This window comes from Dietzia sp. WMMA184, assembly GCF_002441635.1.
GTDB classification, from domain to species: domain Bacteria; phylum Actinomycetota; class Actinomycetes; order Mycobacteriales; family Mycobacteriaceae; genus Dietzia; species Dietzia kunjamensis.
The window spans coordinates 2,124,780-2,238,924 of sequence record NZ_NXEI01000001.1; the positions used below are offsets into that span (position 1 = coordinate 2,124,780).

107 protein-coding genes, 1 tRNA gene and 2 pseudogenes (2 of these 110 only partly in view) are annotated in these 114,145 nt (G+C 70.9%); 44 read left to right on the plus strand and 66 right to left on the minus strand.

All coding sequences use genetic code 11. The features are described from left to right. Positions 1-328: the end of a mycofactocin oligosaccharide methyltransferase MftM gene (mftM, locus tag CK206_RS09745; protein WP_082923826.1), read on the plus strand. The gene continues 506 nt to the left of window position 1, outside the view; the window shows 328 of its 834 coding nt (coding positions 507-834); its start codon lies beyond the left edge, outside the window; it ends in the stop codon at positions 326-328. A 60-nt stretch (positions 329-388) separates the two neighbouring features. Here mftM and CK206_RS09750 read toward each other — a convergent pair whose 3' ends face one another. The 7 genes from CK206_RS09750 to CK206_RS09780 all read right to left on the minus strand — a co-directional run bounded on the left by CK206_RS09750 (position 389) and on the right by CK206_RS09780 (position 9,044). Next, positions 389-1,060 carry a LuxR C-terminal-related transcriptional regulator gene (locus tag CK206_RS09750; RefSeq protein ID WP_269502984.1) on the minus strand — a complete coding sequence of 224 codons (672 nt, stop codon included), beginning with the start codon at positions 1,058-1,060 and terminating at the stop codon, positions 389-391. Then, positions 1,057-2,424: an ATP-binding protein gene (locus CK206_RS09755; protein ID WP_067714959.1), complete on the minus strand. Its 1,368-nt coding sequence runs from the start codon at positions 2,422-2,424 to the stop codon at positions 1,057-1,059. Before CK206_RS09755 ends, CK206_RS09750 begins: the two co-directional genes overlap by 4 nt. Then, positions 2,421-3,584: an iron-containing alcohol dehydrogenase gene (locus CK206_RS09760; RefSeq protein WP_069389263.1), complete on the minus strand. Its 1,164-nt coding sequence runs from the start codon at positions 3,582-3,584 to the stop codon at positions 2,421-2,423. The genes CK206_RS09755 and CK206_RS09760 overlap by 4 nt, the downstream gene beginning before the upstream one ends. 25 nt (positions 3,585-3,609) lie before the next feature. Next, a complete protein-coding gene (locus CK206_RS09765; protein ID WP_067714962.1) occupies positions 3,610-5,142 on the minus strand; it encodes a VWA domain-containing protein in 1,533 nt (510 codons plus the stop codon). Beyond that, positions 5,139-6,212, minus strand: coding sequence for a MoxR family ATPase (locus CK206_RS09770; protein WP_067714965.1), 1,074 nt, complete (start codon positions 6,210-6,212; stop codon positions 5,139-5,141). The genes CK206_RS09765 and CK206_RS09770 overlap by 4 nt, the downstream gene beginning before the upstream one ends. A 121-nt stretch (positions 6,213-6,333) precedes the next feature. Next, positions 6,334-7,605: an NDMA-dependent methanol dehydrogenase gene (gene mdo / locus CK206_RS09775; RefSeq protein ID WP_067714967.1), complete on the minus strand. Its 1,272-nt coding sequence runs from the start codon at positions 7,603-7,605 to the stop codon at positions 6,334-6,336. A 227-nt stretch (positions 7,606-7,832) separates the two neighbouring features. Continuing rightward, a complete protein-coding gene (locus CK206_RS09780) occupies positions 7,833-9,044 on the minus strand; it encodes a GAF domain-containing protein (protein WP_082923828.1) in 1,212 nt (403 codons plus the stop codon). 150 nt (positions 9,045-9,194) lie between these two features. Here CK206_RS09780 and CK206_RS09785 point away from each other — a divergent pair, with 150 nt between their 5' ends. Then, positions 9,195-10,985: a long-chain fatty acid--CoA ligase gene (locus CK206_RS09785; protein ID WP_067714973.1), complete on the plus strand. Its 1,791-nt coding sequence runs from the start codon at positions 9,195-9,197 to the stop codon at positions 10,983-10,985. Between the two features lie 61 nt (positions 10,986-11,046). Here the strand turns inward: CK206_RS09785 and CK206_RS09790 are convergent, their stop codons facing one another. After that, positions 11,047-12,855 carry a long-chain fatty acid--CoA ligase gene (locus tag CK206_RS09790; RefSeq protein WP_096906266.1) on the minus strand — a complete coding sequence of 603 codons (1,809 nt, stop codon included), beginning with the start codon at positions 12,853-12,855 and terminating at the stop codon, positions 11,047-11,049. A 173-nt stretch (positions 12,856-13,028) separates the two neighbouring features. Between CK206_RS09790 and cysK the strand changes: the two genes are divergently transcribed. The 5 genes from cysK (at position 13,029) to CK206_RS09815 (ending at position 17,127) form a co-directional block, all read left to right on the plus strand. Next, positions 13,029-13,964 carry a cysteine synthase A gene (cysK, locus tag CK206_RS09795; protein ID WP_069390382.1) on the plus strand — a complete coding sequence of 312 codons (936 nt, stop codon included), beginning with the start codon at positions 13,029-13,031 and terminating at the stop codon, positions 13,962-13,964. Then, the gene (gene epsC / locus CK206_RS09800; protein ID WP_067714980.1) at positions 13,964-14,572 is read left to right on the plus strand and encodes a serine O-acetyltransferase EpsC; all 609 of its coding nucleotides are present in this window, start codon (positions 13,964-13,966) and stop codon (positions 14,570-14,572) included. Before cysK ends, epsC begins: the two co-directional genes overlap by 1 nt. 92 nt (positions 14,573-14,664) lie before the next feature. Further along, a complete protein-coding gene (locus CK206_RS09805; protein ID WP_096906267.1) occupies positions 14,665-15,987 on the plus strand; it encodes a glycosyltransferase 87 family protein in 1,323 nt (440 codons plus the stop codon). After that, entirely contained in the window at positions 15,935-16,756 is an 822-nt protein-coding gene (gene fdhD / locus CK206_RS09810) for a formate dehydrogenase accessory sulfurtransferase FdhD (RefSeq protein ID WP_096906268.1), read from the plus strand. The genes CK206_RS09805 and fdhD overlap by 53 nt, the downstream gene beginning before the upstream one ends. 110 nt (positions 16,757-16,866) lie before the next feature. Then, positions 16,867-17,127, plus strand: a complete 261-nt coding sequence (locus CK206_RS09815) for a rhodanese-like domain-containing protein (protein WP_096906269.1) — start codon at positions 16,867-16,869, stop codon at positions 17,125-17,127. Here the strand turns inward: CK206_RS09815 and CK206_RS09820 are convergent. Then, positions 17,105-18,748, minus strand: coding sequence for an MFS transporter (locus CK206_RS09820; protein WP_096906270.1), 1,644 nt, complete (start codon positions 18,746-18,748; stop codon positions 17,105-17,107). The two genes, CK206_RS09815 and CK206_RS09820, sit on opposite strands and share 23 nt — an antisense overlap. An 85-nt stretch (positions 18,749-18,833) precedes the next feature. Between CK206_RS09820 and CK206_RS09825 the strand changes: the two genes are divergently transcribed. The 4 genes from CK206_RS09825 (at position 18,834) to CK206_RS09840 (ending at position 23,193) form a co-directional block, all read left to right on the plus strand. Then, positions 18,834-19,421, plus strand: coding sequence for a TetR/AcrR family transcriptional regulator (locus CK206_RS09825; protein ID WP_172812124.1), 588 nt, complete (start codon positions 18,834-18,836; stop codon positions 19,419-19,421). Beyond that, positions 19,418-21,229: an NTP transferase domain-containing protein gene (locus CK206_RS09830; RefSeq protein ID WP_096906271.1), complete on the plus strand. Its 1,812-nt coding sequence runs from the start codon at positions 19,418-19,420 to the stop codon at positions 21,227-21,229. Before CK206_RS09825 ends, CK206_RS09830 begins: the two co-directional genes overlap by 4 nt. Before the next feature lie 123 nt (positions 21,230-21,352). Next, complete coding sequence (locus tag CK206_RS09835) at positions 21,353-21,817, plus strand: Rrf2 family transcriptional regulator (RefSeq protein ID WP_067715137.1); 465 nt, start codon at positions 21,353-21,355, stop codon at positions 21,815-21,817. A 98-nt stretch (positions 21,818-21,915) separates the two neighbouring features. Beyond that, a complete protein-coding gene (locus CK206_RS09840; protein WP_096906272.1) occupies positions 21,916-23,193 on the plus strand; it encodes a globin domain-containing protein in 1,278 nt (425 codons plus the stop codon). A 46-nt stretch (positions 23,194-23,239) separates the two neighbouring features. Here the strand turns inward: CK206_RS09840 and CK206_RS20005 are convergent, their stop codons facing one another. Next, on the minus strand, positions 23,240-23,377 hold the full coding sequence (locus CK206_RS20005) for a hypothetical protein (RefSeq protein WP_167457859.1): 138 nt from the start codon (positions 23,375-23,377) through the stop codon (positions 23,240-23,242). Between the two features lie 88 nt (positions 23,378-23,465). On the opposite strand from CK206_RS20005, the gene bluB reads away from it, so the two are divergent. Then, positions 23,466-24,122, plus strand: coding sequence for a 5,6-dimethylbenzimidazole synthase (bluB, locus tag CK206_RS09845; RefSeq protein WP_096906273.1), 657 nt, complete (start codon positions 23,466-23,468; stop codon positions 24,120-24,122). Here the strand turns inward: bluB and CK206_RS09850 are convergent. The 5 genes from CK206_RS09850 to CK206_RS09870 form a co-directional block, all read right to left on the minus strand. Next, positions 24,094-25,008: a VOC family protein gene (locus CK206_RS09850; RefSeq protein ID WP_096906274.1), complete on the minus strand. Its 915-nt coding sequence runs from the start codon at positions 25,006-25,008 to the stop codon at positions 24,094-24,096. The two genes, bluB and CK206_RS09850, sit on opposite strands and share 29 nt — an antisense overlap. 133 nt (positions 25,009-25,141) lie before the next feature. Next, positions 25,142-25,951: a substrate-binding domain-containing protein gene (locus tag CK206_RS09855; protein ID WP_096906275.1), complete on the minus strand. Its 810-nt coding sequence runs from the start codon at positions 25,949-25,951 to the stop codon at positions 25,142-25,144. Positions 25,952-25,954: 3 nt separating this feature from the next. Further along, entirely contained in the window at positions 25,955-26,218 is a 264-nt protein-coding gene (locus CK206_RS09860) for a MoaD/ThiS family protein (RefSeq protein WP_227022118.1), read from the minus strand. Positions 26,219-26,249: 31 nt separating this feature from the next. Then, on the minus strand, positions 26,250-27,305 hold the full coding sequence (moaA, locus tag CK206_RS09865; protein WP_069389177.1) for a GTP 3',8-cyclase MoaA: 1,056 nt from the start codon (positions 27,303-27,305) through the stop codon (positions 26,250-26,252). A 71-nt stretch (positions 27,306-27,376) separates the two neighbouring features. Beyond that, positions 27,377-28,789, minus strand: coding sequence for a uracil-xanthine permease family protein (locus CK206_RS09870; protein ID WP_235027783.1), 1,413 nt, complete (start codon positions 28,787-28,789; stop codon positions 27,377-27,379). Positions 28,790-28,865: 76 nt separating this feature from the next. Between CK206_RS09870 and glp the strand changes: the two genes are divergently transcribed. Both glp and CK206_RS09880 read left to right on the plus strand, forming a co-directional pair. Continuing rightward, positions 28,866-30,116: a gephyrin-like molybdotransferase Glp gene (gene glp, locus CK206_RS09875; RefSeq protein WP_096906276.1), complete on the plus strand. Its 1,251-nt coding sequence runs from the start codon at positions 28,866-28,868 to the stop codon at positions 30,114-30,116. 83 nt (positions 30,117-30,199) lie between these two features. Next, a complete protein-coding gene (locus CK206_RS09880; RefSeq protein ID WP_096906277.1) occupies positions 30,200-30,688 on the plus strand; it encodes a BLUF domain-containing protein in 489 nt (162 codons plus the stop codon). A 105-nt stretch (positions 30,689-30,793) separates the two neighbouring features. On the opposite strand, the gene CK206_RS20010 is transcribed toward CK206_RS09880, so the two are convergent. The 4 genes from CK206_RS20010 to CK206_RS09900 form a co-directional block, all read right to left on the minus strand. Beyond that, a complete protein-coding gene (locus CK206_RS20010; RefSeq protein ID WP_096906278.1) occupies positions 30,794-30,949 on the minus strand; it encodes a DUF6131 family protein in 156 nt (51 codons plus the stop codon). 94 nt (positions 30,950-31,043) lie between these two features. Continuing rightward, positions 31,044-31,706 carry a TenA family protein gene (locus CK206_RS09890; RefSeq protein WP_069388764.1) on the minus strand — a complete coding sequence of 221 codons (663 nt, stop codon included), beginning with the start codon at positions 31,704-31,706 and terminating at the stop codon, positions 31,044-31,046. Continuing rightward, positions 31,703-32,323, minus strand: a complete 621-nt coding sequence (locus CK206_RS09895) for a trans-aconitate 2-methyltransferase (protein ID WP_096906279.1) — start codon at positions 32,321-32,323, stop codon at positions 31,703-31,705. Before CK206_RS09895 ends, CK206_RS09890 begins: the two co-directional genes overlap by 4 nt. Next, a complete protein-coding gene (locus CK206_RS09900; protein WP_096906280.1) occupies positions 32,320-33,348 on the minus strand; it encodes an AraC family transcriptional regulator in 1,029 nt (342 codons plus the stop codon). Before CK206_RS09900 ends, CK206_RS09895 begins: the two co-directional genes overlap by 4 nt. Positions 33,349-33,450: 102 nt before the next feature. Between CK206_RS09900 and CK206_RS09905 the strand changes: the two genes are divergently transcribed. Then, positions 33,451-35,730 carry a fatty acid desaturase gene (locus CK206_RS09905; RefSeq protein WP_096906281.1) on the plus strand — a complete coding sequence of 760 codons (2,280 nt, stop codon included), beginning with the start codon at positions 33,451-33,453 and terminating at the stop codon, positions 35,728-35,730. A 25-nt stretch (positions 35,731-35,755) separates the two neighbouring features. Here the strand turns inward: CK206_RS09905 and CK206_RS09910 are convergent, their stop codons facing one another. Further along, on the minus strand, positions 35,756-36,841 hold the full coding sequence (locus tag CK206_RS09910; protein WP_096906282.1) for an NADH:flavin oxidoreductase/NADH oxidase: 1,086 nt from the start codon (positions 36,839-36,841) through the stop codon (positions 35,756-35,758). An 85-nt stretch (positions 36,842-36,926) separates the two neighbouring features. Here CK206_RS09910 and moaCB point away from each other — a divergent pair, with 85 nt between their 5' ends. After that, positions 36,927-37,982: a bifunctional molybdenum cofactor biosynthesis protein MoaC/MoaB gene (moaCB, locus tag CK206_RS09915; protein ID WP_096906283.1), complete on the plus strand. Its 1,056-nt coding sequence runs from the start codon at positions 36,927-36,929 to the stop codon at positions 37,980-37,982. After that, positions 37,979-38,431: a molybdenum cofactor biosynthesis protein MoaE gene (locus CK206_RS09920; protein WP_096906284.1), complete on the plus strand. Its 453-nt coding sequence runs from the start codon at positions 37,979-37,981 to the stop codon at positions 38,429-38,431. Before moaCB ends, CK206_RS09920 begins: the two co-directional genes overlap by 4 nt. Before the next feature lie 5 nt (positions 38,432-38,436). On the opposite strand, the gene CK206_RS09925 is transcribed toward CK206_RS09920, so the two are convergent. The 8 genes from CK206_RS09925 to CK206_RS09960 form a co-directional block, all read right to left on the minus strand. Next, entirely contained in the window at positions 38,437-39,966 is a 1,530-nt protein-coding gene (locus CK206_RS09925; RefSeq protein WP_096907391.1) for an HNH endonuclease signature motif containing protein, read from the minus strand. Positions 39,967-40,097: 131 nt separating this feature from the next. Further along, the gene (locus CK206_RS09930) at positions 40,098-40,724 is read right to left on the minus strand and encodes a nucleosidase (RefSeq protein ID WP_096906285.1); all 627 of its coding nucleotides are present in this window, start codon (positions 40,722-40,724) and stop codon (positions 40,098-40,100) included. Positions 40,725-40,785: 61 nt separating this feature from the next. After that, positions 40,786-41,349 (minus strand): RNA 2',3'-cyclic phosphodiesterase, encoded by a 564-nt coding sequence (thpR, locus tag CK206_RS09935; RefSeq protein WP_096907392.1) that lies wholly within the window; start codon positions 41,347-41,349, stop codon positions 40,786-40,788. Positions 41,350-41,401: 52 nt separating this feature from the next. Next, positions 41,402-41,788: a fluoride efflux transporter CrcB gene (gene crcB / locus CK206_RS09940; protein WP_096906286.1), complete on the minus strand. Its 387-nt coding sequence runs from the start codon at positions 41,786-41,788 to the stop codon at positions 41,402-41,404. After that, entirely contained in the window at positions 41,775-42,182 is a 408-nt protein-coding gene (locus tag CK206_RS09945) for a CrcB family protein (protein ID WP_096907393.1), read from the minus strand. The genes crcB and CK206_RS09945 overlap by 14 nt, the downstream gene beginning before the upstream one ends. Before the next feature lie 14 nt (positions 42,183-42,196). Next, the gene (locus tag CK206_RS09950) at positions 42,197-43,048 is read right to left on the minus strand and encodes a maleylpyruvate isomerase family mycothiol-dependent enzyme (protein WP_096906287.1); all 852 of its coding nucleotides are present in this window, start codon (positions 43,046-43,048) and stop codon (positions 42,197-42,199) included. Further along, positions 43,045-43,902, minus strand: coding sequence for an acyl-CoA thioesterase domain-containing protein (locus CK206_RS09955; RefSeq protein ID WP_096906288.1), 858 nt, complete (start codon positions 43,900-43,902; stop codon positions 43,045-43,047). Before CK206_RS09955 ends, CK206_RS09950 begins: the two co-directional genes overlap by 4 nt. Continuing rightward, complete coding sequence (locus CK206_RS09960) at positions 43,899-44,636, minus strand: TetR/AcrR family transcriptional regulator (RefSeq protein WP_244200930.1); 738 nt, start codon at positions 44,634-44,636, stop codon at positions 43,899-43,901. The genes CK206_RS09955 and CK206_RS09960 overlap by 4 nt, the downstream gene beginning before the upstream one ends. Here CK206_RS09960 and CK206_RS20015 point away from each other — a divergent pair. Beyond that, a complete protein-coding gene (locus CK206_RS20015) occupies positions 44,608-44,799 on the plus strand; it encodes a hypothetical protein (RefSeq protein WP_167492353.1) in 192 nt (63 codons plus the stop codon). The two genes, CK206_RS09960 and CK206_RS20015, sit on opposite strands and share 29 nt — an antisense overlap. A 245-nt stretch (positions 44,800-45,044) precedes the next feature. Here the strand turns inward: CK206_RS20015 and CK206_RS09965 are convergent, their stop codons facing one another. Both CK206_RS09965 and CK206_RS09970 read right to left on the minus strand, forming a co-directional pair. Further along, entirely contained in the window at positions 45,045-45,392 is a 348-nt protein-coding gene (locus CK206_RS09965; RefSeq protein WP_069389515.1) for an Lsr2 family protein, read from the minus strand. Positions 45,393-45,534: 142 nt separating this feature from the next. Beyond that, positions 45,535-46,227 (minus strand): sirohydrochlorin chelatase, encoded by a 693-nt coding sequence (locus CK206_RS09970; RefSeq protein WP_096906290.1) that lies wholly within the window; start codon positions 46,225-46,227, stop codon positions 45,535-45,537. Between the two features lie 81 nt (positions 46,228-46,308). Here CK206_RS09970 and CK206_RS09975 point away from each other — a divergent pair, with 81 nt between their 5' ends. Beyond that, the gene (locus CK206_RS09975) at positions 46,309-47,094 is read left to right on the plus strand and encodes a 1-acyl-sn-glycerol-3-phosphate acyltransferase (RefSeq protein ID WP_096906291.1); all 786 of its coding nucleotides are present in this window, start codon (positions 46,309-46,311) and stop codon (positions 47,092-47,094) included. 27 nt (positions 47,095-47,121) lie between these two features. Here the strand turns inward: CK206_RS09975 and CK206_RS09980 are convergent, their stop codons facing one another. The 4 genes from CK206_RS09980 to CK206_RS09995 all read right to left on the minus strand — a co-directional run bounded on the left by CK206_RS09980 (position 47,122) and on the right by CK206_RS09995 (position 50,730). Next, on the minus strand, positions 47,122-47,988 hold the full coding sequence (locus CK206_RS09980; protein WP_096906292.1) for an NAD(P)-dependent oxidoreductase: 867 nt from the start codon (positions 47,986-47,988) through the stop codon (positions 47,122-47,124). Beyond that, complete coding sequence (locus CK206_RS09985) at positions 47,985-48,767, minus strand: phosphoadenylyl-sulfate reductase (RefSeq protein WP_096906293.1); 783 nt, start codon at positions 48,765-48,767, stop codon at positions 47,985-47,987. Before CK206_RS09985 ends, CK206_RS09980 begins: the two co-directional genes overlap by 4 nt. Beyond that, positions 48,764-50,458 carry a nitrite/sulfite reductase gene (locus tag CK206_RS09990; RefSeq protein WP_069389101.1) on the minus strand — a complete coding sequence of 565 codons (1,695 nt, stop codon included), beginning with the start codon at positions 50,456-50,458 and terminating at the stop codon, positions 48,764-48,766. The genes CK206_RS09985 and CK206_RS09990 overlap by 4 nt, the downstream gene beginning before the upstream one ends. Positions 50,459-50,550: 92 nt before the next feature. Continuing rightward, on the minus strand, positions 50,551-50,730 hold the full coding sequence (locus tag CK206_RS09995; protein WP_143337720.1) for a hypothetical protein: 180 nt from the start codon (positions 50,728-50,730) through the stop codon (positions 50,551-50,553). Between the two features lie 237 nt (positions 50,731-50,967). On the opposite strand from CK206_RS09995, the gene CK206_RS20020 reads away from it, so the two are divergent. Further along, on the plus strand, positions 50,968-51,117 hold the full coding sequence (locus CK206_RS20020; RefSeq protein WP_172812132.1) for a hypothetical protein: 150 nt from the start codon (positions 50,968-50,970) through the stop codon (positions 51,115-51,117). 57 nt (positions 51,118-51,174) lie between these two features. Here the strand turns inward: CK206_RS20020 and CK206_RS10000 are convergent, their stop codons facing one another. Continuing rightward, positions 51,175-52,065, minus strand: coding sequence for a patatin family protein (locus CK206_RS10000; RefSeq protein ID WP_227022125.1), 891 nt, complete (start codon positions 52,063-52,065; stop codon positions 51,175-51,177). Between the two features lie 55 nt (positions 52,066-52,120). On the opposite strand from CK206_RS10000, the gene CK206_RS10005 reads away from it, so the two are divergent. Next, positions 52,121-53,590, plus strand: a complete 1,470-nt coding sequence (locus CK206_RS10005) for a sodium:alanine symporter family protein (protein WP_096906294.1) — start codon at positions 52,121-52,123, stop codon at positions 53,588-53,590. After that, positions 53,587-54,579: an adenosine deaminase gene (gene add, locus CK206_RS10010; RefSeq protein ID WP_096906295.1), complete on the plus strand. Its 993-nt coding sequence runs from the start codon at positions 53,587-53,589 to the stop codon at positions 54,577-54,579. Before CK206_RS10005 ends, add begins: the two co-directional genes overlap by 4 nt. Positions 54,580-54,622: 43 nt before the next feature. Here add and CK206_RS10015 read toward each other — a convergent pair whose 3' ends face one another. The 8 genes and pseudogenes from CK206_RS10015 to CK206_RS10050 form a co-directional block, all read right to left on the minus strand. Continuing rightward, positions 54,623-55,006 (minus strand): hypothetical protein, encoded by a 384-nt coding sequence (locus CK206_RS10015; protein ID WP_205475688.1) that lies wholly within the window; start codon positions 55,004-55,006, stop codon positions 54,623-54,625. 30 nt (positions 55,007-55,036) lie between these two features. Beyond that, entirely contained in the window at positions 55,037-56,047 is a 1,011-nt protein-coding gene (locus CK206_RS10020; RefSeq protein WP_096906296.1) for an LLM class flavin-dependent oxidoreductase, read from the minus strand. Then, a pseudogene (locus tag CK206_RS10025) lies at positions 56,047-57,688 on the minus strand (AMP-binding protein). Before CK206_RS10025 ends, CK206_RS10020 begins: the two are co-directional and overlap by 1 nt. Before the next feature lie 60 nt (positions 57,689-57,748). After that, on the minus strand, positions 57,749-60,964 hold the full coding sequence (locus CK206_RS10030) for a type I restriction endonuclease subunit R (RefSeq protein ID WP_096906297.1): 3,216 nt from the start codon (positions 60,962-60,964) through the stop codon (positions 57,749-57,751). Between the two features lie 425 nt (positions 60,965-61,389). After that, a complete protein-coding gene (locus CK206_RS10035) occupies positions 61,390-63,039 on the minus strand; it encodes an RNA-binding domain-containing protein (RefSeq protein WP_096906298.1) in 1,650 nt (549 codons plus the stop codon). Positions 63,040-63,128: 89 nt separating this feature from the next. Next, on the minus strand, positions 63,129-64,358 hold the full coding sequence (locus tag CK206_RS10040) for a restriction endonuclease subunit S (RefSeq protein ID WP_096906299.1): 1,230 nt from the start codon (positions 64,356-64,358) through the stop codon (positions 63,129-63,131). Then, the gene (locus CK206_RS10045; RefSeq protein WP_096906300.1) at positions 64,355-65,962 is read right to left on the minus strand and encodes a class I SAM-dependent DNA methyltransferase; all 1,608 of its coding nucleotides are present in this window, start codon (positions 65,960-65,962) and stop codon (positions 64,355-64,357) included. Before CK206_RS10045 ends, CK206_RS10040 begins: the two co-directional genes overlap by 4 nt. Next, the gene (locus CK206_RS10050) at positions 65,962-67,935 is read right to left on the minus strand and encodes a DNA-binding protein (protein WP_096906301.1); all 1,974 of its coding nucleotides are present in this window, start codon (positions 67,933-67,935) and stop codon (positions 65,962-65,964) included. Before CK206_RS10050 ends, CK206_RS10045 begins: the two co-directional genes overlap by 1 nt. A 180-nt stretch (positions 67,936-68,115) precedes the next feature. Here CK206_RS10050 and CK206_RS19570 point away from each other — a divergent pair, with 180 nt between their 5' ends. The 4 genes from CK206_RS19570 to CK206_RS10065 all read left to right on the plus strand — a co-directional run bounded on the left by CK206_RS19570 (position 68,116) and on the right by CK206_RS10065 (position 72,338). After that, positions 68,116-68,805, plus strand: coding sequence for a hypothetical protein (locus CK206_RS19570; protein ID WP_143337721.1), 690 nt, complete (start codon positions 68,116-68,118; stop codon positions 68,803-68,805). Further along, complete coding sequence (locus CK206_RS10055; protein WP_096906302.1) at positions 68,763-69,380, plus strand: hypothetical protein; 618 nt, start codon at positions 68,763-68,765, stop codon at positions 69,378-69,380. The genes CK206_RS19570 and CK206_RS10055 overlap by 43 nt, the downstream gene beginning before the upstream one ends. Before the next feature lie 244 nt (positions 69,381-69,624). Then, a complete protein-coding gene (locus tag CK206_RS10060; RefSeq protein ID WP_096906303.1) occupies positions 69,625-70,683 on the plus strand; it encodes an NAD(P)-dependent alcohol dehydrogenase in 1,059 nt (352 codons plus the stop codon). 65 nt (positions 70,684-70,748) lie between these two features. After that, a complete protein-coding gene (locus CK206_RS10065) occupies positions 70,749-72,338 on the plus strand; it encodes an IS1182 family transposase (protein ID WP_096905213.1) in 1,590 nt (529 codons plus the stop codon). Between the two features lie 194 nt (positions 72,339-72,532). Here the strand turns inward: CK206_RS10065 and CK206_RS10070 are convergent, their stop codons facing one another. From CK206_RS10070 to CK206_RS10080, 3 genes are read right to left on the minus strand one after another with little or no spacing between them, the layout of a single operon-like run. After that, the gene (locus CK206_RS10070) at positions 72,533-72,760 is read right to left on the minus strand and encodes a hypothetical protein (protein ID WP_096906304.1); all 228 of its coding nucleotides are present in this window, start codon (positions 72,758-72,760) and stop codon (positions 72,533-72,535) included. 7 nt (positions 72,761-72,767) lie between these two features. Continuing rightward, a complete protein-coding gene (locus tag CK206_RS10075) occupies positions 72,768-73,745 on the minus strand; it encodes a WXG100 family type VII secretion target (protein WP_254050539.1) in 978 nt (325 codons plus the stop codon). After that, positions 73,742-74,050 (minus strand): hypothetical protein, encoded by a 309-nt coding sequence (locus CK206_RS10080; protein WP_096906306.1) that lies wholly within the window; start codon positions 74,048-74,050, stop codon positions 73,742-73,744. The genes CK206_RS10075 and CK206_RS10080 overlap by 4 nt, the downstream gene beginning before the upstream one ends. 210 nt (positions 74,051-74,260) lie before the next feature. Between CK206_RS10080 and CK206_RS10085 the strand changes: the two genes are divergently transcribed. Together CK206_RS10085 and CK206_RS10090 are read left to right on the plus strand one after the other, a co-directional pair. Continuing rightward, positions 74,261-74,851, plus strand: a complete 591-nt coding sequence (locus CK206_RS10085; RefSeq protein WP_096906307.1) for an HD domain-containing protein — start codon at positions 74,261-74,263, stop codon at positions 74,849-74,851. 4 nt (positions 74,852-74,855) lie between these two features. Beyond that, positions 74,856-75,713: a hypothetical protein gene (locus tag CK206_RS10090; protein WP_096906308.1), complete on the plus strand. Its 858-nt coding sequence runs from the start codon at positions 74,856-74,858 to the stop codon at positions 75,711-75,713. Between the two features lie 57 nt (positions 75,714-75,770). On the opposite strand, the gene CK206_RS10095 is transcribed toward CK206_RS10090, so the two are convergent. Together CK206_RS10095 and CK206_RS10100 are read right to left on the minus strand one after the other, a co-directional pair. Continuing rightward, positions 75,771-75,844: transfer RNA gene (locus CK206_RS10095), tRNA-Asp, on the minus strand. 60 nt (positions 75,845-75,904) lie between these two features. Continuing rightward, on the minus strand, positions 75,905-76,477 hold the full coding sequence (locus tag CK206_RS10100) for a hypothetical protein (protein ID WP_240341205.1): 573 nt from the start codon (positions 76,475-76,477) through the stop codon (positions 75,905-75,907). A 235-nt stretch (positions 76,478-76,712) separates the two neighbouring features. Between CK206_RS10100 and CK206_RS10105 the strand changes: the two genes are divergently transcribed. Then, on the plus strand, positions 76,713-79,637 hold the full coding sequence (locus tag CK206_RS10105) for a PD-(D/E)XK nuclease family protein (RefSeq protein ID WP_254050540.1): 2,925 nt from the start codon (positions 76,713-76,715) through the stop codon (positions 79,635-79,637). After that, positions 79,634-83,074 (plus strand): exodeoxyribonuclease V subunit beta, encoded by a 3,441-nt coding sequence (locus CK206_RS10110; RefSeq protein ID WP_096906310.1) that lies wholly within the window; start codon positions 79,634-79,636, stop codon positions 83,072-83,074. The genes CK206_RS10105 and CK206_RS10110 overlap by 4 nt, the downstream gene beginning before the upstream one ends. A gap of 50 nt (positions 83,075-83,124) precedes the next feature. Here the strand turns inward: CK206_RS10110 and CK206_RS10115 are convergent, their stop codons facing one another. Further along, complete coding sequence (locus CK206_RS10115; protein WP_096906311.1) at positions 83,125-84,267, minus strand: DNA gyrase subunit A; 1,143 nt, start codon at positions 84,265-84,267, stop codon at positions 83,125-83,127. A 286-nt stretch (positions 84,268-84,553) separates the two neighbouring features. On the opposite strand from CK206_RS10115, the gene CK206_RS10120 reads away from it, so the two are divergent. Continuing rightward, positions 84,554-84,937, plus strand: a complete 384-nt coding sequence (locus CK206_RS10120) for a hypothetical protein (protein WP_096906312.1) — start codon at positions 84,554-84,556, stop codon at positions 84,935-84,937. Positions 84,938-84,968: 31 nt separating this feature from the next. Here CK206_RS10120 and CK206_RS10125 read toward each other — a convergent pair whose 3' ends face one another. Then, positions 84,969-85,823 (minus strand): tyrosine-protein phosphatase, encoded by an 855-nt coding sequence (locus CK206_RS10125; protein ID WP_096906313.1) that lies wholly within the window; start codon positions 85,821-85,823, stop codon positions 84,969-84,971. 175 nt (positions 85,824-85,998) lie between these two features. Here CK206_RS10125 and CK206_RS10130 point away from each other — a divergent pair, with 175 nt between their 5' ends. Beyond that, entirely contained in the window at positions 85,999-87,726 is a 1,728-nt protein-coding gene (locus CK206_RS10130; RefSeq protein WP_254050541.1) for an AMP-binding protein, read from the plus strand. 42 nt (positions 87,727-87,768) lie between these two features. Here CK206_RS10130 and CK206_RS10135 read toward each other — a convergent pair whose 3' ends face one another. Further along, positions 87,769-88,218 (minus strand): DUF4870 domain-containing protein, encoded by a 450-nt coding sequence (locus CK206_RS10135; RefSeq protein WP_096906314.1) that lies wholly within the window; start codon positions 88,216-88,218, stop codon positions 87,769-87,771. Positions 88,219-88,344: 126 nt separating this feature from the next. Between CK206_RS10135 and ppc the strand changes: the two genes are divergently transcribed. Beyond that, positions 88,345-91,206, plus strand: coding sequence for a phosphoenolpyruvate carboxylase (ppc, locus tag CK206_RS10140; protein WP_254050542.1), 2,862 nt, complete (start codon positions 88,345-88,347; stop codon positions 91,204-91,206). Positions 91,207-91,221: 15 nt separating this feature from the next. Here the strand turns inward: ppc and CK206_RS10145 are convergent, their stop codons facing one another. The 4 genes from CK206_RS10145 to CK206_RS10160 are packed head-to-tail and all read right to left on the minus strand — an operon-like array spanning position 91,222 to position 94,461. After that, complete coding sequence (locus CK206_RS10145; RefSeq protein WP_096906315.1) at positions 91,222-92,403, minus strand: MFS transporter; 1,182 nt, start codon at positions 92,401-92,403, stop codon at positions 91,222-91,224. A gap of 26 nt (positions 92,404-92,429) precedes the next feature. After that, a complete protein-coding gene (locus CK206_RS10150; protein ID WP_096906316.1) occupies positions 92,430-93,161 on the minus strand; it encodes a LysE family translocator in 732 nt (243 codons plus the stop codon). Next, complete coding sequence (locus CK206_RS10155; protein WP_082923858.1) at positions 93,158-93,853, minus strand: methylated-DNA--[protein]-cysteine S-methyltransferase; 696 nt, start codon at positions 93,851-93,853, stop codon at positions 93,158-93,160. Before CK206_RS10155 ends, CK206_RS10150 begins: the two co-directional genes overlap by 4 nt. Next, positions 93,850-94,461, minus strand: coding sequence for an RNA polymerase sigma factor (locus tag CK206_RS10160; protein ID WP_082923859.1), 612 nt, complete (start codon positions 94,459-94,461; stop codon positions 93,850-93,852). The genes CK206_RS10155 and CK206_RS10160 overlap by 4 nt, the downstream gene beginning before the upstream one ends. A 207-nt stretch (positions 94,462-94,668) precedes the next feature. Here CK206_RS10160 and CK206_RS10165 point away from each other — a divergent pair, with 207 nt between their 5' ends. Beyond that, positions 94,669-95,715 (plus strand): triacylglycerol lipase, encoded by a 1,047-nt coding sequence (locus CK206_RS10165; RefSeq protein WP_096906317.1) that lies wholly within the window; start codon positions 94,669-94,671, stop codon positions 95,713-95,715. A 43-nt stretch (positions 95,716-95,758) separates the two neighbouring features. Here the strand turns inward: CK206_RS10165 and CK206_RS10170 are convergent, their stop codons facing one another. The 5 genes from CK206_RS10170 to CK206_RS10190 form a co-directional block, all read right to left on the minus strand. Next, complete coding sequence (locus tag CK206_RS10170) at positions 95,759-96,187, minus strand: hypothetical protein (RefSeq protein WP_096906318.1); 429 nt, start codon at positions 96,185-96,187, stop codon at positions 95,759-95,761. Further along, positions 96,184-96,519 (minus strand): MTH1187 family thiamine-binding protein, encoded by a 336-nt coding sequence (locus CK206_RS10175; protein ID WP_069389774.1) that lies wholly within the window; start codon positions 96,517-96,519, stop codon positions 96,184-96,186. The genes CK206_RS10170 and CK206_RS10175 overlap by 4 nt, the downstream gene beginning before the upstream one ends. A gap of 88 nt (positions 96,520-96,607) precedes the next feature. After that, positions 96,608-97,813, minus strand: coding sequence for an LLM class flavin-dependent oxidoreductase (locus CK206_RS10180; RefSeq protein ID WP_096906319.1), 1,206 nt, complete (start codon positions 97,811-97,813; stop codon positions 96,608-96,610). A 25-nt stretch (positions 97,814-97,838) separates the two neighbouring features. After that, positions 97,839-98,654, minus strand: a complete 816-nt coding sequence (locus tag CK206_RS10185; protein WP_254050543.1) for an SDR family oxidoreductase — start codon at positions 98,652-98,654, stop codon at positions 97,839-97,841. After that, on the minus strand, positions 98,651-99,406 hold the full coding sequence (locus tag CK206_RS10190) for an SDR family NAD(P)-dependent oxidoreductase (protein WP_254050685.1): 756 nt from the start codon (positions 99,404-99,406) through the stop codon (positions 98,651-98,653). The genes CK206_RS10185 and CK206_RS10190 overlap by 4 nt, the downstream gene beginning before the upstream one ends. 220 nt (positions 99,407-99,626) lie before the next feature. On the opposite strand from CK206_RS10190, the gene CK206_RS10195 reads away from it, so the two are divergent. From CK206_RS10195 to CK206_RS10210, 4 genes are all read left to right on the plus strand, one after another. Beyond that, the gene (locus CK206_RS10195) at positions 99,627-101,033 is read left to right on the plus strand and encodes an NAD(P)/FAD-dependent oxidoreductase (protein ID WP_096906321.1); all 1,407 of its coding nucleotides are present in this window, start codon (positions 99,627-99,629) and stop codon (positions 101,031-101,033) included. Beyond that, positions 101,030-101,683 carry a TetR/AcrR family transcriptional regulator gene (locus tag CK206_RS10200; RefSeq protein WP_096906322.1) on the plus strand — a complete coding sequence of 218 codons (654 nt, stop codon included), beginning with the start codon at positions 101,030-101,032 and terminating at the stop codon, positions 101,681-101,683. The genes CK206_RS10195 and CK206_RS10200 overlap by 4 nt, the downstream gene beginning before the upstream one ends. Beyond that, on the plus strand, positions 101,680-102,699 hold the full coding sequence (locus CK206_RS10205) for an alpha/beta fold hydrolase (RefSeq protein WP_096906323.1): 1,020 nt from the start codon (positions 101,680-101,682) through the stop codon (positions 102,697-102,699). Before CK206_RS10200 ends, CK206_RS10205 begins: the two co-directional genes overlap by 4 nt. Before the next feature lie 78 nt (positions 102,700-102,777). After that, the gene (locus tag CK206_RS10210; RefSeq protein ID WP_067715464.1) at positions 102,778-103,329 is read left to right on the plus strand and encodes a YceI family protein; all 552 of its coding nucleotides are present in this window, start codon (positions 102,778-102,780) and stop codon (positions 103,327-103,329) included. 146 nt (positions 103,330-103,475) lie between these two features. Here CK206_RS10210 and CK206_RS10215 read toward each other — a convergent pair whose 3' ends face one another. After that, positions 103,476-104,072, minus strand: coding sequence for a hypothetical protein (locus CK206_RS10215; protein ID WP_096906324.1), 597 nt, complete (start codon positions 104,070-104,072; stop codon positions 103,476-103,478). 230 nt (positions 104,073-104,302) lie between these two features. Here CK206_RS10215 and CK206_RS10220 point away from each other — a divergent pair, with 230 nt between their 5' ends. Beyond that, entirely contained in the window at positions 104,303-104,788 is a 486-nt protein-coding gene (locus tag CK206_RS10220; protein WP_007633848.1) for a hypothetical protein, read from the plus strand. A 110-nt stretch (positions 104,789-104,898) separates the two neighbouring features. On the opposite strand, the gene CK206_RS10225 is transcribed toward CK206_RS10220, so the two are convergent. The 5 genes from CK206_RS10225 to CK206_RS10245 form a co-directional block, all read right to left on the minus strand. Next, positions 104,899-105,825 (minus strand): alpha/beta fold hydrolase, encoded by a 927-nt coding sequence (locus tag CK206_RS10225; RefSeq protein ID WP_096906325.1) that lies wholly within the window; start codon positions 105,823-105,825, stop codon positions 104,899-104,901. Between the two features lie 101 nt (positions 105,826-105,926). Then, entirely contained in the window at positions 105,927-106,430 is a 504-nt protein-coding gene (locus CK206_RS10230; RefSeq protein WP_007633852.1) for a hypothetical protein, read from the minus strand. Beyond that, positions 106,417-107,712: an AI-2E family transporter gene (locus CK206_RS10235; RefSeq protein ID WP_096906326.1), complete on the minus strand. Its 1,296-nt coding sequence runs from the start codon at positions 107,710-107,712 to the stop codon at positions 106,417-106,419. The genes CK206_RS10230 and CK206_RS10235 overlap by 14 nt, the downstream gene beginning before the upstream one ends. A gap of 41 nt (positions 107,713-107,753) precedes the next feature. Continuing rightward, positions 107,754-108,860, minus strand: a complete 1,107-nt coding sequence (locus CK206_RS10240; RefSeq protein WP_067715474.1) for a hypothetical protein — start codon at positions 108,858-108,860, stop codon at positions 107,754-107,756. Positions 108,861-108,912: 52 nt separating this feature from the next. Further along, positions 108,913-109,878 carry a phosphotransferase family protein gene (locus tag CK206_RS10245; protein ID WP_253701989.1) on the minus strand — a complete coding sequence of 322 codons (966 nt, stop codon included), beginning with the start codon at positions 109,876-109,878 and terminating at the stop codon, positions 108,913-108,915. Between the two features lie 191 nt (positions 109,879-110,069). On the opposite strand from CK206_RS10245, the pseudogene CK206_RS20600 reads away from it, so the two are divergent. The 5 genes and pseudogenes from CK206_RS20600 to CK206_RS10265 form a co-directional block, all read left to right on the plus strand. Next, a pseudogene (locus tag CK206_RS20600) lies at positions 110,070-110,195 on the plus strand (helix-turn-helix domain-containing protein); the annotation flags it as partial. A 24-nt stretch (positions 110,196-110,219) separates the two neighbouring features. Then, on the plus strand, positions 110,220-110,621 hold the full coding sequence (locus tag CK206_RS10250; RefSeq protein WP_007626539.1) for a hypothetical protein: 402 nt from the start codon (positions 110,220-110,222) through the stop codon (positions 110,619-110,621). Positions 110,622-110,789: 168 nt separating this feature from the next. Beyond that, complete coding sequence (locus tag CK206_RS10255) at positions 110,790-113,054, plus strand: catalase (RefSeq protein WP_096906327.1); 2,265 nt, start codon at positions 110,790-110,792, stop codon at positions 113,052-113,054. Positions 113,055-113,142: 88 nt separating this feature from the next. After that, positions 113,143-113,703 carry a hypothetical protein gene (locus CK206_RS10260; RefSeq protein ID WP_063973117.1) on the plus strand — a complete coding sequence of 187 codons (561 nt, stop codon included), beginning with the start codon at positions 113,143-113,145 and terminating at the stop codon, positions 113,701-113,703. Next, positions 113,690-114,145 carry the 5' portion of an alpha/beta fold hydrolase gene (locus CK206_RS10265; protein ID WP_007626536.1) on the plus strand. Its footprint extends 432 nt past the window's final position, so the window shows 456 of its 888 coding nt (coding positions 1-456); the start codon lies at positions 113,690-113,692; its stop codon lies beyond the right edge, outside the window. The genes CK206_RS10260 and CK206_RS10265 overlap by 14 nt, the downstream gene beginning before the upstream one ends.

A 114,145-nucleotide genomic window follows, 5' to 3' on the forward strand; every position in this document is an offset into this window, starting at 1 on the left:
GACCCCCGTCTGTCTCGACGCGCGGACGACTCCCTTGGCGACGGACACCGCGGACACCGTCTACCTCGTCCACGTCCTCGAGCACCTCGACGAGGACGCCGGCTGGGACATGGTCCGCGAAGCCCTCCGTCTGGCGCGACGCCGTCTGGTGATCGCCGTCCCCTTCGAGGCGGTGGCGGTGGCACAGTACGGGCATGTCCGGACCTTCGACATCCCCACACTGACGAGCCTGGCCGCCCGGATCGCGACGGTCGGACACGGCCGGTCGGCCGGTATCCGGACGAGGGTCGACGAACACCACGGGGGATGGCTCGTGGTGGACACGTGAGTCCTCTCGCCACCCGCCCTACTCCAGCCCCGCTCGCCTCCCACCCCCGCCCGTCGCCGGTCAGAGCAACCCCTGCCGACTGGCCACGTACACCGCCTCGGCACGCCGGGAGACCTTGAGTTTGCGCAGGATGTTGCTGATGTGGAACTTGGCGGTGGTGGCCGAGATGAACAGGGCCTGACCGATCTCCTTGTTCGACATCCCCTCCGCCAGCAGCGTCAGGACCTCGATCTCCCGGGCCGACAGGGCCTCGGACGCCGAGCCCCCGCCCTTGAGAGCGTCGAGCACCATCGACGCGGTCCGGGTGTCGAAGGCGCTCTGCCCCGCCGACACCGACCGGACGGCGGTCACCAGCTCGGTGACATCCACGTTCTTGACCACGTACCCACGTGCTCCGGCCCGGACCGCACGCACGACTATCGCCTTGTCGAGGAAGGTGGTGAGCACCAGCGGGGCGACGTCGGGGAACAGGTCCCGGACCGCTGCACAGACCCGCAGTCCGTCGAGTTCGGAGCCGCTCCCTAGTTTGAGGTCGATCACCGCGACGTCCGGGCGGGTCGAGGTGATGACCTCCAGCGCCGAGTCCGCGGTCGACGCCTCCCCGACCACCTCGATATCGGGTTCCCGCTGCAGCATCAGCCGCAGCCCTTCTCGGAGGACCGCGTGATCGTCCACCAGGACGGTGCGGATCGTCGCCGGTGGGGTCATGGGGCCGGCCGCCGACGGGGTCATCGGACCGGCCGCCGGTCCGCACCGTCGACGCGGGGCGCCACCACCGTGATCGCCACCCCGCCCAGCTCGGACTCCGCGATGCTCATCACGCCCCCCACCAGTTCCGCCCTCTCCCTCATGTTGACCAGCCCGTGGCGCTCGTCGGGGGACCCGGTCCGGGCCGCTTCGAGCAGGTGGCGCAGGTCCTCCGGCCGGCCCTCGCCGTCGTCCTCCACGGTCAGACCCACGGCCTCGTCACTGAAGTCCACAGTCACCACCACTCCGTTCCCCCGCGAGTGTCTCGCGGCGTTCGCGAGCGCCTCACCGGCGATCCGGAGCAACTCGTGCTCGATCTCGTGGGTCGTGGGGAACTCGCTGCCGAGGAGCCTGACCTCGGTGGACATGCTCGACGGGACGTGGAGACGGCAGAGATCCTCGATCAGCCGACTCAGGCTCCCGTCACCGTCGTCGATCGTGCGGAGGGCGTAGATCACGGACCGCAACTGTTCGACGGCCTGGTCGGTCAGATGCACCGCCTTCTCGAGCAGCGGCCGCTGCTGCTCGGCCCGTCCCACCGCGTCGAGGCCGAGTTGGAGATGCATCCCCGCGCCGAGGACGAGCTGGGACACGCTGTCGTGGAGTTCCCGGGCCATCCGCGACCGTTCCACGTCGAGGATCCGCTGGCGATGCGCGGCGTCGAGCTCCCGGTGGGCGATCTCGAGTTCGGAGTTCCGCCGGGACAGCTCCACCACGTGCCCCCGGGCCTCCTCGTACGCCTCCTCCGCCCGCGCGAGCAGCGTCTCCTTGTCCCGGAACAGGACGGAGTTGTGCAGGGCCACGGCCGCCTGCGCGGCGAGGATCCGCAGGACCACGGTGTCGATGTCATCGGCCGGTCTCCCGGGGTGGCGCCACGACGCCAGCCCGCCGATCACCCCGCCGTGCAGGATCAGCGGCACGGTCACCGCGTCGGGGCCGCCGGCCTCGGCCACCTCGGCGGAGCGGCCGCCCCGGAGCACCGCGAGCAGGACGTTGACCACACCCTTGGGCAGACCGTCCGGCACCGGCGCGAGATCCCGCCCCTCGAACGCCACGAAGCGCCCCTCGGGGTCCACGAGGACGTGCCGTGGTTCGACGGACGGGAGCTGACCGTCCCGGAGGGCCACCAGCGCCCACTGGGCGTCGAGCTGGTCGTACGCGACCCTGAGGACGGACAGCATCAACTCCTCGGGCCCCTCGGCGGTCCGCACCAGCGCCCCGGAGACGCGATCGAGTGCGTGCATGGACCGTCGCAGCCGCGATTCGGCCGCACGGTACTGGTCGAAGAAACTTCTCTTGACCGACCGCAGGCCGAGGAGTGAGTCCAGGTCCGTGGGCCCCTCGGTCATGACGCCTCCCGATAGAGCCGTTCGACGTCCTCGAGGGTGACGGGACGCGGATTCGTGGCCATGCAGAGATCGTCGAGCGCGTGCGCGGCCAACGTGGGGATGTCCTCGCCCCGGACTCCCAGGAGCGAGAGTCCCGACGGGATCCCGACCGACGCGGAGAGGTCCCGGAAGCGGTCCGCGACCCGGTCCGTCACCTGGCCGCCCCGGGAACCGACGGTGACGCCGGCCGCGCGCGCCAGGCCGGCCATGCGGTCCGGAGGCATCACCACCCCGTTGTGTCGGACGACATGGGACAGCAGGACCCCGTTGATCTGGCCGTGGGACGAGTCGTACCGCCCGCCCACCGGGTGGCTCATCGCGTGGACCGCCCCCAGCACGGCGTTGCTGAACGCCATCCCCGCCTCGAGCGACGCCAGCGCCATGTCCTCCAGCTGCACGTGACTGAGCCTCTCGCCGGCCGCGAGCCTGTCGAGCGACCGCGCGCACAGCTCCACGGACCGCAGGGCGTGGGAGTCCGTCAGCGGGCCCGCCGCGCGCGAGAAGTACGCCTCCACCCCGTGCGAGAGCACGTCGATCGCGGTCGCCGCCCCCACGTCCTCGGGGACGGTCGCATGGGTACTCGGGTCGATGACCGTCACGTCCGGCACCAGCGACCGACTCACGATGGTCACCTTGGTCCGGCGGTCCGAGTCGTTGACCACGCAGAACTGCGAGACGTCGGCCCCACTGCCCGCCGTCGTCGGCACGGCCACCACCGGGGGCAGCGGCAGCCGGACACGGTCGACCCCCTCGTACTCGAGGACGTGCCCGCCGTTGGAGACGACGAGCGCGACCCCCTTGGCGGCGTCGATCACCGAGCCGCCGCCCACCGCCACGATCACGTCGCACCCCGAGGAGTGATAGGTCTGCGCGCCCTCGAGGATCTGGGACGCGCGCGGGTTGGGGCGGACGTCGGACCACACGACCGGCTCGGCACCCTGTGCCCTCAGCCCCTCGACGACCGTGCCCGGCCACGGGGTGAGTTCGAGCCACGGATCGGTGACGACGAGGGGGCGACGTGCGCCCAGTCCCATGGCGGCGGTCGCGGCCTCGGGCAGGGCTCCGAAGCCGAAGAGGATCTCCGGCGCGTGGAACTTCGCCACCCGGCCTTCCGACGACATGACCTCACGATAGGCCCGGGGCATCTCAGGCGAGCGAGCTTCCCAGCAGACCTGCCCGTTCGGACAGTTCCGCGGGGTCACGCGCGGTCACCACCCCGTCCAGGTATCGCGCATACGCGCTCAGTCCGCACGTGGGCCGGTTCCAGTACCTCCGGGCCTCCGGGGTGATCCACGCCATCCGGTGGGCCCGCCTGCTGATGCGGCCCACCAGGTCCTCCCGCGGATCGAGCCCGTTGCTCCGCCCGTCACCCACGATGAGGACCGAGGTCCGGGCGTCGATCAGGTCGCCGTTGCGGTCGAGCAGCTCGGCGAACATCCGGCCGTAGTCGCTGCTCGCCTCGAGATCCAGTCCGGGTGCGGACAGGACGGTCGCCAGCGCGTTCTCGCCGGACGACGACAGGAGGTGGTCCGTCACGTCGACGGGTCGGTCGACAAAGGCGACGACCGAACACCGGTTGACCTTCTGGTGCAGGCTCTGGGCCAGCCGCAGGACGAAGCCGGTGACGGGCCGGACCGAGAGCGACACGTCGACCAGGATCAGCAGCTTGAGCGGACCGGGGACGCGGGTCCGGTTCATGATGGTGAACGCCTCGCCGTCCGTCGCCCACGCCCGACCCAACGTGGAGCGAGAATCGAGCAGTCCGCGGGCGAACGGTCGCGATCGTCGGCGGGGGGCGCCACGGATGCGGCGCATCACCTCGTGGGACGCGCGTTCGAGGTCGGCGCTGTCGGTCACCTCCCGGCCACCCCGGACCTCGTCGTCGTCGACACGTCCGTCGGTGGCGTCCTCCGGGAGGCTCTTCAGGAACGCGAGCACCGCGTCGACGAACATCCCCGCCTGCTCGCCTCTCAGATCCCCGCCGTCGTCACCGTGCGCCGCATACACCTGACGGGCGTCGTAGCCGTCGAGGGTCCGCAGGACGTCGAGCGCGTCCGCCCATTCCAACGACTCCTCACCGGACACCGAGATCGCGGAGGACCCCATCTCGCCGACATGGTCCGATGACGCGCGGTCCACCTCGATCTCGTAGGTGACCGAGGACTGCCACCGCTCCGCCCCCTCCTGGACCGCGAACTCCTCCTCCCCGGTCGCGGTCGAGAAGTCTGAGTCGTCGTAGTGCATGTCCTCGTTCCGCCGGCTCGTCTCGTCTCCCTCGACCAGATCCCCGATCTCGGCCGGGTCCAGGTCCGACGGGGTGGAGGGCGAGGACTCGTCCGTGTCCAGCTCCAGTTCGTCGGGCAGTCCGCCCACCTGCGGGGCGCCGCCGTGGGCCCCTCCGGCGTCCTCGGTACGGGTGGTCAGCACGCCCAGGAAGAAGCGGTCGAACACCGCGTCGAATCCCCGGTTCTCCCGCTGGTACTTGACCGTCACCGCACGGAGCGCCGCCCGCAGGGCCTCGGGCCGGGACGTCCCGACCATCGCGAGGACTGTCCGCAGCTCCACCACCTCGGCCGGGGAGACCGCCACCTCGCGCTCCCTGAGGAGTCGGCCGAACGCCACGGAGGCGATGTCAAGGACATCCGAGGGCGAGAGGCGGGACGCCGTCCCGGTCGTCATCGCCGTCCGGTCCCGCGCCCGGCCCCGCTGCGGGCCCGACCGGCCCCGAACGCGGCGGAGGTCGACGCCCCGGTCGCATCGGCGGCCGCCCTCATGTCCCGCCCGTTCCCTGCCGGCTCCTCTCCGGGGGCGCCCCCACCGCCGAGCACGCCGCGGGCGACATCGTCGTCGGACCGGTACTTCAGAAGGGCGGCGGACAGGACCCAGCCGAGCTCCGGACCGTCTCCTCCCCACACCGACGCGGCGCGGGCCGCGTCCACCACCTCGGAGATCGACGGAGGCTTGCGCAGCGGCATCTCGCGCAGTCGCCGCGCCTTCTCCACCACATCGGCCGCCACGGTCTCCGGAACCTCCGGTGCGCGGGATCGGACGATCTCCGTCTCCCGTGCGGCGTCTGGGAAGTCCACGTGGAAGTGCAGGCACCGGCGCTTGAGGGCACTCGACAGCTCCCGGGTGTCGTTCGAGGTGAGGATCACCCAGGGGGTGGTGCGTGCGCGGTAGGTGCCGAGCTCCGGGATCGTCACCTGTTTCTCCGCGAGCACCTCGAGCAGCATCGCCTCGAGCGACTCCTCCGTCCGGTCGATCTCGTCGATGAGCAGGACCACCGGGTCCTCGGACATGATCGCCTCGAGCAGCGGCCGAGTGACCAAGAAGTCCTCACCGTGGATCCCCACCTCCATCTCCGCCAGCGCGGCAGAGGCGGCGGCGAGATCCTCGTGCACCTGCAGTTCCACCGTGATCCGATCCCGGAGCATCTGGACGTGGAGCAACTGCTTGGCGTAGTCCCACTCGTACAGTGCCCGGGCGTCGTCGAGTCCCTCGTAGCACTGCAGCCGGACTAGCCGCCGACCGAACGCGGAGGCGAGCGACTTGGCCAGCTCGGTCTTGCCCACACCGGCCGGCCCCTCCAGCAGCAGCGGCCTGTCGAGGACCGTCGCCAGGTGCACGACCGTCGCGAGTTCCCGGTCGATGATGTAGCCCGTCCCGCGGAGCGCCTCCTGCAGGACCTCCACGTCGATCACCGCGTCCGCGGGACCCACCTCGTCGGGGCGATCGTCGATGACGTCCATGGTCGGGCCCTTCCCGTGTTCTGGATGGTGGTGTCCCCCCGGGGGGCGCGCGGGACGGATCCGCTCGCCCGCCCCCGGGGAGGACCTGGTGGGGTTAGTGCGACCTGCCGGCGCGAGACGGTCAGTACGAACCGGTCATCGCGTGTTCGACCATCGGGATCAGTGACTCGACCGTGGACTCACGCGGGTTACCCGGGGTGCACGCGTCCCCCATCATGTGTTCGGCGATCCTGCGGATGTTCTCCGCCGAGGTATCGATCCTGTCGCCCTTGCCCTTGTACTTGCCCGTGTCCATCTGGTTCTTCTCGTACAGCCCGGGCGTGATCTGACTGAAGTTGTCGGGGATACCGACGTCCTTGGACAACCGGATGGCGGCCTCCACCGCGGCGTCGGCGGCCTGGACGGTCGTCATGTTGCGGGTGTCCACGCCCATCTGCGGCGCGAGTTCCGCGTAGCGCTGGTAGCGGGACGGCAGGTTGTACTCCCACACCCGGGGCAGGGCGATCGCGTTGTTCAGACCGTGGTGCGTGTCGTAGTAGGCGCTGATCGCGTGGGACATCGAGTGGATCATGCCCAGGCCGCCCGAGTTGAACGCCTGCGTCGCGATGTACTGCGCGTTCATCATCCCGGTCCGCGCCTCGAGGTTGCGGGGGTCGTACACGGCCGTCGTGAGGTTGTCCGCCACGAGTTTGGTCGCGTACAACGCATTGCCCAGCGACGGGGCGAAGTCGAGCCGCGAGACGTACGGCTCCGAACAGTGCGCGAGGACGTCGAAGCCGCAGTAGGCGGTGAAGTGCTGGGGGCAGGAGTAGTAGAGGAGCGGGTCGTCCATCGCCAGCGAGACCAGGCTGGCGTCGTCGAACGCGACCCACTTGTGCGGGTGGTCCATGTCCGAGGTGTCGGTGATCACGTAGGCCCACGAGGTCTCCGCACCGGTCCCCGCAGTGGTGGACACCGCGATGTGCGGCGGGTTCTCGAAGTTGGTGGACTTGGAGAAGCCCTGGAACTCGTTGATGTCGCGGCCGTCGTGGGCGATCACCACGCGCGCGCCCTTGGCGGCGTCGTGGCTGGAGCCACCGCCCACCGAGATGATGCCGTCGCACTTCTCCGAGTTGTAGAGGGCCGCGGCGTCCATGACGTTGTAGTCCTTCGGGTTGGACTCGACCTTGTCGAAGACCACGACGTCGAGCCCCTGATACTCGATCTTGCCCTTGAGCTCCTCGATGATCCCCGACCCGCGTAGTCCGGTGGTCATGATGAGAACCCGGGTCATCCCCAGCTTCTTGGCCTCCACGCCGAGGATGTCGTGTGCTCCGACACCCAGCAGAGCCTTGGGGAGAGGGTGGAACTCCTTGATCGGCATGTCCCAGATCTGATTCAGTTCGATCGCCATCGTGCGCCTCCTGCTCGAGCGACCCCCACCTTCGGCGGGGCGGTGAATGTGACACCGATCACTCTTGCCCGGCGGCCGCCCTGTCCGGAACAGCTACTGCGGTGTTCTGTCCACCCGGCACACACGGACAACCCGGATGGCACCGCCGCACCTACCCGAACGGACGGGCCCGGGCCGATTCGTCCCCGACATTCAGGCCACCGTCGCCGTCGCGATCCCCGCGCCCCTCACGCCCCGAAGCGCTGATCGAGGACGCGACACCGCGCCTCGGCCGCCGCGACGGTGGAGGCGTCCGCGTACCGGGACCGGGCCAGGCTCCGCCACGCGGCGAGGTCCTCCCGCCCGGCGCCGGCGACCCAGGCCCTGAGGACGGGGAGCCGATCAGCGGACAGGACCGCGGCCCGCACCATCGAGTGGAGCTCGAGCCGCAGGTCGGCCACCCCGGGAGCGTCCGAGGCCGGCAGGATAGGTCCCGGATAGGAGGCCACCGCCTTCATCACGTCCCCGGAATCGAGTGCGTCCGTGACCTCTCGGACGTCGGTGACCAGAGCGCCCGGGGCCAGGCGGTAGGGCCTCGAGGCCACCACATCCGGCCCGAACACCCGCCGGAGGCGGGAGACCTCGGCGCGGACGCTGACCTCGTCGAGCCTGTCGTCGGCGAGCAGTTCCGCGAGCGCCCCTCCCGTCAACCCCTCCGGATTCGCGTCGAGCAGGACACAGATCTCGGCATGCCTGCCGGTCAGGGCACGCCCCGCGCCTCCCGGGCCGTCCCCGTCGAGGACGCCGGCCCCCGCACCGAGCACCCGCAGCCTCACACGCCCTCCGAGGGGGTGGTCGACCCCGCCTCGCCGGGGGACGACGAGGCCGGCGGCCGTGCGCAGCTCGCCCTCGGCGAGCATCACCGTCGCCCGTATCAGCGCGAGCATCTGGTCCGAGGTGGCGCTGCTCGGGCCGGTGACGTCGATGAGCCCGATCAGTTCACCCGTGGCGGGGTCGTGGACCGGTGCCGCCGCACAACTCCATTCGTGGGCCATCTCAAGATAGTGCTCGGATCCGCGGACCCGCACCTCGGTGTCGTGCCTCAGCGCGAGCCCCGGCGCGTTGGCCCCGACCGCCTCGTCCGTCCAGACCGCGCCGGGGATGAACGCCATGGACTCCGCGCGGGACCTGACCCCGCGGTCACCGATCACCCGCAGCAGTCGTCCCCGCTCGTCCGCGACAGCGACGATGTGCCCGCTGGAGACCACCCCCGGGACGAGGACGGACTCGACCACCGGGAGGACCGACGCCATCCGGTGCTGCGCCACGTGGCGGGAGAGGTCCGGACCCTCCAGTTCGACCGACGGCGCGACCACCGTGGGGTCGATCCCCCGGTGCCTGCTGCGCTCCCACGACTCGGCCACCAGCAGGCTCGCCGCGGGTCCCGTACCCCCGAACATGACGCTAGTGTAACCCATATCACAGTAACGAGGATCACGAACCTGACGCGCCCCTCATAAACGGATCTAAATAGACCGTGCTGAACACGGTTGGCGAGCAACCCTCTACACTTGACAGTGGTACAGGCCACACATGACCTAAGGATCGCGATGACGACCGAGTTCGCCACCCCTCCCGCCTCGAAGCCCTTCCCCGTTCCGAACCTGGCCAGACTGGTGTTCAAGAACGCGGAGGAGGCCCCGAACGACGTCGCAGTGCTGCGCCGCGTCGGTAGCGACTGGAAAGAGGTCACCTGCGCCCAGTACCTGGAGGAGGTCAAGGGCGTGGCCAAGGGCCTCATCGCCCGCGGCGTCAAGCCGGGGGACCGCCTCGCGATCATGAGCCACACCCGCTACGAGTGGTCGCTGATCGCCTGGGCGGCCTGGTCCGTCGGCGCGGTGACGGTGCCGATCTACGAGACCTCGTCGTCGGCCCAGTGCAACTGGATCCTCACGGACTCCGGGGCGACCGTCGCGGTGGTCGAGGACCTCGACCTGCGTGGGGTGCTCGCCGCGGAGACCGAGTGGCAGGGCGACATCCTCGTCATCGAGAACGATCTCGTCGCCCAGCTCACCGAGGCCGGCGCGGCCGTCTCCGACGAGGAGCTCGAGCAGGCCTCGCTGGCGATGGGCCACGAGGACCCCTGCGCGATCGTCTACACCTCCGGCACGACCGGCAAACCCAAGGGCTGCGAAATCCTGCACGGCGGGTTCGGCGGCGTCGTGGTGGCCGTGGAGGAGCAGCTCCAGGACGCGTTCGTACCCAACAGCCGCACCCTGATCTTCCTGCCGCTGGCCCACGTCCTCGCCCGCATCCTGGAGGTGGCCTGCTTCTACAAGCGCGTGGCCGTGGCGCACGAGCCGGACACCACCAAGGTCATCGAGCGCCTCGGCGAGATCCACCCCACCTTCCTGGTGTCGGTGCCGCGCGTGCTGGAGAAGGTCTACAACTCCGCCGCGGCAAAGGCAGAGAACGCCGGTGGCGCGAAGGCCAAGATCTTCAAGGCCGCCGTCCAGACGGCCATCGACTACTCCAAGGCCCTCGAGAACGGCGGCCGGCCGTCGGCCGCGCTGAAGGTCAAGCAGAAGCTCTACTCGAAGCTCGTCTACTCGAAGCTGCACGACGCACTGGGCGGCGAATGCGACCGCATCATCTCGGGCGGTGGGCCGCTGGGCGCCCGCCTGGGCCATTTCTTCCGCGGCGCCGGGTTCGACCTGCTCGAGGGCTACGGCCTGACCGAGTCCTCGGGCGTCCTCACCGTCAACCCGACCAACCGGGCCAAGATCGGCACCGTCGGCACGCCGATCCCGGGCGTCACAATCCGCATCGCCGAGGACGGCGAGGTCCTGGCCAAGGCCAAGACACTGTTCAAGGGCTACTGGCGAAACCCGGAGGCGAGCGAGGCCGCGTGGACCGGCGAGTGGTACCACACCGGTGACATCGGCGAGCTCGACTCCGACGGCTACCTGTCCATCACGGGTCGCAAGAAGGACCTCATCGTCACCGCCGGCGGGAAGAACGTCTCGCCGTCACAGCTCGAGGACCTGCTCACCTCCGACCCGCTGATCAGCCAGGCCGTCGTGGTGGGCGACAACCGCAGCTACATCGCGGCGCTCGTCACGATCGACCCGGAGACGTTCCCGGCGTGGCGGGACAGACACGGCAAGACCGGCGAGGTCTCGGACCTGCTGCAGGACGGCGACCTGGTCGGCGCGGTCCAGGACGCGGTGGACCGGGCCAACAAGTCGGTCTCCCGCGCGGAATCCATCCGCAAGTTCAAGATCCTCGCGGCCGAGTTCTCCGTCGAGTCCGGCGAACTCACTCCCACCCTCAAGCTCAAGCGCAAGGTCGTGCACGACCGGTTCGACAGCGAGATCGAGTCGCTGTACACCGGCGCCTAATCCGCCGATCGTGGGAGCGCCCGGGCCCGGACGGGTTCCGGGCGCTCCCACATCCGCCCGATCAGACGTACATGCCCTCGATCTGCTCGGCGTAGTGCTGCTCGACCACGTGCCGCTTGACCTTGAGGGTCGCCGTCAACTCGCCCGAGTCCTCAGTGAAGTCGCGGGGCAGTACGACGAACTTCTTGACGCCCTCGGCGTGTGAGACCTGCCGATTGGCATCGTCCACGGCGGCCTGGATCTCGGCGCGCAGCGCGGGGTCGGTGACCAGGTCCTCGACCGGCCGGCCGCTGCGATCGTTCTCCGCCGCCCAGTTCTCGAGCTCGACCTCATCCACCGTGATCAGCGTGGAGACGAACTTACGGGCCTCACCGATGAGGACCGCGTGGCCGACGAGTCGATGCGCCCGGATCGCGTCCTCGATCTGCCCCGGCGAGACGTTCTTGCCGCCGGCGGTGACGATGATCTCCTTGGCGCGACCGGTGATCGTCAGGTATCCGTCCGCGTCGAGCGAACCGAGGTCACCGGTGGCGAACCAGCCGTCGCGGACGGCCTCGGCGGTGGCCTCCTCGTTGTTCCAGTAGCGGTCGAAGATCAGCTCGCCGGCCAGTTCCACCTCACCGCTGTCGGCGATCCGGACGCTCGTCCCGGCCACGGGTCGCCCGACGGTGCCGATGCGCTGGCAGCCGGGACCGTTCACGGTGGCGGCGGCGGTGCTCTCGGTGAGCCCGTAGCCCTCGTAGACGGGCACGCCGACTCCGCGGAAGAAGTGCGAGATGCGGTCGGGCAGGGCGCCGCCGCCGGAGATGGCGTACTCGCACCGGCCGCCGAGCGCCTCGCGGATGGCCTTGTAGACGAGCAGGTCGAGCGCCTTGTACCGGGCGGCGTGCAGGAGCGAGGGCCGGCGCGCGTCGTCCAGTCCGTCGTTGCCGCGCAGACGGCTGTCCTCGATGGCGACCGCTTCGGCGCGCTCGAAGATCCCCCTCTGAACCGCGCCCTTGGCGGCGGCCTTCGTGGCGATCCCGTCGCGCACCTTCTCGAAGACGCGGGGGACCCCGAGAATCATGTGCGGCCGGAAATCGGCGAAGCGCGGGAGGATGGTGGAGGTGTCGTCCCAGAAGCCGACGGTCGCGTCACCGAGGTAGACCGTGTAGGTCACGGCGCGGGCGAGCACGTGGGCCAGTGGCAGGAACATCAGGACCTTCTTGCCCTGCTGCGCCATCGACCCGATGGGGTGGTCGAGCAGCGCGTGACACTCCGACAGGAGGTTGCGGTGGGTGATCACGCAACCTTTGGGCCGTCCGGTGGTGCCGGAGGTGTAGATGATCGAGGCGGGGGTGTCGAGCTCGAGAGTGGCCACCGCGGCGTCCAGGGTCTCGGCCTCGACGGACTCGCCGTCGGCCTCGAGGGCCTCGAGCCCGCCGTCGTCGAGGTAGAGGATCCGGGTGCAGGTGTCGGGGACGGTCGTGTCTCCGACGACGACGACGTGTTCATTGTTCTCGGCCACGAGAACCTTCGCCGCGGAGTCGGCGAGAATCCATTCGAGTTGCCCCGCCGAGGATGACGGGTAGATCGGCACGGTGATGGCTCCGGCGGTCCAGACGGCGAGATCGACCAGCACCCATTCGAGGCGGGTTCCGGCCATGAGCGCCACCCTGTCCCCGGGCTCGACGCCGGCCGCGATGAGTCCGGCCGCGATCCTGTCCACGCGCTCGACGAGTTCGGCGTTGGAGACGGATCGCCACCGGCCGTCGACGTGATGGTCGAACGGGACCGCCCGCGGCGCCGTGGCGGCGCGCCCTCGCGCCACCACCGGGATCAGGTCGGAACGTATGAAGTTTCGCTGGGCGGGGACGGTGATCTCGCGCATGCCGGAGGCGGCCTTTCGGGCGACGATGAAAATGGAGCGCAGTCGATTATCGGCCCGACGGGCGCTCGTGGCAATCAGGGGACCATTCCCTGGCCACACCCTCGTGCCATCTCGACCCATCGCGTACACTCGCGAATAGACAGACCTGTTCATTCTTCAGAACGGAACACACCATGGCGCAGATCTACTCCGACATCTCTGAGACCATCGGCAAGACCCCGCTGGTCCGTCTCAACTCCCTGACCGAGGGACTGCAGGCCACCGTCCTGGCCAAGCTCGAGTCCGCCAACCCGGCCGCGAGCGTGAAGGACCGCATCGGCGCGGCGATCATCGACGACGCGGTGGCGTCGGGCGGCCTCAAGCCCGGTGGCACGATCGTCGAGGGCACGTCCGGCAACACCGGTATCGCGCTGTCCATGGTCGCGGCGGCCCGCGGTTTCAAGGCCGTCATCGTCATGCCCGACACCATGTCGGTCGAGCGCCGCGCCGTGATGCGCGCCTACGGTGCCGAGCTCATCCTCACGCCGGGCTCCGAGGGCATGAAGGGTGCGGTGGCCAAGGCCGAGGAGATCGCCGCGACGCGTGAGAACGCCGTCCTGGCGCGCCAGTTCGCCAATCCCGCCAACGTGGACGTCCACCGCCGCACCACCGGCCCCGAGATCTGGGAGGACACGGACGGCGACATCGACGTGTTCGTGGCCGGCATCGGCACCGGCGGCACCATCTCCGGCGCGGGCAACTACCTGCGCTCGCAGGAGTCGGACCTGCACATCGTCGCCGTCGAGCCCAAGGACTCGCCGCTGCTGACCGAGGGCAAGGCCGGACCGCACAAGATCCAGGGCCTGGGCGCTAACTTCGTGCCCGAGATCCTCGACCGCGAGATCTACGACGAGGTCATCGACGTGACCCTCGAGGACTCGCTGGAGATCGCCAAGCGGCTCGGCAAGGAGGAGGGCATCCTCGCGGGCATCTCCTCCGGCGCCAACGTGTGGGCCGCCCTCGAGATCGCCAAGCGCCCCGAGAACGCCGGCAAGACCATCGTCGTCATCGTGTGCGACTACGGTGAGCGCTACGTCTCCACGATGCTGTTCGAGGACTACCGCGACTGATGACGCCGACGTCCGATCGCCCGGTGGGGTTCTGGCGCACGCTGCGCGAGGACCTCGCCGCGGCGCGCGCCCATGACCCCGCCGCCCGGGGCGACGTCGAGAACGCCGTCGTCTACTCCGGCCTCCACGCCATCTGGTTCCACCGGCTCTCGCACCGGCTGTGGAACGCCGGCGGCGCCGGCCGCACCGCCGGACGCGTCCTGTCCCAGTTCTCCCGATTCCTCACGGGGATCGAGATCCACCCCGGCGCCACCATCGGCCGACGGTTCTTCATCGACCACGGGATGGGCGTCGTCATCGGTGAGACCGCGGAGATCGGCGACGACTGCATGCTCTACCACAGCGTCACCCTCGGCGGGGTCTCGCTCAAGCAGACCAAGCGCCATCCCACCCTGGGCGACCGCGTGACCGTGGGCGCCGGCGCGAAGATCCTGGGTCCCGTCGAGATCGGTGACGACTCCTCGGTCGGCGCCAACGCCGTCGTCGTCAAGAGCGCCCCCGCCGACTCGATCGTCGTGGGCATCCCGGGCGAGGCACGGCCTGCCAGGTCCACCAAGGAGGAACTGCGCGACGCGCAGTTCTACATCGATCCGGCCATCTACATCTGAGCCAGATCCCATCGAGAAGACCGTTCCGCACGCATCGCCCGAGTGACGGCGTGCGGAACGGTCTTCTCGTTGACGGACTAGGCTTTCCGGCTGTGCGGACGCTTCCGACTACCTACTGGCTGCGCGCCCCGCTGGCACTGCTGGCCCTCGCCTCGGTGGTCATGGTGCTGCGGGTGCCCGACGAGCGGACCCCGTGGTGGGGCATCACCGGGAACTTCCTCGACGTCAACGTCTACCGCTGGGGCGGCAGCGCCGTCCTGAACTCGATCCCGTTGTACGACGGACTGCTCTCGGGTGACGACTCCGGGCGCTTCTACCCGGAGATGCCGTTCACCTACCCGCCGTTCTCGGCGCTGCTGTTCGCCCCTCTGGACCTGGTGACCCCGCGGCTGATGGAGGCGGCGTGGCTCGCGCTGACCCTCGTCCTGCTCTACCTCGCGGTCCGGATGTGCCTCCGTGCGCTGGACTACCGCCCGGACCGGGTCACCGCCCAGGTCTCGCTGTGTCTCGCACTCATCGCCCTGTCCACCGAGCCGGTGCGGACCACCGTGTGGTTGGGCCAGATCAACATCCTCCTCCTGGTCCTGGTCCTGGCCGACCACCTCGCCTGGAGGTCGGGCCGCCGGTGGGCGGGGATCGGTTCGGGCCTGGCCGCGGGCATCAAACTCACCCCGGCGTTCTTCTGGGCGCACTGGGTCCTCACCGGACGCTGGCGGATGGCCGTCGTCTCCGGGGCGGCGTTCGGCGGCACTGTCGCCCTCGGCTTCCTACTGATCCCCCGCGACGCCGTGCGGTACTGGTCGGGGACCCTGTTCGAGTCCCAGCGGATCGGGCACGACGCCATGTTGGCCAACCAGTCCCTGCGGGGTGCCATGGCCCGTCTCGCCGGCACGGAGATGGCGCCCACCTGGGCGTGGCTGCTCGGGGCCGCGGTGGTGGCAGCCGTCGGCCTGGGCGTCGCCGCGCTGGCCCATCGCGCCGGGCACCAGCTCCTCGCCCTGACGTTGGCCGGACTGACGATGACCATGGTCTCGCCGTTCTCCTGGGGCCACCACTGGGTGTGGTTCGTCCCGCTACTCGTGCTGACCGTGCACCACGCGATCGCCGCCCGGCGCTGGTATCTCTGGCTGCTGCCGGCGCTGCTCTGGGCGGCCACCGCGAACTGGGTGCAGAGCTTCCCCGACCCGAACTTCCCGGACGACCGCTGGGTGGCGATGGGCCTGTTCATGCTCGGCGGCGACATCCCGCCGGTCATCTACACCGTGATCACCAACGCCTACCCGCTGACCTGGTTGGCCGCGGTGGGGCTCGCCGCCCTCCTGCTCCTACGCCCCGGCCCGGACGGCGCTAGGCTGCGCGACTATGGGACGGCGGACGACTCGTCACCCGGCGCGCAGGATCCTCGCCGCGGGTGACGTCAGGCGAGAGGTGGCGACGCTCGCCGTCGAGGAACCACTCGAGATCAGGGTCGGCGGTCAGCCGTTCGTCGTGACCATGCGGACGCCGGGCGACGACATGGACCTCGCGGCGGGGCACCTGGTCTCCGAGGGGGCCGTCTGGAACCGCGAGCACCTGCCCGAGATCTGCTACTGCACCACCGTCAGCGGACGGACCGAACAGGACTACAACACCCTCACCGTGACCCTGTCACCGGACATCCCGGAGCCCCGCTCCGCGCGGGCGTCCACCATGAGCAGCGCCTGCGGCGTGTGCGGCGTGGACTCGATCGACGAGGTCCGGCGCTCGACCCACTTCCCGGCCGAGCCGGCGGAGCCGCTCATCGATCCCGCGGTCCTGCTGTCCCTGCCCGACCGGCTCCGCGAGCACCAGCGGGTCTTCGACAAGACGGGGGGCGTCCACGCGGCGGGGCTGTTCTCCCCCACCGGCGAACTGCTGTGCCTGCGTGAGGACGTGGGGCGACACAACGCGGTGGACAAGGTGGTCGGCTGGGCGTTGCGCGAGGGGCGATTGCCGCTGCGCGGGGCCATCCTGCAGGTCTCCGGCCGGGCCTCGTTCGAGCTCGTACAGAAGGCGTCGATGGCGGGGATCCCGCTCCTGTCCGCGGTGAGCGCGCCGTCGTCGCTGGCGGTGGACCTCGCCGCCGAGACCGGCGTGACCCTGGCCGCCTTCAGCCGGGTCGACCGCGCCACCGTCTACACCCACCCCGAGCGCATCCGCGACTGACTCCATCGCACCCCTGGCGGACTTGGTACCCCCTGGGGTATATTCCGGGCATGGTTTCCACGACTGACATAGACACGTTCGCCTCCCACCACCAGTAGGGCGCCGCGCTCATCGACGTCCGCGAATCCCACGAGTACGTCGCGGGCCACGTCCCCGGCGCGCGCCTGATCCCCCTGGGCGATGTCGCCTCCGCCCCGGACATCGCGCCGGAGGGGACCACCGTCTTCGTGATCTGCGCGTCCGGCAATCGCAGCAAGTCCGCGTGCCGGACACTGGAGGCCCGGGGCATCCCCGCCGTCAGCGTCGACGGAGGGACCAGGGCCTGGGCGGCGAGCGGACGGCCCGTGGTCACCGGGCCGGACGCGTCCTGACCTCCTGCGACCCGGCCACCGGGTAGCCACTCGTTCCACCGGCCGCGCCGACCGGGGCGGGATCGGCGCCGGGGTCGGGGTCGCCGGACGTGCCGGTGTCGGTGTCGGTGTCGGCGTCCCCGAGCGCGACGTACCCGCGACCGGGCGCGACGAACAACAGCAGGACCGCCGCGCCCGCGGCCACCATCCCCAGGGCGAAGAGCGCCGACGAGATGCCGTCCGCGAAGATCCCGGCGGCCGCGTCGATGACGGCCTGCCCCGCCGGCCCGGCCGCGGCGCCGAATTCGCGGGCGCCGGCGAAGGAACTCTCGACCGCCTGCCGGCCGGCCTCGGGGACGCCGGGCAGGACGTCGACGATCCCCGCGGCGTAGCGCCCGGCCAGGATGCTGCCCGACAGCGCGATGCCGATCGCGGCGCCGACCTCACGCATCGCGTCGTTGACGGCGGCGGCCACGCCCTGCTCGTCGGACGGGACGTCCGAGACGATCGCCGACGTGGCAGGCGCGGTCGACAAGCCGAGCCCGATACTCGCGACGAGCATGGGCCAGAGGATGTCCCAGTACCCGGAGTCCACGGACAGCCGGGAGAGGAAGACCATCCCGGCCGCGATGGCCCCCACGCCCACCACGGACACCGCCCGCAGCCCCACGGCCGCGGTGATGCGCGGGGACAGCAGCGAGAAGACCATGACCGGCACGACCATCGGAGCCAGGGCCAGCGAGGCGGACAGGGCGTCGTAGTCCTTGACCAGCTGGAGGAACTGCACGATGAGCAGGAAGAACCCGAAGATGGTGAGGAACTGCAGCGCCACCGACACCGAGCCGGTGGTGAACCCGCGTCGGCGGAAGTAACGCACGTCGAGCAGGGGGTCCGCGACGCACAGCTCGACCAGGACGAAGGCCACGACGCTCACCGCCGCAACGAGGAGCGCCACGATCACCAGCGGCTCGGAGTAGCTGGTGTGCGCGCCCTCGATGAGTCCGAAGACCACCCCGCCCACCGCGAGGGCGGAGAAGACCGCCCCGAAGACGTCCGGCCTGCCGACGCGGGAGGCCACGGACTCGCCGATGGTGAAGGCGGCGACCAGGACGACCAGGCCGATGACGGCGTACACGCCGAAGATCGCCTTCCAGGTCCACACCTTGAGCATGAGCCCGGATCCGAGCAGGCCGATGATGCCGCCGACCCCGGCGAAGCCGGCCCACATGCCCACGGCCGCACCCCGGCGATCCGGCGGGAAGCTTGCCGTGAGCAGGGACAACGTGGAGGGCATGACGAAGGCGGCGCCGACACCGGCCACCGCACGGAGCATGATCACCCACAGCGGCGAGTCCAACCACAGGGGCAGCGCCGAGGAGACGGTGAACAGCGCCAGGCCCACGATGAGCGTGGCCCGGCGGCCGAAGCGGTCCCCCAGCGCACCGGCGGTGAGGACGAGCGCCGCCAGTGCCAGCGTGTAGGAGTCGACGATCCACGTCAGCTCGGCCTGGGTGGCACCGATGTCCACGGCGATGTCCGGCAGGGACGTGTACAGGGCGGACATCGTGGCCACCACCAGGGACACGGCCACGAGGTTGACGACCAGCAGCCACCGCCGCCGACCCGCACTCATCTCCAACATATCTGCCTCCGCTCCACGGAAACGATACCGTCGGTATCGCATGGTGCGCCCACCCTAGCGCACCGGACAGGCCACAATGGAGGCCATGTCGACCCCGGATCCGCGGCGCGCCCGCTCGCAGGGCAAGTTGCTCGACGCGGCGGCGTCGCTGTTGCTGTCCGGCGGCGCGGCGGCCGTGACCGTCGACGCGGTGACCCGGCTGTCGGGGGTCGCCCGCACCACCCTGTACCGCAACTTCCCGTCGACGGACTCGCTCATCGCCGCGGCGTTCCGGCGACTGCTGCCCACCCCGACACGCCCCCCGGCCGACCTGCCCGTCCGGGAGCAGCTCGTGCACCTGGCCGCCTCGATGACGCAGCTCATCCAGGACGCGCCGCTCCAGCAGTCGATGTTGGGGTGGCTGGCGATGGGCCGCGACGCCGGTGACGACGACGAGGTGGGCAGGCTCCGCCGCAGCGTGGTCGAGTCCTATACCGAGCCGCTGCACGCCGTCCTCTCCGATGCGGAGGAATCTGGAGCCCTCATCCCCGGCGACCGCGATCTGGCCGTGGCGCAGCTGGCCGGCCCCGTCGTCCTGGCCCGGATGATCGGCCTGCGCCCGTACACCGATCAGGACGTGGAGCGACTCGTCGACGACTTCCTCCGCGGCCGCCTGGCCGAGGACGCCGGATGACGGACGGCGGCACCTCGGACAGTGCTACCGCGGTCGCCGTCGGCGCGATCGTCCTCACCGGGGGTCGCGCGAGTCGCCTCGGCGGGGTCGACAAGGCGCGACTGGCGGTGGCGGGTCGGCCGATGGTCGAGGCGGTGCTCGGCGCCGCCCGGGCGGTGGCGGGCCCCGTCCGCACCGTGGGCCCCGGGGGCGACACCCGCGAGGATCCGCCCCACTCGGGACCCGTCGCCGGGATCGCCGCGGGACTGCGGGCGCTCCCGCCGTCGGTCGACCTCGTCGTCGTCGTCGCCTGTGACCTGCCGGACCTCGACGCCGCCACCCTCCGCGCCCTCCTCGCCGCGCTCCGGCCCGCCGCCACCACCCACGCCCCCGGCGCGGCACTCGCCGTCGACGTCGCCGGGCACGACCAGTATCTCCTCGCCGCGTGGGACCGCCGCGCCCTCGCCGCGCGCCTGGCCGCCCTGGAGGCCGACGGCGGCGTGGGCGGGCGACCGGTACGGGCCCTGTACGACGACGAGGAGGTCGTCCGCGTCCCCGTCGGCGACCCCGCGCGCGACGTGGACACGTGGGCCGACCTGGCCGGACACGGACCGGTCGCGCTCCCACAGGTGGGGGCGGTCCTGCGCGCCGGGCTCACCCCGCTGCCGGCGGACGTGCGCCCGCCCCTGGCAGCCGTCGGCGCGGTGCTCGCCGCACCGCTGGTCGCCGCGGACCCGATGCCGCGGGGGCCGGTGTCGGCGATGGACGGTTACGCGCTGGCCGGGCCCGGCCCGTGGCGACTGACCGGCGCCGCCCGCCGCGCCGGGGACGGCTCGTCGGCGACGCTGACCCCCGGCACGGCGGCGCCCATCGCGACCGGCGCCCTGGCCCCCGCCGGCTGCGATCGTGTGCTGCGGCACGAACTGGTGACGGTGACCCCGGCCCGCACCGGCCCCCCGGTGGTCACCGCACTGCCGGGGGGCGACGGGGTGAACGACCTCCGCCCCGTCGGCGAGGACTGGCCGGTCGGTCACGAACTGGCCCCGGCGGGGGCGGTGCTCGACGCCGCGCTGGCCTCCGCGGCCCTGTCCGCGGGGGTGACGGCCGCTCGGGTCCGGGGGCCGGTACGCGCGGCGGTGGTCACGACCGGTGACGAGGTCCTGTCCGCCGACACGCCCGCGCCGCTTCCGCCGGGTCGGATCCGCGACACGGTCGGCCCGCTGCTCGGCGGGGTCCTGGCGCGGGCGGGGTTCGTCGGCGTCGGCCCGCCCGGGCACTGCGCGGACACCCCGGACGCGCTCGACGCGCTGCTCGACGCCGGCTCCGGCTCCGTCGACGCGACGACCGGCGACGTGGTGGTGCTGGTGGGGGCCACCGGCCGCGGGGTGGCCGATCTCCTGCGCCCGGCCCTGGCGCGCACGGGCGCGCGGATCGTCCTCGACGGGGTCCGTGTCCGCCCGGGAGGGTCGCAACTCGTGGCCGTCCTCGCCGACGGGCGCATCCTGCTGGGGCTGCCCGGCAACCCGGTGGCGGCGGTGTCCGCGGCGGCGACCACGGGCCGGGCGCTGGTCGACGCCCTCACCGGCCGCCAGCGCACACCCGTTTCGAGGCGCGTCCACGGACTGGCCGACCTGGCCACCCCGGGCCGCTCGCGGATCCTGCCCGCCCGACCGGACGGCGCCGGCGGCTGGCACCTTGCCGACCGCGTGCGCACCGCGCACCTGGCGGATCTGGCGGGCGCGCCCGCCCTGGCCGTGGTGCCCGAGGGCGGGGGCCCCGACGCCGACGCCGGGGCCGACGACCTCGTGGAGATCATCGACTGGATCTGACCGGCCCGCGGCGGGGCGTTCCCGCAGGTCGGAGGGCGGCCCCAAATGACCAGTTCAGAAGGTATTTGAGATCACCGGCATCAAATGCGCCCGACCAGCTCGCAATATGGCACGCTCGGCGTTGTGCAGCTGTCCCGGTCCTCCGATCTCGCGCTCCGCGCTCTCATGCGCCTCGCCGTCGCCGATGAGCGCGGCGACCGCATGACCGCCGCGGCGATCGCGGAGTCGGTGAACGCCTCGACCTCCCACGTGGCCAAGATCGTCTCCCGGCTCGTCGACCTGGGCCTCGCCGAGTCCCGGCGCGGCCGGGGCGGGGGGCTCGTCATCACCGAGGCGGGCCGACACGAGTCGGTCGGGTCATTGCTGCGCGAACTGGAGGGCCCCGGCGAGGTCGTCCAGTGCGAGGGTCCGACGCCCTGCCCGCTCGCGGGCAACTGCGGTCTGCGACGAGCCCTCGTCGACGCTCGCGAGGCGTTCTTCACCGCCCTCGACCCCCTCACCGTCGAGGGCATCGTCCGGGCACCCACCCGGCAGGTGTCCCTCAGCCTCGCCACCGCCCCACGGCCGGACCCCGGCCCGGGGTCCTGACCACCCGCATCACCCCCCACCCCGCATCACCCCCACCCCGCAGTCCGGCCCCCACGGTGCCCGGGCCACCCCGTCACGCCCCGAGAAGGAGATCCCCCATGACCACGTCGCTCACCACCCTGGAGTCGATCCTCGCGCACCCCCGCGAGCTGTCCGAGGAGCACGCCGCCGTCGTCCGCGCGACCCTGCCGGTCATCGGCGCCCACATCGACGAGATCACGCCCGTCTTCTACCGGACGATGTTCGCCGACAATCCCGAACTCCTCCGCGACACCTTCAACCGCGGCAACCAGAAGCTGGGCGCCCAGCAGCGCGCGCTCGCGGCGTCGATCGCGACGTTCGCCTCCCTGCTGGTGGACGGCCGCAGCCCGGTCGACATGCTCTCCCGGATCGGGCACAAGCACGCGAGCCTCGGCATCACCCCCGACCAATACCAGGTGGTCCACGACTACCTCTTCGGCGCGATCGTGGAGGTCCTGGGCGAGGCGATCACCCCGGAGGTCGCGGCGGCGTGGGACGAGGTCTACTGGATCATGGCCGCCGTCCTGGTGGACTTCGAGAAGGCCCTCTACGCCGAGGCGCAGGTGGAACCGGGGGACGTCTTCCGCACCGCCACCGTGATCTCCCGGGAGGACGTGACGGACTCGGTCACCGTGATCACCCTCGGTGGTCCGGACGGCGAGCCGCTGCCCGACTTCCGTCCGGGCCAGTACACCTCCGTCGGCGTGGTCCTCCCCGACGGCGCGCGCCAGCTGCGTCAGTACTCCCTGTCGACGGCACCGGGCGAGGGCACGTGGCGCATCGGTGTCCGCCGGGTCGACGCCGAGGTCCGGGGCGGGCTCGGCTGCCCCGCCGGCGAGGTCTCGGGCTGGCTGCACGCCCACGCCGAGGTCGGCACCACGATCCAAGTCACCCTCCCGTTCGGCGACCTCGTCCTGGACGCCGCCGGGATCGGCCGCGACCAGGACGCCGCGCCCGTGGTCCTCTGCTCGGCCGGGATCGGCATCACCCCGATGCTCGGGATGGTCGCCCACCTGTCGGCGACGGAGGACACCCGTCGCGTGCTCGTCCTGCACGCGGACCGCTCGCCGGCCGACCACGTCCTCGCCGAGGAGGTCGCGGGCGAGTCCTCGCTGCTCGCCGACGCCGAGGTGCACACCTGGTACGAGCAGGGGGCGGACACCGTCGCCGGACCGGGCGCGGTCCACCCGGGATTCATGGACCTGGCGGCGGTCGAGCTCCCCGAGGGGGCGCACGTCTTCCTCTGCGGGTCGACCGGCTTCCTCCAGTCACTGCGCCCGCGGTTCCTCGAGGCCGGCGTGCCCGCCGAGCGGCTCCACGCGGAGCTGTTCGCGCCGAACGACTGGCTGGTGTAGTCCCGCCGGCGTGGGCCCGGATCAGCTCCGGCCGGGCCCACGGCGATCAGCGCCGGCGGTTGCGCATCTTCTCCGCGAACTCGCGGGCCTTGCGCTGGTTCTCGGGCTTCGAGGCCTCGCGCTTGACCACCTGTACGGCCTTGAGCGCGATCCCGCTCCTCAGTGCATTGCGTAGGAATGCCATCGTGCACCTCCATCTCCGGGGGGCGCCAGTCTAGAGTCGGTGGGCCCCTACCGCGACCGGCCGAGAGTGGAGTCCGAGGAGTACGGATATGAGAAGTGACGGCGACGCCCTGTGGCGCATCCTGTCGGCCCGCCGCGACCATCGCCACTTCCACCCGACACCGGTCGCGCGGGAGACCATCGAGCGACTGCTCGAGGTCTTCGCCGTCGCGCCGAGTGTCGGACTGAGCCAACCGTGGCACGTCACGGTGGTCGAGGACCGGGCCGTACGGGAGTCCATCCACGCCGGCTTCCGCGCGGTCCGCGCCGCCGAGGCCGAACGGTTCGGCGGCGAACGCCGCGAACTCTACGACTCGCTCCGCCTGGAGGGCATCCTCCAGGCGCCCGTGGGCCTGGTGGTCAGCCATGTGCCGCCGCCGGGTCCGACCCTCGGGACGACCAGCGTCCCTGCCGCCACCGAGTACAGCGTGGTCGCCGCGATCACCCTGTTGTGGCTGGCGGTGACGGCGGAAGGCCTCGGTATGGGATGGGTGAGTCTCGTGGAACCCGACCATCTCTCCGACAGCGTGCGGCTTCCGACGGGCGCACGCCCTCTGGCCTACCTGTGCCTCGGGCACCCTGCCCTGGAGCTGGACGAACCACTGTTACAGACCGTCGGGTGGGGACGGCGTTCCCCCCTGTCCGTCGACTGGGTCCGACCTCGCCGCGGAGCCGGGGTCAGTCCTGCTCGACCCCGACCTCGATGAGGGTCCCCCACGGGTCGTCGAACCGCAGGACCGCACCGTCGTGACGTGTCTCGATCCGGTGGTCGGCCAGTCGCTTCCGGAGTGCGTCGACATCGTCCTCGGTGGGCAGCTCGATGTTCACCCGGCCCAGGCCCAGGGCCGCCGCGCGCGGGCCGGCGCCGGCCGTGCCCCAGGTGTTGACCGCGATGTGATGGTGGTACCCGCCGGCGGCGATGAACAGTGCGGAGCCGACGTCGCTCATCACCTCGAAGCCGAGGGCGTCGACGTAGAAGTCGCGGGCCGTCCCGATGTCGCCGACCTGGAGGTGGACGTGTCCCAGTGCCGCGGACGCCCCGATCGACGAACCCGCGACCGGCGGGGTGAGGTGCGTGCGCAGGAAGGCGTTGGGGTCCAGCGGGTTGGTGGCCACCTTCAGCAACCCGTGGGGCTCGGTGGCCCAGGTGTCGCGGGGCCTGTCGGTGTACAGCTCGACGCCGTTACCCTCGGGGTCGTCGAAGTAGAACGCCTGACTGTAGAGGTGATCGGCGCTGCCGGTGAAGGATCTCGGCGCATGCCGGGCGACCGAGGCGACGGCCGCGGCCAGCGACGGCTCGTCGTCGAACAGCACCGCGGTGTGGAACAGTCCGGCCTGCCCCTGCCTGCGCGGCGGCAGCTCGGGCATGCGGCGCATCCGCACGATCGGTCGACCCGCCCGGCCGAGCACGGCGGTCTCGCCGGCCTGCTCGAGCACGTCCAGGGCCACGCCGTCGGCGTAGAACGCGATCATCGAGTCCAGGTCCCGGACCAGGAGTTCGACCGCACCCATGCGCGTGTCGGCCGCGAGCAGATCGTCGGCCGGGCGCTCGGCCAGGCTGCGGGGATCGGGGTTCTGGACGTAGACGGGCATGGTGCCCTCCTTGCTCGAGGTGTCGAGGTTGCGTGATGTGTCATCTATATCAACCGGTGCACCCGTCCGCCTATTCCGTGATGCGTCACCCACCCCCACGGCGCAGCGCGGCCGCCCCCGACCGCGCAGACGCCTACTGCGGCAGCGGGGCCAACCCGGCGATCTCGAGGGCGCGACGGCCGCGGTCCGACGTCACCAAGTCGAGGAACTCGCTCGCGGCCGCGCGCTCGGCCCCGGCGTCGGGGCCGTCCTCGGCACCCGGGATCCTGGCCACCGTGTACCGCGTCGTGCCGGCGTCCTGCGCCAGCTCCCTGTCGCGCTGGTCGACCTCGGCCAGCGCCACCCAACCGTGGGACGCGGCGACATCGGTGCGGTAGACGATGCCCACGTCGAGTTCATGGTCCGCCAGGCGGGCCGCGAGCGCGCGCGAACTCGGATCACGGGGGACCCCCGGCGGGGTGGCCACGCCCGCCACGGCCAACAGCGACTCCGCCGCGCGACCGCAGGGGACGTCCAGCTCGCACAGCCCCACCCGCAGGTCGGGCCGTTCCAGGTCGCGGAGGCCGGTGACCTGGCGCGGGTTTCCGGACGGGACCGCGACGACGACGTGGTTGCGCGCGAACACCACCGGATCGACCGCCACTCCCGTATCGACGAGCCACCGCATGGAGCCCTCGTCCGCGGAGGCGAACACGTTGATGTCGTCGCGGGCGGGCATCCCCTCGGCGATCGTGTCGGAGCGGCCCAGTTCCAGGCTCACCCGGACCCCGGGGTGCTCGTCCTCGAAGACGTCGATCATCTCGGTGAACGCCTCGGACAGGGACGGCGAGGCGGCGACCCCGAGGGTCATGACGGGGGAGTCGGGCTCCGGCTCGGCGCACGCGACGGTTCCCGAGCACGCCAGGGCGAGAGCGAACGCGCTGACAGCCCGGCCCCGGTTCACCGATCAGCCTCCGGCGAAGGGAGGCAGCACGTCCACCTCGGAGACACCGTCGATCGAGGCGTGGGGGTCACGGGTCGTCTCCTCACCCACGAGGAACGACGACACGGTCACGATGCTGGCCAGCGGCTCACCGTGTCGCTCGCAGACCTCCCGCGCCAACTCCCCGACGGTCGTGGCCTGTGTGTGCAGCCGTTCGCGGGCGGTACCCGCGGCGTCCTCGGCGGCCGCGTAGTACCCCACGGTGATCACTCTCGGTGTCCTGCTCACGACGTCAACCCTATCCTCCGGCACTGACACGTCAACCACCTATGGCGCCCATCGACCGCCGCGGCCTGTGGAAGGCGGTGCCGCCGATGCCGTGGCCTGCCTGCTTGCCCCACATCGCGCCGCGCCAGACCTCGGCGACCTCGTGGTCCGGGGCGCCCGATCTCAGCACCCCGAGGACGTCCGTCTCGTCGTCGCTGAACAGACACGACCGCACGGTCCCCTCGGCGGTGAGGCGGGTCCGGTCGCAGGCGGCGCAGAAGTTGCGGGTGACGGTCGCGATCACCCCGACCGTTGCGGGAGCATCTCCCACGGCGCGTCCGGCGACCCGCCACATCTCGGCCGGCGCGGACGGGTCCTCGCGCCCGGCGGGAACGAGGTCGAAGCGGGTGCCGAGGGAGTCCAGCACGTCCTGCGCGGTCACCATCTCCGCGCGCGACCACGTGTTGTCGGCGTCGAGCGGCATCTCCTCGATGAACCGTAGTTGCACCCCCTCCGCCAGGGCCCATTCCAGCAGGTCGGGCGCTCCGTGCAGGGTCGCCCGCAGGGGCACCGCGTTGACCTTCACCGGGTCCAGGCCGGCCTCGACCGCGGCCCGCACTCCCCGCAGGACGGACGGCAGCCGGTCCCTGCGGGTGAGTTGGGCGAACTCGAGGCGGTTGACGGTGTCCAGGGAGATGTTGATCCGGTCCAGACCGGCCTCGACCAGCGCGCCGACCCGGTGTTCGAGCCCCACGCCGTTGGAGGTCATCGCGATCGGCAGGTCGGGGCACTCGGCCCGCGTGCCGGCGATGATGTGCTCGAGGTCGGCCCGCATGAGGGGTTCTCCCCCGGTGAAGCGGACCTCGTGCACGCCCAGCTCGCGGTGCGCCAGGGCGACCAGCCGGATCACCTCGTCAGCGGTCATCCGCGCGGCGTCCGGGATGGGCGGCAGTCCTTCCTCGGGCATGCAGTACGTGCAGCGCAGCGAGCACTTCTCGGTCAGCGAGACGCGGAGGTCGCGGGCGACGCGGCCGAAGGAGTCGACGAGCAGCGGGGTGGCGGGGCGCGTGGAGGGGCTGCGGGTGTCCGGTTCGGTCACGGCGCCCACCTCCCTCCGCGGTCGCGTGACTCCGAGTGTAGAGGGCACCGTCCGGCGGCGTGCGACCCCCGTCCGGTCACCTATCCGCTGTGTCCCCGTCCGCGGCGCGCCCCTGGCGGGGCGGGGACGTCCGGGTTCGGACCCAGGAGCGTGAGCTCGTGGATCTCGTCGCGCTCGGCCTGGCCCCGCAGCTGCGGCGCGATCGCCCGCCCCAGGTGGTAGCCCAGGACCACCACGAGGGTGCCCAGCGCGATGCCACCGAGCTGGAAGTCGCCGGTGATAACCAGGGTGGTGTCCCCGATCGCGATCACCACACCCGCCGCCACCGGCACCAGGTTGAGCGGGTTGCCGAAGTCGACCCGGTTCTCCTTCCAGATCTTGGCGCCGAGCAGGCCGATCATGCCGTAGAGCACCACCGTGATGCCGCCGAGCACGCCGCCCGGGGTCGCGGAGATCACGGCCCCCAGCTTGGGGGAACACCCCAGCACGATCGCGGTCAGCGCGGCCACCACGTAGGCGGCCGTCGAGTACACCTTGGTCGCGGCCATCACGCCGATGTTCTCGGCGTACGTCGTCGTCGCCGATCCACCGAACGAGGTCGCCAGCACGGTTCCCGCGCCGTCCGCGGCGAGGGCCCGGCCCATCAGGCCGTCGGTCTCGGTGCGGGTGATCTCGCCGATCGCCTTGACGTGCCCGGCGTTCTCGGCGATGAGCGCGATGACGCCCGGCACCACGAGCAGTACGAACGCCAGCGAGAAGTCGGGCGCGTGGATACCCACCACGCCGGCGGCCTCGTCGGTCATCGGCGGCAGCCCGATCCACGGCGCGTCCCACACTCCCGACCAGTCCACGCGCGGGCTCTCGGGCCCGGTGACCAGGTCGAGCACCCAGGACAGGACGTAGCCGAAGACCAGGGACAGGAAGATCGCGATCCGCCCGGCGAAGCCCTTGAGCCCCACGGTCATTCCGATCAGCACGATCATCACCGCCAGTGCGACCCACTGGTCCTGCGGCCAGTACGTCTCCGCCACCACCGGCGCCAGGTTGAAGCCGAGCAGCATCACCACGGCGCCGGTCACCACCGGCGGCAGGATCGCGGTGACCACGCGGCCGCCCACGACGTGCACGATCAGGCCCACCACCAGCAGCGTCGCGCCGGCGACGAGCATGGCGCCGGTCACCTCGGCGCTGGTGCCGCCCTGCGCGCGGATGGCGGCGACCGCGCCGACGAATGCCACCGAGGTGCCGAGGTAGCTGGGGACCTGCCCCTTGACCACCGCGAGGAACAGGAGGGTGCACACGCCGGAGAAGAGGATCGCCAGCTGCGGGTTGAGCCCCATGATGATGGGGAAGACGAATGTCGCGCCGAACATCGACACCACGTGCTGGGCGCCGATCCCGATGGTCCGCGGCCAGCTCAACCGCTCCATGGGGGCGACCACCTCGCCGGGTCTGATGTTCTTGCCGTCGCCGTGTACCGACCAGAGACCCACTTCTTCCCCACTCTCGCTGCGTCCGGCCGCACTCGCGCGGACCGTAGGCACAGTACAACGCGGTTACGGTGGTGACATGACCTCCCTGCCCGACAGGCCGAGCCGCCCGTCCCCCGCCGAGTACCGCGAGCTCCTGCGTGCGCACCTGGAGCCGGTCCTCGAGCGGGCCGCCCGCAGTACGCACCTGCCGCTCGCGGCGTGCGCGGACTCGGTGCTCTCGGCGGCGTTGCGGGCGTCGGTCGACCTGCCGCTGTTCGTCAACTCGCAGATGGACGGGTACGCGGTGCGCTCCGCTGACGTGGCCGGGGCGGGACCCGACTCGCCGGCGCGGCTGACGGTGGTCGGGGCGGTGCACGCCGGTGACGGGCCGGGACCCGATGTCGACGACGACGAGGCCTGCAAGATCATGACCGGAGCGCCCGTCCCCCGGGGTGCCGATTGTGTGGTGCCCATCGAGGACACGACCGTGAGCGAGACCGACCCCACTGTCGTCCTGGTGCATGCGCCGCGGTCGCGGGGCGAGTTCATCCGTCGCCCGGGGGACGATGTCCGGGCCGGCGACGTGGTGATCGACGCCGGGGTGCGGCTACAGGCGCGGCACCTGGCGGCGGCGGCCTCGCTCGGGGAGTCGGGACTCGACGTGCGGCCGCGGCCTCGGGTCGGGGTGGTGGCGACCGGTTCCGAGCTGGTGGCGCCGGGGCGGCCGCTCGCGCCCGGCCAGATCTGGGAGTCCAACTCGATCACCCTGGCCGCCGCGCTCAAGGCCTGCGGCTGCGAGGTCACCACGACGCTCATCAGCGGCGATGACCGCGCGGCGTTCACCTCGACTCTCGACGAGGCCGCCGGCGACGCCGACCTCGTGGTGACCGTCGGCGCGGTGTCGATGGGCGACGCCGAGGTCGTGCGCCAGGTGCTCGCCGACCGAGAGGGCGCCCGTTTCGCCCCGATCGCCATGCAGCCCGGCGGCCCGCAGGGGCTCTCGAGCTGGCGTGGCACTCCCGTGGTGTGCCTGCCGGGCAACCCCGTGAGCGCGATGGTGTCGTTCGTCGTGCTCCTGCGGCCGGTCATCCTCGAGGCCGTCGGCCGCGCGCCGATCCGCCCCGTCCGCGCCCGCCTGTCCCGCGACGTCACCTCGCCTGCCGGGCGGGTGCAGTACCTGCGGGCGGCGCTGGCCGCGGACGGCGACGGCCGGCCCACCGCCGATCCGGTCTCGGGCCCCGGCTCGCACCTCGTGGCCTCGATGGCCCGGGCGGACGTGTTGATCGAGATCCCCGCCGACGTCACCTCACTGGAGTCCGGCGCCGAGGTCGACGTCCTGCCGCTGTAGGGGCACGCCGTACAGTCCGGGGGAAGGTGCGTTGACCAGCCTGCGCACGTCGTACTTCGCCGCAGGCGAGAACGGGGGTCCCGATGCGTTCCGACGCCGAGCCGACCGCGGAGCAGACCGCGGTGCCGGACGAGGGCCTTCTCAAGTACCTCGTGTACACGAGTACGCCGACCAGGCAGATGGTGCCCGAGGACTTCGAGTCGATCCTGCGCACTGCCAGGCACCGCAATCGTCGCGTGGGGATCACCGGCATCCTGCTCTTCCGGGACGACTGCTTCATCCAGTTCCTCGAGGGCCCACCGGCCGAGATCGATGCCCTCCTGGACGACATCATCGCCGATGAGCGGCACCACCACCTCCGCGTGATCCTCACCGAGACGACCGTCGACCGCAGCTTCCCCGATTGGCGGATGGGATTCGGGACGCCCGGGGCCCACGAGCCAGCCGGCCTGCCCGACGAGCGCGACAGTTTCAACGACCTCGCCGCCGGTGCGGACGGGGGCACGGTGCGACGGGCGGCCGACGACGTGTCGACCTGGTTCAAGGCGAAGGAACACTCCGCCGCGTCCTGACCCGGCACAGCAGACGTGTAAATGAAGAGCGTCCGACGCACCCGCTACAAGCGGACTGTGCGCCGGACGCTCGTGCTCACCCCGGGTCAGATGTGACCCGGCGTGTCAGAACCAGTGTTTACGTCCACCGACCGCGCGGCCTGCCGCACCGAGGATGACGAGGATGACGCCGATCGCGATGAGCACGAGACCGATCGTCCAGAGGATGGGGATGTCCAAGAGGAATCCGAGGATCAAGAGAATCGCGCCAAGAATGATCATTTGTTCGTCCTTTCACCGTAATTTTTCGGGAACGACTGAGCGTACCCACGTCCCACAGAGTCCGCGACCGATCGCGCCCGGTCACGCCCGCGCCTCATCCCGTGCTGTCGAGCGCCTGCTGCCAGAAGTCGATCTCCAGCCGGGTGGCCGTGCGGAACACCTCGGTGAGCTCGTCGAGGCGGCGGTCGGTGAGCCCGCCGTCGGACAGCACGTCGAGCTGCTCGATCGCGGCGCCGGCGGCGGCGGTGAACTCCGCCCCCGAGTACTCGGAGATCCACTCGCCGTAGGGATGCTCGCCGTCGTGCTCGGCGAGCCGGGGCGCCAGGTGCGCGCCGATCTCGGCGTAACCGATCGTGCACGGGGCCAGCGCTACATGCAGGTCGAGCAGGTCCCCCGCCATGCCGGAGTCCAGCACGTACCGGGTGTAGGCGACGGTGGCCTGCTTCTCGGCGGCGGCCTCGAGTTCGGCGCGCGGGATTCCCCAGCGGTCGGTGAGCCGCAGGTGCAGTTCGGTCTCCGCGAGGATCGCGCCGGTCGCCCGGTGGGCGGCGGTGATGTCGGCGAGGGTGCGGCTCTTGTAGGCGGCGAGCGCGTTGGCGCGGGCGAATTGCACCAGGAAGTGGAAGTCCTGCACCAGGTAGTCCTGGAACACCGCGAGCGGCAGGGTGCCCTGCCCGAGCTCGGTGACGAACTCGTGTTCGGTATAGGCCTCCCACTCTGGACGGCAGCGGTCTTTCAGGGTCTCGAACAGGGTCACTCGGCTCTCCCGTCGTGGGCGGACATCAGGCGGGCGACGATCGCGCCGTGAGGTCGAGCTCCCGGCCCGGTCCGCGTGTAGGTCTCGATCACCTCGAAGTCTGCCATCCGCAACTCCTCCGACAGGGCCTCAACCGACCAGCGGTAGGCCCCGGCCACGGCGTGATCGAACCGTTCGACCTCCGCACCGTGGAAGAACCCGAGCAGTAGTCCGCCGCCGGGGCGCAGACACCGCGCCATCCGCAACAGCGTCGGTCGCACGGTGGCCGGTTCGTGGTGGATGAGCGAGTACCAGGCGAGAATCCCCGCGACCTCGCCGGGCGACCGGGGTAGCGCGTCGAGGTCACCCACCTCGAATCGACACCCGGGATGGGTTCGGCGGGCGTGACTCACGAACTCCGGTACCTGGTCGACTCCGCGCACGTCGACGCCCCGGGCCGCCAGGTGGCCCGTCCAGTGCCCTGGGCCGCAGCCTGCATCGATCAGCGGCCCGTCGAGCTGATCCGCCCAGCGCGCGACCAGCTCGAGGTCCGAGGGGTGGACCGACGCGATGGAACCGAGGTGGTCGATGTACTCCTGTGCGCGGCTCGAGTACGCCGCTCGGACCTCCCCGGTCACGACGACCTCCCCCGTCGGCGACTCGGCTGTACACCCTCCCACCGGCGGAAACTGCGGGAGAAGGTCGCGGTCTCGGAGTAGCCCAGCTCGGCGGCCACCTCGGCCACCGGGACGTCGTGCACCAGCAGCTCGAGCGCCCGCTGATGCCGCACCTCGTCGACCAGCGTCCGATACGAGGTCCCTTCCGCTCCGAGCTGGCGTCGCAGGGTGCGGACATCGACGTGCAGTTCCGCCGCCACGTCCGCCATCGACGGCCAGGTCCCGCGCTCGTGCCGGAGCCGGCTGCGCACCTGGCCGGCCACGCCGACCCGCGCGAGCCTGTCGGCGAGGAGCGCGCGGCACTGCCGCTCGAACACTCGCGCCGTGTTCTCGTCGCCCTGCGGCAGCTCGGCCTCGAGGGCCTGTCGCGAGACGGTCAGCCGGTTGCGCGCGGCGTGCGGCGTGACCGTGTCCGGCGCCAGGCCCCACGCGTGCCCGACCAGCGCCGCGCTCTCCGGGCCGAGGGTCGTCTCGAGCGAGACCGGCCCCAGGTCGATCCGGGCACCGCGGAACGCCGCGGCCAACCCTGCCAGGTCCCGCTCCACGACGAAGGTGCGCACGTCGGCGGGGATCTGGTCGTCGGCGGCGACCAGGACCGCCCCGCCGTCCGGGCCGTCCACCTCGAGAGAGAACTGCACGTGGGTCGGGGACAAGGCGAGATAGGGGATCGCGCGATCGATCGCCGCCCGCACGGTGGGGCCCGCGAGCATCATGAAGCCGATGACGCCGGTCCGTCCGATGGTGGAGTGGGCACCGACGCCCGCCCCCAGCCCGGGCCGGTCTCCGAGGCGCGCGAGCAGGGTGCGAATCACCGTGAACTCCTGGTGCGCCCAGATCTGCGCGGTCTCGTCGTGGAGGTCGCCGGGATCGAGACCCGTGCCAGCCAGGCACTCCGTCGTCGTCATCCCGTGGGCCAGCCCGCCCTCCACCATGATGCGGACGCCCTCGGTGCCCCGCGGCACCGCCCATACCGGCGAGGACTCCATCGGCCGACCGTAGCAACACCGGGCGGCGGATGTCCGAAAATGCCAACTCTGCGCCCGTTTGCGACCTTCCCGCGCCCGCGTCGGGTGGCTAGCGTCACAGTCATGACTCTCGCCGCACTCGCAGGAACCGCCCAGTCAGCCGGCCCCACCGGCCTCGCCGACGAGATCCGGGCGCTGTACGCGCGGGCCAAGGCCGCCGTCGGCGAGGACGACCTGGCGCACATCCGCAACGTCACCGCCTACGGCCGGGCGATCGACGCCCGTCGCCGCGAGTTGCTGCGCGAGGGCGGGCCGCGGGCGATCCGGCGGGCCACGGCGCTGGAGATGATGTACCGGCTCATGCAGTTCTCCGAGCTCGGGCACAACATCGTCCACGGCAGCTACGACCACCTGCCCGGCAACGGCGACTATCACTCCGACCGTTACGAGTGGGACTTCAACGTGGACGTCGACCACTGGAAGACGATGCATCACGTGGGCCACCACCCCAACACGAACATCGTCGGCAAGGACCACGACCTCGGCTACAGCATCTTCCGCGGCAGCGCCGGACAGGACTGGTACGGCCACCACCTCGGTCAGGTGGCGCTCATCTCGGCGCTGGCGGCCGCGGCCCCGGCAGCGGCTCCGTTCTTCCTGGCCAACATCGCCCGCAAGGTTTCCGGCGACCCGTTCTTCAGCGCCTACACCCTGCGCTCGCCCGCCCGGATCGCCGGACGCGACCTCCAACGTCGCTTCGTCGACGAGCCGTTCCGCTCGGGGTGGAAGCCGCTGCCCACCCTGCTGGCCAACTACCTCGGCGGCGTCACCGGCTACATGGCGGTGCTGTTCCTGGTGTTCATCGAGCACCACGCCGGCGAGCTGGAGCTGTTCACCGATCCCGGGCCCGACGAGACCGCCGACCAGTACTACGAGCGGCAGATCCGGGCGACCCGCAACTTCCTGCCCAGCACGCAGATGGACGACGCCCTCGCGCGGGTCCTGGAGGAGGAGGTGCCGTTCGCCGATCGCCCCGACCTGCGGATCTTCTACGGCGGCCTCGACACCCACGTCGAGCACCACCTGTTTCCCGATCTGCCACCGTCGATGCAGCGCAGGATCGCCCCGGAGGTCCGGGCGATCGCCGCGAAGTACGGACTGCCGTACCACGAGACGCCGCTACTCGAGACGGTGCCGCTGATCGCCAAGACGCTCACCGGGCTGTCGGTCCCGTTCGGCGAGCGCGAGTTCGGCCGCCCCTCGACGCTCCTGCGCGACCCCGCCTCACTCGTGCGGCGCGTCCGCGCCGGGCTGTCCTACAGGCCCCTGCCCGAGTCGCCGTACCTGGACAAGCCGCGCTTCTACAACGTGCCGGTCAGAGTCCTGTCCGCCACTCCCGTCGCCGACGGCCAGGCCCTGTCGGTGCGGTTGGCCCGCCCCCGGGGCTGGGAGGACGTCGAGTGGGACGCGGGCGCGTACGTGTCGGTGCGAGTCGCTGGCGACGACGGCGACGGCGAGTTGGTCCGCCAGTACAGCCTGGTCCGCGACAGCGCGGACGCGGTTGCGGACGTCGAGGGCGCCATGGAGATCTGCATCAAGCGCGTCGAGGGCGGGCGGGTGTCCACCCGGCTCAACGACTCACTGCACGCAGGTGACTACGTGACACTGGTCGGCGTGCCGCAGTCCTCGGGCGACTTCCCACCGCCCGTGCCGGGAGCGAAGTCCCTGTACATCGCCGGCGGGGTGGGCATCACCCCGATCATCAGCCTGCTGCGTCGCATCGCCCGTGACGCGCGCGAGACCGGCAGTCGCCCCGACGCGACACTGCTGTACGTCAACCGCGACGACCGCTCGATCATCTTCGACGCCGAACTCCGCGAGCTCGCCCGCCTCTCCGGCATCACCCTGCGCCTGTTCACCGATGCGCCGTCGGAGCGCGAGGACCTGGCCACCGGCCGGCTCGGTCCCGAGCTCCTGCAGCGCGTGGTCCCCGACGCCGCCGAGCGCGAGACCTACGTGTGTGCCCCGGCCGCGCTCATCGACCTCACCCGCGGGTGGCTGCGCGACCTGGGCCTACCGGCAGAACATTTCCACGCCGAGTCCTTCACCGCGCCCGAGCTGGACCGGCCCGACGACGACGGGAGCCGCTTCACCGTCCGCTTCCGCCGCACCGGCACCGCGGTGGAGATCGACGGGGCCACCACCCTGCTCGAGGCGGCCGGCCGCGCCGGGATCGCCGTGCCCACCGGCTGCCAGCGCGGGCTGTGCAAGGCGTGCGTGACGCCCAAGGTCAGCGGCACCATCCGCGCCGGGGCCGCGGGTCGCGCACCCGGCGGCGCCGAGCAGGAGCGCGTCACCGTCTGTACCGCGCTGGCCTGCTCGGACATCGAGCTGGATCTCTAGCCGGACCGCTCCTCGCGACCGTCGGTCACCACTTCCCGCGCGTGTACTGCGGCGGGTACGGGGCCTGCCGCCAGTCCAGGCCGAGTTCGGCGGCGGCGCGTTGGGGCCAGGCGGGCTCGCGCAGGGCGACGCGGCCGAGGAACACGAGGTCGGCACGCTCGTCCACCAGCAACTGTTCGGCGTACTGCGGGTCGCTGATCAGACCGACCGCGCCGGCCAGCACGGCGCCCGACGCGCGCACCTCCTCGGTCAGCGGCACCTGGTAACCCTGTTCCAGCTCCACCGGCGGCCGGTCGGGGGTGTTGGCGGCCGAGGAGACGTCGACCAGGTCCACGCCGTGCTCGGCGAGCCGGCCCGCCAGCCAGCGCGAGTCCGCCGGCGTCCAGCCCCCGTCCACCCAGTCCGTCGCCGAGATCCGCACGAACAGCGGCTTGCTCTCGGGCCACACCTGCCGCACCGCGTCGCAGATCTCCAGCAGCAGCCGCGCCCGGTTGTCGCGCGACCCGCCGTAGGAGTCCGTCCGCTCGTTGGACAGGGGCGAGAGGAACTCGTGGATGAGGTAGCCGTGGGCGGCGTGGATTTCCACGACGTCGAATCCGGCCTGATCGGCGCGGCGTGCGGCGTCGACGAACGCGGTCACCACGTCCCGGATCCCCTCCGCGTCCAGCGCCTCCGGGACCGCCATGTCGCCGAACGGGACCGCCGACGGCGTGACCGTCACCCAACCGCCCTCCTCCGGCGGTAGTGAACCGACCGGGTAACCGGGCCACGCGCGGTAGGCCGAGGCCTTGCGCCCGGCGTGCGCCAGCTGGATACCGATCGCCGCCCCCTGCGAGTGCACGAAGTCCACGATGGGCGCCCACGCGTCGCGCTGCGTGTCGTTCCACAGCCCGGCGTCCTGGGGGCTGATCCTGCCCTCCGGCACCACCGCCGAGGCCTCCGCGAGGATCAGCCCGAACCCGCCCTGAGCCCGCGCGCCCAGGTGGACGAGGTGCCACGGCGTGGGCACCCCGTCGCCGTCCTCGCACGAGTACTGGCACATCGGCGAGAGCCAGGCCCGGTTCCGGATCTCGAGGTCGCGGATACGGATCGGTTCGAAGAGCGTCGCCATGTCCGCGATTAAACCCGCATCCCGTGACGCCCCGCCTCGCCGCACCCCCGAAGCCCGCCGCACCCGGCCGACTACCGTGAACGGCATGACTGACGCGCCGACCGGACAGGGCTCATCACCCGAGCCGAAGCTCACCCACCTCGACGCCGAGGGCCGCGTGCGCATGGTCGACGTCGGCGACAAGGCCGTCACCACCCGCACCGCCACCGCCGAGGGGATCTTTCGCACCCGCCCCGACGTCGTGACCATGGTCGCAGGGGATTCGCTGGGCAAGGCCGACGTCCTGTCCACCGCCCGCCTGGCCGGGATCGGCGCGGCCAAGAAGACCTCCGAGCTCGTCCCGCTGTGCCACCAGATCCCGCTGAACTCGGTCAAGGTGAGCTTCGACCTCGACGAGGAGGCCGGCGAGATCCACGTGCAGGCCACCGCCAAGACGACGGGCAGGACGGGTGTCGAGATGGAAGCCCTGACCGCCGTCTCCGTGGCCGGGCTGACGCTGCACGACATGGTCAAGGCCGTCGACCCGCTCGCCACTATGGACGGGGTCCGCCTCGCCGCCAAGACGGGCGGCAAACGCGGTGACTGGACGCGAGAATCCGAGAAGGCGACCGGGAACGACGACGACGAGGTGCCGCGCGCGAACACCGGGCCCGCCGCGCTCGATTCCGGCCGAAGTGGTGTCGTCGTCGTCTCCTCCACCGCCGCCGCGCACGGCCACCGCGAGGACACCACCGGCCCCGCCATCGAGGGTTGGCTCCTCGAGCGCGGTTTCTCGCCGGTCGAGGTGCACGTGGTGGCCGACGCCGACATCGCCACGGCCGTCACCGAGCACGTCCGCCGCTCCCCCGCGGTCCTGTTCACCACCGGCGGTACGGGGGTCGCCCCGGACGACCGCACGCCGGAGGCCACCGCGCCGCACCTGGAGCTGGAGCTGCCGGGGGTCGCCGAGGCGATGCGGGCCCGCGGCCTGGCGGCCACGCCGACGGCGGCGATGAGCCGCGGGCTCGCGGGCTTCGCCGGACGTACCCTGGTGGCGAACCTGCCGGGCTCGACGGGCGGAGTCCGCGACGGGTTGGCGGTCCTCGACGACCTGCTCGAGCACCTGCTCGACGTCCACGCCCACGGAGGAGGACACCGATGAGCGTCTCCAGTCCGCTGGTGGACATCACCGACCGGGAGATCGACCCGCGCGAGGTCGAGAAGGCCGTGTGGACCAGCGCCGACGGGGCGATGGTGACGTTCTCCGGCGTCGTGCGCGACCACGACGGGGGCCGCCGGGTCCACGACATCGAGTATTCGGCTCACCCCACGGCCCGGGACACGCTCGCCCGGCTCTGCGACGAGGTCGCGGCCGAGCACACCTCGGCGGCCGATTCCGGGCGCACGGTCCGCGTGTCCGCCGTCCACCGCGTGGGCGTGCTGCCGGTGGGCGAGGTCGCGGTGGTGGTGGTCGCTGTGGCTCCGCATCGGGCCGAGGCGTTCGCGGCGTGTTCGGAGCTCATCGAGCGGCTCAAGCACGGGGTGCCCATCTGGAAGCGGCAGCGCTTCACCGACGGCGTCTCCGAATGGGTGGGCGTCGGCGACTGCTGAGGCGGTCAGGCCGGCCGTCTGCGGGGTCGGTACCTGTCCTGACCCGGCGGATTGATGAGTGTGCCGTCGTCGGCGACGATGCGGTCGGCGAAGGCGTTCCACTCGCGTTCCCAGATGGCGTCACGGGCACGGGCCAAGGGTCCCTTGGGTCTGGTGCGGTGTTCGTGTCCGGTGTCGGTGATGATGACGAGTTCACCCAACGGCCCGGACCGGTAGGCGTTGGTCCCGAACGTCTTCTCGCGGTGGTGTTTGCGGCACAGGCAGACGAGGTTCCACTCGGTGGTCGGCCCGCCGAGCTCAGGGTCGTTCGTGTTGAACGCGATCACATGGTCCACGTCGCAGGCCTCGGCGGGAACCGAGCACCCGGGGTGGCGGCAGGTCCCGTCGCGCATGCGGATTCGCTCGGCCATCGCCGGGGTGATCACGTAGCGCAGGGCGTGCTCGGGGGAGTCGAGCACGCCGGGGGCGGGGTCGATGAGCTCGAACCGCACGCTCGCGTCGTCGCCCTCGAGCAGTTCCGTGCAGAGCCACTCGACGCTGCTGTAGGTGCCGTGGACGAACTCGACACGGTTGGGCAGACCCCGGGCCGCGGAGGCGATCACGCTGATGCGGATCGGCTGACCGGCCCGCGCGGCGTTGCCCAGCGTGGGCCGGGGGAGGTCCGCCCCGAGCCTGACGTCGCCGAGCTCGATGCCGTCGTGCTCGGACGCAGGGGCAGCGGCAGGGTCGGTCGCGCAAGGGCTGGTCGCGGACGGGTCACCAGCAGGCGGATAGACGGCGAGCGCGGCGAGGGCGTCGGCGCGGAGCTGATCCAGGGAACCGTCCAGTCCGTCCGCCGAGGCGGCCGACGCATCGGTCTCGATGCGACGCCGGAGGAGTTCGGCATCGGCGGCGGTGAGCTTGGCCCACATCGTGGCCATGCCGTTCCGGTCGCCGCGGAAACGGACCGAGCGGGTGGCGGCCGCCGCTGCGGCGGCGTCCTGCGCGGCAGCCGGGTCGTGTCGCTCCACGGCGTCATCGATCGCCGAGTCCACCGCGTTGCGGGTCGGCCGGTCGCCACCGTCGAGATCGTCCGTGAAGCGCGCGACCACCTCGTCCTCCACGGCCGACACGATCGCGTCGGACACCTCCGCCAGGCGACACGCGATATCGACCGCCAACTGCTCGGGCAGCAGCCCGCGGTCGACCGTGGATCGCAGACGGGGCAGCCGCCGGTGGATCTGCGTCCCGGCCGTCACCAACCGCGCGGCGTGCCAGCACGTGAGCTGACACGCCGCCACGAGGTGATCGCGGGCCCGGGCCTCCGGATCCAGCCGGGCGTACGCGGGCCGACGCGAACCGGCGCCGGCCTCCTCCGCCTGTACCTGCTCGGCCCGGGCGAACTGGTCGACCAGGACATGCGCCGCCTCGAGCCGCGTGGCCCCGGCGCGGTTCTGCGCCAGCGTCGCGGCACGGGCCGCCTCGCTGACGGCCTCCATATCGACCATGCCGAGGGGCTCGGGTACGGCGAACAGCGCACTCGTCGTCGTCACCATTCCACCCCCTCCGCCACCGACATCGACATCGACATCGACATCGACATCGAACATCGACATCGACATCGAACCTACATTCGATAGTACCCGCGCCGGCGCATTAGTACAAGGGTTCGATCATCTTCGATCACTCATCCCAACCTGGTACCCACCCACTGCGCCAGGATCCGCGCGCAGGCGTCGACACCCTCGACCCACGTGGTGCCCGCGGACTCGTCGGCGGCATCCGAGACGTGCTTGACCAGCCGCGTGGGTACGCCCACCATCGCGCCCGCCGCGGCCACCGCATACCCCTCCATGTCCACCAGGTCGGCGATCCCGGCCAGGCGGTTCCGCACCGGGCCGCCCGCGACGAAACTGTCGCCGGTCGCGAGCACGGGCGCAGCCGATCCCCCGGGCCCCGACGGCGCGGCGGCGTGCTCGGGGGTCACCGCACGCAGGGCGGACAGCGCCAGCGGCGGGCCGTCGTGCCGGCCGGTGACGGCGTGCAGGGCGGGGTCGTCGAAGTCGTGCTGGAACACGGTCGCGATCTCGTGCGTGCCCTCCATCCCCGGGTGCAACCCGCCCGCGGTGCCCACGTTGACCAGCTCACGCGGCCGGGCCCCGCCACCGAGCGCGTGCGCGACGGCCACGGCCGCGCGCACCTTGCCGACGCCGGTGACGAGCACCGGGAAGTCGGTGACGAAGTGCCGCGCCTCCTGCTCCAGCGCGACGACGACGAGAGGGTGAGCCGGATCGACGGTCCCGATGAGTTCCACGCGCCATACGGTAGCCGTCGCCGGGCCTGTCCGTTCAGCCCCCGGGCGGGTCCCACCAGCGTCACTCGCCCGCGCCCAGCGGCAACCGGGCCACGACCTCGTGGCGAGCCCGGCCCCGCGGCCCCTCGCCGAGGAACGAGTCGACGAGCGCGACCTCGGAAACCTCCCACCGGCTGCTCGTGAAGGTGTCGAGCACCCGCAGCCAGGCGGTCGCATCGTCGCGACCGCCGAGCCGGGCGAGCGTGAGGTGCGGACGGAACCGGGCGCCGTCCGGGGCGCAGCCCGCCGCGTTGGCGGCCGAGCGGACGCCCGCCGCGAGCGCGTGGAGCGGCCGATCCTCGGGCTGATCGACCCCCGCCCACAACACCTTGGCCCGCTCGACCGAGGGGAACGCCCCCGCGCCGGCCAGCCGGAGAGTGAACGGCTCGTGCTTCCGGGCGACCGCCTCCACCCGCTCGGTCAGCTCGTCGAGGCGCCAGTCGTCGACGTCGGGACAGAACGTCAGGGTGAGGTGCCACTGGGCGGGGTTCGTCCACGTCAGACCCGGCCGCGGCTCGAGGAACCGCTCCAGTTCCTCGCGAACCTCGTCGGGCGGCACGACCGCGACGAACATCCGATGCCCCATCACCCCACCGTGGACCATGCGCCGGTGGTCCGCAAGCCCGAGTCGTGATCCATCACGAGCCCGCGAGCCACCACCCCAGAGCGGCGGCGGCCACCGTGGCTGTCATCGTCCCCACCCCGTACGCCGCCGCGGTGAGGAACCGGCCGTCGCGGGCCAGGCGAACGGTGTCATAACTGGCCGTGGAGAACGTCGTGTAGCCGCCGAGCGCCCCCGTGCCCAGCAGCACGGCCACCGTCCCGCCGCTTCCCGTGGGTCCGGCCAGCAGCCCCATGACCAGGCCCAGTGCGAACGAACCCGACACGTTGACGAGGAACGTGCCCAGCGGAAACCGGCCATGCCACCGCGCGGCGACCGCCAGGCCCACGCCGTAGCGCAGGGCCGCGCCCACGCCCCCGCCGAGCGCGACCCACACCGCCATCACGGCGTCACCCACCGTCATGACCCAGCGATCCCAGCGCCATCCCGAGCACGGTGGCCACACCGCCCAGCACGAGCGTCGCCGCGGGATAGACCATCGCGCCGACCCCATCACCCGCCCGCGCCAGGGTCGAGACCTGCAGGGCGATGAGCGAGTAGGTGGTGAACCCCCCGCAGAAACCGGGGCCGAGCAGTAACCGGGCGTGATGTCGTCGTCGTTGTCGTCGTCCCTCTCGTCGCCACGCCCCGCCCTCGGGCAGCACGGTGAGGACGACCCCCAGTGCGAACGCGCCCACGACGTTGATCGCGAGCGTCACGGTGAGGGCCGGCGGCGCCAACTCGGAGACGACGACCCGCGCGAACGTGCCAGCCGCCCCGCCGACGGCGACGACGGCCATCGAAGTGAGAGTGACCATCGCGGCGGGGAACCTCACGTCGACAGTCCGGCCTCCAGTGCGGCGTCGAGTCCGTCGCGATCACCGGTGATCTCCAGGCCCGCGGCATCGGGGCCGACGCGGCCCCACAGCAGCAGGGCGAGCGTCTCCGGCGGCCCCGCCACCTCGACCACGCCCGTGGAGTCGGGGCCCGCACCGTCCGTACCGGGCAGCTCCCACTCCAGCGCGCCGAGGGCGCCCGCCCCGACCGGCTCGGCGCCCGCGGCGAGGCCCACCGCGGCCGGGCCCTCCGGGGCGTGGGGGACGCCGCGGAGGCGGATCGTCACCGCGAGCGGCGGCACGTGGGCGGCCATGTGCGGGCGCATGACGGTACAGAACTCGTCGATCGTGTCGACCGCGACGTCCTCCGGCACGGGCGTCGTCGCGGCGGCACCGTGCAGGGCGTTCTCGACGTCCCAGCGGTGGACGAAGGTCTCGTGGAGCTGGCGCCGCGGCCAGAAGTCGGCGCGGCCCGGGCCGGAGAAGGTCCAGACCAGGGCGTCGGGGGCCGTGTCGGTGAACGTCGCGATCATCTCGGCGGTGAGACCGGCATACCAGTCGGCGAGCGCGGCGGCGCCCTCGGTCACCGGCGGCGCGGACTCCATGACCGCTCCCCTGCCCCCGGTCCGGGTGTCGGGCGTGGCCTCGCGGACCGTGGCGGCGCCCCACCAGTTGACGGCGCCCAGGTGGACCACCAGGTCGTGCACGGTCCAGCCCTGGCACGAGACCACCGGGGCGGTGACGTCCGCACCGGTCCCGAGCCCGTCCCCGGCCAGGGCGTACCGCACCAGCCCGACCTGCGCCTCGAGCGCATCGAGCATCCTGGAGTAGGCGAGCCGGGAGGTCATACGCGGGTCGCCTCGTCGGACCCGGGGCGGTCGTTGCCGTCCGCCCGGCGGCGGGTGAAGTCGATCTGTCGCCCCGCGTTCGACACCGCCACCACGGTGCCGGTGCCGAAGATGCCGTCGCGGTCGAACAGCGAGGCGGTGCCCACGGCCACGCCGTCCGCGCTGACGTGCTCGTCGGCCTCGATCCCGATGTCCCCCGACCGGGGCAGCCGGGCCAGCGCCACGGTGAGGTCGGCGTTGATGAAGCCGATCCCCTCGTCGCCCCAGTGCGTCATGAGGCTCGTGGACTCGGACACGATCACGGCCCGCTGGAACGGGGAGGCCGGCTCGCCCTCCACCACGTCCAGCGGGTGGATCCAGAAGCGCTTCCGCTGGTCGTTCTGGTGCACGCCCATGTCGCGGTCCCACGAGGGGCCGGGCTGGCCGCTGCCGAAGAACACGTTGGTCCCCGGCCCGGTCTCCCCCGGATCCGCGTCGGCCGGCGCCGCGAGCTCCCGGCCGGACCGCCACACCGTCCCCGGTGGCTGTTCACCGCGGCGCAGCTGGACGAACGTGGCGCGGGCGACGGCCTTGCCCCGCTGGATCAGCCGCGCGTCGGCCACGCGGATGCGGTTGCCGCTGCGGATCTCCCCGGTCTGGACGACCAGGGGTTCGTTGCGCACCGGCGCGAACAGGTCCACCGTGAGGCGGGCGGGCTGGAACTCCTCGGCACCGAACTCGTGCTCGAGCGACCGGGCGGCCGCCACCACGACGGCCGGGCCGTTGACCATGCTGTCCGACCAGGCGCTGCGGGCGTACCGGGTGGGCAGGTACGCCCCGCTGTCGTCCAGGGTGAAGAAGGCGCGTTCGCTCATCGGGCCACCCCGTCCGTGCCGGTGGCGCCGGCGTACGCGCCGAACCCGGCCGAGCCGCCCGCCGACCCCGCCGCCCACGACCGCAGGATCGCCGCTAGCTGCGTCTCGAAGTACTGCTCGGCGCTGGGCGAGGACCGCCACACACTCAGCTCCAGCGACACGACCCCGTGCAGCGACGCCCAGATCGTGGTGGCGGTCTCGTGCACGTCGGCCGACCGGAACACGCCCTCGTCGACGGCCGCGTCGACCACCTCGAGCAGCGGTTCGCGCCACAGCGCGTCGACGGTGCTGTCCCCACCCCTGCCGTCCCCGGCCCCGGCGATCCCGGCTCGCGGCGACCGCACCGGCTCGCCCACGACCAGCCCGTACAGGCCCTGGTTCTCCAGTGCCCACCGCCGGTACGCGCGGCACAGCGACCGCATGTCGCCCTCGACGCTGTCGTGCCGCAGCGACTCGCGCAGGGCGGCCGCCAGTTGCCGGTCGGCCTCGTGCGCGACGGCCGCGAGCAGGCCGGACTTGCCGCCGAACATCGTGTAGATCGCCGTGGTGGAGGTGCCCTGGGAGGCGGCGAGCGGCCGCAGTCCCAGCGTCTCCGGCGCCGCGTCCCGGAGCCGTCGCGTGGCCTCGTCGAGGATCCCCCGGCGCAGCGCCTCGTCGTACTGGGCGTGGTGTGGGGCGCGGGTCGCGGCCTGGGTCGAGGCGCGGGTGGCCGCGCGCGGCGAGGAAGGGGTCACCCCGGCAGGGTACGACGACGACGACGACATCGGCGTCATAGCGGCGTGGCGTGTCGCGGCGGACGCCGTGATGCCGATGTCGTGGCACCGCCATCACGCCCGCGCCCCGCGCCGGGCCGGCGCCGCCGAGCACGCCGTGGCAACGGTGTCCCACCTGCTGTGACGGTGTTCCGATCCACGCATGGCTGCGCGCCGTCTTCGGTCCGTTCCGGACGCACGACCCGGCTGAACCGGGACAAGGGAATTCGGCGCCGGGCCGGGCAACTCGAGAGAGTCGGCGGGCCCCGAACGGTCAGCGTGCGAAAAAGAAAGGCCCACAGCCCCTCGCGGGGACTGCGGGCCTTACCTCTGTGCGCGATTCCAGTTCGCCGCCTCGTCGAGTGGCGACAGGGTTAGTCCGTGTCCGTATCAGTTGGCCGCGGCGTAGGCGTCCATGATGTCGGACGGAATTCGGCCGCGGTCGGAGACCTCGTAACCGTTGCTGCGGGCCCATTCGCGAATCGCCTTGGTATCGCCCGAGGACGACGACGACTTGGCCGCGGCCCGGCGTGCAGGCTTGGCCTTGCCGCTGGACGAGACACGATGGCCGTTCTCCACGTACGGAGCCATTACCTCGCGGAATTTCTCAGCATTCTCATCGCTGAGATCGATCGTGTATTCCTTACCGTCGAATGCGAACGTGATCGTATTGGCGTCGCTGCCGAGATCCGTTCCGTCGAGGTCGTCGATGTACTGCACCTGGAACTGCTGTGCCATGTGTTCTTCTCCCTTGGCCGGCTCTGTTCTCTATATGAAGACATTATGCACAGGGAAGTCGACATACGCACACGTATGTTTTGGGTAACACTTCTCGACAATGTTTTCAGTGCTGAACTTTCCGGGGATATTCCACAGTTGTTCAGTGGCCGAAAGAGCCGGAATTCTCGCGATATCTCCGCACGATGAGATCGACGATCTCCGGGTGTGCGCCGAGTGGCGGAGAGACGATATCCCCGCCTGCCGCGGCCATTCGATCGGCGAAGAAACCGGGGGCGAGAAGGTGGGTCGCGACCGCCACCCGTCGTCGCCCCCCGGTGCGGAACTGCTCGACCGCCTCGGCGACGGTCGGGACCGCCGCGGAAGCGAAACCCGAGGTCACCGGCACGCCCATGAGGTCGGAGAGCCTGTCGGCGAGCGCCCTCGTCTCCGCGATCGACGACGCGTTCTTACTCCCCGCCGCGCCCAGGACCACGGCGTCCGCGCCGAACGCGCCCACCGCGCCGGCCTCGGCGAGCCGCTGCATCAATGCCCGCACGACCTCCGGTTCCGCGCCGAGGTGCGGCGTCTGGACGACCGGGCCGGGGGCGTCGCGGCAGGCCTGCCCGACGTCGTGGGTGACGTGGTAACCGCGGGCGAGGAAGGCCGGGACCACGACCGTCGGTGCGCCGTCGGCGAGTATCCGGCCCGGGCCGGGTGACTGGACGTCCACCCAGGAGAGTCGGCAGTCCACGCCGGGCAGCTGCTTACGCGCTTCCAGCAGGACCCGACCCAGCACGCGGCGGCCCGCCGCCGCCCGGGTGCCGTGGGCGACCAGCAGGAGGCGGGGGCTCATGACGTCATCCCGGGAGCGTTCACCCTTCGAGCATGCCGCAATCCGGGTGCGGGGCGGCACCCGCTCGGCGACACTGGGGGGATGAACGCAGGCGGCAGACGGGGTGCGCGGCCAGAGGTGACCGTGGCCAACTGGGAGGCCGTGTACGACTTCTACGGCCCCGGTCGTCGGCGCGACGGCTTCACCCACCCGCTGCTGGCCCTCGTCGGGGCCGTTTATGCCCCCGAGCTGCGCATCGCGCCGGGGACCGTGTCCGAGCTGCACCGTCTCCACGACGCCGGGGTGGGGATCGTCGTCGCCGCCAACCACCCGTCCAAGCACGACCCGTTCGTCCTGGCCTCGGGCGTGTTCGACAAGCGGGTCCGGTTCCTGTCGAGCGGCACCGGCCTGACCAAGGACCCGCTCTTCCGGGGCCCGCTGCGTCCGGTGTTCGAGTACACGGGGACGGTCCCGGTTTTCCGGGCCAAGAACTACCAGGGCACGGCTCGCGAGGTGCACGACGCGGCGGCGGCCCGGCTCATCGGTCTCTGCGTGGATCGTCTCACCGCGGGCGGCGTGGTCCTGACATTCGTCGAGGGGACCAACTCCTCGGCCGACGACCTGCACACGCTCCGTCTCGACTCGGTCAAGAAGGGGGTGGGCCAGATGGTCCGCGGGGTCCGCGTGGAGGGCGGCCGGGTGGCGGTCCTACCGGTCGGGATCGTCTACCACGGGCGGGAGCACGCCAGGACACCTCCGCGACGCCCGGTGCTGGCCACGGGTCGGCCCATCGTGTGGGAGGGCCCGGGGGCCCCGCCGGCGATCGACGAGGTGCGAAGCGCGGTGCGCGACGGGATCGACGACGCCCTCACCGCCGCCTGGGAGTAGACGGCCGCCCTGCCCGGACTGCCCTGCTCAGACCACGCCGGGGACGACCTCGAACTCCACCCCGACGGCGTCGAGTTCGCGGGCCCGCGCGGCCAGGGTGGCCGCCGCCGCGATCCGCACGACCCCGTGTCCCGCGGCGAACCGCGCCGCCACCAGTTCGGCGACGCGGGCTGCGGGCAGGCCGGGTCCGGTCTCGAGCACCTCGACGTCGTCGTCGAGCTCCGTCAGTAGCGCGGCGTCGGCCGCGCCGTCGGTGACCAGGACGTCCGCGGCGTGGACGAGGCGTCGGGCGCGCACGGTGAGCAGGTCACCGTCGCCGGAGCCACCCACGAGCGCGACCCACCCGGTGGCCGGGCGGCGACGCGCGCGCAGGCCCGCGGGTGCGGTGGCCAGCGAGCGCGCCACGTGGCGTCCCACGCGCACCGATCGCCGGGGGTCGCCGGAGTCGACCGCGATGCGCACGAGGCCGGCGGGCGTCGCGACGGCCGTCCGCGCGGGCACCCGCGCCGAGCCGAGCCCGGCGTCTCCCGCGGTGACACACCAGATGCGGCGCTGCTCGCACAGGGCGGCGATCTCCGCGTCGACATGGGGGTCGCCGGTGGCGACGTGCACCATCCAGGGGCTGTCCAGGTCGGATGGGGTGAACGACCTGGTGACGACGACGAGGCGGTCGGACGCCCGCTCCGCGAGGTCGGCCATGGCCGGGTCGACGCGCGGGGCCACCACGCGCAGGATCGCGCCGGCCTCGAGGAAGGTCTCCGCCCGGCGGGCCGAGACGGGCCCGGCGCCGACGAGCAGCACCTCGCGACCGGCGAGGCCGACGGTGAGCGGGAGCCCGTCCAGCGCCGGCGTCGGTGCCGGGCCGGCGGGCGGCGCCGAGAGCGCGCTGGTCACAGGTGGATGCCGCACTCGGTCTTGGACGATCCCGCCCAGCGGCCCGAGCGGGGATCCGCTCCGGCCTCGACGCGGCGCGTGCACGGCTCGCAGCCGATCGACGGGTAGCCGTCGTCGAGCAGCGGGTTGAGCAGGCACCCGTGCTCGGCCGCGTAGTCGTGGACGCGCTCGAGGGTCCACGCGACCAGCGGGTTGATCTTGACCATGGAGTGCTTCTCGTCCCACTCGACCATGGCCGCGCCGGCCCGGTGGTCGGTGTCCACACGGCGCAGGCCGGTGATCCACGCCTCGTAGCCGGACAGGGCGGCGTCGAGGGGCTCCACCTTGCGCAGGCGGCAGCACATCTCGGGGTCGGTCTCGAAGGGGCGCGGGCCGAGGGCGGCCTCGTGCTCTTCGCGGGTCGCCGGGCTGCGGACGTCCACCACGTTGAGACCGGGAGTGGCCGCGAGCGCGTCGCGGACGCCGACGGTCTCGGAGAAGTGGTAGCTCGTGTCGAGGAACAGCACGTCCACGCCGGGGGCGTGGGGTGCGGTCATCTCCGGCACGACCGTGTTGGCCATGGAGCAGGCCACCGCGAGCGCGTCACCGAAGGTCTCGCCCGCCCACGCCAGGACCTCGGCGGGGTCGATCTCGGAGTGGTTCCCGTAGAGGCCGCGGTCGTCGAAGCGACGGCCGGCCTCCTCGGCGATCGCCTTGAGCTCGGCGGCGGTGCGCTTCCGACCGGGGCCGGGGGTGAGGACCGTGCTGCGGGGCAGCAGGTCCAGAGCTACAGCCGTCATACGAGGGCCTCCTCGTCCACCCGGTGCGCCCACTCGGCGAAGGTCTCGCCGCCGGCACCGGTGTCCATGTACTTGCGGATCACGCGCTCGACGTAGTTGGGCAGTTCGGCCGACGGCACGCGGAGGCCGCGGACCGTGCGCCCGAGCCCACCCGACTCCTGGTCCTGGGAGGCCAGTCCGCCACCCAGGTGGACCTGGAATCCGGGGGTGTCGCCGTCGAGCAGCTGGCCCTTGAGCCCGATGTCGGCGGTCTGGATCCGGGCGCAGCTGTTGGGGCAGCCGTTGAGGTGGATCGACAGCGGCGTGCGCAGGGGCGCGTCGTCGGCGAAGCGCCGCTCCAGCTCGTCGACCAGCGCGGTGGCCGTGTCCTTGGTGTCGACGAAGGCGAGCTTGCAGAACTCGATGCCGGTGCACGCCATGGTGGCGCGGCGGAACGAGCTCGGGCGGGCGTACATGCCGATCTCGGCCAGTCCGTCGACCAGCTGGTCGACCTTGTCCGGCTCGACGTCCAGCACGAGCAGCTTCTGGTGCGGGGTGAAGCGGACGCGCTTGGATCCCGCGGCCTCGGCGAGGTCGGCGACCTGCGCCAGCTTCTCGCCGCCCACGCGGCCGACCGTCGGGGCGGCGCCCAGGTAGTAGCGGCCGTCCTTCTGCTCGTAGATGCCCACGTGGTCACCGGAGCCGACGCCACGCCGGGGTGCCGGCCCGTCCGGCAGCTCGCGGCCCAGGTACTCGTCCTGCATGACCTGACGGAACTTCTCGGCGCCCCAGTCCTTGATGAGGAACTTGAGCCGGGCGCGCGTGCGCATGCGGCGGTAGCCATAGTCGCGGAAGATGCCCACGACGGCGGCCCACACCTCGGCGGCCTCCTCCTGGCGGACGAACACGCCGATGCGGGTCGCGAGCTGCGGGTTCGTGGACAGGCCGCCGCCCACCCACAGGTCGTAACCGGGTCCGAGCTCGGGATGCTCGACGCCCACCAGCGAGATGTCGTTGATCTCGTGGACCACGTCCAGGCTCGGGTGGCCGGTGATGGCGGACTTGAACTTGCGCGGGAGGTTGGAGAACTCGGGGGTGCCGATGTACTTGGCCTTGATCTCGGCGATCACCGGGGTGGGGTCGAGGATCTCGTTCTCGGCGACGCCCGCCACTGGGCTGCCGAGGATGACGCGCGGGCAGTCGCCGCAGGCCTCGACGGTGTCGATCCCCACGTCCTCGAGCCGCTGCCAGACGGTGGGGACGTCCTCGATGGCGATCCAGTGGTATTGGATGTTCTGCCGGTCGGAGATGTCGGCGGTGCCGCGGGCGAAGTCGGTCGAGATCCCCGCGAGTACGCGCAGCTGGTCGGTGGTGACCGCGCCGCCGTCGGTACGGACGCGCATCATGAAGTACTCGTCCTGCAGCTCGTCGGCCTCCAGCTTGGAGGTGCGGGAGCCGTCGAGGCCCTGCCTACGCTGGGTGTACAGGCCCCACCAGCGCATACGGCCGGAGAGGTCGTCCGACGGGATCGAGGCGAAGCCCTCCTTGGAGTACGTGTCCAGGATCCGCTGGCGCACGTTGAGCGCGTCGTCGGTGAGCTTGAACTCCTCGTTGTGGTTCAGCGTCAGCTTGCCGTCGATCTTCCACTGCCCCTGCGGCTTGGGCGCCCGCGCGGGACGAGCAGGGCGGGGGGCGGCTGCAGTATCGGTCATGCCCGCGACAATAGTCAGAACAGACTGGTCTGTCTATCCAGGGTGACCTAACCGACCCCCGCCCGCCCGTCGTCACTCAGGTGACGTCGAGTTCAGGCCCCCGGCAAGGTCGAGCCGAGATCCCCGGCGATGCCGAACAGGGTCCCCCAGAGGATCTGGACGATGTGGAACGGGAGGAACGTCGCCGAATCCACGAGGGTCGAGCCGGACTCCTGTACGAGACTGCCGGCCGCCGCCATCGACGACCCGGCGAGCTCTACGAGACTTCCCATGATGCACTCCTTCCGGAGCTGATCTGACGACCCATCCCTGTGGTGGATCCGCACCCCAGACGCCCCGCCGTCAGCCTAGGCATTTCCTCATAAAGTGGGAACCGTGCAGCATAACGGTTAGGCAATTAGTTAAGGAGCGGAAAGTTCACGATTCGGCGGTGGCGTCGGCCCCGCGACCGACCGTACTGTCTGAGACATAGCCCACAGCTGGTGGGTACCACATCGAAAGGACACACCATGTTCTCTGATTTCTGGGCAGGACTTGCAGCGGGCTCGGCCGAGCTCATCCCCGCGCCGTTCGGTTCGGCGGCCATCGACGGCCTGCTGCGCCTCCCGGCCTACGTACTCGGCACCCTCAGTGGTGGCGCGGAGCTGTTCGGCTCCTGATCTGATTCGACACGCCCCGGTGGTCCGCCACCGGGGCGTGTCGCGATTTCGGAAGCTTTACATCCCGCAGAAGTCGAGCCAGGTGTCGACCTCACGCCTGGCCTGCTCCCGCCCGAGGACATACGCCTCGGCGAGACGGTCGACGCGCCGCTCGTAGCTGCGGATCATCACCCGGTGCGGGCGGAAGACCAGTGCTTCGCCCGACTCCTCCAACGCCTCGATCTCGTCGAGGGTCTCGTTGTAGAGGGCCCAGCGGTGCATCAGCGCCTCCCCCACCGCCGGGAACCGGCGGAAGTAGGAGCGGTAGAACGGCGTCAGCCGCCGTGGCGGGATCTTCCGATACCCGTGCGGCTGGGTGAGCACCACCAGGAACTTGTCGTACCCCGCGTCGCGAGCCGCCGACAGCGGGATCCCGCCGTCGTGGCCCAGCGCCCCGTCGACGTAGTACTCGCCGTCGATGAGCACGGGCGGCATCCACACCGGCATCGTCGACGACGACCGGACCATCCTCATGAGGTCGCTCATCGACGTGATGTCGTCCTCGCCCCAGAAGACGGTCTCTCCGTCGGAGCAGCGGAACGTCCCGATCCGCGCCTCGGTACCGCTGGCGTCGAACGTCTCGAAGTCGTACGGGAGCACCTCGTCCGGCAGTCCGGCCTGCTCGTAGATGTACTCGGCGTTGAACAGACCCTTGCCGCGGGCGAAGCTTCGCCAGTCGCCGAAGTTCGGGTCCGCCGCCATCTCCACGAAACTCTTGCGGGCCCGGACCGCGTCGCGCGACACGTAGTTCGCCAGGTGGGAGGCACCCGCCGAGATCCCCGCGACCAACCCCGTGTGGATGCCCGCCTCGATCAGCGTCTCCACGACCCCCGCGGTGTGCACCGCCCGCATACCGCCGCCCTCGAAGAGCAGGGCGACGTCCGGGGCAGTCGGTGCGAAATCGGTCACGACTCCCAGGGTAGGTCGCATCGCCTCCGGGGCCGCGATCCGCTACCGTCACCGTGTGAGCGCTGTCACCGACTTCATCGTGTCCATCAACGACGTCTACTGGTACGCGGTGATCGCGCTACTCGTCGTCGCCGGTCTCTACTTCTCCGTCACCACCCTCATCGTCCAGATCCGGATGTTCCCGGAGATGATCAGGGCGATCTTCGAGAAGCCGTCGGACATCGAGGAGAACAAGAAGGGCATCTCCGCCTTCCGGGCCTTCACCATCTCCGCCGCCTCCCGCGTGGGTACCGGGAACGTCGCCGGCGTCGCGATCGCGATCACGGTCGGCGGGCCGGGCGCGGTGTTCTGGATGTGGCTGCTCGCGATCATCGGCGGCGCCACCGCGTTCGTCGAGTCCACCCTGGCGCAGCTGTACAAGGTCAAGGGCAAGGACTCCTACGTGGGCGGGCCCGCCTATTACATCCGCGACGGGCTGGGCTGGAAGCCGCTGGCCATCGCCTTCGCCGTGATCATCACCGTCACCTACGGGTTCGTGTTCAACGCCGTCCAGGCCAACTCGATCGCGCAGTCCGTCCGCAACCAGTTCTCCCTCGAGGGCTTCACCCCGGGCCTGATCATCGGCATCGTCCTCGCCCTCGTCGTGGGTGCCGTCATCTTCGGTGGCGTCCGCCGGTTGTCCGCGGTCACCGAGATCCTGGTCCCCGTGATGGCGGTGGCGTACATCGTCGTCGCCCTCGTCGTCGTCGCGATCAACATCACCGAGGTCCCGGGGATGATCTCCCTCATCGTCGGCCACGCGCTCGGGTTCCGCGAGGTCGCCGGCGCCGCGGTCGGCGCGGCCATCATGCAGGGCATGCGCCGCGGACTGTTCTCCAACGAGGCCGGCATGGGCTCGGTGCCCAACGCCGCCGCCACCGCATCGGTCTCCCACCCGGTCAAGCAGGGCCTCGTCCAGGCGCTCGGCGTCTACTTCGACACCATCATCGTGTGTTCGGCCACCGCCTTCATCATCCTGCTGGCCAACCCGGAGTTCGGCGGTGACCGCGAGGGCATCACGCTCACCCAGGACTCGCTGGCCGCCTCGGTCGGCGACTGGGGCGTCCCCTTCCTCATGGTGGTCATCTTCTTCCTCGCGTTCTCCTCCATCCTGGGCAACTCGTACTACGGCGAGGCCAACATCACCTTCCTGCGCGGCAACCCCGCCGCACTGCGGACCTTCCGCATCCTCGTGGTGCTCGCCGTCCTCGGTGGCAGCCTGGGCTCGGTCGACCTCATCTGGAACCTCGCCGACCTGTTCATGGGCGTCATGGCCACCATCAACCTCATCGCGATCATCCCGCTCGGCGGTCTCGCGGTGGCGCTCCTCCAGCACTACCTGCAGCAGCGGGCCAAGGGCCACAACCCGGTGTTCCACCGCGACGACCTTCCCAAGGCGCGGAACGTCTCCTCGTGGGACGGCACCGACCCCATGACCCACCAGCACGTCGCCGACGATGCCCGCGAGGTCAAGGCCGAGGAATGACCCCCCGCACGAGCGCCCGCGACCGCTTCACCGCGCTGCCCAAGGCGCACCTGCACGTGCACCTCGAGGCAGCGATGCGAGAGGCCACCCTGAGGCAGTGGTGCGCGGAGGACGGCATCGAGGTGCCGCCCCTCGTGGAGTATGCGGACTTCACCGCGTTCCTCGGCGCGTACGGCCTGCTCATCGACCTGCTGCACACCCCGGAGCGGGTCGGACGGCTACTGGACGAGGTGGTCGCCGACGCCGCCGCGCAGGGCGTCGTGGCGCTGGAGTTCGCGTCGATCCCCGAGAAGGCGGTGGCGTTCGGCTCCGCGGAGGAGGCGCTCGAGTTCATCCTCCCGGCCGCGGCCGACGCCGGGCGCCGTCACGGCGTGTGGACCGGGTCCATCGTGAGCATCGACCGCGGCGCCGGGCCCGAGCACGCACTGGAGGCCGCCCGGCTCGCCGCGCGGTTCGCCGACCGCGGCGTGGTCGCGGTGGGTCTGGTCGCGGACGAGCGCGGCAACCCCGTGGCCGACGCGGCCGGGGCGTTCGCGATCGCCCGCGACGCCGGGCTCGGGGTGGTGCCCCATGCCGGCGAACTGGCCGGCCCGGACGAGGTGCGGTCCGCGATCGAGCTGGGCGTGGACCGGATCCAGCACGGCGTCCGCGCGGTGGAGGACCCCCGGGTGCTGGAGCTGCTGGCCGAGCGCGGGACCTGCCTCGACGTGTGCCCCACCTCGAACGTCGTGCTGGACGTGTACCCCTCGCTGGAGGAGCACCCGCTGCCGCGGCTGCTCGAGGCCGGGGTGCGCTGCTCTCTGGGCGCCGACGACCCACTGCTTTTCGGTGTGGACGTCGTGGACGAGTACGTGGCCGCCCACGAGCGGATGGGCGTGTCGGTGGCGCGGCTGGTCGGGGTGGCGCGGGCGTCGATCGAGTCGTCGTTCGCGCCGGACGACGTCAAGCGGGACGCGCTCGCCCGGATCGAGGCCTGGCGCCTCGACTGAGCGCGGGGCGGACTCCGGGTGGGGTCAGGCACCCACCTTGGGGTCAGGCGCCGCGGCGGATGCTGTCGGCGGCGAGGATCATCGGCACCTGGAGCGGGAGCCGGCCCCACGCGATCACCTGGTACGGCCACACGGGCTTGCGACGCCAGGCGCGGACCATCTGCAGGTTTCCCGGGAAGACGCCGATGAACAGTGCGGTCGCGACCGCGCCGCCCAGCTTCCGGGTGGCGGGCGCGGCCAGCAGCCCGGCGACCGCCACCTCCACGACGCCCGAGCCGTAGGTCCACGCGCGCCGACTGCCCGGCAGCTCCGGCGGGATGAGTCCGTCGAACGGCCGGGGCGCCACGAAGTGCAGCGCCCCCATCGTGCCGAGGGCGGCGGGCATGGCCCAGTAGCGGACGGTGCCGCGGGTGGTCGCGTTGCTCATTCGCCCGAGACTACGGGGGCGGCGGGCACCTCACCGGACCTCGGGTAGGACCCGCTCGCCGAGCAGGCGGAGCGACTCCCAGCCCGCCTCGACCGGGATCCCGCCACACAGTGGGTGGTTGGTGATGAGCCCCAGGTCGCCGGCACGCACGAGTCGTACCAGCTGGTCGGGGGTCGCCACCACGTAGACACCCTCGTCGCGCAGTTCGTCGACGGTGCGGGCGTCGGAGTGCACGAAGGAGTTGCGGGTGCCGCCGGCGTCGCCGGCGCCGGTCTGCCAGGCGCGGTACCCGAGGGCGTCGGCGAGGAGGTGGTGGCCGTACCGCGCCCAGAACCGGTCGGGGTCCTCGGCGCAGAACACCGTCGCGGGGCCGGGAACGGGTTCGACGACGAGGCCGGGCCGATGCCCGTGGGCGAGGCATTCCGCCCGGTACAGCGCGGTGAGCTCGGGATCGTCGACCTGCGGCTGGAAGTGCATGCCGAGTCGCCCGGCCCGCCGGGCGGCCGCCCTGCCACCGCCGAGGAAGATGAGGGGGTGGGGGCCGGAGAACGGCCGCGGGGTGGGCGAGGACCGCGGGGAGCCGTCCGCCGGGTCGTCTCCGACCGGCTCGCCCCGCCAGGCGGCCAGGATGGTCTCCAGCTGGGCGTCGAGACGAGCGCCCCGGGTTCTCCAGTCGCGTGAGTGCAGCGCGTACTCGACCGGGCGGTAGCCGAGCCCGAAGGTGAAGCTGACCCGGCCCGAGGCGAGGTGGTCGAGGACCGAGATGTCCTCGGCGAGACGGACCGGGTCGTACAGCGGCGCGATGAGCGCCCACACCGTGATGGGGACGCGGCTGGTCACGGCCGCGACCGCCGACGCCGCGATGAGCGGGGACGGCAGATAGCCGTCCTCCGAGGCGTGGTGTTCGGAGAGGTTGACGGCGTCGTGGCCGGTCTCCTCGGCGTAGCGGGCCATGTCGAGGGCCGCGCGGTAGCGGTCCCGGCGCTCCTCCGGCCCGGCGCCCGGCGCGCGGAAGTCGAACCGCGTGACGACGTAGACCACTACACCCGCGCCCCGGCCAGCTCGGTGTACGCGGTGCCCCGCTCGTCGCGCTCCCACCAGGTGTCCGCCGGCGCGGCGCCTGCCCCTGTGCCGTCAGACCCTGTGTCGTCCGCGCCGGCGGCCCCCACGCCCTGCCTGACGAGCTCCCGCTTGAGGATCTTGTTGGTCGCTGGTGGGCAGGTCCACGGAGATCCGGACCCAGCGCGGCCACGCCTTGGGCGACAGGTCCGGCTGCGAGGCGAGGAACTGCTCGAACGCGGCCGGCTCCAACTCCGAGTCGTGGCGGGGGACGATCGCCGCGGCGAGCTGGTCACCCACCCCGCGCGGATCGGGCAGACCGTAGACGGCGACCCGCGAGACCGCCGGGTTGCGCAGCAGGATCTCCTCGATGATGCCGGTGGCCATGTTCTCGCCGTCGACGCGCAGCCAGTCCCCGCTGCGCCCGGCCAGGTAGACGAAGCCGTCCGCGTCGCGGTAGGCCAGATCGCCCGACCAGTACATCCCGTCCCTCATGCGGTCGGAGGTCGACGTGTCGTCGTTGTAGTAGCCGGCGAAGAACCCCGCCCCCTCGGTGTTGACGAGTTCGCCCACACACTCATCGAGGTTGGTCACGGCGCCGTCGTCGTCGAACACCGCGCGGGGACACTCCTCCCCGGTCGCGGGGTCGTACACGGCGACCCCCGGGAACGGTTCCCCGATCGACGCCAGCGGCGAGTTCTCGGTCCGCACGATGATCACCGCGAGCTCGGTGGAGCCGTAGGCGTCGCGGACCTCGCACCCGAACCGCTGCGCGAAGGCGGGGATGTCCTTGGCCGCGGCCTCGTTGCCGAACGCGGCGCGGAGCGTGGTCTGGGCGTCGTCGGGGCGGGGCGGGGTGTCGAGGATGTAGGCCAGCGGCTTGCCCACGTAGTTCATGTAGGTCACGCCGTAGCGGCGGATGTCGTCCCCGAACCGGGTCGCACTGAACCGGCGGGCCAGCGCCATGGTGGCGCCCGCCGCGATCGCCGGGGAGAAGCCGCTCATGATGGCGTTGGAGTGGAACAACGGCATGGACAGGTACAGCACGTCCTCGGAGGTCAGACCGAACGACGGCGCGAGGTTCTCTCCGGACATCGTCACCGTGAAGTTGCCGACCTGCACCGCCTTCGGATCACCCGACGTGCCCGAGGTGAAGATGAGCATGAACGGGTCCATGGCCTCCACCGGCGGCGGGTCCTGGGGGGCGGACGACGACGCCACCAGCGCCGCCCACTCGTCGGAATCGGTGTCGATCACGCTGACCTCGCCCAGGTCGAGGCCGTCCAGCAGCGGCTTAAGCTCGGAGTCGGTGAGGATGACCTGGCACTCCGCCTTGCGGATGTCACGGGCCAGCCCCTCCCCCCGGCGGGTCGCGTTGAGCCCGACGGTGACGTACCCGCCCGCCGCGCCCGCCGCCAACGCAAAGAGCATCTCCGGGGTGTTCTCCAGGAGCGTGGCCACGTGGAGCGGCCGCGCGGGATCCAACATCCCCGTGACGGCGCCGGCCCGGGCGTCGGCGCCCGCCAGGTAGTCACGCCAGGTGATCGAGGTGTCGTCGTAGCGGATCGCGACGGAATCGGAGTCGGCGTGGCGGCGGAGTTGCTCACGGACGGTGTCGGCCATGTGGGAATTCCTTCACGGGTGGCGGTGTGATCTGGATCATAGCCACATGGTTGACGGTCGTCAGGAACTCACAGCGATTGCCTCCGACTCCTCCGCGTAGCGCGGCGCCAGCGCCTCCATCTGCTGCATGACCTGCTGGATGGCCTCCGGCTGCTTGTCCGGTGGGTACTTGTACTTGCGCAGGGTCCGCTTGACCGAGGCGCGGAGCTTGGCTTTGACGTCTTCGCGAACCGTCCAGTCGGTGCGAATGTCGCGACGCATGGTGGCGACGATCGAGCGGGCGATCTCGGCCAGCACGTCGTCGCCGAGGACGTCGACGGCAGACTCGTTCAGCGCGACCACGTCGTAGAACGCGAGTTCATAGCTCTCCAGCGGCGGCTCGAAGCGCTGCCCGCGATCGGCCTCCGCGCTGACCTCCTTGGCGAGCTCCACGAGCTCGGCGATCACCTCGGCGGCGGTAAGCTGCTGGTTGGTGTACCTGACCATGAGCTCGTTGACGCGTTCGGAGAACAGCCTGCGCCGCACCTCGTTGCCGTGAGTGACCGTCGCGGCCTCCTCCAGCAACGTCGCCTTGAGCGCCTCGATCGCCAGGTGCGCCTTGGACGGCTTCTGCGCCTCCTCGACCCACTGCGGGGTGAGCGTGTCCAAGCGCGGAAGCGGCAGCCCGGCCTCGCGATAGATGTCGACGACGCCCGTGCTCGCGGCGGAGCCGACGATCAGCTCACCGAGAATGCGCTTGATCTCGTCCGGGACCAGTTCTCCGGCGCCGACCTTCTGTTGCGCGTCGAGCTTGAGCATCCAGACGCGGACCTCTTCGACGAACCGCACCTCGGGTCGGACCGTTTCGAGGGAGTCGTTACCCGCCGCCAGGGCCCACGCCCGCGCGAGTTTGGATGACAGGTCGCGGAAGCGGTCGGCGAGAGGGCGCGCGTCCGGGTCGTCGTCGTCGCGGTTTCCCGGTGTGCCCGGCGACCGCAGGCGGGTGACCACGGTGAGGAGCGCATCACGCCAGCCGGTCTTGGCGTTGGCGTGCCACTGCGCCTTCCACTCGTCGCCGATGAGCTCACGCACGCCTGCGAGCAGGTCGAGCACGATCTGCGCGGCCTCCTCGGAAGTGCGGCCGACGAGCCGGTCGCCGCCCTCCGGGGCCTCGCGGGTGAACTCCTCCAATGCCTTGGACAGGTTGTCGGTGAGCGGCGCGTAGCCCACGAGCAGTCCGTCCTGCTTCCCGCGGAAGGTGCGGTTGACGCGGGCGAGCGTCTGCATGAGCAGCGCCCCCTTGAGCGGCCGGTCCACGTACAGCGTGTGCAGCGCCGGGGCGTCGAAGCCGGTGAGCATCATGTCCTTGACGATGATCAACTCGAGTTCGTCGTCGGGGTTCTTCACCCGCTGCTTCACCGCGGCGATCGCACTCGGACGCCGGAGATGCCTGGTGACGTGCTCCTCGTCGCCCGGGTCGGCGGTGTAGACCACCTTGACCTTGCCCGTGTCGTCGGCATCGGAGTGCCAGTCAGGGCGGAGGGCGACGATCTCCTGGTACAGGTTCGCGGCGATGGATCGGGTGGCGCAGACGATCATCGCCTTGCCCGGGACACCGAGGAAGGGCCGCATGGCGTCGCGGCGGGTTTCCCAGTGGGTCACCAGATCGGCGGCCAGGGTGCGGATGCGCTCGGGGGCGCCGTAGACGGTGTCGAGCTTGGCCACCGCCCGCTGGAGTCGTTCGGCGTCCGCGGCATCGAGGCCGCTCAGTGCCTCCTCCGCGGCGTCGTCGAGCGACTCGTCGTCCACCCCGGGAAGGCGGGCCAGGCTGATCAGCCTTGGTTCGTAGACCACGGGGACCGTGGCGCCGTCTTCCACCGCCCGGTGCAGGTCGTAGACGTCGATGTCGGCGCCGAAGACCCGGCGGGTATCGCGTTCGCCCTCGGTGATGGGGGTCCCGGTGAAGGCGATGAGGGTCGCGTGCGGCAACGCGCTCTTGAGGTGCGCTGCGTAGCCGTCCAGGTTGTCGTAGTGACTGCGATGGGCCTCATCGGCGATGACGACGATGTTGCGCCGGTCCGAGAGCAGCGGGTGAGTCGCTCCGGAATCGCGCTCCGCCCTGCTCAGACCGAACTTCTGCAGGGTGGTGAAGTAGATGCCGCCCGAGCGGCGGTCCGCCAGCTGCGTCCGCAGATCGTCGCGGGTGCGGACCTGCACCGGTTGCTCCGGGAGCAGGTCGGAGATCTGGAAGCCGTCGAACAGCTGGGAGTCCAGCTCGGTGCGGTCGGTGATGACGATGACCGTGGGGTTGGCCAGTCGCGGGTGCCGCATGATCTTGGCGGTGTAGAGCTCCATCTCCATGGACTTGCCGGAGCCCTGGGTGTGCCACACGACGCCGGCCCGCCCGTCGGAGTCCACGGCGCGCACGGTGGCACCGACGGCTTTGGTCACTGCGAAGTACTGGTGGGGCTTGGCGATGCGTTTGATCAGGCCGGACTCGGTGGCGTCGAATGCGGTGAAGTCGCGGTGGAGTTGGCCGAATCGTTCGACGTTGAACACGCCGTCGATGAGGAGGTCGAGTTCGGTGATGGGCTCGGCCGAGCCCTCGAGGGCGGTGAAGGGGGCGATGCGGCGGCCGTCGTCATCGACGTTCCAGGGCGCGAAGTGGTTCCACGGGGTGAACGGCGTGCCGTAGCGGGCGGAGAGGTCGTCGGTGGCGACGACGACAACGGCGAAGCGGAACGCCATGGGGAATTCGTGGAGATAGGTGCGCAGCTGGTTGTACGCGAGCTCAGCGGTGGCGTTCTTGGCACCCGGCTTCTTGAGTTCAAAGATCGCGAGCGGCAGTCCGTTGACGTAGGCCACCACGTCGAATCGTCGTTCGTGTTCGCGGCTGCGGACCGTGACCTGATCCACGGCGTGGTACCGGTTGCGCGAGGCGTCAGCGGACAGGAAGCGGATGACCGGGGCGACCTCGCGGCCCTCGTCGTCGATGTAGGTCAGACCTTTGTAGCCGTCGAGCAGGATGTGGTGGAGCCGATGGTTTTCAGTGACGGCGTCCTGCGACTTGGGAGTGGTCACCTCGGCCATGGCCTGCTGGAGGTATTCCTCGGGCACGTCCGGGTTGAGGTTGATCAGCGACTGCAGGAGGGTGCCCCGCAGGACGATGTCGTGCCACGAGTCGCGCTCCCCCGAGCCGGGCGCGAGCGATGGCCCGGGGCGGTGCTCCCATTCGCGCTCGGCGAGGGCGTCGAGGATCCCCTGCTCGGCTTGGGCCTCGGACCAGCCTGTGGTCATCGTGTCCCCTCCACGTCAGAGCGGCGGGAAGCGTGGCCGGACACGAAAAAACCTGCCCCCAGAGGGGGCAGGTGGTATGCCCCGAGGTTAGCGTCGGCGCTGCAGCTGAGCAACGGACGTCGGGCAGATGGGCCTACGACGAGCCCATCACTGTAGGCGTCACTGCGCTCACTGTAGGTGTCACTGCACAGTGACCTACAGTGACCTACAGTGACGATCAGTGACGGGGCGCGCCTCGCAACAGCTACTACGCTGCTACCGCTCGGCCTGTGCCCACTCGATGTGGACCGGATTTCTTGGCTAGGAGCGTCGACCCGAGGACGACTTAAAGAAAGCGAGCAACCGGGCTGACCTGCTATTTCGACGTCCTGAGACGTACCTTTCTTACTTAGATTCTTGGCTAGCTTCATTGGGTCGGTCCTCACTTATGAAAGCTCCCAGCGCGGCCGGGTGCGGCTCCCTGCATTGTGGATCTCGCCGAACCTCCTCAGTTTGCTGAGCAGGTTGCCGATCTTGTTTCGCTTCTGCTCGTCACTGAGCGCGTCACTGAGCTGGCTCATGAGCAACTCGTCGATGTCGGAGCGACTGGCCGAGCTGAACTGCTCCAGGTAGTCGCTGATCTGTTTGCAGTAGAACGCATCGTCCTGGCCTCGGGTTCGGATGTACGCAGCCTTCGTTCCCGTTACTCGCGCAATGGTCGGTGCGACACGAAGGTGAGGTTGTCGTCCCTCGATCAGTCCGGCCTTCCGGAGGCGGCGGGCTACTGATGCCGAGAGCGGCAGACCCTTCTGGACCCGGTCGAGAGCGAGCACATCCTCGAGCGGCAAATCCTCGCGAGCCATGAGCAGCTTGGTGTACGCCTCGTCAATGACCGCGCCATAGACAGTGAGCTTGACCTCGCCGGGGTCGGTGAGATCGTAGTCGGGAAGCGGGAGGAACCGCTTGCGTTGCTGACTGACCATACGGTGAATCCCGTTTCCCATGTGGTCAACGAGGTTGAGTTCAGTCATCGCGGTCACCAGGAGCGGGTTGCGGTACCGACGAGGCACTGTGTCGCTCAACATGTAGTCATCAGGGGTGCGGTCGACAAAGTCACCGACGCTGAGGAACTCGACCCGATCCGGACGTTCGACGAGGACGATTCGTGAGTGCTGGCGGTAGTCCTGGTGCGCGATGCAGTTGTACAGAGCCTCGTGAAGACTTCCCTCGTCGTACTTCGAGATCTCGCGGTAGACGGCTCTGTTCGGGTCATTGAACCGGATCTGGACATTGCGGACACGACTGATCAGATCGTCAGCGGAAAGCAGGAACGGCGTACTGAAGTGTTCGAACGCCTGTTGTTCACCGGTCAATTTCCACGTGATCTCGGCCATGTGCGGGCTGATCAGGTGCGCCGAGGTGAACTTACCGAGCAGTACGATGGCAGCGCGGGTGACCTTGCCCCCAAGCGTCAACCGAACCTTCTCCAAGAAGGTGGCATCGTCCCAGCGCGCCACTTCGTCGGCCAGTCGCGGATATCTTTCAGTGAACCCCTTTCGCGCCTGAGCAACGGCTTCGGGATCCAGGTCCTCGAGTGTTGCGTGAGGGATGATCGTGGCCGTCCAGTCGCCTCCGATGGTCTGGTTGCGAATCTGATCCAGCTTGTCCAAGCCCAGGGGAACGAGACTTTCCCCGGCCCGCGCCCAGCATTGCCCTTTCCAAGCGATCGGCAGGCCTCGGGGCGCTGGCGGGATCTCGAAGAGCACCACGCGGCCGGCCACATGGTCGAGCTCGTGAATATCGCGAAACGCTACTCGGGGGTCGGTGTTCTGATTGATCTCCAGCTTGAGTGCGTTCAGGCGGTCTGCGTATTGACCATAGGTAGTGCCCACGACTTCGCGGAGCTTGTCATCGACTCCGAACACCAGCCACCCGGCGTCGTCATCGCGGAGGTTCGCCTCGTTGGCCAGTGCCGAAAAATACTTGCCGATGTCGCTGGAGCTGAAGCCGTCACGACCGCGTTTGAACTCGACCACCTCGTTCTCCCAATCGGCGATCAGCCGATCGAGGAGCGGGGTGAGGTCGCTGGCGTTCATAGGTGGATCATCGCAGGCGATACCGACACTTGCGAGGGGCGACGCAGCCTTCGCCGATTTAGCAATTCTGAACTCCTTTGGGCTGGCACTCAGAGGACGTCCTCGACAGAGCGCTCGGCGTCCTTCACTGAGATCCGGCCATTCATGAGTAGCGGTAGCAACTCGTCACGAGTGCGCTTCAAACTGTCGTTCTCCCTCTGGGCAACCTCCTGGAGCGTAAGCAGCGGACGCACGATTGCACCGAACTTTTCTTGATCCGCAAGATCCGGCAAGAGCACTTGATAAGAGGGGACGGCGCTTGAATGCAAGTGCAAGACTGTAGTGCCGTTCAAGTAGCCTCTGCAGTGACGCCGGAACCGATCGTCTTTCAGTAGCCAAAGTAAATACTCCGCATTGATCCCCGGATTCGCCCGCACTATCGCGGTGTCCAAAGAGGCAACCAGCTTCTTGAATCTCGAATCGGAACGCGCAGCAACAGCCTGCCCCACAACAACTGCGTCCTGCGTTAAGTCGGTGTGTGCGACAATCACATCCCCAGACGACACCACCTGATCGTCACGGTAAGGACCTGCGTAAGACTTGAGACCAGCTGGGTTGTAGGATCCGTCCCTGCTGAAGCACTTCAGGGTAAGCAAAGCGGCGTCCGACGGCGCAAGGTCCGCGCTCTTATACGAGGCGCCCTTTACCATGGTCGTGTACTTTCCCAGGGCCTCGGGAACACCGTTTGCAAGGCGCGCAAAGCCTTCGAACAGGCCAGCTGCATAGTCACCTGCTCTTATCGACACGGAGTTGATTGCGGCGATCTTGTCGTCAATCGCGCCGAGAACCTCGCCGATTGCTCGCTGCTGGCAGACCCCCGGCAGATCCACCCTGAGTGACCGAATGTCTCTCAGGCTTAAGTACGGCGCCATGTCCGTGCTAGAAGACATCGAATGAATCTGGTGTTTCGCCTTTGTTGATGCAAACCAGTAGCGAAGGTACCGAGGGTCAACGGTGCCCAAGTCTCTTACCCGGAAATAGCACAGCTGTGGGCTATAAACGAGTAGTTCGTCGTGGAGTTCTGGGACTATAGCTATTCGTCCGATCGTCCCTTTGGTCGTCAGGAGCAGATCGCCTTGCCTAGCGAATTTCTGACCGATCTTCTTTGCGTTGTCCGTTGCAACGAAGTCTTTCCCATTGCTTCCAACCCAGCCGTCATGTACATCCGCCACTCGGAGGATTCGATATCCCTCATCAGCGAGTTGGTCCTTGCGGGTGCGGTAGCCATCGCTAAATTCAAGCACCCCGTCGTCGGCCAGGGCCCCAATCGTCGTCCTCACGCGAGCCTCCCCAGCTGCTCTCGAACCACGGCATCGAGCCGGGCCGACTCATCGAGCGCGGCGGTCAGCTCGCCGGTGAGCCGCGCGATCTTCTCGTCGATCGGCTCGTCGTCCTCCTCCGCCTCGGGCACGCCCACGTAGCGGCCCGGGGTCAGCGCGTAGCCGGCGGCCTTGATCTCCTCGAGCGTGGCCGATTTGCAGAAGCCGGGCACGTCCTCGTACTCGCCCTCGGCCGACGGGCGGCCTCGCCAGGAGCGGAACGTCTCGGCGATGCGCTGCAGATCCTCCTCGCTCAACGTGCGCTCCACGCGGTCGATCATGTGGCCGAGCTCGCGGGCGTCGATGAACAGCACCTGCCCCCGACGATCCACCGAACCGCCCTTGCCGGCGGCCTTGTTCTTCGCGAAGAACCACACGCACACCGGGATGCCCGTCGCCCGGAACAACTGCCCCGGCAGGGCGACGATGCACTGCACCACGTCGCCCTCGACCATCGCCTTGCGGATGTCGCCCTCGCCGCTGGTCGAGGTGGTCATGGTCCCGTTGGCCATCACCACGCCGGCCTCGCCGTTCGGCGCCAGCTTGGACAGGATGTGCTGCATCCACGCGTAGTTGGCGTTGCGCTTGGGCGGCACCCCGTAGACCCAGCGCGGATCGTCCTCGCGACGTGCCCAGTCCTTGATGTTGAACGGCGGGTTGGCCATCACGTAGTCGGCCTGCATATCCGGGTGGATATCGCGTGCGAAAGTGTCACCCCACCGCGAGCCGAGGCCCTGTGAATCGATCCCGTGGATCGCCAGGTTCATCTTGGCCATCCGCCACGTGCGCTCGTTGAGCTCCTGCCCGTACACCGCGACGTTGGTCGGATCCTCCTTGTGCCCCTCGAGGAACTTCTCCGTCTGCACGAACATGCCGCCCGACCCGCAGCACGGGTCGTACACCCGCCCCGAGTGCGGCTCGAGGATCTCCACCAGCGTCCGCACCACCACGGGCGGGGTGTAGAACTCGCCGCCGCGCTTGCCCTCTGCCTTGGCGAACTTGTCCAGAAAGTACTCGTAGACCTCCCCGAGCAGATCCCGCGCCTTGGAAGCGCCACCGCCGGTGAAGCGCGCCGCGTTGAACAGGTCCACCAGCTCACCCAGTCGACGCTGCTCGACATTGTCGCGACCGAACAACACCGGCAGCGTGCCCACCAACGACTCGTTGGCCTGCATCAACGCGCGCATCGCGGCGTCGATCAGCTCACCGATCGACTGCGCGTCGTTGGTCGACGACGCCGGGATGCCCTTGGCATGCCGCGAGAGGTACTCCCAGCGGGCCTCGGCGGGCACCCAGAACACGCCCGAACCCAGGTACTCATCGCCGTCCTCGAGCGTTTCCGCGACATAGGACTCGTCCTCACCGGAGAGCTCCTCGCGGATCGCGTCGCGCCGCTCGGAGAACGCGTCCGAGACGTACTTGAGAAACACCAACCCCAGCACAACGTCCTTGTACTGCGACGCATCCATGGACCCGCGGAGCTTGTCCGCCGCTTTCCACAGCGTGTCCTTGAGCTCCTTGGGCGTCGATGCCTCCATGGGCATCGGAACCAACACTTTCGCCATCAGGCGTTCTCCTCGTAATTCTGATCTGAATAGTCGTGGTCTAGGCGCAGCGTGCCCGCCGCGAGTCCGTCGGAAAGTTCTGTGGTGAGCGCGTCGAGCGCACTCAATTCGGCCAAGAGTCGTGCCCGATGCTCGGCGGCCCGTGCCGCCACCGTGCGCCAAGGGCTACAGGCGTCGACGACGACGGTGCGCAGCCGCCAGGAACGGCAATCCGATCCCCGCGCAGCCGAAATATCTCGAACCGCGAGCTCGGGAAGAATACGTCGCGATCCCTCGACCGGTTCCAGACACCGCAGGATCCGGGCTGGCGCCTGAACGGCATTGCCGCCGACTGTGTCGATGATCGCGGCCGGCCCCCTCGTCGTCGTAAACACCACGTCGCCCGGCTCCGAGAGCCGGAACCGAGGCGCGCGCCGGACCAACTCCACCAGACCGACCGACCTCGACCCGATCGCGCACTGTCCACGCACCTCGTCCGGGCCGATCACCCCGATGCCGCCCGGACCCGCCGCGAACACCTCCGCGGGGATGCGCACGCCCGTGATCACCCGGGCCGGCCGGTGCTTACCCGTGGTCGCCGCTCTCCACGGCAGGGAGTGATCAGCCGCAGATCCGGCCGCCACCACCTCGACCCCGTCGAGCACCCCGGACGCCGACGCGTCGCGCTTCTCCCACAGGCGGGCCAGCGCATCACCGCCGTCCTCCGCGACGTCGGTGGTGACCGGCAGCGCGAGCGCGGATCTGGCCACCGCCGCCTCGGTGAGTCGGTGTTCGCTGCGCAGGAACGCGTGACTCCGCCGTGCGACACCTCCGCGGAGAGCCGCGACAGCGTCAGAGGCGAGTGCACGGTTCTCCCGCATATCGAGCGCATGGGCCGAGTGCTCCCCGAATGTCGTGAAACTCCGCGCACCGGCAGTGTCGCCTGACTCCCCCAGCACCCACAGCGCCATCCGACGACGACCACCGAACCGGCACAATCCCCGCGGCAGGCGAGCGACGTAGCGCAGGGGCGCCACATAGTCGCCGCCTGTCCCGCTCAGGATCCGCCGCCGATGGTCCGTCCCCGGCAACTCGTCGACCAGCAGCGGGGCGGGAGCGAACACCACCGCAGCGCTGCCCGGCTCCAGGCCCAGCACCACGTTGTCGATCGTGTCGAAGAAGCTCTCAGTCCGGTCCCGGGGAATTGCCGCCCACTGCCCGACGAGAAGGGTGGCCGAACCGGCCGTCGCCGATTCCAGGCGAGTGCCGAGTGCGGCGAGGTACCGCCAGAGCAGTCGATCCACCGGCCCGGCCGGGTCATCCGGCGCAACGACGCGCGGCCGATCCGACTCCGAAGACCTGGCCACCACGCTCGCGAGCAGACGCAGCCCGCCCGGACCCCACGGCACGAGTGCCCTCTCGGAGTCGTCGGCCAGCGCCGCGACCACCTCACACGCCAGCGCGTCGCCCGTGCTGGTGAGCGATTCCGAGGCGAGCGGCGCGTCCTTGGCCTCCTGACGCTGCGCCAACCGTTCGAGAACCCGTGTCGCAGTGATGCCGGCTTCGGCAAGGCGATCGACGCACGCGACCAGGTCGCTGTCACGCAGTGCCCTATCCGCCTGCGCCACGGACAGAACCGACTCGACTGCGTGCCCCACCGGAAGCGTCGCAAGGTCGTCGCGGCTCTGGTCAGCCAGTGGCGCACCGGACAGCGCGTGGAGCAGGAGTAGCGCCGAGGCGTCGTCGAGTTGCGAGGCCGCCCGGTCCATCAGCGACGAGAACAGCGCCGCATCCTCGTGCGCGTCCGGATTGTTCCCCCGGCCGGTGACGCGCAGCCAGCGGCCGACCTCGTTCGCGGAGAACACCAGCCGCGCCGGGTCCACCGGGGCAGGGAAGGGATGCTCCGATCCGGCTGACCGGGAGCGCCACACCGAGACGACCGGGCGTTTCACACCGGCGAGGTCGGCGATCTGCTGCATGGTCAGCGTCTCCACGGGGTCACCTCCGTTCGGTCCGTCAGGTCTGCGATGTAGACGACGCTACAGCCGATATCGACCGGACCATACCCTCTTGCCGATAAGTCCCCTTTTCCTCTTAGCCGTTATCACCCACGCGCTATGTCGAGGAAAGGTCTCCGGGGAAGCCAACCGCACTCGATCCCTCGGAGGTCACTCGTGAACAACGCCCTCACGGTCGACCACCTCACGGATTGGAGCCTCCTCGAATGGTGGCTTCACTACCTCGGGGCGATCGCCATACCCGTCCTGACAGTCTTCCTCGTACTGGCCGCACTTGAAGCGTGTAGGGCGCTCGTCCGCATGAGTTTGCCGAACCCGGTCGAGGCAGCAGTCGGTGTGGGCCTGATCTCCGGCGCCTTCGCGGTCGTGTTCCTCGGCCTGAGCTGGCACATCGACTTGCTGTACGGATCGCTACGGCATATCTCCAGCGCGACCGGGGCTGTCGTGGCCGGTCTCGGCACCGCGCTCTTGGTCGCCGCAGCCTCCGTGGTCCTGGCACTCAAGCTGGGACTAACCAGACGGCGCCGGCTCGCCGTGGTCGCCCTCGCCGCCGCAATACCTGCAGTCTTCAGTCTCGTCCATGACGGCCTCTACCGGGAAGCGACCTCGTCCGTGGTCGACACGGCGAGTGTCGGTATGCACTCACCCACACGAAGCGCCGCAGGGGGCCAGCCGAGCCGGCCCGGCGACGCCCCAACGGACGTTCTGCCGCGCTCCCCTCCGGCAGACCAGCACGCACTCACACCCGAAGGCCTCAGGGCCGCATCGGCTCCCGACTACTCACTTCACCAAGGAGACTTCCCATGTCCTCGACCTCCCTCCGTACGTACGGCACCGCTGCCGTGACTGCCGCCCTCCTGGGCGCCGGCTCGTTCCTCGCGCCGGCCATCGCCCAGGCGCAGTTGGTCGACCCCGTCGACCCCACTGACATCATCAAGATCGACTCACCTGACCTCGCCGTGAACGTCAACGGCACCACGGCGAACTTCACGGTCACCGCCCCCGAGAACATGGCCTGCGTCGGGCCTCTGGTGGTCGAGGGTGCGATCAGCGAGAAGGACATCGACCCCGAGACCTGGAACGAGACCTTCTTCGAGGACCTGTTCAGGAATCCGGTCTGGCCCACGAAGGAATCCGACCTGCGCGTCGTGGTCAACGAGTCCAGTGACCTACTGGACGAGGAGGGGGCCTACGTGAGTCCTCACAAGGTCAGCGTGCCGGGCCTGGACGACGGGGACTACGTCGCCACGTCGATCTGCGTCACCGAAGACAGCATCGCGCCCCTCGCTGCAACCGATGAGATCTCGACTCTCGCGGACGTCCAGTACCCGGTCGAGATTCACTTCCGGAACTTCTCGGTGACCACTACCGGGAGCGTCAATCTGGGCAGCGTCGACGTGTTCGGCAGCCTCGGGAGCTGACCACCTGGACCGGGGGCCCGGCTCGTCGCTCAACTGACGTAGCCGGGTATCCCGGCCCGCTGCTAATCGACGCATTGCCCTTCTGACATGGCGGTACGCATCCTTCGGGAGTCGTGCCCGGCCTGATCGGGAGGGCATTGTCGTATTCCTTCGCCGTCGCGGCCGCAGATGTCGTGGCGGCGGCGGATGCCGAACTTTCTCTACTGTGGCGTGCACACCTGACTCGACCCGAGGGAGACCACACATGGACGTCGCCGCCGTCGCCGCCACCGCACCGGACGCACCCCTGGAGAAGACCACGATCCGACGTCGGGACACCGGCCCGGACGACGTGCTCATCGAGATCGAGTACGCCGGCATCTGTCACTCCGACATCCATCACGTGCGCGGCGAGTGGGGGCAGACCACCTATCCCGTGGCGCCCGGGCACGAGATCATCGGCATCGTCCGCGAGGTCGGTTCCGAGGTCACCCGGCACGCGGTGGGCGACCGCGTGGGCGTCGGGTGCCTGGTCGGCGCCTGCCACGAGTGCGCCTCCTGCCAGGCCGGCCAGGAACAGGAGTGTGAGCGCGGGTCGGTCGCGACCTACGGCTCCCCGCTGCCCGAGGGCGACCCCGAGGGCCCGGTGACGAACGGCGGCTACTCGACCCACATCGTGGTCGAGGAGCCGATGGTGGTGTCCGTACCGGAGGGGCTCGACCCGGCCGCGGCGGCGCCGCTGCTGTGCGCGGGGATCACGATGTTCTCGCCGCTGAAGCAATGGAACGTCGGCCCGGGCACCAAGGTCGCGGTGATCGGCATGGGCGGACTCGGCCACGTCGGCGTGAAGCTCGCGGTGGCGATGGGCGCCGAGGTGACGGTCCTGTCGCAGACCACCTCCAAGCGGGACGACTCGCTGAAATACGGCGCCGTGGAGCACTATGCGACCGCCGGCGACGAGGGCAAGGCCACGCTCCGCGAACTCCGCGGCACCTTCGACGTCATCCTCAACACCGTCTCCGCGAGCCTGCCGATGGACCGGTTCCTCGCCACGCTCAAGCCGCGGGGGGCGCTGGTCAACATCGGCATCCCGACCGAGCCGATGTCGGTGCGGGCCGGGTCCGTCGCCGCCGGGCGCAGGATCCTCACCGGGTCCATGATCGGGGGGATCCCCGAGACCCAGGAGATGCTCGACTTCTGCGCCGAGCACGGGATCACGGCCGACATCGAGCTCATCTCTGCGGACAAGATCAACGAGGCGTACGACCGCGTCGTGAGCTCGGACGTCCGGTACCGGTTCGTGATCGACGCCAAGACGTTCTAGGAGACTGCTGAACAAAGTGCGTGTCCGGCCTGCGGGGTTGGGGTGGCCCTGAAATGATGTGGGTCATGCAGGGTGAGTCGGATCGGCAGCGCGAGTTGCTGGATGTGGAGTCGGTGGCGGGGCATCTGCTCGAGGAGGGCAGCGTGTTCGCGTTGCTCGCCGAGCACCGGGACCGGCTGTTCCCGGACGAGTTGTTCGCCGACCTGTTTCCCTCGGGCCGGGGCCGGCCGTCGATTCCCGGTGAGGTGATCGCCTCGGTCATCGTGCTCCAGGCACTGTTCGGTCACTCAGACCGGGAAGCGGTCGACGCGCTGACGTTCGACCTGCGGTGGAAGGCCGCCTGCGGGTATCCGGTCGATGCGAAGGGTTTCAACTCGTCGACGTTGACCTATTGGCGACGCCGCCTGGCGGCCAGTGACCGACCGCAGCGGATCTTCGAGGTGGTGCGCCAGGTCATCGCCGAGACCGGTGCGGTCAAGGCCAAGACCCGCCGGGCGCTGGATTCAACGGTCTTGGACGACGCAGTGGCCCGTCAAGACACGATCACCCAGCTCATCGCCCAGATCCGCCGGGTCGGCCGCGAGGTGCCCGGGGCGAAGGAGCTGATCGCCACCGAGTGCACCCGGCTGGCGGCGGTGTGCGGGCAGGACTACACCGAGGCCGGTAAGCCGCGCATCGCCTGGGATGACCAGGCCGCCCGTGATGAGTTGGTCTCCGCCCTGGTGGCCGATGCTCTGGCGCTGTTGGCGGCACTCGATGTTCAGGCGATCACCGCCGCCGGCGGCAAGCCGGCCGAAGCGGTCGCCCTGTTGGCGCTGGTAGCAGGGCAGGATGTCGAACCGGCCGAGGATTCAGACGGTACCGACGGGCGGTGGCGCATCGCCCGCCGCACCGCCCCGGATCGGGTGATCTCCACCGTGGACCCCGATGCCCGCCACGCCCACAAGACCCGCCAGCGCCGCCAAGACGGGTTCAAGGCCCACATCGTGGTCGAGCCCGACACCGGCCTGACCACCATGTGCTCCCTGACCAAGCCCAACGGGCCGACCAACTCCGATGCCGCGGTCGGCGCGCAGCTGGTCACCGCCGATCCCACCATCGACGCCGGCGAGCCGGTCGAAGTGCTCGGCGATTCCGCCTATGCCAGCGGCGACATGCTGCACACCCTGGCCGGCAAGCAGTGGCTGCCCCTGGTCAAGCCGTGGCCGCTACGGCCCGCAGTCGAGGGCGGGTTCACCCTGGATGACTTCACCTTCGACGCCGTGGCGGGCACCCTGACCTGCCCCGCCAACATCACCCGTGGCCTGTCTGCCAAGGGCAATGCCACCTTCGGGGCGGCGTGTCGTGGCTGCCCGCTGCGTCAGCGGTGCACCACCTCAGCCACGGGGCGCAAAGTCGTGCTCGGCGAGCATCACCTGCTGCAACGCCAGCACCGCCAGCGGGCCGGCGATGAGGACTTCAAGACCGTCTACCGCCAGAACCGACCGATGGTGGAACGCTCGATCGCCTGGCTGACCCGAGGTGCCCGCCGCGTGCCGTACCGCGGGGTCGAGAAGAACAACGACTGGCTCCACCACCGCGTTGCCGCCCTGAACCTGCGCCGGCTAGTCGCGATGGGACTAACGAGCCAGAACGGAACCTGGGCCCTGGCCTGATCAGCGGGCCGGGGCCAGGCATTCCCGCCCCAGCACAGGCTCGAACAACCCGCGGTGGGCGCCGCGAACCTCTCGCCCTTCTCGCCGAACCCAGAAATCTCCAACACCGCACCTCGCGCGACGGCCAACCGGCCCTCACGCACACCGGCCGTGCCAGGATCGCAGCTTGTTCAGCAGTCTCCTAGGGGAGACCATCAGGTTTCACCGGTGAACCACATCCAGATGAAAGTCCCCACGAATCCCACCGTGGAGAGGATAAGGACGGTCCGGCTGTAGTGATCCTCCCAGGCCATCTGGATGAATCGCCGCTTGAACTCTTCCCACTTGCCGTCCCAGAAACCGGGTTCCGGTTCCAGGGCGGGGTGTTCGTAGGGGTGCGGGTCGCGTTCCGACGGGTCGTCCCGTCTCTGCCCATACCTCATGGTCGTGTCACCTCTCTGCCGTGTGGGCCCGGTACCGGTCGTGAGCCATATCGCCCGCCTGCTGTCCCAGGTACGTCCCGACGGCCGCACCGATGCCGGCGCCGATGAACGTGCCGAGGGGACCGAACATCGTTCCTGCGACGGCGCCGGCTGCGGCGCCTCCGAGCGCGCCGCCACCCAGAGCCCCGAGGGTCTCCGCGACGGCCTCGCCGGTCGACGTCTTCCCCTGGACGTGGGCCTTCACGCCGTCGTACACCGTAAGCCCGCCACCGACCGGACCGGCGACCCTACCGAGTCCCCGCAACCCCGTTGCCGCGGCTCTGCCGAAGTCGTCCGGGGCCGGGTTGAGCATGTGCTTCCCCCGCGTCAGTGGATCGAGTTCATCGGCGACGTCCGGGTAACCCCGTGACGCGGCCCCCGTCATCGCGTCCACACCGCGACCCGGCCACGGGTCGTCCGGGCCCGGGATCGGCGACCGATCGACCTCGGGTGGGATCGCGGCGTGCAGCCGAGCGGCGATCTGGTCGATCTCGCGCCCGTAGTGCTCATCGAGGGAGCGAACGGTGTCGACCGCGGAGCTGATCGCCTCCGCATGCTCATCGACCGTCGATTGATCGATGTCGTCGCGACCCGACAACGGACGCACCGACGATTCGCTCACCTCGAGTCCGGCTGCCCCGGCATCGGCGATCCGATCTCGAACCGTCTGAACTGCCGGCCCCAGAGCAGCGTGCGAGCTCCGGAGAGCATCAGCCAGATCCTCGAGTCCGTCAGCCAGCGTGCTGACGTGCGACTTCTCACGTTCCACGGTGTCGAGGACGGCGTCAGCGGCCGCCCCGTCCCAGCCATCATCCAGCTCCATCGCACCGTCGACCAGGTCCCTCCGGATGCCCTGCGCCACCGAGTGCTGCCGGCCGACCTCGCCGCCGGCCCCCGCCAATGCGGACACGTCCCAACGACGAATGTCCGCGACTGTCCAGCTCACCGCCGGGCCACCGCTGCGAGGAGAGCCGCGAAGTCCTCATCCTCGGCCTCGAGGAACCGGTGCGCCTCGGCCGCGAAGTCGGCCAGGCCCCCGAGCCGACCCGCGATTCTCTCGGCGCACACCGCTGCCGCACCGCACGCCCGGTCCACCGCCTGCTCGATCGCCGACCCGCCCGGAAGACCGCCGCCCAGACGTGCCGTGACCTCGGGAAACGTCACCTCCGCGGCCGCCTCCCCGCAGTCGCGGAACACCGAGACCGCGCTCGCGATCCTCCCGGCATCCGCCCTGATCGTCCCGTCGGGCACGAGCCCTCCTCGTCGTCGTTCCGGTCTACTACCGGGACGCCCCCGTGGCGTCCTCACCATGTACGACGCGCGCCCCACGCCGATCGGTTCCCCCGTGTCGTACCCGTGGTGTGTACTCGGGAGTGTGGAAGGGACACCGGTCACGACCGGTTCCACCCACGACCCGGCGGCGTCGCCCGGCGTCGGGACCTCTCCCTCGAGGAGTGCACCATGTCGCTCACCTGGACCCCCACCCTCGACCGCGCGCTCGCGGTCGCCGCCCGTTGCCACGCCGGCCAGACCCGCAAGGACGACCCGACGCCCTACATCGCCCACCCGGTCGCGGTGGCGCTGATCGTCTCGGACTTCACCGCCGACGAGGACGTGGCGGTCGCAGCGCTGCTGCACGACGTCCTGGAGGACGTGCCGCCATCGGTGTACTCGGCCGACGACATGACCGCCGAGTTCGGCGAGCGGGTCACGGAGCTCGTTCGCGGCGTGTCGGAGGAGAAGACCGCCGGCGAGGAGACCCCGCCGTGGCGGGTGCGCAAGGAGGGCTACCTCGCGCGACTGGCCGAGGACTCCCACGAGTGCCTGCTCATCTCGGCCGCCGACAAGATCCACAACCTGCGCTCGATGGTCACCGCGCACGAGCGGCTGGGCGGTGACATGTGGGGCCTGTTCAACGCCGGGCCGGAGGAGAAACTGTGGTTCTACCGCGCGATCGCCGACGCCGTCGCCGAACGGCTCGGTGACTGCACCGCCTCGCGCGAACTCCGCCGGGCGGTCGACGACGTGGCCGCCCTCGCCCCGGTGGGATGAGGCCGTGCGTGACCAGCTCTCCGGCCCGGGCAGCGCGCCGCTGCGTCCGGCGGAGGACCCCTGGGACGGTTTCGAGTCAACCCTGGCCGGCCATCTCCGCAGGCCGGGGGCGGTCGGCGCGATGGAGTTCACCGCCCCGTCCGAGGCGTCCGGAACGCGGGGGCGGTGCGTCGTCCACCTCGCGCCCGGCGGTGAGCGCACCTGGGTGACCGTGCGCCTCGCCGGTCACCCCCTCGTGGAGGAGATGATCGCCCACACCGCCCCCACCGCGCCCGGCACCATCGCCCGGGCGGTCGTCGATGCCTGCCGCGACCGGCTCGGGGTACCGCACCCCCAACTGCTGACTCTGCGCTGCCAGGGCACGGTCGGGCGGCACACCGGACCGCTGCGTCTGCTCCGCACCGACTCGATCCCCATCGGCAACGACCCCGCCGACCACCCGAACCCCATCGACATGGCGGTGGAGGTGGCCGACCACGAGGACGCCCGGGAACGGTTCGAGGCGATCGTCGAGAGAGTCACGGGACGGGCCTGCGTGGTCGACGACCACGGGGCCATCGTCTTCGACCACGTCGGCCACCGGATGCACGTCTCATTCGCCGAGGACGAGCCGTACGCGCGCATCTGGGCGTGGGTCGTGCGGGGAGTGCGCTCCAGGTCCGACGCGGCGCTCGAGCTGGCTCGACTCAATCTCGACGACGACCGCACGTCGTGGATCCTCGACGGCCGGCACGTCCTGCAGCGGACCACCGTGCCGGTCGCCCCGCTGCTCCCCCGCCACGCCCAGGTAGCGCTCGAACACTTCCTGTTCACGTTCTCCTCGACGCGGGACGCGATCGCCGCGAGGCTGGGGCCCCGGTAGCCGCACAGACGAAAGCCGGTGCGTTCGGCGTGGACCGAATGCACCGGCTCTCTGCGGCGACCCTGACGGGACTCGAACCCGCGACCTCCGCCGTGACAGGGCGGCGCGCTAACCAACTGCGCCACAGGGCCGTGCTCGTGGCACGGGGTAGGACATTAGCGGAACCCCCGACCGCGCCCTCGACCACCCCGTCACTCCGCCCAGAAGGACACCATCGGCTGGCTCGAGATCAGCTCCCCACCCTGGTAGATCCACATTCCCGACGAGTCGATCGAGTAGAGGACGTCGTTGTTGGCGACCATCGCCGAGCCACCGGAGACCGCGGGATCGTCGATCTCCACCCCGGCCCCGTCGGCGTAGCCGCGGTAGTAGTACCGGCCGTTGTCCGGATTGACGCAGATGGAGAACGAGGCCTGGGTGGTGCGGCCGATCATCGCCGCCGGATCACCGGCATTGCACCGTGCCTGACGGTTGTCGACCCAGCCGGAGGAATCCGCGCCGGCGGGATACCCGACGGTCGGCGACGAGCGGGTCGCGGGCGCCTCGCGGGTGACCGTGACGGTCTCGCGCTCCGGCGCGGTTGTGTAGGCGGTCTCCGTGACCGGGGGCTGTGAGGGAGCCGTGGGGGACGACGACGAGGAGACAGCGACCACCTGACCCGACCCGTCGCCGGAGACGCCGCCCGGGCGCAGGAAGAGATAAGCGATCGCGCCGATCAGCGCCAGCGCCAGGATCGCCAGGAGCGCGATGAGGGCGATGGCCACGCCGGAGCCCCCGCGCTGTGGTTCGGACTGATACCCGGACCCCTGCCATCCCTGCGGTGTCCGCGATCCTGCCGCCCCATTGTCCCAGCCGTACGACATCGGCGGTGCCCCCTCGCTTTCCGCTGCCCCGGGTGGGCCGGTCTGACCGGACGGTAGCAGCAGGGTCCGACGCCGTCAGCGGTGATGAGAGACCGTCCACCCCGGGGTTGTCGGACCCGTGGGGCACCATGGCGGTGTGACCGGATCCCAGGCTCATCCCACCGCCCTCGCCGCCGAGGTGCACCGCCTCCGCGGTACCGACCCCCTCGGCCGCATCACCGTCCTCGTGCCCTCGTTCGGTGCGGTCCGGGACCTCGTCCGGGCGTTGGCGCTCAGTGGTGGCTCGGTCAACGTGGCGGTGCGGACCGCCTCCCAGGTGATCAGCGAGCTCTCGGCTCCCGCACTGGCACCGAGGGCCGCACTCCCGTTCCCGCTCCTAGCCGCCGCCGTCGAGAAGGCGTTGGACGCCGACCCGGGGTACCTCGAGTCGGTCGCCGCCGAGCCCGTCACGGGGCAGGCTGTGGCCCAGGCCTGCCTGCGGCTCGGGACCGTCGAGCCGGGGTCGGTCGGCGCGCAGACCCGCTTGCACTCGGAGGTCCTCCGGCTGGCCGACGAGGTCCACGCGATGACAGGTGCCGCGTACTACACGCAGTTCGAGGCCGTGGGCATCGCGCTGAAGCGTCTGGACGAGCTGGGCCGGATCGTGCTCGCCGCACCGTTGCGCGGGACTCAGGCCGAGCGCAGGCTGCGGGCCGCGCTGGATCAGCGCGGTATCTCCCCTCTTCCCGGCACCGGATCGGACCATCTCGCCTCCGCCGCCGAGCCCGGCACCGGGAAGGCGGTCACCGGCACCCACGTGCTCCACGCGTCGGATTCCGATGACGAGGTGCGCGCAGTGGTCCGATTCGTCCGCTCGCGTCTCGCAGACGGGGTCCCCGGCTACCAAATCGGTGTCTACTACCCCTCACCGGACCCCTACTTGCGGCTTCTCCACCGAGCCTTCGCGGAAGCCGGGATCACCGTCTACGGCCCCTCCGACGCGGCACTCGGCCGCTCCCCCGCCGGCCGTACGATCGTGCGGCTGCTGGGCCTGGATGCCGACCGGATGCCCCGCGCCGATCTCCTCTCGATCATCGCCGAAGGTGCGATCGCCCCGTTCGACGACGACGGCGCCGCCGTCTCGTCCCGGCGGCTCGAGATCCTCACCCGGACGCGCTTCCCCGTCATCGGTGCCGGCGACTGGGAGCGACTGGCCGAGTATCTGCAGGCCGAGCCTGAGGCCCTCGCCGAGTCCGAACGGGCCGCCGCTGCCGCGCTGCTGCGCCTGATCCGAAACATCCGTTCCGGACTCACTGCCGTCGACGCCGCGCGTACCTGGACGGAGGCCACACGGGCTGTGACAGGTCTCGTCGCCTCACTGTTCCGTCAGGCCCCCGACCGGGCCGCCGTGCTCGCGGTGCTCGGTTCCCTAGGCGATCTGGATACGATCGCGCCGGCGATCACCCGGGATCGCGTCGTGGGTGCGGTCGCCACGCGACTGGACGCGATCGGTGACCGTGTCGGCGAGGAGGGCGCCGGGGTCGCCCTGGGGCCGATCGACGACGCCGTGGGTCGCGATCTGGACACCGTCTGCGTCGTGGGAATGGCGGAGGGATTGCTCCCGGTCCTGCACAAGCCCGACCCGCTCGTCCCCGAGGGCGCGGTCGAGCCCCCCTCCTCCGAACGACTCGACGAGCGGTACCGGGTTCTCCAGCTGGCGCTGACCGCCGGCTCCGAGCACCGCATGTGTTCGTTCCCCCGTGGGTCGATGCGAGGCGGCGGCGACCGGATCCCGTCCCGCTGGCTGCTGCCCACCCTGTCCCGACTCGCCCGGAAGTCCGTTCGCGCCACCAAGTGGCAGCAGGACGTCGACGGATGCCCGGCCGTCACCGCAGTGCCCTCGTTCGTCGACGGCGTGCTCACCCCGCCGACCGCCCTCGGTTCGGACCCGGCCACCCTCGCCGAACTGCGGATCCGGGACCTCTCCGCCCACGGGTGGCTGGCTCGGGCGGATGCCCCTGATCTGCTGGTCCGCGCCCACGAGATGCGTCAGGACCGTCGGCGTGGCCGGTTCACGCGGTTCACCGGCGACGTCTCGTCGGCTGCCGACCTGCTCACCTTCCTCGACCATCCGCTCTCGCCCACGAGGCTGGAGGATTGGGCACAGAGTCCCTACCTGTTCTTCCTCTCCACGGTGTTGCGGGTCCGAACGCTCGACGACCCGGCTGCAGATATCGAAATGGACCTGCGCGACTACGGCGACCTGGTCCATTCGATCCTCCAGCGCTACATCTCCGATCGGCTGGAGACCGGGTCCGGCCCGGACCGCGACCTGCTCATGAGAGCGCTTCGCAGCGAATGCGAGGCCGCCATCGCGACCTCGCCGGGCCTCGTGGCCTCGTTGTGGCGCCGAAGGGAGATCCTGCTCGGAGCCGAGCTGGACCGGTGGTTCTCGGAGGATGAGGTGGACTTCGAGGCGGGGTGGGCCCCAGCCGCTACCGAGCTCGGGTTCGGCCGACAGGCCCCCGACGGCTCGGTGGTCCAGATCCCGTTCGAGGTGACCACCTCCCGCGGCGCGACATCGGTCCTCCTCGCCGGGTCCATCGACCGGCTCGATGAGCGCGGAGACGCCCAGCGGGTCACCGACTACAAGACCGGGAAGCCACCGGAGTCAGAAGACCGGCCGACCGAGGATGATCCCACCATCTCCGGCACGCGATTCCAGTTGCCGCTCTACGCCGCGGCCGCCGAGGCATCCCACGACCTCCCGGTTCGCGAGGTGCGGTACTGGTACTGCACCGAGCGCGGGGAGTTCGAGCAGATCTCCCTCGACATCACCGTCGACGTCATGGCCAAGGTCCGTGAGGACGTGGGCAATCTGGTGGACGCCCTCCAGCGGGGCTGGTTCCCGCTCAAGGGCGGGCGAGGGTCGTCCCGTGACCTGGCCAAGCTCATCGGGGGCACGGAGCTCGACCGCGCCTGGGAGCAGCTGTCCCAGCAGGTACCGATCGCGTCCCATCCCGCATTCGCCGGCCTCGTCGCCGCCGACCCGACCGAGAACGAATCGGAGACGACCACATGAGCCACCTCCCCGACCGGGCCGCCCGTCTCCGCGTGGAAACAGACACCTCCGCCACGCTCTTCGTGGAGGCCGGCGCCGGGACCGGAAAGACCCATGCCCTGGTCAGCCGGCTCAGCACGCTCCTGTTGGACGACGCCGTGCCCGTCGACCGAATCGCAGCGATCACCTTCACCGAGAAGGCGGCCGCCGAGCTACGCGACCGGCTCCGCGTGACACTGGTCGACCTGCGCGCCAAGGGCGACCACCGGGCTGATGCCGCACTGGCGGGCCTCGACACCGCCGCGATCGGCACGCTGCATTCCTTCGCCCTGCGGCTGCTCTCGGAGAATCCCCTCGAGGCGGGGATCCCGCCGAGGGTCACCGTCCAACAGGACACCGCAGAGGCCACCGCCGTCGAAGCCCTGTGGCAGGAGTCCGCCACCCTCCTGTTCGGCAGCGGCCCGACCGCCACTCGATCAGGCAATCTGGCGCAGGCAGTCGACGACATGCTCGACGCCGGCGTGAATGCCCACGCGTTCCGCGAGGTGGTCGAGGCACTGCACCGTGACTGGGACCGCCTGCCCACCGATCCCCTGTACCCGGACGTCGCGGACCTGCCCGTGTCGCCGGATCTGGCCGAGGTGGTCGCTGCCGTCGGATCGATCGTCGGGTGGCGGGACTCCTGCCAGGACGAGACGGACAAGCTCTACGCCGTCCTCGACGACCACGAGACCTGGCTGGCGAACCTGCAGGACGCCGCCACGGACCCGACCGCGTCACCCTCCTGGATGGAACTCCTGGGAGATCCGGTCAAGGCAGGTCGCGGCGGCAAGGGCGCGAGCTGGGGCGGGACCGACGTGGTCAAGGAGATCAAAGAGGAGATCAAGCAGCTCTCCTCCGTATGCGAGGCGATCCTCGTCGAGCACTGGCGTCCACGCATCGCGGTGGTGCTCGACGCCCTCATCCCCGTGGTCCGACGACACGCCGCCGACCGCCGCCGCCACGGCACCCTGCAGTTCCACGATCAGCTCGTCCTCGCGCGCGAACTACTGCAGAACCCGACGGTCCGCGAGCGGGTCCGGGCACGCTACCAACGGATCCTCATCGACGAGTTCCAGGACACCGACCCCATACAGCTGGACATCGCCGAACTGCTGACCACCGCAACCGACGGCTCCGGACCCGAACCCGGCCGGCTCTTCACCGTCGGCGACCCCAAGCAGTCCATCTACCGGTTCCGGCGTGCCGACATCGCCACCTATCTCCGCGCCCGGGGTGGCGCCGACAACGTGGGCGGGGTCGAGATCGAGCGACTCAGCACGAACTTCCGTTGTTCACGTCCGGTCCTCAACTGGGTCAACGAGGTGTTCTCAGAGGTACTCACCGCCTCCGACGGCATCCAACCCGAGTACCGGGATCTCGAACCCGCACCGAGCCGGCCCGAGCACGACCCCGCCCACGGGCCGCGACCGTTCATCTTCCGCACGGAGGACGTTCCCGAGCACTGCCCACCCGACTCGAAGGAAGCCACCGAACGCCACTGGACCGAGGCCTCCGATGTGGCGAGGGTGATCGCCACCGCCATCCGGGAGAGCTGGACCCACGAGTCCAAAGAAGGTGGGCAGACCCCGCTGCGACTGGCCGACATCGCGATCCTCCTGCCGTCACGCGGGTCCCTGCCCATGCTCGAGACCTGCCTCGACCACGCCGGGATCGACTACCGCACCGAGGCCTCGTCGATCGTCTACGGGACACCTGAGATCCGCGACCTTCTCCTGGCCGTTCGCGCCGTGGCCAACACCGCCGACGAGGCCTCCCTCGTGGGCGCGCTGAGGTCACCGCTGTTCGGCTGCGGTGACGACGACCTCCTGCGTTGGCGCGCCGCCGGTGGCACCTGGGCTCCCGGCGCACCGGCACCCACGGATTTCGAGGCGTCGCCCGTCGCCGAGGCGATGGGCTACCTCTCGGCCCTGTCCCGCGACACCCGGCGCCCCGGCGAGCTGTTGGAGAGGCTCGTTCACGACCGCATGGTCTTCGAGTCCGTCGCCGAATCTCCGCGCCGGCGCGACCTGTGGCGGCGGATCCGGTTCGTGATCGAGCACGCATGGCAATGGGAGGAGTCCGCCACCGACCCCGCGCGTGCCGACCTGCGGGATTACGCCGACTGGGCATTGACGCTGACCGCGGAGGACGCCCGCGTCCCCGAAGCCGCCATCCCCGAGATCGGGGTGGACGCCGTACGCATCAACACCATCCACGCCTCAAAAGGCCTGGAGTACCCGATGGTCATCGTGGCCGGGATGAGTCGGGGCTGGCCGAACGGTCAGGGCCGGCTCCTGTGGACCGACGACGAGACTCCCCGGCCGGCCGTGTCGTTCTCCGCTGCCGTCCGCGATCCCGGGTACACACCAGCCGCCGATCTGGAGAAACAGCACGCCCGCGCCGAACGGATCCGGCTTCTCTACGTAGCCACGACCCGCGCGCAGAGCCGCCTCGCGGTCTCCGGCCATGGCCACGCCCTCAACACCGACGGAAAACCCAAGGCCGGCCTGTGGGGGACACTCCTCGGCTCCGTCATCGAAGACGCCGATGCGCCCGATCTGGTCGAGTACGGCGAGAACCTGCTCGAGGTTGCCGCCGCGCCCGCCGTGGACGTGCCCGACGAAGCGGAATGGGTGGAACGCAGCCGGCGGATCTCTGCCAGGTCCGCCGAGCGCGCGGGCTGGTCGGCGACCCGGATCGTGCACCCGGAAGCCGAGAGTGCCTCCGACGGCACCGGCGACGACGCACGCGACGACGAGGCCCGAGAACCGCGCCCACTTCCCGAACGGCTGGCTGCCGCGTTGCGCGACCGGTTCAGCCCGGCCCCGACGCGACCGGACGAGTTGCCGCCCGCACCGCGGGGCACCCCGCTCGCCTCCGGGCCGGACGTCGGTACCGCCGTGCACTACCTGGCCGAGTACACGGACCTGAGCCGCCTGCTCGGGCCGACCGCCGACCGCGACTCCTCGATCGCGGACTGGGAGCGATGGGCGGCGGACCAACTAGTCGCCCTCGGGTTGGGGGGCGCCCTGCGCGGGAGCCGGAACCCGGAGGCCGTCGCGGAGATGGTTTCCGTCGCGCGAACCGCACTGACCTCCGAGCCCGTCCGGCGGGCGGCGACTCGCACCCACTGGGCCGAGCTACCCGTGGCGGGGCCGCTGAGCACCGCGGATGGGACGACGGTCGCGGTGGACGGGGTCGTCGATCTCGTGATGGAGGAAGCCGACGGCTCGTTGACGATCGTCGACTACAAGACCGACGTCGCCGTCACGGTGGACACCGTTGACGAGTACCTGCTCCAGTTGTGCGCCTACGCCGAGCTGCTCGGTGGCACCACCGGAAAGACGGTGGGGAGGATCGAGCTGGTCTTCTGCCGCGGGGCCCGCCCGACGGTGGTGGCCCGCGACCTGGGCTGACGACACGGCCCTGCGGGGCGGGGCCCCGCGGGGGCGGAGCCCAGACAAGGTCAGCCCAGGTTGCTCCACACCACGCGGCCGTCCGCGACCGCGGCGAGTGCCGAGTCGCACGGGGCGCCCACCGTGAAGGCCTGGTAGAGCTCGACCAGCAGATCCACGACCGAATCCCACATCCGGTGAAGGGGCTGGCCCCCGCCGTACGCCCACACCGAGCCGGCGTCGCGACCGGCGCGGTACGACACCGCGTAGCCGAACCCGCTGCGCTCGGCGAACGGCCACAACCGACCCGCCCACGTCGCGTCACCACCCGGCTCAGACCCGAGGGTGCCGGCCCCCATCGCCTGCTCGAACCTCGCCGCCTGCACGTCGAACCCCTGCGCCGCCGTGAGTGGCTCCGCGAACGGGAACAGCCCCTCTACCGCATCGAGGCCCGTCCTGCGCAGGTGCCACAACATGGTGCGGATCCCGGTGGCGTCGTCGACGCCGCACCTGTCCAGTAGAGCGCCCGACGAACTCGCGGACCACCGGGGATCGTCTGTACACGGTGCGCCGTCGCTGGCGACGACCGGGGCCACCCGAAGGAGCTCCGCGAGGGCGTCGGCCAGTTCGCCGATCTGCTCGTCGAGCACCGCCGAGGCGTCGTCCTGCCCCACCATCGACCGGCGACCACCAGCCGACCGGCCGCCGGTACCCGACGCCGGCGGGTCCGGGTGAGGCTCGGAATCGGGGGCGGTCCGGGACTCCCCCATTGCGGAACTGATGCGCGCGAGAGCGCCGTCGAACTCCTCGCTCCACCCGCCACCGGCGACCCAGTCCTCCTCGGCGGCCGGAGGCACGGTCCGCAGCGGGGCCGGTGGGGGCGGGGACGGCTCGTCGGGGATGGCGGGCAGGAAGCCGGTGACGTCGGCCAACAGGTCCATCCGGGCGCGTCGGCCCTCGTCCATCCGCGAGCGCTCCGAGCGGGTGAACGCCATGACCGGCAGGGTGAGGAGCAGCGCGGCCTGACGGCCGGTGAAACCGAAGCCCAGCTTGAGCGCCCGGCGCGCCTCGACCGGCGACTCCGCGTCGCGGATGGCCGCCATCACCCCGTCGAGGTCCTCGCAGGCCCGGAGGATCGCCTCCGCCTCGTCCCAGGACCTCCCGATGTCGTCACCGGGTTCGAACCATCCTCCGACGGTACGCGCAGCGCCCACGACAACCCCCCTTCTCGTCGACGAACCACACATTCGCCCCCTCAGATCCGCGGGAATCCTACGCCCGCCCGCGCTCCCGTGGCGGTTCCAGGATGGCGCCACGGCGCCTCCGGCACAGCGTCACGGCCGCGGCTCCCGCGTCGGCGGTCACAGGGGCGCGCATCCGACCGGATGTGACCGATCTCTCCACCGCTCAAAGGTGCGCTGACCAGCGTCGATGGCGTGCGAATCGAACCCTCAGGAAAGGCCGAGGTTCCGGAGAGGATCGCTGCGTAGGGTCCGGATCATGAGCAACACCCAGATGGTTGAGGAGCGTCGGCGGGGCGGATCGGAGACCACGGCGACCCCGGGCGTCGACGGCGGCACCCGCCCCGGCACCGGGACACTCACCCACCCCACCACCCACGCCACCGTCCTCCCGGCGCCACTGACGACGATCATCGCCGCGCTGGCGGGCGGCCTGATCGGCATCGCCGCGGTCTACGGGGTGGCGTCCAGACTGGCCGGCTCGCTCACCGCGGTCGCGGCCATCGTCATGGTCTTCGCGATCACGCTGGCCGGCCCCCGGGTCCACGCGGCGGCCCGCACCGAACTCGGGCGGACGATCGCGGTCACGCTCCAGGCGATCGGGTTCGGCGGCGTCGTCGGCGCGCTGGTCATCGCCGCCTGAACCATCGCCGACTGAGCCATCCCTATCCTGGTCAGCCCCGCCTGAACCGCGCGGACAACTCGTCGACAGCCGCCTCCTCCACCCCCGCGCCCTCCACGAGGTATCGCCGCGCGTCACCGAACTCGCGGGCCAACGCATCCAGGGAGCGGCGGAGGTTGGCCTCCTCGACGCCGATGAGCACCTCTATCGCCTCGAGCTTGTCGGGCATCTCCGCCTGCACGTAGGTACGGATGGAGGAGACGAAGTCCGCGGACATCTCCTGCGTGAGCAGGTAATCCGCGATCACATCCTCCTCCCGGACACCGGCGACCAACTGCACCAGCGCCGAGACCCACCCGGTGCGGTCCTTGCCCGCCGTGCAGTGCACGATCGCCGGGCCGGACGACACGGCCAGGGCGTGGACGGCCCGACCGAACGCCCGCCGCTCGTGATCACCCACCACGAACCGCTCGTATGTCGCGGCCATCTCGCGCCGCGCCTCCTCGGCCCCGGCCAGGCCGGACGCACTGAGGGTCGCCGCCGAGGTGTGCCCGCCCAGCACGTCGATCGGCAGGTACTCGGCCCCGGCGGGGACGACGTCGGGCTGCTTGTCGATCTCGGCGCCGGTGCGCAGGTCGACGACGGTCGAGACGCCCAGTTTCTCGAGCACCGCGAGGTCGTGGTCGCCCACCGCGAGAGTCGTGGACCGGTAGACGAGACCGCGGGCCATCGACCCGGACGGACGGAGTGCGTAGCCCGGGCCGGCCACGTCCCGGAAATTGTGGACGCTGGTGAGTCGGACATCGCTGACGACGAATCCGTCCCGGTCGAGGCCGACCTCGTCGTCGTCGGATCCCCGGACGACACCCTCGTCCACGTCGACGTTCCCGCCGTGTTCGCCGACCATCCCACGCCCCTGTTCGATCCCCGCGCGCCCACGTGGCGCGCCGTCGCCTCGTTCCTACCCGATGCCGGCCGGACACGCCCACCGAGTGGGCCGGTGACCACCGAGGCTGACACCTGTCAATGTTGCTGGCCGTTTCGCCTGTGCGACGGGGCCCGGTCGCCTAGTGTCCGATCTCATGACCACAGCAGACTTCAATCCCGGGCACGACATGCAGCACGCCACGTTCGGCGACATCCTCATCGAGCGTTCCACCGACGACCACCCGGGACTGCTGTTCGAAGACTCCGCGTGGACCTGGCGCGAGTTCGTCGCCGAGGCCGCCGTCCGCGCGGAGATCCTGCGCGGCTGGGCGGAGGAGCACTCCGACTCGTACGCGGACCGACCCGACCCCTACAAGCACCTCCACGTGGGCATCCTCCTGGAGAACGTGCCCGAGTACCTGTTCACCCTGTGCGGTGCCGCGCTCGCGGGCGTGACCATCGTCGGCATCAACCCCACCCGGCGCGGCGCCGAACTCGCCTCCGACATACGGGGCGTGGACTGCGACGTGATCGTCACCGACTCGGACGGCACCGCCCTGCTCGAGGGCCTCGACACCGGCGTCGCCGCGCAGTTCGACATCGACTCCGACACGTGGCGCGGCCTGCTCGCCGATCACGCCGGCGCCGAGCCCCGACTGCACCCGGAGAGCGCCCGCGACCCCCACACCCTGCTGGCCCTGCTGTTCACCTCCGGCTCGACCGGCGCCCCCAAGGCCGTCATGTGCTCGACCGGCCGCATGGCCATGATGGGCACCATCAACTACCGGGGCCTCGTCCGCGACGACGTGGCCTACAGCGCGATGCCCCTGTTCCACGGCAACGCCCTCTTCGCCGCGTTCGCCCCGTCCGCGTACGTCGGCTGCACCTTCGCGATGCGCCGCAAGTTCTCCGCCTCGGGGTTCCTGCCCGACGTGCTGCGGTTTAACGCCAGCTACTTCAACTACGTCGGCCGGTCACTGTCGTACATCCTCGCCCAGCCCGAGGTGCCCGAGGAGAAGCAGACGCGCCTGCGGGTCGTCTTCGGCACCGAGGCCTCCGTCCACGACCGGACCGAGTTCGAGCGCCGTTTCGGCGTGACCCCGCTCGAGTCGTACGGCAGCAGCGAGGGCGGTGTGGTGATCAGCCACACCGAGGACACCCCGCCCGGCGCGCTCGGCGTGGCCGGCGCCTACATGCACGTCGCGATCCTCGACGCGGAGGAGAACGAATGCCCCCGGGCCGAGTTCGATGCCAACGGCGGCCTGGTCAACGCCGGCGAGGCGATCGGCGAGATCTGCAACGTCACCGGCGCGAAGCTGTTCGAGGGCTACTACCGCAACCCCGAGGCCACCGCCGAACGCAACGTCGGCGAGGTCTTCCACACCGGTGACCTGGGCTACCGCGACGCGGACGGGTACTTCTACTTCGCCGGCCGCTCCGGTGACAGGATCCGCGTGGACAGCGAGAACTTCTCCGCCGGGCCCGTCGAGCGCATCCTCGACCGGTTCCCCGGCGTGCTCGTCGTGGCCGTCTACCCGGTCCCGGACCCGCGCACCGGCGACCAGGTCATGGCCGCCATCCAGCTCGAACCCGGCGTGGAGTTCGACGCCGACGCGTTCTCCGAATTCTGCCGCACCCAGCCCGACATGGGCACCAAGTGGGCGCCGCGGTTCGTGCGCGTCATGACCGAGATGCCGGTCACCGCCACGCGGAAGATCTCCAAGCCCAGCCTGCGACGCGAGTCCTGGATCGAGCCCGGCGAGGTCTACCTGCGTGGCGGTGCGGCGGGCGACGACGACGTCTACCGGCCGCTCACTGACGCCGACCGCGCGGCCCTGCTCGCCGAGTACGAGCTCCACGGGCGCCGGCCCGTGGGGGTGTGACGAGGGGGGCGTGAGGGCTCGGCCGCTGGCCGGGGAGCGCGCTCAGCGCAGGACGCGCAGCTGGAACGGGTAGTTGATCGTCCGGCCCTGGGTCGCACGAACGGTACCGATGACGTGGCCGATGATCTGCGCGAGGAAGGACACCGCGAGCAGGATGAGGCCGATGGGCAGGCCGATCACCGTGAGGATGAAGATCCAGCCCACGATGCTCATGATCCACAGGCCGAGGTTGAAGTTGAACGACCCGGCGGCGGCCTGGCGGACGAACGGGCTGCGGTCCTTGTAGATCAGCCACATCACGAGCGGGCCGACGAACGAGAGCCACCCGGCCGAGAGCGCCATCGCGATGAGGCTTGACGCGTGCGCCAGTGCCGCGGGGGTGCGGTCGTCCGGGCCGACGGCCGGGGGCTGGTTCCCGTACCGGGGATCGCCGTACCCACCCTGTCCGAACTGGTGGTCGCCGTACTGGTGGTAGCCGGGCTGCTGGGTCATGCCTCCAGTGTCCTCGCCGGGCGGGATCCGCGCATCGGGGATGTCCCGGGGATCTATCGACGGCGGGGCGGGGGTTCGGCGGCGGGATTCACGCGGATGTCATACGGCGCGCCTACTGTGGCAGCCATGGCCGATCCCACCAGATCCGACGCGCCCGCCACCGCCTCGGACGTGCCCGAGCCGGACGATTCCGAGCGGCTCGACGACGCCGTGCGGCCCCTGCGCGACGACGTGCGTTTCCTCGGAGCCGTGCTCGGCGACACGGTGCGCGACCAGGCGGGCGGGACGGTCTTCGACCTGGTGGAGACCGCCCGGCGCACCGCGTTCGCCGTCCGCCGCTCGGAGGCCGACCGCGACGAGGTGGCGGCCCTGTTCACCGATGTGCCCGCCACCGAGATGATCCCCGTCATCCGGGCGTTCTCCCTGTTCGCGCTGCTGGCCAACGTCGCCGAGGACCTCCACCAGGAGCGCCGTCGCCGCATCCACACCGCTGCGGGCGAGCCGCCGCCGGACGGGGATCTCGAGGCGACCTGGGCGCGACTGGCCGAGAACGAACCAGAGCCCGCGAGGCTGGAGGCGGTGCGCGCGACGGCCCGGGTGGCGCCCGTACTCACGGCGCACCCCACCGAGACCCGCCGGCGCTCGGTCTTCGAGATCACCCGACGGGTGCTGGACCTCATGCGCCGCCGCGACGCCCTGCGCACGGGGTCGGACGAGGCGGGGCACCGGGACCGCGTCACCGATGCCGAGCTCGAGCAGGTGGAGCAGGACATCCGCCGGCAGGTGCTCACGCTGTGGCAGACGGCGATCATCCGCAGCCAGCGCCCCCGGATCGAAGACGAGGTCCTGGGCGGCCTGCAGTACCACGAGGCCACGCTCATCGACGTGATCCCGCCGCTCAACGCGGAGATCGCCGACCGTCTCGGCTCCGGCGACCGCCCCGTCGTGCGCCCCGGCTCGTGGATCGGCGGGGACCGCGACGGCAACCCGTACGTCACCGGCGACGTGGTGCGCTTCGCCACCGAGCAGGCCGCCGCGCTACTGCACCGCCACTACACGGAGGAACTGCGGCTGCTCGAGCGGGAGCTGCCCCTCTCGCGGCGGGTCGTGGACGTGCCCACCGGGCTCAGCGACCTCGCGGACTCGCTGGTGGAGACGGACGGGGAGCTCGCCGCCGCGCGCGAGGACGTGCCGTTCCGCCGCGCGGTGCGGGTGGTCCGCCGTCGGCTCGCCGCGCGGGTGAGGTCCTCGTCGTCGTCACCCGGATCGTCGCCGGACGCGATCGGTCACGACGACGACGAGGCCTACACCTCCCCGGCGGAGATGCTGACCGATCTGGATGTCATCGACGCCGCGCTCGGGGCCTGCGGTGGCGAGCTGGCGCGGTCGCCGCGTCTGCGGGACCTGCGGTGGGCGGTACGGACGTTCGGGTTCCACCTGCAGGCACTCGACATGCGGCAGAACTCGGAGTCGCACGAGGAGGTGCTCACCGAGCTGTTCGCCCTGGCCGGGGTGGGCGAGGACTACTCGGCGCTGGACGAGGACGCCCGGGTGGAGCTGCTGCTGCGCGAGCTCTCGCACGACCGGCCGCTGCTCGGCCCGCGCGCGGAGCTGTCAGAGCTGGCGGCCAAAGAACTCGGGGTGATGCGGGCGGCCGCCGCGGCGGTGGACCTGCTCGGCCCGGAGGTGGTGCCGCACTACATCGTGTCCATGTGCGGGACGGTCTCCGACCTGCTCGAGCCGGCGGTGTTGCTGCGCGAGGTCGGATTGTTCTCCGGTGACCCGGCGGAGCCCCGCTCGAGCGTTCGGCTGATCCCGCTGCTGGAGACTATCGACGACCTGGCGGCGGGGCCGGACATCCTCGACGCGGCGCTCGCGATCCCGCAGTTCCGGGCGCTCATCCGGGCGCAGGGCGATGTGCTGGAGGTGATGCTCGGCTACTCGGACTCCAACAAGGACGGCGGGTACCTGGCCGCCAACTGGGCCCTCTACCAGGCCGAACGCGACCTCGCCGAGGCCGCGACCCGGGCGGGTGTGCACCTGCGCTACTTCCACGGGCGCGGCGGGGCCGTCGGCCGGGGTGGCGGCAACTCCTACGAGGCGATCCTGGCCCAGCCGCCGGGCGCGGTGCAGGGCGCGCTGCGGATCACCGAGCAAGGCGAGGTCATCTCGGCCAAGTACTCCGAGCCGCGGCGGGCCCGCCGGAACCTCGAGGCGCTCGTGGCGGCGACGCTCGAGGCCTCGCTGCTCGACGTCGAGGGTCTGGGCGACCGGGCCGGGGAGGCGTACGGGGTGATGGCCGAGCTCGCGCGGCTCGGGCGGGCGGCGTACGCGTCCCTGGTGCACGACGACCCGGGGTTCATCGAGTACTTCACCACCTCCACCCCGGTCGCCGAGATCGGGGAACTCAACATCGGGTCCAGGCCGTCCTCCCGCAAGCAGACGTCGAGCGTCGAGGATCTGCGGGCGATCCCGTGGGTGCTGTCGTGGTCGCAGTCGCGGGTGATGCTGCCCGGCTGGTTCGGCGTGGGCACCGCACTGCGGCAGTGGGTCGACGCCGAGGGCGAGGCGGCGGCCGGGGAGAGACTGGCCACGCTCCGGCGGCTGAACGACGACTGGCCCTTCCTGCGCACGACCCTGTCCAACATGGCGCAGGTGATGGCCAAGGCGGACATGGGGCTGGCCGGTCGCTACGCCGAACTCGTCCCGGACGCCGAGGTGGGTCGGCGGATCCACGGGGTGCTCACCGACGAGTTCGAGCTGACCCGCGAGATGCTGCTGGAGATCACGGGGCAGGAGACGCTGTTGGACGACAACCCGGCGCTGGCCCGCTCGGTGCGCAACCGCTTCCCCTACCTCGAACCGCTCAACGTGCTGCAGGTCGAGCTGCTGCGCCGCTACCGCGCCGGGGACTCCGACCCGGCGGTGCGAACCGGCATCCAGCTGACCATGAACGGCCTGGCCACGGCCCTGCGCAACTCGGGGTGATCCTCGACGTGCCGGCTAGCGTAGCTGTCGCTGGGTGAGCGGGATGAGCAGCGCGCACACCACCGCCAGCCCGGCGATCCACGGGACCGGACCGCCGGCGCGCGAGAGCTCGGCGAGCACGTACGGCGTGGCCATCCCGAGGTAGGCCAGGACGTAGAACACGGCCACGAGCCCGGCGTGGTCCCGCGGCCCGGACTGCAGCTCGACCTCGACCAGCCCCGCCACCAGGAGCGTGGCGTATCCCACGCCGAGCAGGACCGCGACGGGCAGCAGCCACAGGGCGCGGCCGGGGAGTGCGGGCGAGGCGGCCAGCAGCGCTCCGGCGGCCATCCCGAGCGAGGCGGCGGCGAGTCCCATGACCGGCGGCCGGGACGGCGGTGACGCGGCCGCGATCCTGCGGACGGCGGGTTGGACCAGCACCCCGGCGCCCAGCGTGACGCCCACCATGACGCCCGCGTACAGGGTGGGCCGGCCGAAGGCGTCCCCGCCCAGCAGGTCGGCGAGCACCGCGAACGACATGCTGGCGCAGCCGAACACCAGCGGGGCCCACGGCGCGACCCCGAGGAGGAACCGGCGGGTGCCGGCCGTGGCGGGGATGAGCGGGGCGGCCTCCGGCCCGTCGTGCGGCTGGTACGGGTCCGCGGCGCCCCACGCCGCGACCAGCGCGATCGTGCCGAGGATCAGATGCGGAAGGTACGCCGAGAAGAGCGGGGCGGGGGCGAACTCCCCGACCATGCCCGCCGCCAGGCCGCTGAGCCCGAACCCGCCGGTCAGCGCGATGGCCGCGCGCCGCGCACCGGTGCCGGGCGGCCCGCCGGCGGAGAGCTCACGCACCCAGGCACTGCCGGCCCCGAACGCCGCCCCGGACGCCAGCCCGGCGAGGAACCGACCCAGGTACAGCCACAGAGAATCCTGCGGCCCCAGCAGCATGAACAGGGTCGCCAGCAGCGACAGGACCAGGACGGGCCGCATGAGCACACGGCGGCCGTTGCGGTCGGACCACCGGCCGGCGACCAGCAGGGTGGGCAGCAGACCGACGATGTAGACGCTGAAGATCGCGGTGACGCTGGACTGCGACAGTCCCAGCTCGGCGCGGTACAGATGCAGCAGCGGGGCGAACTGGTTGGCGCCCCAGCCCACCGCGAACACCGCGAGGGCCACGCGCACCCAGCTGCGACGGTCGACCTGAGAATCCATGGAGCAGAACCTAGCCCGCGCGCGCCTTACGCGAGCGCGGTGACCACGAACGCCACCCCCACCACCACGAACAGTGTGCTGGCCACGACGTCGACCCCGGGCAGCAGCCGTCCGACCCGCTCGTTGACCACCCGGTGCGAGGCCAGCAGCGCGAGACCGCCGAACCAGGCGAGCGCGACCGCGATCATCCCGGCGACCAGGGCCACCGACCACGCGGGCGAGACCTCCTCGCGGAGGAACGGGGTGAGCACCGCGCCGAAGAACACCAGGGCCTTGGGGTTGGCGAGGTTGGTGACCAGACCGCGGGTGAAGTCCGCCCGTGGCACCAGATCCGCTACGCCGATTCGGGATCCGCTATCCGAATCCGGGTAGCGGATCCCGATTCCGAGTAGCGGATCCGAGGGCGGGGCGGTGGTGGCGGGTGCGGCGGTGGTGGGTGCGGCGGTGGCCGGCGGTGGGGTCGCACGGCGCGAGCGCCACCAGCCGCGCAGACCGAGCACGCCGAGGGTCGCCAACAGGAGTCCGCCGGCGACCTGGAGACCGGTCATGACCTGCGGGTACACGCGCACGAGGGTGGCGACTCCGGCGAACGCGGCCGCGAGCCACACCGTCAGGCCGGTGACGATCCCCAGCGCGGTCGCGAGACCCTGACGCCGTCCGGCGAGGGCACGTTGGAGGACGACGACGACGTCGGGCCCCGGCGAGACCACCGCGATCGCCCAGACACCGAACAGGCCGAGGAGCTGCGCCGCGGTCACGCCGCCGATTCCATCTCGAGGAGCCGCTGCTTGGCCGCGAGCCCGCCCCGGTAGCCGCCCAGTCCGCCGTCCGAGCGCAGGATCCGGTGACACGGCCACACCAGCGGCAGCGGATTGGTCGCGCAGGCCGACCCCACCGCGCGGACGGCGCCGGGCCGGTCGAGTTCGACGGCGATCTCGCGGTAGGTCGCGGTCCGCCCGTACCCGACCCGGGCCAGATGCTGTTGGACCTCACCACGGAACCCGCGGGCGAGGCGGGTGTCGAGGGGCAGGTCGAACTCGCGGCGGCGGCCGTCGAGGTACTGGTCGATCTGGGCCGCGGCCGCGTCGAGCACCGGCGACCCCGAAGGCGCGCCGAGGATCCGGGGTCCGACCCGGTCGGCCAACATCTCAAGGACCACCCCGGAATCCTCCACCTCGAACGCCACGTACACCAACCCGGCCGGGGACGCGGCCAACAGCAGCCCACCGATCGGGGTGTCGACGCTGCGGTAGGCCACGTCGACCAGGCCCTCGCGCTCGGCGTCGCGGGCCAGGCGATCCCGCAGTCGGGTCGTGTCGGCGGGGGCGGACCGCAGGATCGACGCCGCGCCGGCCTCGGAGATCGCAGGGTCGTCCGCTGCCGGATCGGGCGCCGCCGGTTCGGGCGCCGCCGGGTCGTGCGCCGCCGGATCGTGGATCGGGTCGGTCATGACATCTCCTCCGTGGGACGGTGCGGTTCGAGAGCACGGCGCGGTTCGAGGTGACTGTGCGGTTCGAGGGGACTGTGCTGGTCGAGGTGACCGTGCGGTCCAAGCGTGGTGCGCAGGCGGGCGATCCCGTCCGCGGCCGCGCGCCGGGCCGCCGCCTCGGTGCCGCCGGCGAGTCCGGCGATCTCGGCATAGCGGAGCCCGCCCAGATACCGGTAGGCCACACAGATGCGCTGCCGGGTGGGCAGGGCGGCGACCGCATCCCAGACCCGCGGATCGCCGACCTCGTCGTCGTCGACCCCCGTCGCTCCCCGCGCGCCCCCGGGACGTGGTGTGCGGGCGTCGAGAACGGCGACGTCGTCGGCGGCCCCGCTCGGTGCGGCCTCCCGGACCGAACGCCGCACCACGTCCACCGCCCGGCGGTGCGCGACCCGGACGAGCCAGGCCTCGACGTCGGTGTCGTCGGGCAGCCTGGGCCAGGCGCGGAGTGCGGAGAGGAACGTCTCGGACCAGGCGTCGTCGGCGTCGGGGCCCGGGCCGAGCACCGCGCGGCACACCCGCAGCACGGTGGGACCGTGGCGGTCCACCGCGGCGTCGAACGCTGCCCTCATGTGTGTCGATCCTGCCCTCGTGGTCGCTGCCGGGTGCGGGCGCCCCGCAGACGGGGCATGCGATGGTCACCGGGTAGTCGCGCGGCGCGCCGGTTTCGTGAGGCGCGCCGGTTTCGTGAGGCGCGCCGGTTTCGTGAGGCGCTGCGGTTCCCCTCGCTGAGTCCGGGACGCATACTGGTCTGACCGTCACGCCCCGGGGGGTCTGAAATGCTCGGTTCCCGCACACCCTCACGCCCGGCCGGCCGTCGCCCGGCGCACCGCACGAGCCGCAGAAGCCGAGCGCGCCGCACCGGACTGGCCGGTGCGCTCGCCGCCCTCGCGCTGTCGATCCCCGTCGCCACCGGGGTGGGCCCGGTGCCGGACCGGGTCGCGGACCGGGTCACGCCGGCGGCCCGGGCGCAGGTCCAGCTCGGCCCGCTCGGCGACTACCTGCGCGACCTCGACCCCACCGGCGAACTGGGGCCGTACGTCACCGAGGCCCTGAACGGGATCAACGGGCCGATCGGCGATCCCGGTCCGCCCGCCGCCGCGGCCGCGCCCGTGACCTGCCGACCCACCGTGGCGCATCCGCGGCCGGTGATCCTCGTCCACGGGACCTTCGACAACGGGGCCGACACGATGCCGCGCCTCGGCGATCCGCTACGCCGTCAGGGCTTCTGCGTGATCGCCCCGACCCTCGGCGCCTACGCGGGCAACCCGGCGCGCGGCGGGCTCGACTCGATCGTCGCCGCATCGGGACCGCAACTGGCCGGGGTGATCGACCACGTACGCGCGGTGACCGGGGCCGAGCAGGTGGACCTGGTCGGTTACTCGCAGGGCGCCGCGATCGCCGGGTACACCACCAAGGTGCTGCGGCCGGGCGCGGTGAACCGCGTGGTCTCCGTGGGCGGGTACTGGGGCGCCGACAACAGCGGCCTCATCCCGAACCAGCTGCCGCGCGAGGTCGCGGCTCTGGGCCTGTGGGCCGCGAACCTGCGGGGACTGGCCGAACTGTCCCCGGGCAGCCCGCTGATCGCCGCCTGGTACGGGCTCGACCGCACCCCGTTCCTGCCCGGCGTCGGCTACACGCTCATCGCCACGCGCGGCGACCACCTGCTCCCTCCCGAGCGCAGCTTCGTCCCCGGTCCGGGCGTGCGGTGGGTCGTTCCCGAGGACGCGTGCGGGGGCCGACCGAACTCGCACGGAGGGATGGCCGTCGACGCGCGCACGCACGCGATCGTCGCCGGGGCACTCGGCGGCGCCGGGGGGTGCTGACCGGCCGGCCCCGGCGGCGGGGCCGGCGGTCGCCCTGGAGGCGTCAGCGCAGCTCGCGGGAGTGGTGCTGGTAGAGCTCGTAGGCGTCACGCAGCCCGAGGCCGGGGTGGGCGACCCGCAGGCGGCGCACCGCGTCGATCTCCCCGGAGGAACCGCGCATCGCCGCGGCGATCTGCTCGGGGCGGATCGACGCCGCGATCCGGCGGGAGCGTTCCTCGTTGCGCCCGCCGAGCCACCAGCGGTGCGCCGCAGCGCCGAACAGCATGACCGCCATCGCGAGCCACAACAGCACGTCCAACATCGCGGCCCGGCCGGAGAGCACCTGCACAACCACCACCACGAGCGCACCGAGCCCGCCGAGCACGGTGGCCGCGACGTACGCCACCGCCGTCCGACTCCGTGACCGCGCCACGTGGTCGATGGCCGACTCCGCCCGGTCCGCGATCCCGTTGAACGGGTGGGGAGAGGTCACGCGCGACCCCCCTCGTCGTCGGACTCCCGGCCGTCCGCGAGGTGGCGCTCGACCCGCTCCACCTTGCCGCGCAGCTCCCCCGACCGGCCGGGCCGCAGGTCCGCCTTGAGCACCAGGCTCACGCGCGGCGCCACGGCCAGCACGGCGTCCGTGGCGGCGCGGATGACGGGCATGACCTCGTCCCACTCGCCCTCGATGGTGGTGAACATCGAGGTGGTCTCGTACGGCAGGCCGGAGTCGCGGACCACGCGGACGGCTTCCGCGACCGCGCGACTCATGGATGCCGAGTCGTCCGCGGTGGACGTGGGGGCGACGGAGAACGCGAACAGCATGGCATCACCGTAATCCCGCCGGGCCCCGTCGTGCAGATCGGCGGGCCCCGGCGATACCTGGGTCACAGACCCACGTCACACGCCACCGTCACACCCTCGAGACCGTCTGCGGCACACCCGCGGTGTACCCGGCCTCGGCGAGCAACTCCCGCACGCGCGGGATGACCTTGCGGCCGTAGAGGTCGACGGAGGTCATGAGGTCGTCGTGCGGGGTCGGGCCGCTGGCGTACTTGAGGTCGAAGCGGTCCAGGCCCAGCGTGCGGACGGTGGTGGCGATCTTCTGCGCGACCGTCTCGGGGGACCCGACGTACATGGCGCCCGATCGGACCTCGCGGTGGAAGTCGGCTTCGGTCGCGTCGCCCCAGCCGCGCTCGCGGCCGATCTGGTTGCGGTTGACCAGCCAGTGGCGCGCGGACAGCTCGGCGGCCCGGGCGTCGGTCTCGGCGACGAACCCGGGCGAGTGCACGGCGATCGGCAGGCGCGGCGCGGCCGCTCCCCCACCGGCCGTTCCCCCACCGGCCGACCCGGCACCCGCGAACTGGGCATTGGCCTCGCGGTACAGGTCGGCGAAGGGGGCGAACCGGCCGGCGGGGCCGCCGATGATCGCGAGCATGAGCGGCATCCGGTAGCGGGCCGCGCGCACCACGGATTCCGGGCTGCCGCCGACGGCGATCCACGCGTTCAGCCCGTGCTCGGTCTTGGGGTAGACGTGCTGGTCGACCAGCGGCGGACGCAGCTCACCGGACCACGTCACCGGCCCCTCGGGCAGCAGGGCGGCGAACAGGTCGAGCTTCTCGCTGAACAGCTGCTCGTACCGGGCGAGATCGAGGCCGAACAGCGGGAACGACTCGGTGAACGACCCACGGCCCAGCACGACCTCGGCCCGCCCGTTCGACAGGGCGTCGATGGTGGCGAAGCGCTGGAAGACGCGGATGGGGTCATCGCTCGACAGGACCGTGACCGCCGAGCCCAGCGTGATGCGCTCGGTGCGGGTGGCGATGCCGGCCAGCAGGACGTCCGGGGCGGAGACGGCGAAGTCGGGGCGGTGGTGCTCGCCGATGCCGAACGCGTCGACGCCCACCTGGTCGGCCAGGACGGCCTGCTCCACGACGTCACGCAGGACCTGCGCGTGGTGGACGGGCCGACCGCCGCGGTCGACGGTGACGTCGCCGAAGGTGTCGAGACCGAAGGCGACATCCTGGGTGGAGGGGTCACCGTGGGTGGCGTCGTGGGTGGAGGGCGACGACGACGAGGTGGGCGTCGCGGGGTCGGGTGCGGAGGCTGACGAGTTCATGCGGTCAGCATAGTTGATCCGTCATCTACAAGGCGGGGTGTGCCGCCCGGGCGCGGGCGGGCTCGATCACGAGAGCACGGTTGCGGGCGACACCGTCGAGCACGCTCGCCGCCAGCCGGTCGGGGTCCAGCGGCCGGCGCACGCCCTGGCCGTCGAGGTAGAAGTGGCGACCGTCGAAACCGTCGAGCTCGCCCTTGTCCAGGATTGCGGTGTCCACGGCCGCCGGGCACACCACCGTCACGCCCACCCCGTGTCCCGCGGCCTCGGCGCGCAGCGACAGTCCGAGCCCGACGACCGCGTGCTTGGTCATCGCGTAGCTGGTGATGAGCCCCGCCGGGCACAACCCGCCCATCGACGCGGTGAGCACGATCGCGCCGGCCCCACGGTCGATCATGTGCGGGTACGCGGCGTGCACGCAGTGGACCACCCCACGGACCTTGACGTCGATGATCGCGTTCCACTGCTCCAGGGTCAGCTTGCCGGTGTCGCCACCCCAGGTGATGCCGGCGTTGGCGAACATCAGGTCCAGCCCGCCCCGGGTGGAGACCACCTCCTCGACGAGGGCGGCCACCGCTGCGGCATCGGTGACGTCGAGGTGCGCCGGTTCGGCACTCCCGGCCCCTGCCGACCCGGCGCCGGGGCCGGACCTCGTCGTCGTCACGTCCTCGGCGACCCGACGCGCGGCGGCGAGGTCGATGTCCGCCACCACCACGTGCGCGCCGGCCGCCACGAGGGCGCGGCAGAGGGCCGCGCCGATCCCGGACCCGCCGCCGGTGACGACGGCCGACGCCCCGGCCAGCTGGGGGCCGCGGAGGGCGGTCACCGACCTGGGCGCGGTCACGAGAATGCCCTGGTCGCCAGTCCGAGCACATCCGGGTAGCGGCGCAGCTGGGCGCCACCGTCGATCGCCAGGTCCTCCCCCGCCATCCAGTCCGCCTCGGCGAGGTGGAGCACGGCGCGGGCGACGTCCTCCGGGGTCCCCCGGTGGGCGATCGCGGAGTTCTCGGCGTACTCCTCGGCCAGGCCGGGGATCTGCAGGACGGGCTCGGTGAGCGGGGTGACGAGGAAGCCCGGCGAGACGGTGTTGACCCGCACCCCCCGCTCGCCCAGCTCGAGGGCCGCGACCTGGACGAGCATCACCAGGCCCGCCTTGGCGGCACAGTAGGCCGCCATCCCCCGGCCGGGCTGCCGCGCCTTGAGCGAGGCGATCGCGACTATTGACCCGCCGTCCCGGACCGCTCGGCCGCCGTGCTTGAACACCAGGAACGCGCCGGTCAGACACACGTCGACGACCCGGCGGAACTCGGCGGTGTCGTGGTCCGTCACCAGGCCCAGCGTGCTGACGCCGGCGGTCGTGACCACCAGGTCCGGGGCGGTCCCCGCGAACAGCGCCTCGACCGACGCCTCGTCGGTCACGTCGACGGCGCACGCCCGGTGCGCCGGGCCGAGCTCGGCGGCGCGGGCGGCGGCCGACTCGGCGTCGAGGTCCCCGATCGTGACCTGCCACCCCCCGGCGGCGAGAGCGCGGGCGGTGGCCCACCCGATCCCCGACGCCCCGCCCACGACGACGGCGAACCGGCCGCGTTCGGCCAGATCGGAACCGTCCGAGGAACTCTCGCGGTCAGTGGTGGGGACGCGTGTGCGATCCGTGTCCACGGGGCCTCCAGTAGGGTTGACGACCGGCCTCGGCGGGGTGGTCCGCCGGGCCGGAGGAAGCTGTTGACGACCGTCAACACGGGCCATAGTGTGATCTGCGCCATAGCTCTCTTGTCGGCGAGTCTGCCTCGCCGAGAGATCCGCCGAAGGGGTTCGCATGACATCGACCTGCACAATCGCCGTGATCGGCGCGGGCATCAGCGGCCTGACGACGCTGAAGATGCTCCGCGACTACGGGATTGACGCGGTGTGCTTCGAGGCGTCGGACCGGATCGGCGGGAACTGGGCGTTCGACAACCCCAACGGCAGCTCGAGTGCCTACCGCTCGCTGCACATCGACACGTCCAAGCACCAGCTGAGCTTCCGGGACTTCCCGATGCCGGAGGAGTTCCCGGACTTCCCCCACCACAGCCAGATCAAGCAGTACCTGGACGACTACGCCGAGGCGTTCGGCCTGCTGCCGGCCATCGAGTTCGAGACACGGGTCGAGCATGCCGAGCGCCTGCCGGACGGCGGGTGGGAACTGACCACGTCGCGCACCGGGTCGGCCGCACAGGCCGGGGCCGGCGGCACGGGCGGGGCCAGCGAGACCGAGACGCTCCGCTTCGACGGGCTCGTGGTGGGCAACGGGCACCACTGGGACCCGCGCTTCGCCGACTTCCCCGGCGAGTTCACCGGGGAGATGATCCACTCCCACGCCTACGTCGACCCGTGGGATCCGCTGCACCTCATGGACAAGAAGATCCTCGTGGTGGGCCTCGGCAACAGCGCCGCGGACATCGTCGTGGAGCTGTCGTCCAAGGTCATGCGCAACGAGGTGACGCTGTCCACCCGGTCGGGTGCGTGGATCGTGCCCAAGTACATCGCCGGCAAGCCGGCCGACAAGTACTTCGCGACCTTCCCGTACATCCCGTACTCGTGGCAGCGCAAGGCCATCCAGGCGATGCAGCCGATGTCGGCCGGCCGGCCGGAGGAGTACGGCCTGCCGACCCCCAACCACAAGTTCTTCGAGGCCCACCCCACGCAGTCCGTCGAACTGCCGCTGCGGCTGGGGTCCGGGGACGTCGTCGCCAAGGGGGACATCGCCCGACTGGACGGCCGGACGGTGCACTTCGAGGACGGGACCAGCGGCGAGTTCGACGTGATCATCCAGGCCACCGGGTACAACACCACGTTCCCGTTCTTCGACCGGGACTTCCTCAGCGCCGACGCCCACAACCACGTCCCGCTCTACAAGCGGATTTTCACCCCGGGCATCGAGGACCTCGCCTTTGTCGGCTTCGCCCAGTCCACCCCGACCCTGTTCCCGTTCGTCGAGGCGCAGGCCCGGCTGGTGGCGGCGTGGGCGGCCGGGCTGTACCGCACCCCGCCGGTGGCGGAGATGGAGCGGGTGATCGTGGAGGACGAGAAGAAGTACATCGGCCACATGCTCGACACACCCCGCCACCAGCAGCAGGTCGACTACTTCCTCTACGAACGCGACCTGCGCACCCGGGAGATCCCCCACGGCCTCGAGCGCGCCCGCGAGCGCGGCGCCGCCCTGCGTGACCGGGTGACGGCATGACGCCGGCCGCCCCCTCGGCGACCACCTCCCCGCGCGGCGACCGGCGCCGCGAGGCCCTGCTCGCCGCGCTCGACGACCGGCTGCGCACCACGGCCCTGGACGACATCTCGGTGGCCGACCTCACCGTGTCCGCGGGGATCACCAGGTCCGCGTTCTACTTCTACTTCGACTCCAAGGCTGCCGCCGTGGGCGTCCTGCTGGCCGCGGTACAGGACGAGGCCCGCGCGGCGGTCGAGACGATCGTGGGCGGCGAGGGGGGCTTCCGCACGCGCGTCTCCGGAGCCCTCGAGAAGCTCACCGACCGCGTGTTGGAGAACGCCCACATCTACCGGGCCCTGCTCACCGCCCGCAGCAAGCACGAACAGACCCGGGCGCTGTGGAACGAGGGCCGCCGGACGCTGGCCGCCCCGATCGCCGAGTTCCTGCGCACCGAGCGCACGGCCGGTCGGGCGCCGGACGGCGTGGATCCCGAGGCACTCGCGGTGGGGCTGATCCACATCAACGAGACCGTGCTCGAGCAGCTGGCCTACGACACCGACGGCCCCCGCGAGCCACTGCTCACCGTCGCCACCGACATGTGGGTCCGCTCGGTGTACGGCCGACCCGACCCCACGGTGGATGCCGCGGCAGACCCAGGGAGAACCGCATGACCAGCCCCGTCGACATCGTCTTCCGGTCCGGATCGGGGCCGGACGCCGCCGAGTGTCGCGGCTGGTTCCTACCCGCCGCCGGCGGTGCGGGGAGCGCCGGTGACGCCGCCCGTGCCAGTGAGGCGGGCAGCCCCTGCGTGGTGCTGGGCCACGGGCTGGGCGGTACCGCGGACTCCGGCCTCATGCCGTTCGCGGAGGCGTTCGCGGCCGCCGGGTACGCCGCGCTCGCCTTCGACTACCGCGGCTTCGGGCGCTCCGACGGTCGGCCCCGCCAGGTCGTCTCCCCCACCGGCCAGCAGGACGACTACCGGGCCGCCATCGACGCCGCGGCCGCACAACCCGGCGTCGTCCCGGCGCGCATCGTGCTGTGGGGCTGCTCGCTCGCCGGCGGTCACGTCCTGGAGGTGGCCCGGGGCCGCGACGACATCGCGGCCGTCATCTCCATGATCCCCCTGGTCGACGGGCGGGCCGCCGCACTGGCCGCGGCCCGGCAGCACACGCCCGCCTCGCTCCTGCGGGCGACGGGATCCGCGATCGCCGCCAAGGCCGTGGCGGCGACGGGACGACCCGAACCGCTGCTCCCCCTCGTCGGCCCGCCCGGCTCGAGTGCGCTGCTCTCCCTGGACGGCTACGAGGAGGCCTATACCTCCGTCGCCGGGCCGACCTGGCGCAACGAGGTGGGCGCCTCCATCGGCACCGAGCTGGGCTCGTTCCGGCCCGGCCGGCACGCGGAAGACCTCGTCGTCGTCCCCGTGCTGGTCCAGATCGCCGACCTCGACCGCAGCGCCCCACCGCACGCCGCCGCGACGGCCGCCTTCGCCGCGCGCGCCGAGGTCCGGCACTACCCGGGCGACCACTTCGACCTCTTCGCCGGCCGGCCGTGCCACGACCGGGCCGTCGAGCACGCGCTGCACTTCCTCGAGAGGCACGTGGGCCGACCTGCAGCGACACGTGCGTCGGCGATGTCGGCGCACGGTTCCACGGGAGACTTCCCCAGGGTTGTTGACATGTCATAGAGGTCGGCCTATATTGGGTGACACAACAGTTAACTGCTCGGCCCCGCCGGCCGGGCAACCCCACCCGAAGGAGTCACCATGACCGCCAACCTCACCGACCTCACCGGCACCTGGACCCTCGACGACACCCACACCCGCCTGGGCTTCGTCACCCGCCACGCGATGATCACCAAGGTCCGCGGCTCGTTCAACGACTTCACGGGCACCGTCACCGTGCCCGCCGAGGGCATCGAGGGCGCCACCGCCCAGGTCACCATCAACGCCTCCTCGATCGACACCCGCAACGCCGATCGCGACGGCCACCTCAAGTCCAACGACTTCTTCGACATGGAGACGTACCCGGAGATCACGTTCACCTCCACGAAGATCGCCGCCAACGGCTCGGGCGGCGTGGACGTGACCGGCGACCTCACCATCAAGGGCACCACCAAGTCCGTGACCATCCCGTTCGAGTACGAGGGCACCGCCACCGACCCGTTCGGCAACCAGCGCGCGGGCTTCGAGGGCACCACGGTCATCAACCGCAGCGACTTCGACCTCACCTGGAACGCCGCGCTCGAGACCGGCGGCGTGCTGGTCTCCGAGAAGGTCACCCTGGAGATCGAGGTCTCGGCGATCAAGAGCGCCTGACCGCTCGCCCGCCACGGCACAAGGGCCCGCCGCCGACCGGCCCCGCCCCACATGGTGCACGCTCGCCCCGGCAATTGCCGGGGCGAGCGTTCCGTTTCGGGGGCGGGGCCGGGCGTGTCGGGCGGGGCGGGGCGGGGCCGGAAACCCTAGGAGACGACGGCGAGGACCGCGGTGTGCGAACCGTCCGCGTCCTGCCAGGTCGCGCTGAGCGTGCCCGGCGAGCCGATGAGCGGGCGGTCGGCCTCCGCGTCGTTCTCCTCGGACACGATCCGGATGACGTGCAGAACCGAGTCGGAGCCCTGGCGGATCCCGTCGCCACCGCCGCGGATGTTGACCGGCGACGACGTGATCGACCCGTCCTCGACCTGCAGATGGTCGGCCGCGGCGTCGCGGTGGCTGATCACCCGGCGGACCTCGGCGACGTAGACCGGATCAGCGGAGGCGTCGTAGACCCAGCGGCGGCCGAGTACCGAGTGCTCCATCTCGCCGACCAGCGCGTCACCGGAGTCGTCGAGCTCGGACCCGCGGTAGGTCACGGGCACGTGGAAGGTGCGGGCACCGTCGGTGAGGAGGAACGACTCCATCCCGACCTCGCCGGCGGGATCGACGAACCGGTAGGCGGTCACCTGCTCGAGGCCCTCCGGGTCGCCGTCGAACCACTCCTGGTGGCGGACCCAGGCCCGGAGCAGGTCCAACTTGCCCGGGTCGAGGACGGCGTCATAGATCTCGGCGGTTCCACTCATGCGCTAAGACTCCCCGAACTTGCCCGGTCCGGCAAACGCGAACCGGGGCTGACGGGTGCATGAAGAAGAATTCGCGGGAGCGCCGTTCCCGCTGCGTAAGTGGGCAGACCACCCGACCGCGCCGGCCACGCTGTGATGCGGATCACAGCCAGCCAGCGGGGTTGGCCGTTACTGTTACCGCCGTATCGCCGGGGAGATCCCCCGGATCCCGATGGAAAGGTGTGACCCCCATGAAGAAGACCATCGCCGTGATCGGTTCCGCTGCCGCCCTGTCCTTCGCCGGTGCCGGCCTCGCCGCCGCCCAGGATGCCGACGACCAGACCCAGGGCGCCGACACCACCCAGACCGAGACCACCGAGGACGCGCTTGACGACGCGCTCGACGAGGTCGAGACCCCCGCCGAGGTCTCCGACATCGCCGCGCAGCTGTGCGGCACCATCTCCGCCTACGACTTCCTCGGCTCCGCCGAGGGCGTGGTGCCCGGCCTGAGCGGCGAGGCGTGCGAGGCCAACGCCACCGCCGCCGTCGCGGCCGCGTTCTCCGGTGACATCTCCGGCGCCATCGACATCCTCCGCGGCATCGACGCCGAGATCCCGGGCGATGACGACGAGACCGCGGATGCCGGCTCGGCCGAGCTCCTCGGCTCGCTGGCCGGCGGTGACGCCGAGGGCGACGAGACCGCCGACGACACCGAGCTGCCCGCGTTCGGCTCCTGATAGCGACTCGCGCGGCGGCTGCGACCAGCCGCTGACCGCATCGCCATCCGATTCGGCCCCGGCCCCCCTCGAGGGAGCCGGGGCCGAGTCCTTTCTGCCCGCCCGGGCCGTCAGCTGTGGTGCTCCGGCGGCTGGGGCTCCGGCGGCTGGGCCCCCGCCGCCACGAGGTCTCCCAGCGTCTCGGGGTCGATGTGCCCCGGCTGCGTCTCGGTCATGAACTCCACGATGATCCGCTCGACGGCCGCCGGGTCCTCGACGTGCGGGTAGTGGCCGGTCCGCTCGACGATCGCCAGGCGACTACCGGGGATCGCCTCGTGGGTGGCGTGCCCGTGGGACATGGGGATGATCGGGTCGCGGTCGCCCCAGATCAACTGGAACGGCAATTGCCCGGCCAGGTGCAGCCGGTTGGCCGCCGACACCGCCTGCCCCTTGTTGTCCACGACCGCGCGCAGCGTCTTGAAGAACGTCCTGCGGTGACCGGGCCTACTGAGTGAGTCGTACGACATCCAGGACTCGGTGATCGCGTCGGCCCGGATGCCCAGGCCGGAGAAGAAGCGCCCCACCGAGTTCCCGGCGTTCACGAAGACCGGGGCCGCGCCGATCGTCAGCAGGAGTTCGGCGCCGGGGACGGCCAGCATCCGGAGGATCCAGTTGACCTCCTTGCCCAGGCCGCCGCTGCCGATCAGGACGATCCGCTCGCAGTACTCGGGGTATTGGTAGACGAACTGCATGGCGACGCCGCCGCCGAGCGATTGTCCGATGACCGTGCATCGCTTGATGCCCTTGACCACCAACAGGTCGCGCAGGGCGGAGGCCATCGCGCCGAGCGAGTAGTCGTCGAAGTCGAGTGAACTCTCCCCGTGACCGGGCAGGTCCGGGGCGATGACGTGGAAGTGGGCGTCCAGGCGCGGGATGAGTTCGCGCCAGGTGGTCGAGCTGCCGGCCATGCCGTGGATGAGCAGGATCGTCGGCTTGCCCTCGCCGGCACCCGCCTCGCGGTAGGCCAGCTCTCGTCCGTGAAGTGTCGCGGTCTGCATAGTGATTCCCCCTCGGGGACGGCCTCCCGCGCCGTATCTCGTCGCAGGGAGCACCTACCGTCATTGTGCGCCCCGCGGGGACGTTCACGCAGTTCCCCGTGTCACATCTGGGCCGAGAACTTCCGGATCAGCCGCCGGTGACGATGCCGGAACAGCGCACCGACCACCATCCGCACCACCGGTCCCGGCAGCACCGTCCGGGGTTCGGCCCGCAGGGTGTCGGTCACCCGGGTCGAGCCGTCGGGCAGGTCGTCGAGCTCCCGGCGGTGCTCCCACACGCGGCACGACCCCAGGCTCGAGCGCTCCTGGAAGTAGCGCGGCGCCTCCATCCCGGTGATCACCAGGTCGTCGAACTCGACCGGGACGATCCCCGCCAGCAGGATCCACGCCCGCCCCGCCGGGCGACCGAGCGGGAGGTCCGCGATCGACGCCCCCCGCAGCGACCTGGGGAACCGCATCGTCAGCAACGGGCCGAACTCGTCCGCGACGCCCTCGGCCGTGACGACCCGCGCCCACACCTGGTCCCGGGGCGCGGGCACGACGCTCGAGCGCACGACCACCACGCCGGGGGTCCGAACAGCGGCCCGCCCGTCACCGCGGCGCATGGCCGCCGGTCCTCGCGGCCGGTTCGGCGGGAACGGTCTCGCCGTCGTGGTCGTGGAGGCGCACCTCGTCGTCGTCCCCGGCGGGGTGAGCCGCGCTGTCGGGTCCGGACACCTCGTCGCGCCCGGGCACCAGGCCCGGCCCGAGGTCCTCACCGCCGCCGGCAGAACCGCCGCCGTCCGGGCCGCCCCGGGCCGCGCTGCCGCCGTCCGCGCCGCCCCGGGCCGCGAGGTGGCGCACGACGGTGTTGGCCATCGCCGTGACCGGCACCGCGAACAGCGCGCCCACGACACCGAACAGGTACGTCCCGGCCGTGACCACGAGGATCACCGCCAGCGGGTGCAGCGCCACGGCGTGGCCCATCAGCAGTGGCTGGAGCACGTGCGACTCGACCTGGTGGACGACCACGACGATCGCCAGCATCGCGACCGCGATCGCCGGCCCCCGCTCGACCAGCGCCAGGACCGTGGGGATCACCCCGGCGACGAGGGTGCCGACGATGGGCACGAACGACGCGAGGAACACCACCACGACGATGGGGATCACGAACGGCACGCGCAGCAGCAGCGCGCCCAGGCCGACCCCGGCGGCGTTGATCGCGGCCACGGTGAGCTGCGTGCGGGTGTAGGCGCCGAGGCTGCCCCAGCCACGGCGGAACGCGGTGTCGACGTGCTCGCGGCTCGCCCGCGGCAGCCACCGGACGAAGAACTCCCAGAGTTTCTCGCCGTGGTAGAGGAAGAAGAACAGCGACACCAGGCAGATGAGCACGCCCGCCACGGCGTCCACGGCCGTGTGTCCGAACTGGACCGCGCCGGCCGCGACCGCCTCGGAGTTCGACTCGATCCAGGTGCGGGCCTGGGCGACGGCCTCCTGCAGTCGGTCCGCGGTGAGGTGCAGCGGGCCGTCCTCGAGCCACCGCAGGGCGGCGTCGGTGCCCGACGAGATCTGGTCGCGCATCCGGGGTACGCCGGTCGCGAGCTGGGTGGTGACCGCCGCGAGCGCGGCGAGGATGACCGCGAGGACCCCGACGACGACGACGAGGGCCGCGGCCGCCCGAGGGACCCGCTCCGGGATGCGGTCCACCATCGGGCGGAGCATGGCCGCGAGCAGGACCGCGATCGCCAGGGGCGCGATGATCACCGACAGCCGACCGACCGCCTGCCCGACGAGCCACCCGCCGCCCGCGATGAGCAGCAGGCACGCCGACCAGCCCGCCGCCAGCACGACCGGGTACGGCAGGTGCGCCCGGTCGAAGGGAGCGGCGGTCGGCGAGCCCTGGGTCATGACCTCGATGTTAAAGCCTTTTCAAGACTTCTCAGGTCACATCACGGGGCGAGGTCGGTCCAGCCCACGAAGCCACTCGGATCGTGGCGGCCCAGCACGCCGTGCTCGAACATGCCCCAGCCCTCCGCGCCGTCACACGTGGCCCGGGCGATGTGATCGATGGTCTGGTACGGCATGAACGCCGGGAGCTCGGGGTCCGTGAAGTCGTACGCCGTGGACAGGCTCCAGCCGCGCCCCTTCCACTGGCCGTGCTGCCAGTCCGGGTCGCCCACGTATCCGGATCCCATGCTCAGCGGGATGTAGCCGAGGGTCTCCACCTCCACCACCAGGGGTTCACCGCTGGGCGTGGTGAGGTGGATCCGCGCCGACTCCGGGTGCCGGGTCCCGCTGCGGTAGGACACCTCCATGCGCGGCCAGCCCAGCTGTTCGATCCGGCCGTCGGCAAAGGTGCGGGTGGCGTGGTTGAGGGTGCGGTACCCGTCCGGGCTCTCCTGCATGATGATCATGAGCGCGTAGTCGTCGAACCGCAGCGGGACGTACGTCCACCAGTGGCCCTCACGCGGCTCGTCGGCCGAGCGACCCTTGGGCTCCGGGTCGCCGCTGGGACGAATGCCCCACGAGCGGTCCCGGGTACCCATCCACACGTCCGGGTCCACCGAATAGTCGGTGCCCTCGACGGTGAGCGTGCCGGACCAGCTGCCCACCTGGGCGAAGCGCGTGGCATCGAGAATCGGTCGGGGCCCGTCGAGCAGCATGTGCCGCTCCTCGAGGACCGCCTCGAACGAGCCGTGCCAGGAGAGGTCGAACGAGAGGTCCTCGTGCTCGCAGAGCAGGCGGACGGTTCGCAGCGGCTCGATCACCTCGACCCGGTACCCACCCACGATCGAGTCGAGGGACCGCTCGTCGCTGGCATCGGAGAAGCGGACCGAGCGCTGTCGATCGCCCTGCCGGACGGTGGCGAAGGCGTCGATCACGCCGAGATTCGGGTACACGCCCAGGCCGGTGACGAGATAGACGTCCCCGGTCCGGTCATGGGCGTTGAAGTAGTAGCGGTCGTAGAAATTGCGGTCACTCGTGGCGACCTGCGCCATCGACAGCGGGGACTGGTGGACCGGGTACTCGTCGAGGGGCGCGGGCTTGATCGTCATGGACTCTCCTTAGGTTTCTGGGGCGGTGGAGTGGGGCGGTTCGTACCGGGTGTCAGTCGGCGATCATCCGCGCGAGCATGGCGTGGTGCAGGACGTCCTCGTCCGGGTTCTCGTGCGCCTCGACCTCGCCGAAGTGGACGCGTCGGCGCTCGATCTGCGACATCACGATGCCGTGGCGCAGGGCGGCGTAGGTGCGGAAGAACTCCAACTCGCGAACCGGTGACCCGGTGAGCTCCTCGTATCGGGCGACCACGGCCCCGTGGGGGAACAGATCAGTTAGGCCGGGGAAGTCCCACTGCTCGGCGATCTCCTGGAACATGTCGGGGAAGAACAGGAACCACCCCAGGTCGAGCTCCGGCGTCGCGAGCGTGGCCGACTCCCAGTCGAGCACGGCGGCGGGCTCGACCCCGTCGAACATGATGTTGCCGATCCTGGCGTCGCCCCAGCAGAGCACGTCCGGCGACAGCTCGGTGGGCCAGTTCTCCTCGATCCAGTCGAACGCCCTCTCCGGGACCGGGATCCGGAGACCGTCCTCCCACTGGGTCCACTCGTAGTAGGCGCGCTCGTTCTCCACGTGTGCCCGAAGACTGTCGACGCCGGCGGCCGGCGCGGCATCCCCGAGCGCGGTCCGTGGGTCCGGTGTGCCGTGAACCCGGGCCAGGACGTCCACGCTCACCTCGCGCACCCGCGCCCGGCCGGTCTCGCCCAGCTCCTCCACCACCCAGCCGCCGAACACGTACGGCGGGTTGTCGACGGGGACCCGGCCGGAGACACGGTCCATCACCAGGAAGGGCACGCCCAGGATCTCGGGCGAGTCCTCGACCCAGCGGACGTCGGGCACCGGCAGGTCGGTCCGCTCGCGGACGGCGCGCATCACGGCGGCCTGCCCGGCCAGGTCGTAGTCGGGGAACACCGGGAACGAGGAGGCCTCCGGCGCGAGTCGGGCCACCAACGCCGCGCGCTCGTCACGCCCGTCCGCGGTCCACTCGGCGTCGAGCAGCACGGAGATGCTCGACATGCCCGAGCTCTCGGGGCGCCGGATCGACGTCACGCGGACCGGTCCCGTGCTGCCCACCCGCTCGGCCAGCCACGTCTCCAGTCGGGCCCGGACCTCGTCGAGGTCGGTGGTCGAGGTGATGCTGTCGGTCCGAACCGCCGCCCGACTCCTCTCGGCGCGCGCACAACAAGCACGCGGTCCGCACGAGCCTGCTGCAGGCCGCCCGTCAGCTCTTCGCCGAACGCGGGGTCGCCGAGACCACGGCGGAGGAGATCGCCGAGGCGGCCGGCGTCTCCCGCGCGACGTTCTTCAACTACTTCCGGAACAAGCACGGCATCGTCATCGCTCTCCACGACGCCCACGTGGCCATACTCGGACTCCTTGTCGACGACCTGCTGTCCGAGCCGCTGACCACCGCCGGTCGGCTCGATCGCTTGTTCGCGGACGTCGCCGCCACCGCCGCCGCCGCGCCGGTCTACTTCGCGTCGCTGACCGGCGAGCTCGAGCGTGAACTCGCCGTCCCCGCCGTCAGCGCCGCCCGCACCGAGCAGCTGACCTCTACCCTGGTGCGACTTCTGACCCCGGGAGTGGCCGCCGGGGAGGTGCGCGAGGACCTGCCACTGCGCTTCCTCGCCCAGATGGTCGGCTCCACCTACATCTCGGTGATCCGCTACTGGCGTGAGTCGCCGGACTACGACATCACGCTCAACAGTGCCCGGGCGTCGCATTTCCTGACCGGCGCCCTCGCACCAGGGACGGGCTGACCCGACGGTCACCGGAACCACGACGGCCGCCGGCCCCGGAGGCGCGAAGTTTACGTCGCCCCGCGTGGTCGCGCGACAGGTTGCGGACCTCCGCCAGAGGAGCAGAATCGCCGGCACGGCTGGAAAAGCCAGTGCACCCAGAACGATTCTCATCCCGAAGGAGTGCCGATGCCCGACAAGAAGTCCGACTCCAAGTCTGCCGCCCGATCCGCGGCCGAGAAGCTCGTCGACAAGGCCGAACAGTTCGCCGACGACCTGGCCGGCAGCGCCGACGTCGTCCCCGGTACGCCGGGATCGCGACCGCCGACCGTCGCCGAGCCCACCGAGCCCACCAGCCCGCTGCCGCCGAAGGCCGACCAGAAGGGCGCGACCCCGCACGGCCCGACCGGCGCGGAGCCGCCCGGCTCGGTCACCGCTCGCGAGGAGGTCATGCGTCAGCAGGGCCAGTTCCTCACCACCGCCCAGGGCGCGCGCCTGTCCGACACCGATCACTCGCAGAAGGCCGGTCGTCGCGGCCCGGTCCTGCTTCAGGACCACCACCTACGCGAGAAGATCATGCACTTCGACCACGAGCGCATCCCGGAGCGCGCGGTCCACGCCCGCGGGGCCGGTGCGCACGGGACGTTCGTGGCCAACGGCGCCGCAGCGAGCGTCTGCAAGGCCGGGGTCTTCGCCGAGGGCAAGGAGACCGAGGTCTTCGTCCGCTTCTCCACCGTGCTCGGTAACCGCGGCTCCGCCGACACCGTCCGCGACACCCGCGGATTCGCGACCAAGTTCTACACCGACGAGGGCACCTGGGACCTGGTCGGCAACAACATCCCGGTGTTCTTCATCCAGGACGCCATCAAGTTCCCCGACGTCGTCCACGCCGCCAAGCCGCACCCGGACCGCGAGATCCCGCAGGCCCAGAGCGCGCACGACACCTTCTGGGACTTCGTCTCCCTGCACACCGAGGCGCAGCACCACACCCTGTGGAACATGTCCGACCGCGGAATCCCGCGCTCGTACCGGATGATGGAGGGCTTCGGCGTCCACACGTTCCGGCTCATCAATGACGCCGGCGAGACGAGCCTGGTGAAGTTCCACTGGAAGCCCCACCTGGGCGTCCACTCGCAGGTGTGGGAGGAAGCCCAGATCACCGCCGGCATGGACCCGGACTTCCACCGCCGCGACCTTGCCGACGCGATCGAGTCCGGCGCGTTCCCGAGCTGGGACCTGGGCATCCAGGTCTTCCCGGACACGGTCGACGAGAACGGCGTCAGCGAGATGTTCCACGGCATCGACCTGCTCGACCCGACCAAGATCGTCCTCGAGGAGCTCGCACCGGTGCAGGTGATCGGCACGATGACGCTCAACGCCAACGTCAAGAACTTCTTCGCGGAGACCGAGCAGGTCGCGTTCCACCCGGGCCACCTCGTGCCGGGCATCGACGTCACCAACGACCCGCTACTGCAGGGCCGACTGTTCTCCTACCTCGACACCCAGCTCACGCGTCTGGGCGGTCCGAACTTCGGCCAGATCCCCATCAACCGGCCGCACGCGCCCGTCAACGACATGCTCCGCGACGGGTTCCACCAGTCCGCGGACCACGTGGGCGTGGCGCCGTACCAGCCCAACAGCCTCGACGGGGGATGCCCGTTCATGGCGGGCACCACCGACGGTGCGCTGGTGGAGGTGGCGCAGCAGATCGCCGACGCGCAGGTCGTCCGCGACGCCCCGGCGACGTTCGACGATCACTACTCGCAGGCGACGCTGTTCTACACCAGCCTCACCGAGGTGGAGAAGGCGCACGTCGCCGAGGCGTACACCTTCGAGCTGGGCAAGTGCTACGAGGAGGCCATCAAGATCCGGCAGGTCGAGCAGCTCGCGCACATCGACCATGACCTGGCCGTCACCGTCGCGTCGGGGCTGGGACTGCCCGCGCCCGCGAAGGTGCCCGTGGCCGAGGTCGTCACCAGCCCGGCCCTGTCCCAGATCGGCAAGGAGTGGCCGTCCGACGGGCGCCAGATCGGCATCCTCGTCACGGAGAACTCCGACGTCGGCGCGGTCAAGGAACTCGAGCAGGCCGTGTTCGGCGACGACATGGTCCCGCTCGTGATCGGCCCGGTCGGCGGCAGGCTCGGCGAGGGCGAGCCCGATGCGACGGTCGCGATCTCGCGGACCTATCAGACGCAGCGGTCCATCGAGTTCGATGCCCTCGTCGTCGTCGACCTCCCCGCCCACCCGCGGACCGACGTGCTCATCAGCGAGATGTACCGGCACAAGAAGGCCATCGCCACCCTGGCGCCCATCGACCGGTACGTCGACTTCGGACTGACCTCGGACACCCCGGGCGTGGTCGCGGTCGACGCAGCGGCCGGCGTGCTGCCCGCACTCAAGCCGCTGCTGGCCACCCACCGGGCGTGGGAGCGGCCCGACCCGGCCCGCATCTGACGCAGGGCACGGAGCAGTAGACGGACACCGTGGGTCGGGGATCGCGAGAGGTCCCCGACCCACGGCGTGCGCGGGTAGCGTCTCGGCCATGAGCGACCACCCCGCCACCCGTGAGGCCGCCGCCCGCGAGAGTCCTGCCGGTCTCCGCCTCGAGGCGCGGCGGGTGATCACGGCTCCGGCGGACCGCGTGTTCGCCGTACTGTGCGATCCGGACGGCCACGTGGCGATCGACTCCTCGGGGATGCTCCAGGCGGCCGAAGGATCGGTGGTCACCGCCGAGGGCGACCGGTTCGTCATCCACATGGACCGCGAGTCCCTCGGCGACTACGACATGGGCGAGTACGACGTCACGGTGATCATCACCCGGTTCGAGCCGGACGCCGAGATCGCCTGGACCATCGACGGGGCCATCACGCCCCCGATCGGCCACACCTACGGCTACCGCCTCATCCCGCTGGGCAATGGCGATAACGGCGATGGCGACGGCGCCGAGGGGGCGCGTACCGAGGTCGTCAGCTATTACGACTGGTCCGATGCGCACCCGAAGTGGCGCGACTCGGGAGTACTGCCGGTGCTGGACGCATCGGCGCTCAAGGCGACGCTCGGAATTCTCGACCGGGCGGTCAGGAGGGGATATGTCCGCGGCTGATCCGAATGCCCACCGGCCGGACCTGTGGTTCTCCCGCGACGGCATGGAGCTGCGCGCGGTGGACTCCGGGCCCGCCGACGGCGAGGCGATCGTCCTGCTCCACGGGTTCCCGCAGCGCACCTCCAGCTGGGACCTCGTGTCTCCGCTCCTGCACGCGGCCGGGTACCGCACCCTGGCGCTGGACCAGCGCGGGTACTGCGAGTCCGCCCGCCCCCGTGGTCGACGCGCGTACCGGCTGTCGGAACTGGTGGGGGACGTCCTCGCCCTGCTCGACGCCGCCGGCCTGCCCGACGCCCACGTGGTGGGTCACGACTGGGGCGCCGCCGTGGCGTGGGGTGTCGCCGGGGCGCACCCCGACCGCATCCGCAGCCTCACCGCCGTGTCGGTGCCCCACCCCGCCGCCTTCCTCAAGGCCATGTTCGCCTCCGACCAGCTACTGCGA

Coding starts and splice junctions, on each gene's coding strand:
- CK206_RS09770 (WP_067714965.1), bottom strand. CDS start 6,212: ATGGACGTCATCGACGATCGCCCCGACGAGGTGGGTCCCGCGGACGCG.
- CK206_RS10200 (WP_096906322.1), top strand. CDS start 101,030: ATGACGCCGGCCGCCCCCTCGGCGACCACCTCCCCGCGCGGCGACCGG.
- CK206_RS09900 (WP_096906280.1), bottom strand. CDS start 33,348: ATGGAGTCCTCGCCGGTATGGGCGGTGCCGCGGGGCACCGAGGGCGTC.
- CK206_RS09840 (WP_096906272.1), top strand. CDS start 21,916: ATGACCACGTCGCTCACCACCCTGGAGTCGATCCTCGCGCACCCCCGC.
- CK206_RS09910 (WP_096906282.1), bottom strand. CDS start 36,841: ATGGCGACGCTCTTCGAACCGATCCGTATCCGCGACCTCGAGATCCGG.
- CK206_RS10125 (WP_096906313.1), bottom strand. CDS start 85,823: ATGGTCGGCGAACACGGCGGGAACGTCGACGTGGACGAGGGTGTCGTC.
- CK206_RS09975 (WP_096906291.1), top strand. CDS start 46,309: ATGAACGCAGGCGGCAGACGGGGTGCGCGGCCAGAGGTGACCGTGGCC.
- CK206_RS10065 (WP_096905213.1), top strand. CDS start 70,749: ATGCAGGGTGAGTCGGATCGGCAGCGCGAGTTGCTGGATGTGGAGTCG.
- add (WP_096906295.1), top strand. CDS start 53,587: ATGACCCCCCGCACGAGCGCCCGCGACCGCTTCACCGCGCTGCCCAAG.
- CK206_RS10215 (WP_096906324.1), bottom strand. CDS start 104,072: ATGAGTGGAACCGCCGAGATCTATGACGCCGTCCTCGACCCGGGCAAG.
- CK206_RS10085 (WP_096906307.1), top strand. CDS start 74,261: ATGTCGCTCACCTGGACCCCCACCCTCGACCGCGCGCTCGCGGTCGCC.
- CK206_RS10060 (WP_096906303.1), top strand. CDS start 69,625: ATGGACGTCGCCGCCGTCGCCGCCACCGCACCGGACGCACCCCTGGAG.
- fdhD (WP_096906268.1), top strand. CDS start 15,935: ATGGGACGGCGGACGACTCGTCACCCGGCGCGCAGGATCCTCGCCGCG.
- CK206_RS20005 (WP_167457859.1), bottom strand. CDS start 23,377: ATGGCATTCCTACGCAATGCACTGAGGAGCGGGATCGCGCTCAAGGCC.
- CK206_RS09785 (WP_067714973.1), top strand. CDS start 9,195: ATGACGACCGAGTTCGCCACCCCTCCCGCCTCGAAGCCCTTCCCCGTT.
- CK206_RS09765 (WP_067714962.1), bottom strand. CDS start 5,142: ATGACGACCGGGACGGCGTCCCGCCTCTCGCCCTCGGATGTCCTTGAC.
- CK206_RS09950 (WP_096906287.1), bottom strand. CDS start 43,048: ATGACCTCCCGGCTCGCCTACTCCAGGATGCTCGATGCGCTCGAGGCG.
- CK206_RS10130 (WP_254050541.1), top strand. CDS start 85,999: ATGACCACAGCAGACTTCAATCCCGGGCACGACATGCAGCACGCCACG.
- CK206_RS10195 (WP_096906321.1), top strand. CDS start 99,627: ATGACATCGACCTGCACAATCGCCGTGATCGGCGCGGGCATCAGCGGC.
- CK206_RS09970 (WP_096906290.1), bottom strand. CDS start 46,227: ATGAGCCCCCGCCTCCTGCTGGTCGCCCACGGCACCCGGGCGGCGGCG.
- CK206_RS10255 (WP_096906327.1), top strand. CDS start 110,790: ATGCCCGACAAGAAGTCCGACTCCAAGTCTGCCGCCCGATCCGCGGCC.
- CK206_RS10235 (WP_096906326.1), bottom strand. CDS start 107,712: ATGACCCAGGGCTCGCCGACCGCCGCTCCCTTCGACCGGGCGCACCTG.
- CK206_RS09995 (WP_143337720.1), bottom strand. CDS start 50,730: ATGGGAAGTCTCGTAGAGCTCGCCGGGTCGTCGATGGCGGCGGCCGGC.
- CK206_RS10160 (WP_082923859.1), bottom strand. CDS start 94,461: ATGAGGGCAGCGTTCGACGCCGCGGTGGACCGCCACGGTCCCACCGTG.
- CK206_RS09825 (WP_172812124.1), top strand. CDS start 18,834: ATGTCGACCCCGGATCCGCGGCGCGCCCGCTCGCAGGGCAAGTTGCTC.
- ppc (WP_254050542.1), top strand. CDS start 88,345: ATGGCCGATCCCACCAGATCCGACGCGCCCGCCACCGCCTCGGACGTG.
- CK206_RS09790 (WP_096906266.1), bottom strand. CDS start 12,855: ATGCGCGAGATCACCGTCCCCGCCCAGCGAAACTTCATACGTTCCGAC.
- CK206_RS10175 (WP_069389774.1), bottom strand. CDS start 96,519: ATGCTGTTCGCGTTCTCCGTCGCCCCCACGTCCACCGCGGACGACTCG.
- CK206_RS10135 (WP_096906314.1), bottom strand. CDS start 88,218: ATGACCCAGCAGCCCGGCTACCACCAGTACGGCGACCACCAGTTCGGA.
- CK206_RS10045 (WP_096906300.1), bottom strand. CDS start 65,962: ATGGCGAAAGTGTTGGTTCCGATGCCCATGGAGGCATCGACGCCCAAG.
- CK206_RS09990 (WP_069389101.1), bottom strand. CDS start 50,458: ATGACCGATACTGCAGCCGCCCCCCGCCCTGCTCGTCCCGCGCGGGCG.
- CK206_RS09760 (WP_069389263.1), bottom strand. CDS start 3,584: ATGTCGTCGGAAGGCCGGGTGGCGAAGTTCCACGCGCCGGAGATCCTC.
- CK206_RS09905 (WP_096906281.1), top strand. CDS start 33,451: ATGACTCTCGCCGCACTCGCAGGAACCGCCCAGTCAGCCGGCCCCACC.
- CK206_RS10120 (WP_096906312.1), top strand. CDS start 84,554: ATGAGCAACACCCAGATGGTTGAGGAGCGTCGGCGGGGCGGATCGGAG.
- CK206_RS10015 (WP_205475688.1), bottom strand. CDS start 55,006: ATGAGCAACGCGACCACCCGCGGCACCGTCCGCTACTGGGCCATGCCC.
- CK206_RS10055 (WP_096906302.1), top strand. CDS start 68,763: ATGTCCTCGACCTCCCTCCGTACGTACGGCACCGCTGCCGTGACTGCC.
- bluB (WP_096906273.1), top strand. CDS start 23,466: ATGAGAAGTGACGGCGACGCCCTGTGGCGCATCCTGTCGGCCCGCCGC.
- CK206_RS10210 (WP_067715464.1), top strand. CDS start 102,778: ATGACCGCCAACCTCACCGACCTCACCGGCACCTGGACCCTCGACGAC.
- CK206_RS10205 (WP_096906323.1), top strand. CDS start 101,680: ATGACCAGCCCCGTCGACATCGTCTTCCGGTCCGGATCGGGGCCGGAC.
- CK206_RS10145 (WP_096906315.1), bottom strand. CDS start 92,403: ATGGATTCTCAGGTCGACCGTCGCAGCTGGGTGCGCGTGGCCCTCGCG.
- CK206_RS09920 (WP_096906284.1), top strand. CDS start 37,979: ATGAGCGTCTCCAGTCCGCTGGTGGACATCACCGACCGGGAGATCGAC.
- crcB (WP_096906286.1), bottom strand. CDS start 41,788: ATGACGGTGGGTGACGCCGTGATGGCGGTGTGGGTCGCGCTCGGCGGG.
- CK206_RS09750 (WP_269502984.1), bottom strand. CDS start 1,060: ATGACCCCGTCGGCGGCCGGCCCCATGACCCCACCGGCGACGATCCGC.
- glp (WP_096906276.1), top strand. CDS start 28,866: ATGACCTCCCTGCCCGACAGGCCGAGCCGCCCGTCCCCCGCCGAGTAC.
- CK206_RS10225 (WP_096906325.1), bottom strand. CDS start 105,825: ATGCAGACCGCGACACTTCACGGACGAGAGCTGGCCTACCGCGAGGCG.
- CK206_RS09820 (WP_096906270.1), bottom strand. CDS start 18,748: ATGTTGGAGATGAGTGCGGGTCGGCGGCGGTGGCTGCTGGTCGTCAAC.
- CK206_RS09965 (WP_069389515.1), bottom strand. CDS start 45,392: ATGGCACAGCAGTTCCAGGTGCAGTACATCGACGACCTCGACGGAACG.
- CK206_RS10035 (WP_096906298.1), bottom strand. CDS start 63,039: ATGAACGCCAGCGACCTCACCCCGCTCCTCGATCGGCTGATCGCCGAT.
- CK206_RS10220 (WP_007633848.1), top strand. CDS start 104,303: ATGAAGAAGACCATCGCCGTGATCGGTTCCGCTGCCGCCCTGTCCTTC.
- CK206_RS09945 (WP_096907393.1), bottom strand. CDS start 42,182: ATGGTCACTCTCACTTCGATGGCCGTCGTCGCCGTCGGCGGGGCGGCT.
- CK206_RS10245 (WP_253701989.1), bottom strand. CDS start 109,878: ATGTCGAGCATCTCCGTGCTGCTCGACGCCGAGTGGACCGCGGACGGG.
- CK206_RS09955 (WP_096906288.1), bottom strand. CDS start 43,902: ATGAGCGAACGCGCCTTCTTCACCCTGGACGACAGCGGGGCGTACCTG.
- thpR (WP_096907392.1), bottom strand. CDS start 41,349: ATGGGGCATCGGATGTTCGTCGCGGTCGTGCCGCCCGACGAGGTTCGC.
- CK206_RS20010 (WP_096906278.1), bottom strand. CDS start 30,949: ATGATCATTCTTGGCGCGATTCTCTTGATCCTCGGATTCCTCTTGGAC.
- epsC (WP_067714980.1), top strand. CDS start 13,964: ATGACGCCGACGTCCGATCGCCCGGTGGGGTTCTGGCGCACGCTGCGC.
- cysK (WP_069390382.1), top strand. CDS start 13,029: ATGGCGCAGATCTACTCCGACATCTCTGAGACCATCGGCAAGACCCCG.
- CK206_RS09850 (WP_096906274.1), bottom strand. CDS start 25,008: ATGCCCGTCTACGTCCAGAACCCCGATCCCCGCAGCCTGGCCGAGCGC.
- CK206_RS09985 (WP_096906293.1), bottom strand. CDS start 48,767: ATGACGGCTGTAGCTCTGGACCTGCTGCCCCGCAGCACGGTCCTCACC.
- CK206_RS10180 (WP_096906319.1), bottom strand. CDS start 97,813: ATGAACTCGTCAGCCTCCGCACCCGACCCCGCGACGCCCACCTCGTCG.
- CK206_RS09755 (WP_067714959.1), bottom strand. CDS start 2,424: ATGACCGAGGGGCCCACGGACCTGGACTCACTCCTCGGCCTGCGGTCG.
- CK206_RS10230 (WP_007633852.1), bottom strand. CDS start 106,430: ATGCGCCGCGGTGACGGGCGGGCCGCTGTTCGGACCCCCGGCGTGGTG.
- CK206_RS10070 (WP_096906304.1), bottom strand. CDS start 72,760: ATGAGGTATGGGCAGAGACGGGACGACCCGTCGGAACGCGACCCGCAC.
- CK206_RS09880 (WP_096906277.1), top strand. CDS start 30,200: ATGCGTTCCGACGCCGAGCCGACCGCGGAGCAGACCGCGGTGCCGGAC.
- CK206_RS10240 (WP_067715474.1), bottom strand. CDS start 108,860: ATGACGATCAAGCCCGCGCCCCTCGACGAGTACCCGGTCCACCAGTCC.
- mdo (WP_067714967.1), bottom strand. CDS start 7,605: ATGGCGATCGAACTGAATCAGATCTGGGACATGCCGATCAAGGAGTTC.
- CK206_RS10155 (WP_082923858.1), bottom strand. CDS start 93,853: ATGACCGACCCGATCCACGATCCGGCGGCGCACGACCCGGCGGCGCCC.
- CK206_RS10030 (WP_096906297.1), bottom strand. CDS start 60,964: ATGACCACAGGCTGGTCCGAGGCCCAAGCCGAGCAGGGGATCCTCGAC.
- moaCB (WP_096906283.1), top strand. CDS start 36,927: ATGACTGACGCGCCGACCGGACAGGGCTCATCACCCGAGCCGAAGCTC.
- CK206_RS10260 (WP_063973117.1), top strand. CDS start 113,143: ATGAGCGACCACCCCGCCACCCGTGAGGCCGCCGCCCGCGAGAGTCCT.
- CK206_RS09830 (WP_096906271.1), top strand. CDS start 19,418: ATGACGGACGGCGGCACCTCGGACAGTGCTACCGCGGTCGCCGTCGGC.
- CK206_RS09925 (WP_096907391.1), bottom strand. CDS start 39,966: ATGGTGACGACGACGAGTGCGCTGTTCGCCGTACCCGAGCCCCTCGGC.
- CK206_RS20020 (WP_172812132.1), top strand. CDS start 50,968: ATGTTCTCTGATTTCTGGGCAGGACTTGCAGCGGGCTCGGCCGAGCTC.
- CK206_RS10110 (WP_096906310.1), top strand. CDS start 79,634: ATGAGCCACCTCCCCGACCGGGCCGCCCGTCTCCGCGTGGAAACAGAC.
- CK206_RS10165 (WP_096906317.1), top strand. CDS start 94,669: ATGCTCGGTTCCCGCACACCCTCACGCCCGGCCGGCCGTCGCCCGGCG.
- CK206_RS09780 (WP_082923828.1), bottom strand. CDS start 9,044: ATGTTCGGGGGTACGGGACCCGCGGCGAGCCTGCTGGTGGCCGAGTCG.